Raw genomic sequence first — 113,821 nt, forward strand, 5'->3', positions numbered from 1 at the left:
CCACCGACACGGCGTGGACCCATAACCACGGCCCCGGCTTCGGCAGGCTGCCATACGCCCCGAGCCGCTCGCCGACATGCTGCAGATAGCCTGGCTCCTTGCGCGCGCGCCAGGCCAGGCGCAGCAGCGCCAGCGGCAACACCACCACCCATAACAAGCTGTACAGGAGGCGCAACATCAGGCCGCCACTCCGCGCACGCGGCAAGCCGCCTCGTAGACTTCATCGACCGACGGCACCACGCCGTCGTCGCCGACATTGGCAATGCGCTCCGACCAGTAGCCTTCGGTCTTCCAGCGCCAGGTCGCGGTATAGATTTCGACGGTTGGCCGGCACAGCGCCGCGGCGATATGGACCAGGCCGGTATCCACGCCGATCACGACTTCGGCGCGGTTGATCAGGCCAAAACCCTGCATCACCGAGAAGCGCGGCAACACCCGCGCGCCCGGCACGCCGGCAGCGATGGCTTCGGCGGCCTGGCGCTCCTTGTCATTGCCCCACGGCAACAGCATCACCAGGCCCGCGTCATCCAGGCGCCTGCCCAGTTCATGCCAGTTTTGCTCCGCCCATTTCTTGCGCGCCCCCGCGGTCGCATGGAAGCACACGGCATAGCGTGCCGGCAATTCCGCCCATAGCGGATCGTCGACCGCCAGCGTGCGCGCGCCCTCCCCAAAAAACCGTGGCGGCTCCGCCGGCGCGGCACCCGTCAGCGCTGCACCCAGCAAGCGCGAGCGGCGCACCGAATGGGTCTGGCGCGGCACGGCCACCGGGTCGGTATAGAGCAGCCGCGCCGCAGGCTCATAGCCCGATCCCTGCGTGGCATTGCCGAGCCCGATGATCGGCGCGCCTGGCGTCCGCGCGGCCACGCGTGCGACCACCGCGGTCTTCAGCAAGCCCTGGCTTTCGATCACGGCGTCATAGCGCTCCTGGCGCAAGGCGTCACGCACCGCGCCGATCTCGCGCCAGGTGCCGCCCTGCAGCAGCCGCTTGCGCCAGCGCCGCAGCGCAAACGGGATGACCCGGCGCACCTCGGGCAGCAGTCGCACCAGGTCCACGTATCCTTCTTCCACGACCCAGTCGATCTCGGCACCGGGCCAGCGCGCGCGCAAGTCATGCACCAGCGGCATGTTGTGCACCACATCGCCGAGCGACGATACCTTGACCAGCAGAATGCGCGGCCGCTCCGGCAGTGCAAAAGGCACCGCGGCCGGCATGGGCTGTGCCACACCGGCCGCGTCAGACGATGCCGCAGGCACCGTCGCGCCCTCAGAACGGGAGCTGAGCATCCGGCTTCTCGGCGAGGATCACGCGCTTGAACTCTGCCTGGATGCGCGCCAGCGCGGCGTCGTTGTCCGCCTCGAAACGCATCACCACCACCGGCGTGGTATTGGACGGACGCGCCAGGCCAAAGCCGTCGGCGTATTCCACCCGCACGCCGTCGATGGTGATCACTTCGCGCGCGCCGTCGAAGCGGGCGTTGGCGCGGATCTTGTCGAGCAGCGTGAAGGGTTCGCCCTCGGCGCACTTCAGTTGCAGTTCAGGGGTGTTGTTGGCGTTCGGCAGCGCGTTCAGCACCGCGCTGGGATCCGCGTGGCGCGACAGGATTTCCAGCAAGCGCGCGCCGGTGTACAGCCCATCGTCAAAGCCGTACCAGCGGTCCTTGAAGAAAACATGGCCGCTCATTTCGCCGGCGATCGGCGCGCCAGTTTCCTTCAGCTTGGCCTTCACCAGCGAATGGCCCGTCTTCCACATCAGCGGCTCGCCGCCGTGCTGGCGGATCCATGGCGCCAGCTTGCCGGTGCATTTGACGTCGTAGATCACCTGCGCGCCGGGGTTGCGCGACAGGATTTCCTCGGCGAACAGCATCAGCTGGCGATCCGGGAAGATCACCTCCCCGTCCTTGGTCACCACGCCCAGGCGGTCGCCGTCGCCGTCGAAGGCCAGGCCCAGCTCGCAGTCGGTCTCGCGCAGGGTCTTCATCAGGTCCTGCAGGTTTTCGATATGCGCGGGATCGGGATGGTGGTTGGGGAAGTTGCCGTCGACCTCGCAGAACAGTTCGACCACCTCACAGCCCAGGCCGCGGAACAGGTCGCCGACGAAGGCCCCGGCCACGCCGTTGCCGGCATCGAGCGCGATCTTCATCGGCCGCGACAGCTTGACGTCGCCCAGGATGCGATCGAGGTACTTCTGGCGCACATCGACTTCCTTGTACGCACCGGCGCCATGCGTGAACGCGCCGGCGTCAATGCGCTTGCGCAGTTCCTGGATCTGCTCGCCGTAGATCGCCCGGCCCGCCAGCACCATCTTGAAGCCGTTGTAGTCGGGCGGGTTATGGCTGCCGGTGACCATGATGCCGGAAGTGGGCCGTACGCCGTCGATCTCGATATTGGTGGCGAAATAGACCATTGGGGTCGCGACCATGCCAAGGTCGAGCACATCGAGCCCGGTGGCGCGCAGGCCCTCGACCAGGCCACCGATCAGGTCCGGGCCCGACAACCGCCCGTCGCGGCCGACGGCGATCGAAGTCTCGCCAAGCTCGACGGCGGCGGAGCCGAACGACAAGCCGATCTGGCGCGCGACGTCGCGGGTGAGCGTTTTGCCCACGATGCCGCGAATGTCATAGGCTTTAAAGATGGAAGGATCGATTTGCATGTAGGGTCCTGAGTTGCTTGTCGTCCGCGCCACACCTAGCCAGCTGGCCAGTGCGACGCCCCAAAGGCAGCTATTTTGCCGGATTGCGGCGGGCCCGGGCGGTATAATCGCCGCATTATCACGGATGGACACAATTTTCGGAGTCTGTCCTACATCCGGCGGTGCCCTGCCCCGCGCTCAGGGTATTTTGTGCTGCCGAGCGGCCCGCGGCGGGCCCGATCCGTCACGAAACGTACAGAGCCTTGAATCCATCCGCGCAACCGTCGCCCCGGCCTCGCATTGCCTACCTGATCACCAATGCGGAGATCGGCGGCGCGCAGTCGCATGTCGCCGACCTGCTGCGCTCGACGGCCGGCAAGGCAGACACCGTCCTGCTGGCGGGCGGCGCAGGCCCGCTCTTCGAGATCGCGCAACACACCGGGGCGCGGGCCATCCAGTTGACGCGGCTGGACAATGCCTTGTCGCCCTGGCGCGCCATCCTTGCCTTGCGTGAACTGGTCGGCGCGCTGAAACAGGCTGCCCCGGACCTGATCCACGCGCACAGTGCCAAGGCGGGCGCCCTGGGCCGCATCGCCGGGCTGGCACTCGGCATACCCGTGGTCTATACCGTTCACGGTTTTGGCTTCAAGCCCGAAGCCCCACCGCGCCAGCGCATCGCCGCACGGGTGGCGGAATGGTTGCTGGCACCGCTGGCGGCGCGCGTGATCTGCGTCGCGGACGCCGAACGACGACTGGCCCGATCGCTGCCCCTTCCCGCCGAACGCGTGTCGGTCATTCCAAACGGCATCCCCGACACGCTCCATCGCGCCGAGCCGCTGAGTCCCTTGCGAAGAATCGTGATGGTCGCGCGCTTTGCCGCGCCCAAGCGCCAGGACGCGGCGATTCGCGCGTTCGCGCGCGCCGGGCTGGAGTCATGTGTGCTGACCCTGGTCGGAGACGGCCCGCAACGGCACGCCATGCAGCAGCTGGCGCAACAACTGGCGCCCGGGCGCGTGGAATTTCCCGGCAACGTCACGGAAGTGCCGGCGCTGCTGGCTTCGGCCCAGGCCTTTGTGCTGGCGTCCGACCACGAAGGCTTCCCGCTATCGGTGCTCGAGGCGATGCGGGCCGGATTGCCGGTCGTCGCCTCGGACCTGCCCGGCATTCGCGAGCAACTCGATGGCAACCGGTGCGGGCTGCTGGTCAATCACGACGATGAGCCCGCGTTCGCCGAAGCGCTGCGCCGCCTTGCCGGCGACAGCGCCCTGCGCGCGTCGCTCGGCCACGGCGCGCGCCAGCGGTGGGAGCAGTGCTACGGCCTCGAACGCATGACCGACGCCACCTGGTCCGTCTACCGCGACGCCCTCGCCCAGACGCCCCGCGCCGCGCGGGTGCCGACGTCATGACCGCCAAGACCGACAGCATGCGGCACCGCGCGCTGCGCATGCGCACCGGCGGCTCCGAGACCGTGCGCCGCGTCAGCCGGATGGTGGCCTGGGCGGTGCTCGGGCTGGCGCTGTTCGCGCTCAGCGCGGTCGGCGCCGAAATGGCGCACCGCGCCGGCATCGTGACCTACGTGTTCACGCGCACGCTGCTATGGTCGGTGATGCCGTACCTGGTCGCGTTCATGCTGCTGCATCGCTCGCTGCACCTGCCGGCGATGGAAGACAACAGCCTGGCCGGGCTTGCCGCGACGCTGCCGTTCTGCGGCCTGCTTTTTGTGTTTGCCGCCTTCCATATCGAATATTCTCGCGGCGCCCTGCTGCTGTCCTACCTGATCACGCTGGCGTGGCTGTGGACCGGCTATCGACGCTTCGTGCAGAACTACGTGCCGCTGTTCGGCTATACCGATCCGGGCACGCTGGCGCAGCTGGAAGCCATCCTCGCCATGCCCGGCGCCGCGGCGCCGGCCCGCATCCGCTTCGAACCGGTGGGATCGCTGGAGGACGCCAGGCACTTCGACGGCCTGATGGTCGAGCGCAGCGCCACCGGCGACCCCGAACGCACGCGGCTGCTGGCGCATTACAAGATGAGCCATGTCCGCATGTATTCGGTGGAGCGCGTTGGCGAGATGCTGACCGGCCGCGTCGGCCTGGCCCACATCGACGAAAACTTCCTGGACGACTACGCTGCGCACTACCTCTACGGCTACCTGAAGCGCGCCATCGATATCGTGGCCGTGGCCTGCCTGGCACCGCTGGCCGTGCCGCTTGGACTGGCCGTGGCACTGGCTATCCGGCTGGAAACCCCCGGTGGCGCGATCTTCCGGCAGGAGCGCGTGGGCCTGTTCGGCAAGCCCTTTGTCATGCTCAAGTTCCGCAGCATGGGCGTCGACGCCGGCGCGCCGGCCCTGTTCGCGGCACGCCGCGATCCGCGCGTAACCCGGGTCGGACGCATTATCCGCAAGTACCGCCTGGACGAAATCCCGCAGCTGTGGAACGTGCTGCTCGGGCATATGAGCCTGATCGGCCCGCGCCCGGAGCAGGCGCCCATGGTCGATCGCTTTTCGGAAACCATCCCCTATTACCCGTACCGCCACCTGGTGCGGCCCGGCCTGTCCGGCTGGGCCCAGGTACAGCAGGGTTACGCCGGCAGTCATGAGGAGACCGTGACCAAGCTCAGCTATGACCTGTATTACGTCAAGCACTGTTCGCTGGCACTGGATCTGCTGATCGGGGTGAAGACGCTGAGGACTTTGGCGACCGGTTACGGAGCCCGCTGATGGGTCGCGTCGATGAGACTGCCGCGCGAGCGCCGTTGCGCATCCTTGTCATCACCACCGGTCTCAAGCTGGGCGGCGCGGAGCAGCAGATTGCGGCGCTGGCGCGCGCGTTCCTGGCACTGGGCAACGAAGTCGCCATCCTCAGCCTGACGCAGGGACAGGAGATCGACTTGCCGGCCGAAGTCCACGTGACCGAACTCGCCATGCGCAAGACCCCGCTGTCGATGCTGGCCGCGCTGCGCCAGGCGCGCGAACTGGTGCAGCAGTGGCGTCCGGATGTCATCCATGCCCATATGGTCCACGCCAACCTCTTCGCTCGGGTGCTGGCCGGGACGGGACGCATGCCGCCGGTCATCTGCTCGGCGCACAGCGCGCGCGAGGGCGGTCGCCTGCGCGCCCTCGCCTACCGCATCACAGACCGCTGGTGCGCCATGACGACCCACGTCAGCGACGCCGGCCGCCTGGCGATGGTGGCCAGCGGCGCCGTGCCGGAGGGACGCGTGATCGTGATGCCCAACGGCATCGATACCAGTCGCTTTCGCCCGGACCAGGCTTCGCGCGAACAGGCCCGGCGCGACCTTGGCCTTGGGCCCGACGACCGGCTTGTCCTCAACGTCGGCCGGCTAGTACCCGAGAAAGACCAGGCCATGCTGATCGAGGCATTCGGCGAGATCAGCCGCGACCTGCCAAAGGCACGGCTCATGATCGCCGGAGATGGCCCGTTGCGCGATGCCCTGGCGCATCAGATCGCCCGGCACGGGCTGAATCATGCCGTGCTGCTGGCAGGCGCCAGGCAAGACATCCCGGACCTGCTGCGCGCCGCCGATGTCTTCGTGCTGTCTTCGCGCATCGAAGGCATGCCTCTGGCAGTGGGCGAGGCGCTGGCGAGCGGGCTGCCGGTCGTGGCGACCACCGCGGCCGGCGTGGCCGAACTGGCAGGAGACACCGCCACGCTGACCCCCACGGAAAATCCGCAGGCGCTGGCGAGCGCCTTGCGCAACGCCATCGCAAGCCTGCCCGGCACCGACTCTGAACGCGACCGTCGCCGCCAGCGGATTGTCGGCCGATTCGACGTGAACGGTGTGGCGCGGCAATGGCTGGCGCAATATCGCAGCCTGAGGAAACAACCCTGATGCGCCGCAAAGTCGCGAGCAACCTGCTGTGGATGCTGGCCGACCGTGGCCTGCAGGTGGTCGTGGGGATCGGCGTGGTCGCCATGCTGGCACGGGCGCTGGGTACGGAAGGGTTCGGGCATTTTCAGTATGCGCAGTCGCTGGTGTTTATTGCGGCTTCGATACCGTTGATTTGTTCGGCGGAGGTGGTGGTGCCGCGGTTGGTGGGAATGGCGACACCAGAAGCGAGGCATACGCTGGTCGCGCACGTCTTCGCCATTCGGCTGAGCGCGGGCATCGCCGGCTATGTGCTGATGTGCATTTGGCTGGCCGCCACGCAACAGCCCGCCGACACATGGATTCCCGCAGCAATCCTAGGGACGGCGGTCATGATGCGAGAGCCGTTCGGCGTCGCCATCGCATGGATGCAGGCACGCACCCACAATCGTCCCAATGTTGTGTTCAACCTGGTTGCCCTTGCCGCCAAGGCCGGCCTGATCGGGGCGCTGTATTTTGCCGGCATCGAACTTGTGTCGGCTTACGCCGGCGCATTTGCGATCGAACCGCTGATCGCCTCGGTGCTGCTTACCTGGTATTACCTGTCTCGCGCTCCGAAAAGGGTCCCGACGTATGATCCCGCCCTGACGCGCGAACTGGTGTACGACGGTGCGTTATTCTGGGTCAGCTTCATGCTGATGGTCGCCGCCCGCCGCGCCGATCAGTTGATCCTGAAACCTGCCGTGCCGCTGGCCGAACTTGGTACTTACGCGGCCACCATGCAAATACTGGACAACTTCACGACCCTGGCGACCATTCTGGCTGCGGGCGTAGCTCCGCTCTACGTATTTGCACAGCGATCCGACATGGCGGCCCGCCGCAACGTCCTTCGCGTTGCCGCGGGCATGACCGTCCTGGGTGCGGTGGGTGCCATCGTTCTGGCACTGTGCGCGGAGCCCGTCGTCCACCTGCTTTATGGCAAGGCTTTCGGTGAAACAGTGGATCTGTTGCGGCTGGCTGCGCTGGCGTCAATCCTGGTGTTTGCGGACGTGGGACTGAGCCTGTTGCCCATCTATTTGCGCAGGCCTCGCTGGGTAGCGATCAAGTGGGGACTGGTCCTTGCCACCACAGTGGCGGTCGACCTGGCTGCGATCCCCAATCTGGGCGCCCGCGGCGCCGTGGCCGGGTATGCGGCGGCCAATGCCGTCGCCGTTGTGTTTGGCCTGATCCTGGTCTTTCGCATCCGCGCCACCGCTGCCAAGGCGGCAATTTCAGCCTGACCGGAACAGAAGACCTGGGCTGGCCTTACTCTCCGTTATCGCCCGAATTGAGACTGCGCTTACCGCGCAACACGATCCGGCGGCCAACGCGCAGGCAACGCCATGCATTTCGCATCAGTAACAGATGAAGCCCGGTGACGCCAAGGAACGAAAGAAATAGCACCTGCTCCGACACCCCTTGCTTCCAGCCGTAAACGCCGGCAAAGCCCAGCAAGGCATTGCTGACGAGGATGACCCAGACAATGGCATCCGGGCTCAGACCAAGGCGAAGCAGCACGTGGTGCAAATGGGTACGGTCAGCGGACAGCGGATTGCGGCGCTTCAATGCACGGCGAATCACCACCACCAGCAGGTCGATCAGCACAAAGCCCAGCACCCACAGCATCACGACCGGTGGCACATGACGGCCGTTGTTGTATGTCGATTGTGACAACTCCACCGCAAACCAGACGATGCCATATCCGAGCATCAGACTCCCGGCGTCGCCGAGAAATACGCGCAACTTTCCCCGGAAAGGATTGCGCATATTGAAGATCAAGAAGCCGAGGATCGCCCCGCAGAAAATTACGCTCACCCGCTGCGCAGCGAGATTGCCCAGCTCGCCGGCCAGATAGGCGTACCAGCCGAACACGATCAGCGAAAGCCCCCCCGCCAGGCCGTCGAGGCCATCGCTCATGTTCATGGCATTAATGACGGCGACCACAGCGAATAGCGTGAGCGGGATGGCCCAGTTCGCCAATTCGATCTCGCGCCGACCGAAGATGTCGCCCAGGGAGGTCAGATAGACGCCGCCCCATGACGTCATCAGGATGGCTGCAAAGAGCTGCGCACCCAGTTTGGCCACCGGAGACATGCCTTGCATGTCGTCAATCAGGCCGACAAAGGCCAGCAATGTCAGCCCCCCTAACAGGGCGACGTAGTAGCCCTGGTTGCGCATGAATAGCAGGCAACCCGCCCAGATCGCCAGCGTTACCGCAATGCCTCCGACCAGGGGCACGGCTCCGTGGTGCCGTTTGCGATTGTCGGGCCGATCCAGCAGGCCGCCGACCATAGCGACTGGCCGCAGCAGCAACACGCTCAGCGCAGAGACCAGGAAGGCAAAAGCTGGAACCCAGAAGAAATCGAACATGGAATCGTTCTAATAATGTTCAATTGCCGGCGGCGACCTGGCGCAAGCGGAACCGCCAGTAGGCGGACGACGTAAACAGCCGCATCATGCTTGCCAGATGCCAGCGGAGGTAGCGGAGACGGCGGTGGCTGTCGCGGCGGGCATCGTGCATCACTATGACATCATTGGCCAGATGGACACTCCCTCCATTCAGCCATGTACGCAGGCAAACGTCCACGTCCTCGCAATAGAGATGGTACCGGTCGTCGAAGCCACCCAGTCGCTGGAATACGCTGGCATCAAAAAGCAGAAACATGCCGGCCGCCCAGTCAACCGGAACCGTGCCTTCGCCGGCGTAGTCCGGGGGCAGACGCTTGTTGGCCAATCGGGTCAGGGCACGTCGCAACAAGACCAATGGCCTCGGCACCTTCCGCGCACTGTCCTCGACCGCGCCGTCGTTGGCGACCACACGCGGCGCTACGACCCCCGGCCGGGCCCGGGCTTGGGCCAACAGCGCAGGAAAGGGATTCTCGATCAACCGGACATCGGGATTGACCACGCAAAAATACGGCGTATCGCAAAGAGCAAAGGCTGCGTTGTGGTTTGCCCCGAACCCTTTGGGCGCGGCATTCCGGATATACCTGATGTCGAGATCGCCGACGGCATCATCCGTGTCGCGGCGTTCAGGCAGGTTCTCGGTTACGACAACCTTCAGGGGAAGTTCATGGGCGATCGCAGACAATTGCCTGATCAGGGGACGCATTAATTCCCCCTGGCCGTGGCTGACCAGGGAAATCGTCAGCAGCTTAGCGGTTGCTTCCACGGCCCGGCCTCGCATCCACCAACGCACCACCACGGCCCTTTACGCCGTCGATAATGCCTCGGGTCATCAATCGGATCCGCTTCAGCCGCGGCGACATGCCGAGGCCGAAGAACACCGCAAACTGCGACAAGCGGAACACATGCGTAATCCGCCATGCCAGGCTCATCGGCGTCGTCAGCAGCATGCGCACGGTATTGCGGAACATGTAGTAATCGCGCGCCGGGGAATGCACGGGCACTTCGCGCCAGCGGCCCAGCCAGACCCGCACGACATGGTCGCCCAGCGCGTGCTCAAGCCGCGCGCGCGGAATTGCAAAGAGTCGCATGCCCCGCGCCTTTACGCGCAGGCACCATTCGGTGTCGACATGATCGATAAAGTAGCCCTCGTTCATCATGCCGTGGCGCTCCAGCACCGAGATGGCAATCATGGTACCGGAGGCGATCAGAAAATCGGCCTCGATATAAGGCTCCGAGGTCTGGCTGGCGAGTCGCTGCACCCGGCCCCGCACCATGCGCACCACCTTGGAGGTCGTCCCGGTGCGGCGGTCGTGCGCCACCGCGCCCACCGCGCCCACCTCGACGCCGGCGTCGCGCAATTGCCGGTCGGCTTGCCGGAGCGCTGCGACCATGTTGTCAGCCGGTACGCTGTCGTGGTCCAGCAAGAGCACGTACTCGGCACCGGCGGCCTTTGCTGCTTCAATACCGCGGTTTTGGGCGGCGGCGATGCCGAGGTTGGTGCCTAGTGGTACGTAACGAATACGCCCAACCCCCGCATCTACCGAACCGCACATGGCGGAGACATCGACTCGAGCCGATCCGTTGTCGACAACCACAACAGTCCCGACCTGCTGCAAGGTAGCCTGCAACAGCCGCCGGAAAACAGGCTCGTCGGGATTGAAAGTAACGACGACGGCAGCGATGCTACAAGCTTCAACGGATGCGGCGCCTGGTGGCGGGGCAAATTGTGCTTCGCTCATGCGGCCCCCTTGATCCGACTTTGAACCGTGCGGACTACCCGGGCAAGCAGGGACCTGGCCCGAACGTAGCGCAGGTGTACCCTGAGTTTCTGCCGCGCCAGCCATCCGGCCCCGCGAATCCAGCACGTATCGGCGCTAATTGCCGCACGACTCAAACGCGGCATCCGTACCGAGCGCTGGAAGTCCTCTAGCAACCGCCGCCACTGCATGGCTACCACATCCTGGGCATAGTGCTTGCGGACATCCTCGTACGCGGCCGCCCCCATCGCTGCACGCTGCTGAGGGTTATCCACTAACTCGAGAATTGCCTGGTACCAGGCTGCGGGATCCTGGCGTACGACTCGCCCACTGACACCGTCCTTCACTGAGTCCCGGTAAGGCGGACTATCAGCATATACACCGGCAATGCCCAGTGCGCCGTATTCACGGTATTTGTTGTTGGTCTTGTATCGGTTCGACTCCGTATCCGCCATGGGGGCCAGCCCGATATCCAGGGCGCTAGCGTGCTTGAACTTGATGAAGTCTTCGTAACTGCCCATGTGAGGGTGATAGGCGACGCGGTCGCTGCCGTGCAGCGACGGAGGACAATAACCAAAGAAATGCATCGTCACCTGCGGCCTTTCAGCAAGCACTCGTTCCAGGGCAGGGAGAATAGCGATGAAGTCCTTTTCTCGCGTAGCGCTACCAGCAAATCCGATGCGGACCTCATGCTCGTGCGCAGGTGGCGGCGCCAGCCCTGACAGCAGGCTGAAGTCGAAGGGCGCAGGCAACACCATAACCGACGCCGCAAAACGATCATGCAAATACTTCCCGAGGTGGGGCGAGTTGACGATAACCGTATTGGCGTTGCGAACCACGAGTTCGAGGGTCTCCCGCACTTCCTTGGCCCGATAATAGGCAATCAGCGGCCCTTCGCCCTGCAGCTCCCAGAAGTTGTCATCGATGTAGTACAGATATGGGATCTTGCGCCGCAGCATCCATTTCACCATTGGCGCGGCAGAGGGATCGCCAACGCGGATAAGCAATGGAATTGCGTTACTCTGCATCCGGCCAGGCAGGAAGTCGGCCACGAGCAACTTGCAAACCCCCTCCGCATTACCGGCCGCTTCGCTAATCAGTCGGCCGATGATATGAGTGGTCGGAATCTCGCCCTCGATAACAAGACGGGCCTGTAGCCTCGGCGCGGCTTCGGCAGCACCATGGCCAGCTGCAAGGCTACCGTTATCGCTCATACAGATCTTGCCCAATATTGGCATAAGGCGGCGCGCCGGGACACGCCGATTCAGCATTCATCAGACAACTCAAGGCCGATAGCCGGCACTATACGGCGGCGGATGCCGCTAATACGCGCTGCTCCAGCGAGCGAAATACGGCTAGTCGCACCACGCGTAAAGATGCGTATTTCGACCTTGTCGGTGCCCTCGACCTCGATGCGCTTTCCAAAGCTGAGTCGTAGGAACGATCTATTTTTTACGTGATTAAGCGGAATAACGGACTGGGCCGCAATCTCATTATTAACAACGATTTCCGCACCGATCACGCCATCGCCATCCGTGAAATCCATCATCGGGATGGTAGACACACCTGCCACCATACCTGCCAAGCCACTGAACGCAGCAGCCACAAAATCTTTCCCGTCCAAATCCAGGCTCGAGCGGAGGTTGAGCGGCGTTGGAACACTCCACACCGTCTTCTGGCTCATGGAGCGGATATCAGCGCGCGCGCGCCGGTCATCGACGAGCTGGTAGATCAATCCCTTCTTGTTGATGCAGTGGTCCTCGAAGGAGAAACTGCGCGCAATGTCGTCATAGGCAGTTGACACTATGCGCTTCGCCAGATCTTCGTTGTAGAGGATCGTCCGGATGGCGCGATACCAGCCTTCCTCATCGTTGGGAGCCAGGCAACCAGTCACCTCCTGCTTGACATAGTTGCGATAGGTTTCAACATCCGAGTAAACGCCCGGAAATCCCGCGGCGGCGTATTCCCGATATTTATTATTTGTTTTACTACGATTGAACTCGGTATCGGCTAGCGGCGCCAGCGCCACGGCCCACTGCCTGGAGCGGAAAAACGAGATGAACTGATCGTAGTCCGGATTAAAGGGATGCGACACCACACGCTCATTTCGCTCGAATTCCGCCGGCACGAAGCCGAAGAACTCGAGCGAGACATTGGGATCTTCTGCCAGGATCCTCTCCAGTGCCGGGATCACAAACTCGAAATCCACGTCCTTCTTCAGGCTACCCATGAAGCCGATTACCGAAGTTGCCTTGTACTTTGGCTTTTCCGCCGGCAGCAGTTGATAGGGCCGGAACACCTCGACCCGATCGCTGTGCTCCACGGCGGCATCGCGCATCGCCGCCGAGTACACTGCCGTCCGGTCAGCCAGAGAAATCAGGTCTGCGAGGTCCTGGTTCTCAAACTGGCCATGACTTGGTTCGCCGTTGTGAAACTGAAGCGCGAAATAATTGTCATCGGTCTCAAAAGCCACGGGTATCCCGAGAGCTTTGGCACCGCGAACAATCTCGATGACGGGGGCGGTGTAGATGCGCAACACGTACACCAACTCAACCTCTTCGAGCTTGATCTTATGAAGCTCGGAAAGGTCATATACCGTATATTCGAACCCTTTGTCCTCGCGCCTCAACTGGTCAAACGGCTTTTCCACCAGCAATGCAAATGATGTCTGCGAACGGTCAGGGACAATTACCGCAACCCTCACCCGCTCGCGACGGGACGGAACACGGAAGAAGACCTCCCTCATCCATCGATCGTCCGGTTGCTGGCTTTGCGTGGCGGCCCGCTCCAAAACCTTCTCGAACTCATCCACATATACTCGGCTGGAAAACCGTGCTTCAATGTTGGCCCTAGCGCGCCTGCCCATATCAGCCACCTTGGGGGCGTCTGATATCAACTCGCAGAGCTTCGCCGCCATTTCGCTGGCACTCGCTACGAGATATCCATCTTCCCCATCGCGGATGATCTCGCGCGCCCCGATGGTCGGCGTTGCCACCACCGGGAGCCCACAAGCCTGCGCCTCAAGCAACGAGACCGGAAACGTCTCCGTCGTCGAGGTGTTCACATAGATGTTTGACGAGCCAAGACACTCCAGCGGATCATCCACCTGCTTGCGCAAATCAAAATACTTGGCGAGATCATTCCGCATGATCTTCTCATGCAGAGCATCGTAATACTGAGGTTCGCTAGGCCCGACTAAAGCGAACTGGAAGCCTGCACAACCCCGACGCAGCATGTCCATGGCCACATCTGGCAGCATCATTTGGTTCTTGTTGTCGTTGAAATGTCCCAATTGCAGGATACGGAACATTCCGTCCGCATCGCGACGCGCAACCGACGGCGAAAACCGCTTGATATCAACGCCATTATGGACCACTGAAATACTGTCCCCCATACCGAGCTCACTCAGTGATTCACGCAATGACTGCGCCGGAACGACGATGTGACCACCACCACTCGCCAGCAAGCGATAGATCGACTCCTTGAATTCGCCGGACATCGCGGTATAGATGTTGTCGACGAACAAGGCATGAATATGAGCAACGTGGGGATGACCAGTAATTCGCGCTGCAAAGTAACCGTCCAGAAACACGCTGGTGTTACTCACAATCACATCAGGGCTGGTACGCCTGATCAATCGCACCAGAAAATCGATACTCTCGCGCGAGCGATCCAGACAGTAACTAATGTTTTCGTCGGAAAAGCCGGGATTAAACCACCACTTCAAATAACTGGAGCGAGTAACCTGTACACCACCAAAATTAAGCTGCGGGGCAATCTTTGCCTCGGGCGGCAGCACCGCGACCACGTGATGCCCCTTTTCCGCGAGACCAAGGCAGAGCGCCCGAAACGTCTGATCGATACCCGCCAAGCCGGCAGTCGGACTAATTGCCAAAACACGCATCTTAATTTCCGCTTATATCAATTCTCAGTTGAAAACTACTACTGCCCACCACGCCGTGTATATTCGGCAAGCACTTCAGCGGTCGGTCCATCCATCGCTACCTCTCCCTTGCGCAGCCAGATCACGCGCTCACAAAAATCCTCAACCAGAGGCAGGCTATGGCTCGAAAAAACCAGAATCTTGCCTTGTTCCATGAACTCGTACATCCGGCGCTTTGCCTTGTCGGCGAACACCAGATCACCCGCCCCCATAACTTCATCCAGCAACAGGATTTCCGGATTAATGGCAGTTGAAACAGAAAACGCAAGCCGAATGAACATGCCCGCCGAGTATGTCTTTACCGGATAATCCAGAAAATGACCCAGCTCAGAAAATTCTGCGATGCTCTGAATGCGTGCCTCGACTTCGTCCGGAGCCAACCCCAACAGCATCGCCCGAATCCGGATATTATCCCAACCGGTTTGGGTCATCTCAAAACCCGTGGCCAATTCGAACATCGGCGAAACATGCCCGACTATTTCTGTCTCGCCCGAAGTCGGCGGATAAATGCCAGCCATCACCTTGAGGATGGTACTCTTGCCGGCACCATTGAGGCCAACCAGCCCGACTCGCTCCCCGTGAGCGATCTCAAGGTTAATCCCCTTTAATGCGTCCACGTATTCAACACGTTCCTTGGCCTTGCGACGGAAAGCATTGAGCAATGCACCCTTCAGGCTGTCCTGCCGCATGGATACATCAAAGCGAACGCGTACATCGCGCAAACTGATCTTCAACTCGGGGATCATAGAACGTAGACGATGCGATGAGACATGCGCTTCATAACTGCAAACGCGACAACGCCGATCAGAATGGCATAACCAACGGCAACCATCCATACCTCCTCGGGCGGCGAAGCGTTATTGAGCAGCGGATACCTGACAATTTCGATCAGATAATAAAGCGGATTGTATTGATAGATAAAACCGAGACCGCGATCCTTCAGCATGGTGACGGTGTACATCACCGGCGTCACGTAGAATCCGATCTGGATCAATCCACTCAACAGATGCGGTAAATCGCGGTATCTGGCACCAAGGTGCGAAACGATAACCAAGTGAAAGAAATTGATGACAATAAACAGCAGGAAGCCGGGAAAAAACCACAGCGCACCGACTTCGAACTTCCGGCCATAGGCAAGGGCTACTGCCAGGAACACCAGCATGCCGACACCGAACACCACGATATAGGGCACCATGGCCCTATACAGGTAGGTAACCTTGGGGAAGGAAAATTGCTTGATATATCCCTCGGCATTGACAAAAGCGGAGCCGCCCTCTGTCAACGCCGATGTCATGAAACCCCAAATAGCGAGCCCTAACGTCAGAAAGGGCAGGAACTGATCCATCGGCTGATGAAACAGCTTGCCGAAGATAATCCCGACCGCCGCCATAGTAGCCGAAAGATTAATAAGAATCCAAAGCGGCCCCAAAATTGAATTGCGAAACCGCCCCTTGACGTCCTGCACTCCCATATGGAGCCACACACGCCACAGTTTGGCCGCAGCAGCATACTCCGTCAGCGGATGCTTGCGGCTGCTGTTATAGACTGTCATCTAATACACGCTCCATTGCGACCCGCCCTTCCCGGCGGCCTGTTTCCACGAAGCCCAGCTTCTCGTAAATGCGAGCAGCATGGAGGTTCGTCTCCAGCACTTCAAGGTAAGCCTTAGATAATCCAAGCCTGTCGCGCGCGAACACCAGCAACGCCTCGATCGCACGGCGCATCTTCCCTTGCCCTGTGGCCTCCGGCGACACGACAAAGCGACCGATCTCGGCGCTGCCGGTCGACTTGTTTACGTCGTAGATCGCAACCTGTCCAACCAGCACGCCAGTCTCCGGGTCCTGAACTACGAACACGAAGTCGTCGGACTTCTCGGAATACTTTCTAAACCAGCCTTGGTGGCTTTCCAGCGTCAGGACGTCGGAGAAAATAAACTGCTGCCTCACGCCCTCGCGATTGCGCCAGGCCAGCGTCAACGGAAGGTCTTCCGTCGCAAGGGGGCGCAGACGCACCCCCTTGGCTTCGAAGGGCTCGAAGATTGGCTTCATGCAGCGTACTTGCGAACCAGTTCGCAGACGAATTCGACGTCGTTGCGGGTGATACCCATATGCATGGGCAGCGACAGCACTTCGTTGCTGGCGGCATGGGCGCGCGGGCATTTGCCCTTCCCGCTGGCGTACATCCGGTATTCGGTGTTGTCGCGGTAGTGAACGCCCGGATACACCTCATGCTCGTGCAGCGCCAACATGAGTTCGTCGCGATTCTTCACGCGAATCTGGAACAGGTGGCGCGACGAGTCACAGCCTTCGGTGATCGTCGTCAGGCGGATATTGTCGTGACCCGACAGTAGTTCCTCATACCAGTTCGCCAGTTGGCGACGGTACGCATTGTCGTTGTCAAGGTACTTCAGTTGGACGAGGCCGATCGCTGCCATGATGGAGTTGCCGTGGTACTTGTAGCCAACCTCTTCCACGTCGTACATCCACTTGTAGGCACCCTGGGTCGTGGTACGAGCAAACGTGTCCTTGTTGATGCCCAGCCACGTCATCTTGCGAACGCGCTCGTCATCTTCCGCTTCCTGGAAACAGATCATGCCCGAGTCGGCGGTCGGCAAGTTCTTCACGGCCTGGAAGCTGAACACGGTGACATCGGCATCGTGGCCGACGTGGCGCCCGTGATAGCGGGTACCGGACATGTGGGCCGCGTCCAGCACCAGCTTGATACCCTTCTCTTTGCACAGCGCGACCACTTTGTCGTACTGGCCGACATTCCCACCCAATCCGACAAAGATGACGGCACGGGTGCGATCCGTGATGCGCTCGGCAATGCTGTCCGGGTCCAGGCACAGCGATTCGTCGACATCGGCGAAGACCGGCGTTAGGCCGGAATACAAGATGGCGTGGTTGGTGGAAACAAAGGTCAGTGGCGTGGTGATGACCTCATCGCCGTCCGCCCAGCCATACTTCGTCTTGAACAGTTCGAAGGCAAGGTGCAGGCCAACGGTATTGGAGCCGAGGAAATGTGCATACGGCAGACCCGTGTAGGACTTCCAGGCTTCCTCCATTGCATTGGTCTTGAAGCCGAGCCCGGTCCAGCCTTTTTCCAGGCATTCCTGGATTTCTTTCAGGCATTCTTGGACACGGAAATTGGGTACGAACAATTGGATTGCCATCTTTTTCTCCCAGGAATTCAGATATCTATTTAATCATTCAAACAATTCAGCAACTGCGAAAGCCGGCGCGTCTTCATCCTTCTTCGAAAGCACTGGTATTCCGTCGATTGGCCACTCAATGGCCAGTGCCGGGTCGTCCCAGCGCAGCGACCGCTCGAACTGCGGGGCATAATAGTCGGTAGTCTTGTAGAGGAACTCCGCGCTCTCCGACAGCACTACAAAACCATGCGCGAAGCCTTCAGGCACCCACAGCTGACGCTTGTTCTCGGCCGAGAGTTCGACGCCCACCCACTTGCCGAAATTCGGCGAACTGCGGCGGATATCCACCGCCACATCGAACACCGTACCCGCTACCACGCGCACCAGCTTTCCTTGGGGCTGCTGGATCTGGTAGTGCAAGCCACGCAGGACATTCTTCGCGGAGCGAGAATGATTGTCCTGAACGAAATCCCGCTTCAGTCCCGTGGCATCCTCGAACTGGCGCGCATTGAAGCTTTCGAAGAAAAAGCCCCTGTCGTCGCCAAAAACCTTGGGCTCGAGAATCAGAACCTCGGGCAAAGCGGTCGTGACAATATTCATGCTCATGCAATCGACTCCTTCAATACCTGCTGGAGGTACTGGCCATAACCGTTCTTTGCGAGTTCCGATGCAATCTTCTGCATCGTATCTGCCGAAATCCATTGATTGCGGAACGCAATCTCTTCCGGACACGCCACCATCAGCCCCTGCCGCTTCTGCAGTGTCGCGATGAACGTGGCGGCCTCCTGTAGCGAGTCGTGAGTACCGGTGTCCAGCCAGGCATAGCCACGCCCCATGATCTCGACTTCCAGCTGGGCGGCTTCCAGATAGCGCTTGTTCACATCCGTGATTTCGAGCTCGCCACGGGCTGAAGGCTTGATATCCGCCGCGATGTCGCAGACCTGGTTGTCGTAGAAATACAGGCCCGTCACGGCATAGTTGGAGCGAGGCTGCGCCGGTTTCTCTTCCAGCGACAAGGCGCGGAAACTTGCATCGAATTCAACAACGCCATAACGCTCCGGGTCGTGCACATGATAGGCAAATACCGTGGCCCCCGCCTCACGCGACGCCGCGCGCTGCAATTGCTTGGCCAGGTCGTGACCGTGAAAAATGTTGTCGCCAAGAATCAGCGCAGACGGATCGGAGCCAACGAAGGACTTGCCGATAACAAAAGCCTGGGCCAGTCCATCCGGGGATGGTTGCACCGCATACTCGATGTTCAGGCCCCACTGGCTGCCATCCCCCAGCATTTCGGTAAAGCGGGGTGTGTCCTGCGGCGTGGAAATCACCAGGATGTCACGAATACCTGCGAGCATCAGCGTGCTCAGCGGGTAATAGATCATCGGCTTGTCGTAAACGGGAAGCAGTTGCTTGGACACCGATCGCGTGATGGGATATAGACGGGTGCCAGAGCCACCCGCCAGAATTATGCCTTTGCGTTTCATGTCTACTCTTTCGATGTCTTGCATGCATCTGTTACCAGTGCGAACTCCGCGATATCGATGAATTCGCGCAACGTACGCTCCACGTCACGGTGCCACTCGGGTAGCGCAATGCCGAAACCATTCAGCAACTTTGACGTATCGAGACGAGAGTTCGCGGGCCTTGGTGCGGGGCTGCCGTATTCCTCTGCGGTGATCGCGCGGATATTGTCCGCGCCAAGTGACAGAGGCACGCCATTGTCCGTGAGATACCGGACAATCAGTTTTGCATAGTCGCACCAATTGGTCTCGCCCAGTGCAGCCAGGTGATAAACCCCCGGAACGAAGTCTTGCTTCGCGCGGTTCAGGTACCTGCCCACGGCTACAGCCGTGATGTCCGCGACCAGCGAAGCCGGGGTTGGGGCACCCCACTGATCCGACACTACGCTCAGCGATTCACGAGTCGTGGCAGCACGGACGATGCTTTTCAGGAAATTGCCGCCGTGCAAGCCGTAGACCCAGCTCGTGCGGAAAATCAGGTGGTTCGCCGCCGCCGCCTGGACCATGCGCTCGCCGCCCAGCTTCGACTTGCCATAAGCAGACAACGGATTGGGCACGTCAGTTTCCACGTATGCACCGGCCTTGGTGCCGTCGAATACGTAGTCAGTCGAATAGTGGACGACCAGCGCGCCCAAGTTTGCGCCTTCCTCTGCCAGAATTCCCGGCGCGACTAGATTGACCGCATTGGCCAGGTCGACCTCCTGCTCCGCGAGGTCGACCGCGGTGTAGGCGGCGGCATTGACGATGATGTCCGGGTGAGCTGTTCTGACGGCACCTCGCACACTGTCGGCATCGGTCAGATCGCATTGACGGCGGTCCACCGCCACCACGGTTCCATGCAGCGCGAGGCTGCGTGTCAGTTCGAAACCCAGTTGACCATTGGCGCCGATGAGCAGGATCCTGGGGAACATGCCGTACTCAAGCGGCATATTGCTTCGCCACCCAATTCCGATACTCCCCCGACATCACGTCCTGCACCCACGCCTGGTTATCCAGATACCACTGCACCGTCTTGCGCAGGCCGCTTTCAAAGGTCTCGGCCGGCTTCCAGCCCAGTTCGCGTTCCAGCTTGCGTGCATCGATCGCATAGCGGCGATCATGGCCCGGGCGATCCTTGACGAAGGTGATCTGGTCGCGGTACGAGCCGGTGGCCTTGGGCGACAGTTCGTCAAGCAGGTCACACAGGGTGTGCACGACGTCCAGGTTGGTCTTCTCGTTCCAGCCGCCGACGTTATAGGTTTCACCGAGGCGGCCGCGCGCCAGGACCTCGCGGATGGCCGAGCAGTGGTCGCGCACGTACAGCCAGTCACGCACGTTCTTCCCGTCGCCATAGATGGGCAGCGGCTTGCCGGCTAGGGCGTTGGCGATCACCAGCGGAATCAACTTTTCCGGGAAATGATACGGCCCATAGTTGTTCGAGCAGTTCGTTGTCAGAACCGGCAAACCGTAGGTATGGTGATACGCGCGCACCAGGTGATCCGAGGCGGCCTTGGACGCCGAGTACGGGCTGTTGGGTGCGTAGGGGGTCGTTTCCGAGAACTGGGGATCGGTTTCGCTCAACGAGCCGAACACTTCGTCGGTCGATACATGGAGGAAGCGGAATTCGGATTTTGCCGGCTCTTGCAGGCCGCTCCAGTGGGCGCGCGCGGCTTCGAGCAGCGTAAACGTGCCAACGATATTGGTCTCGATAAATTCACCGGGCCCATGAATGGACCGGTCAACATGGCTCTCGGCGGCGAAGTGCACGACCGCGCGGGGCTTGTATGTGGCGAAGAGCTGGTCCAGTGCCGCCCGGTCACAAATATCCGTTTGCGAGAACACGTGCCGCGGATCATCTTCCACCGACGCCAGCGTCTTCCGATTGCCCGCATAAGTGAGCTTGTCGACGTTGACGACCCCATCCGCCGATTTGTCGCCCAGCCATGCCAGAACGAAATTGGCGCCAATGAACCCGGCGCCCCCAGTGACCAAAATATGGGACAAAACTTGCTCCTTGCGTCGATATGTTTCGATGACCCGGCAAAAAGCCGAGCGCCCACCTTGTCCTCTTTTCGGACGGCGGGACCGTAAGTGCCTGCAGAAGTGGCGGTATTCTATCCGACGGAATGCCCCAGCCTGCGTGGCGGCGGCGCCTTTTTGTAGCCTCATGTAACCGTGCCACGTTATATCGGTCACAAAACTACAAATAGAAGCGAATTTGTTCTCCCTGGACCAGATGCCCGAAAAAAACGTTACCCATACATCACTTTATGCCATCGGTGACTTGCAAGGTTGCGCGCCTTCGCTTGACGCCTTGCTGGCTCGCCTGCCCGCACAGCCTGACGTGCGCCTCGTCGGCGACCTCGTCAACCGTGGTCCCGGCTCCCTGCAAACCCTACGCACGATACGCGCCATGGGCGACCGTGCCGAAACCGTCCTTGGCAACCACGACATCCACCTTCTGGCTGTCGCGTCCGGTGTCCGCAAGAAAGGCCGCCACGACACCCTGGACGACATCCTCGCCGCCCCCGACCGCGAGGAGCTCCTCACCTGGCTGCGCCACCGCCCCGTGGCCCTGCTGGAAGACAACTTCCTGCTGGTCCACGCCGGCGTCCTGCCCCAATGGACAGCAGCCCAGGTGATCGACCTTGCCCATGAAGTCGAAGAACAACTGCAGGGCCCTAACTGGCAAGGCTTCCTCGCCGACATCTTCGGCAACAATCCCGATCGCTGGCACGACGGCCTGCGCGGCATGGAGCGGCTCCGCGTGGTGGTGAATGCCCTCACCCGCCTGCGCTACTGCACCACCGACGGGGTGATGGACTTCAAGACCAAGGATAGTCCGGGCAAGGCGCCGGAGGGGTTCATGCCATGGTTCGACGTGCCGGGGCGGCGCACCGGGGACGTGACGGTGGTCTGCGGGCATTGGTCGACGCTGGGCCTGGTCATGCGGCCGGACCTGATGGCGCTGGATACGGGTTGCGTCTGGGGTGGCAAGCTGACGGCGGCGCGCCTGGCGCAGGATCCCGCCGAGCGGACCGTCATCCAGGTGGATTGCCCGCAATATTGCGATCCGCTGGCTTGACTCGCTATCCCGCGTTGGCGGGGACGGCAGGACGGCTAGCCAATGGCAGCGGGCGCGGGCTGGGGCGCGCTGCCGGGTTCGGGCGGTCGATTCAGGCGTTGGGCTGCCGTGGCGGCGTGCTCCGCGGCGCCCTGGCTGAGATGGGCGACGACTTCCCTGGCGGAAGCCGCGAGATCGCGGCGGTCGCCCGAAGCCGGCACCAGCGCCGGCCCGATTACCAGCCGCGCCTTGATCCGCGGCGCGCGCAGGACCGCTTCCAGCGATTGCAGCAGCGTGGTGTCGCCGATATAGGCGGCGGCCAGCGTCGGCTGGCCGGTGGCCGCATCGAGGTAGTTCAATCCCAGCGGCTGCACCGGCAGCCCGCCCGAAATCGGCGCCTGCATCAGGTTGGCATGGAACGGCAGCACGCTGGTCCCATCCGTCGTCGTCCCCTCCGGAAACACCCCGACCAGATCGCCCTGCAGCATCACATCGGTAATGTCATGCAGCACGCGATGCGCATCCCGCTTGCGCGCCCGTTCGATGAAGATGGTGCCGGTCTTGTCGCACAGCCAGCCGATCAGCGGCCAGCTGCGGATCTCGGACTTGGCGACGAAGCGCACCGGCTGCCAGCTGTGGATGACGTAGATGTCCAGCCACGAGATGTGGTTGGACACCACCATCGCCCCCTGCCGCGCCGCGCCGGTGTGCGCGGCGCCAGTGGCGTCTACCACCTCCACTTCCACCCCGCAGATCCGCAGCAGGCGCCGCGACCAGCGCCGTATATGCCATGCGCGCGAGCGCACGCCCAGCCATGGGAACAGCAAGGCGCACGTCAGCAACCCGCGCAGCAGGTGCAGGACCAGTGCGGTCTTGCGCAGCCAGATCATGCCTGGGCGTGGTTGCCGTAGACGACTTGCCCGCCGAACAGGGTCATGCGGACCTTGCCTTCCATTTCGTAGCCGAGCCACGGCGAGTTCTTGCCCTGGCTCTTGAGGGAGCGGCGCTCGACCTTCCACACTTGCCTGGGATCGAACACGCACACGTCGGCGGCGCGGCCGACGGCGAGGGTGCCGGCCTTGAGGCCGATCACGCGCGCGGGCTCGGCGGTGATGCGGGCCAGCGCCTGGGCCAGCGGGACCTTGTGCTCGCTGGCCCAGCGCAGGGTCAGCGGCAGCAGCAGCTCCAGGCCGGTTGCGCCGGGCGAGGCTTCGGCGAAGGGCAGCAGTTTCTCGTCGTCATCGACCGGCGTGTGGTCGGAGCACAGGGCATCGATGGTGCCGTCGGCCAGCGCGGCGACGATGGCGTCGCGGTCGCGCGGGCTGCGCAGCGGCGGCGAGAAGCGCATCTGCGAGTTGAAGTAGCCGATATCCATGTCGGTCAGCGAGACGTGGTGGATATTGACGTCGCAGGTCACTTTCAGGCCTTCGCGCTTGGCCTGGCGCACCAGTTCCAGCCCGGCGGCGGACGACAGGCGGCACAGGTGCACGCGCGCGCCGGTGCTGCGCATCAGTTCGAAGATGGTATGCAGCCGCACGGTCTCGGCAATCACCGACACGCCCGACAGGCCCAGGCGCGAGGCCACCGCGCCGCTGGCGGCGACGCCGCCGCCAAGGAAGGGGTCTTCCGGGCGCAGCCAGACGGTGAAGCCGAAGGTCTGCGCGTATTGCAGCGCGCGCAGCAGCACCTGGGTGTTGCGCACCGGAGCCTCGGCCTGGCTGAAGCCGACGCAGCCGGCCTCGGTCAGCTGCCCCATCTCGGTCAGGGTCTCGCCCTTCAGGCCCAGCGTCAGCGCGCCCAGCGGGTAGACATGGGTCTGGTTCAGGGTGCGGGCGCGGAACTTCAGCATCTCGACCAGGCCGGGTTCGTCGAGCACGGGGTCGGTGTCGGGCGGGCACACCAGGCTGGTGACGCCGCCGGCGGTGGCGGCCGCGACCTCGGACTCGAGCGTGGCCTTGTATTCGTAGCCGGGCTCGCGCAGGCGCGCGGAGAGGTCGACCAGGCCGGGGCATACGATCAGCCCTTTGGCATCGATGATCTTGTTGGCGGTGAAGTCCGCCGGGGCGCTGCCGACGCCGACGATCTTGCCGGCGGCGATGTACAGGTCCTGCGCGGCGTCGGTGTTGCTGGCCGGATCGATCAGGCGGCCGCCCTGGATGTGAATCTTCATAGCTTGGCTTGTCGTGTCGCTGGGCTGGTTCGGTGTGTTGTGGCTGGCGTACGGGGTCGAGCTGTCCGGCATTAGTCGTTGTTCCCGGCGACGATGCCCATCACCGCCATGCGCACGGCGATGCCGAAGGTGACCTGGTTCAGGATCACGGATTGCGGGCCGTCGGCCACGGCGGAGTCGATCTCGACGCCGCGGTTCATGGGCCCCGGGTGCATCACGATGGCGTCGGGCCGGGCCAGCGCCAGGCGCTCCGGCGTGAGGCCGTAGGCCTTGAAGTACTCCTGCGCGGAGGGCAGCAGCGCGCCGCTCATGCGTTCGTTCTGCAGCCGCAGCATGATGACCACGTCGACGCCCTTGAGGCCCTCTTCCATGCTGTGGAACACGCGCACGCCCATCTGTTCCAGCCCGGACGGCAGCAGCGTGCGCGGGCCGATGGCGCGCACTTCGGGCACGCCCAGCGTGGTCAGCGCGTGGATGTCGGAGCGCGCCACGCGCGAGTGCAGGATGTCGCCGACGATGGCCACCGTCAGGTTGGTGAAGTCCTGCTTGAAATGCCGGATGGTGTACATGTCCAGCAGGCCCTGGGTCGGATGCGCATGGCGGCCGTCGCCGGCGTTGATCACGTGCACGTGCGGGGCGACGTGCTCGGCGATCAGGTAGGGCGCGCCCGAGCTGGCATGGCGCACCACGAACATGTCGGCGGACATTGCCGACAGGTTGTTGATGGTGTCCAGCAGCGACTCGCCCTTGCTGGTCGACGAGGCATTGATGTTCAGGTTCAGCACATCCGCAGACAGCCGCTTGGCGGCGATCTCGAAGGTGGTGCGGGTGCGGGTGGAGTTCTCGAAGAACAGGTTGAACACGCTCTTGCCGCGCAGCAGCGGCACCTTCTTGACATCGCGGTCGGAGTCGGACAGCGAGACGAACTGGCTGGCGGTGTCGAGGATGTGCGTGATCATGTCACGCGACAACCCCTCGATCGACAGCAGGTGCTTCAGTTCGCCGTTCTTGGTGAGCTGCGGGTTGCGGAACGTCTTGGTCATGGCTGGTCGGGCGCGGGCAAAAAACGGGAGGTGGTCTGGTCTCGGGGCAGGCTTGCGGGCTGTCGGGCCGGGCTTCCGGGCGCGCCGGGCGCCCTTCGGTGCCGGTTCAGCCGGTGGCGGAATCGGTGGGTTCGGTGGCGAAGGCGAATTGCGCGGCCGCACCCTCGCCCTGGCGCGACAGCACCAGGGTCGTGCCGGGCGGCAGCGCCATCTCGGCGGCGCACAGGTCGGCGGCGATCGGCAGCTGGCGTCCGCCGCGGTCGACCAGCACGCCCAGCGCCACGCGCGCGGGGCGGCCGTAGTCGAACAACTCGTTGACGGCGGCGCGGATGGTGCGGCCGGTGGCCAGCACGTCGTCGATCAGCAGGATGTTGCGATCATCCACGGCAAACGGCAGCGTGGTCGGCTGGGCCTGGCTGTGCAGGCCCTTCTTGGCATAGTCGTCGCGATGGAAGGCGACGTTGATCACGCCGTGGTCGGGCAGTTGCAGGTCCGCGGCCAGCCGCGCGGCGATCCATGCGCCGCCGGAATGGATGCCGGCCACCGACCAGCGCGCGCGCTCGGCCTCGGGGATCAGCGCCTGCGCCTGGTCCAGCAGCTTGCGGTACAGCGACTCGGCGTCGGGAACGGAAATCTGCGTCATAGCGGGAATTGGTCGAAGTACTGTTGCAGGATGATGCGCGCGGCCTCGGCATCGAGTTGGCCGCGGCGCGCGCCGGCCATCGACGCGGCGCGCGAGGTATAGCGCTCATCGACCCACTCCACCGGCAGGCCGAAGCGGCCGTTGAGCTGGTTGCCGAAGCGCCGCGCCAGCTTCATCGACGGTTGCTCCCCGCCTTCGGGGTTGACCGGCATGCCGACGATCAGCTGCACCGGATTCCACTCCTGGATCAGCGCCGCCACGGCCTCGAAGCGGCCTTCGACGGTGATATTGGGAAGGATGGTCAGGGCACGCGCCTCGCGCGTGATGAAGTTGCCCAGCGCGACGCCGATCTTTTTTTCGCCGTAGTCGAATGCCAGGACCGTGCCGTCGCGGGGCAGTTCACGCCCCACGGCATCAGGCATGCCCGGCCTCGCCGGACAGCATGGTGAAGTCGATGCCGAGCAGCCGGATGGCGGCGGCAAAGCGCTCGTCGGGCGGCACGCTGAAGATGATCTCGGGATCGGCCTGGACCGTGAGCCAGCCGTTGCGGCTAAGCTCTTCCTCGAGCTGGCCGGCGCCCCAGCCGGAATATCCCAGCGTCAGCAGGAAGCGGTGCGGGCCGCTGCCGTTGGCCACGGCCTCGAGCACATCCTTGGAGGTGGTCATCTCCAGCCCGCCGGGAACGGCCAGCGACGAGACATAGACCCCGACCGGGTCGTGCAGCACGAAACCGCGCTCGGTCTGCACCGGGCCGCCGAAATAGACCGGCTGGTGCGCCACGGGCTGGATCTCGAGCTTGAGGTCGATCTTGTCGAACAGCGTGGCCATGTCGATGTCGATGGGCCGGTTGATCACCAGCCCGAGCGCGCCACGCTCATTGTGTTCGCAGATGTAGACGACGGAACCCGAAAAGGTCGGATCGGCCATGCCGGGCATGGCAATCAGGAACTGATTGGTTAGATTGATGGGTGCTTCGGGCTTCGCCATGCCTTGCATTTTATCAAATCGCCGGGGGTCTTCCGGAAAAGATTGGCGGGCGCTCCAGTGCAGCAATGGGCGCTCCGCCGCCCGCCACAACCGCGGTCAGGCTCAGGCCTTGCGCGTCAGCGCAGCCAGTTCGTCCGCCGTCAGCCAGCGCCATTGGCCCTCTGCCAGGGCCGGATCGAGCTGCAGGCTGCCGATCGCGCTGCGATGCAGCGCGTCGACGTGATTGCCCGCGGCCGCGACCATGCGCTTGACCTGATGGTACTTGCCTTGCACCAGGGTCAGCCGCAGGCTGCGTTCGCCGGTGATCTCGCAGGCTTCCGCCGCGATCGGTGCCGGTTCGTCCAGCAGCTGCACGCCGCTGCGCAGCGCCTCGGCCTGCTCCGGCGCGACCGGCTCGGCGGTGGTCACATCATAGATCTTGGGCACCTTGCGCTTGGGCGAGGTCTGGGCGTGGATGAACTGGCCATCGTCGGTCAGCAGCAGCAGGCCGGTGGTGTCATGGTCCAGCCGGCCCACCGCCTGCACCTCGCGCTGGCGCAGCGGCACCGGCAGCAGGTTGTAGACGCTGGGATGGTGGCGCGGGCGTTGCGAGCATTCATAGCCGGCGGGCTTGTTCAGCATCAGGTAGGCCTTGGTGCAGGCCAGCCATTGCTCGCCGTCGATGGTCAGGCGCAGGCCATCCACCTCGAACTGCGCGCGCGGGTCTTCGCACAGCTCGCCGTTGACCTCGACCAGACCGGCGGCGATCAGGTCGCCGCAGTAGCGGCGCGTGCCAAAGCCCTGGGATTGAAGGATGCGGTCGAGAGTCATGAGCTTCTGTAGAAATTGCGGTTGCGGCCCGGCGCGCGGCGGCGTGCCGGCTCCGTACCGCTATGTTAGGGTATCGGCGCGATCGATCCGGCGCCCACAAGTCTCAGCGCCGGCCAACCCGTCAGACAGGCAAGCGAAGATGCAGGCAGCAGCCCACCCGGCTACGTCCCGGCAACCGTACCGGATCGGCAAGACCTTTGCGCGCGGACTGGTCTGGTTCCGGCGCGACCTGCGCGCCACCGACCACGCGGCGCTGCATTATGCCCTGCGGCACTGCGCGCAGGTGTGGTGCGTGTTCGCGTTCGACCGCGACATCCTCGACCCGCTGCTGGCGCGCGGGCCGCGGGCCGACCGGCGGGTCGAGTTCATCCGGCAATCGCTGGTGGAACTCGCCGAGACACTGGCCGCCGCCGGCGGCGGCCTGATCGTGCTGCACGACCGCGCGCAGGGCGCCATTCCGGCACTGGCGCGCGCACTGGAAGCCGAGGCGGTCTTTGCCAACCACGATTACGAGCCCGCCGCCAACGCGCGCGACGAAGCGGTGCGCCAGGCGCTGTCGGCACACGCCTGCGCGCTGCTCACCTTCAAGGACCAGGCGATCTTCGAGCGCAACGAGATCCTCAACGGCCAGGGCAAGCCGTTCTCGGTGTTCACCCCGTACAAGAACGCCTGGCTCAGGACCGTGGAGCCGTTCGACCTGCGCCCTTATCCGGTCGACCCGTACCTGCCGGCGCTGGCCCCGGTGCCCGCCGCGTACCGCCAGACGGTGCCGACGCTCGCGCAACTCGGCTTTGGCGCCAGCAATCTCGCCGAGATCGCGATGCCCACCGGTGCCTCTGGTGCACAGGCCCTGTTCGAGGAATTCACCGGGCGCATCGGCAACTACGGCCGCCGGCGCGACTACCCTGCCCTGCGCGGCCCCAGCTACCTGTCGGTGCACCTGCGCTTCGGCACCATCTCGATCCGCACGCTGGCGCGCGCCGCGCACGCAGCCATGCTGCGCGGCGGCGCCGACAGCGCGGGCGCCGCGGTGTGGCTGTCGGAGCTGATCTGGCGCGACTTCTATTTCATGATCCTGCACCACCATCCGCGCGTGGCCGCCGGCGCCGCGTTCCACCCGGCCTATGACGCGATCCGCTGGCAGGACGGCGACACCGGCGAGCGCTATTTCCGCGCCTGGTGCGACGCCGCCACCGGCTATCCGCTGATCGACGCGGCGATGCTGCAGATCCGGCAAAGCGGCTACATGCACAACCGCCTGCGGATGGTCACGGCCAGCTTCCTGGTGAAGGACCTCGGCGTCGACTGGCGCCGCGGCGAACAGTACTTTGCCGACCAGCTCAATGACTTCGACCTCGCCGCCAACAACGGCGGCTGGCAATGGGCGGCATCCACCGGCTGCGACGCGCAGCCGTGGTTCCGCATCTTCAACCCGGTGACGCAATCGCAGAAGTTCGACCCGCAGGGGCGCTTTATCCGCAAATACCTGCCGCAGCTGGCGGCCTTGCCGGACAAGTACCTGCATGCGCCATGGACCGCGCCGGAAGCCGTGCTGGCGGATGCGGGCGTGCGCCTGGGCGACAACTACCCGCGTCCGCTGGTGCAGCATGACGTGGCGCGCCGGCAAACGCTGCGGCGCTATGAAGCGGTGAAGCAGGTGGCGAAGCAGGAGGTGAAGGACGCCGGCGCGGAGGACTGAACGCCCCGGCCGGGGCGGCGCTCAGGCGGCCAGCATCGCGCTTTCGCGATAGTGGCGCTGCGCGTCCTCGAAGCGCTCGGTTTCCTCGAACAGCCGCGCCAGCGCCAGGTGCGTGCGCACGCGCAGGCGGCGCTGCTGGTCCGGATCGGCATACTTGAGCGCGCGCTCGAAGCTGGACTGGGCCTTGCCCCACAGCTTCTCGCCCAGGCACAGCACCCCCAGCGCGTAGTAGAGGTCGGCGTCGGCGGGATGCGCGGCCAGCCATTTCTCGGCCTGCTGGATCTGCGGCAGCGCATGGCCGGGCACGGCGCAATCGGCATAGCGCAGCACCAGGCGGCTGTCCCAGTTGACCTTGAGCGCGTCTTCGATGATGCGGCGTGCCTCGTTCTGCCGGCCAAGTGCGGCGAAGTAGCGCGCCGCCGGTTCGGCGATGCGGGTGGCGCGGCGCTCGTCGGCGGACAAAGAGCGCCAGAACTCGGACAGCGCCTCGGCATCGTGGCGGCGCTCGTCCAGCATGGCTTCGACCGCCATCTGCTTGAGCCGCAGCGCCAGCACCGGATGCAGCGCGTTGCGCTTCTCCAGCGAGCGCGCCAGGCGCAGCACCTCCGACCAGTTCTTCAGGTGCTGGTGCGCGCGCAGCGCGATGCGCTGCACGTGGATCTGGCGCGCGCCCTGCGACTGCAGCTGGGCGATGGTTTCGAGCGCGCCGTCGGCGTCGCGGGCATCGACCAGCAGCTCGGCCATCGACACCAGCCGCGCCTGCTCGCGCTCGGGGTCGGTCACCTGCGCCATCCAGGCGTCGCGGCGCTCGGTTTCCTGCATGCGGTGGGCGGCGCGCGCGCCGATCAGCGCGGCGGTCTGGGCCTGGTCGTCCCACGACTGGGCCTCGCGCGCGGCGCGCTCGGCGCGGGCAAAACGCCCGGCGAACAGGTTCTCGATCGACTCCCTCAGTGCCGCCTGGGCCTTGCTCATGCGGCTGCGCTCGCGGTAGGCGGCGGCGCGGCGCGGCATCTCGGCCAGATGGCGGATGGTGGTCATCACCGTCCACACCACGAAGAAGATCAGCAGCAGCAACGCCAGCGCCAGGTTCAGCGACAGCTCGACGCGGTACGGCGGATAGAACAGCACCACATTGCTGTGGTTGAACTGCGTGAACAGGGCCAGCCCGACGGCGCCGCCAAACAGGACCGCAACCCAGAACAGAAGGCGCATGGGCTTACTCCTTCTTCAGGGCTTGCAGCGCGCCCAGGCTCTCGGCCATGGTCGGCAGCTGCACCGTGACCGCGCCGGCCTGCGCCTGCCGCAGCAGTGTCAGCACGCCCTGCACTCGGCGCGACTTGGTATCGAAATAGCGGCCGATCATCGCCTGCGCGGCGGCCAGGTCGTTGCGGAACACGGGCTCGTTGCGCGACAGCAGCGCCAGGCGCGCATTGAGCAGGCGCAGCTTGACGTTCTCGCGCAGGAACCAGCCCTGGTCGCCCGACAGCAGCAGCGCCTCGGCATCGTCGACCTTGCGGATGCGGATCACCTGCGCCAGCTCTTCGCGCAGGTAGTCCCAGAAGCGGGTGAACCAGCCCGGGCCGGTGCCGTTGGCGGCGGCCGGCGCGCTGGCGCCATTGCCACCGTTGGCGGCGGCACCCTTGCGCGCATCGGCCTCGCTGCGCTCGAGCATGCGCTCGCTGGACAGCAGCGGCAGCGCGTCGACCTGGTTGATGGCTTCGTCCAGTTTGATCGCGGCGCCGGTCAGGTCGGTGTCGGGCACCGCCTTCATGCGCGCCACGTCGCGCGCGATGGCCCGGCGCAGCAGGTTGTATTGCGGCTTGTCGGTGCGCGCCAGGCGAGCATCGGCGCTTTGCAGCGCGGCCAGCGCGACCTGCACGTTGCCGGTCAGCTGCAGTTGCTGGCCGGCGCTGGTCAGCAACTGCTGGATCTCGGCGATTTCCCAGTCGTCGCGGTTGCGCATCAGGTCCTGGTAGACCTGCTCCAGCGCCACCTGCTTGTCGCGGGTCTCGCCGACCTGGTTCTCCAGCGCGCCGACCTTGGCCTGCAGCTCCTTGACGGTGTCCTGCGCGTTGCGCGTCAGCACGCGCGACTCCTGCACCAGGGCGTCATTGCTTTGCTGGCGGCGCGCCAGCTCGCCGGTGAGGTGGTCGACGCGCTGCTGCAGCCACCAGAAGCCGCCGGCGGTGGCCACCACCAGCACGGCAACCAGCGCCCACAGCGCGGCGGAGCGGCGCGCGGCGGGACGGGCAGCGCCGGCGTGGCCGGCGCCTTGCGGCGGCACCGCCTGCGCGGACTGCGCCGGGTGGACAGAGGCCGCAGCGGGCGGCGGCGTAGCGGAGGAGGACGTGGTTTCTTGCGTCACGCGTTCGACCTTCGTTGACATTGCAGGGACTGCGGCAGGCGCGCTGGCGGCCGGGTGGGCGGCTGACTGGGCGACACCTTCGACCGGCCGCGAGACCGCCGCTGCGGGCGGCGCCGGCAGGCTCGAGGGCGCGGGGCCAGCATAGGCATCGGCCCACTGCAGGCACGCCGCCAGCAGGCCGGCATCGCCGGGCGCGGCGCGCTGGATATGGGCGAAGCCCAGTGCCAGCGCCTGTTCGGCGATTCTCGCATGGGGCGCGATGCACTGCACCTGCCGCAGGGAAGCGTCTTCCTGGGGCGACAGATGCTGCCGCGCCATCACGTCGAGGTTGCGCACCGCCTCGGAACTGGTTAGCAGCCAGGCATGCGGTGCGGCGCCGGGACGCAGGTTGTCGCGCACGGCCTGCCATTGCATCGCACCGGGTTCCGGCAGCGTGCGCTGGTAGGCCTCGACCGCTTCGACCTGGGCGCCGGCCTCGCGCAGGCGGTCGCCGAGCCAGTCGCGCCCGCCGTTGCCGCGGATGATAAGCACCGGCTTGCCGGCCAGCGCGGCGGGGTCGAGCTGCGCCCACAGCGCCTCGGAATCGAAACGCAGCGCCTCGGCATCGGGCACCGTATCGTCATGGCCCGGCCCGTTGGCGTTGGCACCCGCGGGCGCGATCACGCGATACGCCGGCGCGGCGATGCCGCGCTCGGCCAGCGCGGCGACGCTGGCGGGGCCGACCACCGCCACCGCGACCTGCGCCGGCCAGCGGGCGACGGCCGCGCCCTGCACGCCCGCGAGCGTGTCCAGGGCAAAGGCAATGGCATTGGGACTGACGAACACCACCAGCGCAAACGTGTCCAGCCGCGCCAGCGCCGCGCGCAGCGGCGCGTCGTCAGCGGCGGGGCCGATCGCCAGCAGCGGGAAGCTGAGTACATCCAGACCGGCGCCCTGCAGGGCCTCGGTCAGTTGCCGGGACTGCCCGGCGGGTCGTGTCACAACGACGGTCGGGCGGGGCATCGGGCAGCCTCAGGCGGGAGATGGGGAAGCGCCGGTATCGTCCGGACGGCCTGAATCGGCCAGCGCGGCGAGGATCGACTCGGCGCCCTGCGCCAGCAGGTCGCTGGCGCAAGCCTGGCCCAGCGCTTCGGCGGCAGCCAGGTCGGCAGCCGGCCCGGCCGCCGCGGCGCGGATGGCGCGGCTGCCGTCGGGCAAGGCGACGAAGGCCTCCAGCCGCAGCTGGTCGCCGTCCCAGCGCGCGTGCGCGGCCAGCGGGACCTGGCAGGAGCCTCCCAGCCGGCGCGACACGGCACGCTCGGCGGTCACCGCCAGCGCGGTCGGCTGGTGGTTCAGCGGCGCCAGCCATGCGGCCAGTTCGGGGCGGGTGGAAAGGGTCTCGATGCCCAGCGCGCCCTGTCCCGCGGCCGGCAGCGACGCCTCCGCCGGGATCAGCGCGCGGATGCGTTGGCCCAGCCCAAGCCGCTTCAGGCCGGCGGCAGCCAGGATGATGGCGCCATAGTCGCCGCGATCGAGCTTGCCCAGGCGCGTGTCCAGGTTGCCGCGCAAGGGCTTGACCACCAGGTGCGGGTAGCGGCTGCGCAAGGCGGCTTCGCGGCGCAGGCTGGAGGTGCCGACCACGGTGCCGGCCGGCATCTGGTCCAGCGACGCATACGCCGACGACACCAGCGCGTCGCGCGGGTCTTCGCGCTCCATCACCGCGGCCAGGGTGAAGCCCGGGGGCAGCTCCATCGGCACATCCTTGAGCGAATGCACCGCGAGGTCGGCCCGGCCTTCGTCCATCGCGAACTCCAGTTCTTTGACAAACAGACCCTTGCCGCCGACTTTGGACAGCGTACGGTCTAGAATCTGGTCTCCGCGCGTGGTCATGCCAAGAATGGACACGTCGCACGCGGGATAGTATTGTTGCAATGCAGCACGCACATGTTCGGCCTGCCACAGCGCCAGACGGCTCTCTCGGGAGGCAATGACGAGCTTTTGCGGAAGGTTGCGAGACACGACAGCGGTAGCGGAAGACGGGGTGGCGGACGACATGCGTCAATGGTAGCACGCGCCCCAATCGCCCCTCCGCACCATTAGATAAGCTTAGAGAAGCAAGAGGAGATTGCATGACGCAGCATGCTGCGCGGCCCAACGGTCGGAAGACCGCTCCGGCCGCCAAGGATTCGGCCGCCGCAAAAGGTGACGCAAGCGGCGCAGCCAGCGCCAAACCGCCCCGCGCAGCCAAGCGCTCCGCCAAGCCCAGGCTTTCGATCGTGTCGAGCAACGGAACCACCCTACCCGCCCCCGCCCGCCGCACCGCCGACAAGGACGTGCCGCTGCGCGAGGACATCCGCTTCCTGGGCCGCCTGCTGGGCGACTGCCTGCGCGAGCAGGAAGGCGACGCCGCCTTCGAGGTGGTCGAGACCATCCGCCAGACCGCGGTGCGCTTCCGCCGCGAGAACGACCGCGCCGCCGGCGCCGAGCTGGACCGGCTGCTCAAGCGCCTGTCGCGCGACCAGACCAACCAGGTGGTGCGCGCCTTCAGCTATTTCTCGCACCTGGCCAATATCGCCGAGGACCAGCACCACAACCGCCGCCGCCGCGTGCATGCGCTGGCCGGCTCGCCGCCGCAGGACGGCAGCCTGCAGCATGCGCTGGAAAAGATCGATGCGGCCGGCGTCACCGGCAAGCAGCTGCGCAAGTTCCTCGACGAGGCGCTGATCGTGCCGGTGCTGACCGCGCACCCCACCGAAGTCCAGCGCAAGAGCATCCTCGACGCCGAGCGTGAGATCGCCCGCCTGCTGGCGGAGCGCGACCTGCCGATGACCGCGCGCGAGCGCGAGCACAACACCGCCCAGCTGCGCGCCAAGGTCACCACGTTGTGGCAGACGCGCATGCTGCGCGACGCGCGCCTGACGGTCGCCGACGAGATCGAGAACGCGCTGTCGTACTACCGCACCACCTTCCTGCGCGGCATCCCGCAGCTGATGAGCGAGCTGGAAGAAGACATCGCCGCGGTGTTTCCGGCCTCGCGCAAGCGCAAGGGCGCCCCCGGCGCCCCCGGCGCGCAGGCGGCGCCGCTGGCGCCGTTCCTGCAGATGGGCTCCTGGATCGGCGGCGACCGCGACGGCAACCCCAATGTGACCGCCGAAACCCTGGAGCACGCCGCCGGCCAGCAGGCGCAGCTGATCCTGGACTGGTACCTGGATGAAGTCCACGCGCTCGGCGCCGAGCTGTCGATGTCGATGCTGATGGTCGACGCCAGCCCCGAACTGCTGGCGCTGGCCGAGCGCTCGCCCGACCATTCCGAGCACCGCGCCGACGAGCCCTACCGGCGCGCGCTGATCGGCATCTACGCCCGCCTGGCCGCCACCTGCAAGGCGCTGAGCGGACATGCCGTGACCCGCCGCCCGGTGGCGCCGGCCGAGCCCTATGACAGCGCCGAGGCCTTCGGCGCCGACATCCAGGTCGTGATCGACTCCTTGCGCGCGCACCACGGCCAGGCGCTGGCCAGCCACCGCATCGACGCGCTGGCGCGCGCCATCGCCGTGTTCGGCTTCCACCTGGCCTCGGTCGACATGCGCCAGGTCTCGGACGTGCACGAGGCCGTCATCGCCGAACTGTTCGCCGCCGCCGGCATCGCCCCGGACTACGCCGCGCTGCCCGAGGCGCGCAAGCTGGAACTGCTGCTGGCCGAACTGCGCCAGCCGCGCCTGCTGACGCTGCCGTGGCACCAGTATTCGGAGCAGACCCGCAAGGAGCTGGCGATCTTCGCCGCCGCGCGCGAGCTGCGCGCGCGCTACGGCAAGCGCGTCGCGCGCAACTACATCATCTCGCACACCGAGACGCTGTCGGACCTGGTCGAGGTGATGCTGCTGCAGAAGGAATCCGGCATGCTGCAGGGCACGCTGGGCAGCAAGACCGACCCGGCGCGCATGGAGCTGATGGTGATCCCGCTGTTCGAGACCATCGAAGACTTGCGCAACGCCGCCGGCATCATGCAGTCGCTGCTGGACCTGCCAGGTTTCGACGCGGTGCTCGCGCACCATGGGGTCGAGCAGGAGGTGATGCTCGGCTACTCCGATTCGAACAAGGACGGCGGCTTCCTGACCTCGACCTGGGAGCTGTACAAGGCCGAGCTGGAGCTGGTGCAGCTGTTCGAGCAGCGCAACGTCAAGCTGCGCCTGTTCCATGGCCGCGGCGGCACCGTCGGCCGCGGCGGCGGCCCGACCTACCAGGCCATCCTGTCGCAGCCGCCGGGCACGGTCAACGGCCAGATCCGCCTGACCGAACAGGGCGAGATCATCAACAGCAAGTTCGCCAATGCCGAGATCGGCCGCCGCAACCTGGAAACGGTGGTCGCCGCCACGCTGGAGGCCTCGCTGCTGCCGCAGCAGAACGCGCCGAAGGACCTGGATACCTTCGAGGCCGTGATGCAGCAACTGTCGGACCGCGCCTTCACCGCCTATCGCGACCTGGTCTACGAGACCCCCGGCTTCAAGGACTACTTCTTCGCCACCACGCCGATCACCGAGATTGCCGACCTGAACCTGGGTTCGCGGCCGGCCTCGCGCAAGCTGATGGACAAGAAGAACCGCCGCATCGAAGACCTGCGCGCGATCCCGTGGGGCTTCTCGTGGGGCCAGTGCCGCCTGCTGCTGCCGGGCTGGTACGGCTTCGGCAGCGCGGTGCGCTCGCTGCTCGACAGCGCGCCGGACGACAAGGCGCGCAAGCAGGCCGTCACTACGCTGCGGCGCATGGTCAAGACCTGGCCGTTCTTCTCGACGCTGCTGTCCAACATGGACATGGTGCTGGCCAAGACCGACCTGGCGGTGGCCTCGCGCTACGCCCAGCTGTGCGACGACGCCGCGCTGCGCCGCAACGTGTTCAACCGCATCAGCAAGGAATGGCACCTGACCTGCGACATGCTGGCGCTGATCACCGGCCACCAGGAGCGGCTGGCGGACAACCCGCTGCTGGCGCGCTCGATCAAGAACCGCTTTGCGTATCTCGATCCGCTGAACCACTTGCAGGTGGAGCTGCTCAAGCGCTACCGCTCGGGCAAGGATGGCGATGACATCCGCGTACGGCGCGGCATCCACCTGACCATCAATGGGGTGGCGGCGGGGCTGCGCAATACGGGTTGAGCGCGCTTCTGCGCTTGAGAGGGCTGCCGGTTGGCTCCCCTCTCCCATTTTGTGGGAGAGGGGAGCAACCACTCGGCAAGCTTTCGCTTCACCCGACAAACGCCCCCGGCACCGGATCCTCCCCTAACGCGTGCAGCAGCACCGCCCAGTGCATCGCCTCGTCGCCGAGGATGCTGCCGGCGGCCCTGGTCAGCTCGCGATTGTGGAAGTTGGGCAGCACCCCCAGGTAGCCGGCGGTCGCGCCCTTCTCCAGCCCGGCGGCAAAGCGCAGCACATCGGCCTGGGTCTTCAGGCTTTCGACCGGGAACTTGTATTCCGCGGTTTTCTTCGCCACCACCGGCGTCCCGCCCAGCTTTGCCACCGTCCCGGCCAGCACCTGCGCATGGGCCTTGTGGTGGTCCTGGAACTTGACCGCGGTGGCCAGCACCGGTTTCTGCAGCAGCCCGCTCTCGGCGCCGACCTGGTAGGCGGCGATCGCCTGGTATTCCAGCCCGAGCGCGGTGTTGAGGATGTTGATGTCGTCCTTGGTGCTGCCCGATTGCGTCTGCGCCCACGCCGGCATCGACTCGCCGAGCGTGATGACCGCCAGCGAGCCGAGCGCGAACAGGCCGGGCGCCTTGAGCAGCCCGCGCCGGCGCGCGTCCGGCGGCGTGACGAGGGTGCCGGGCTCGCGCGCCGGCGTCTGTGAGATGCGGTCCATGGTGTGCTCCTGTGAGGGATGACAACTTGGCGCCCCCGGGCTGGGGTACCTGGCTTGCGCCTGTCAGCATCTACGCAGCTGCCGCGCGTTTGGATGCGGCGCTACCTATAATCCGGCAAAGCTTGCTTGCAAGGAGCCGTCCCGGTGCCGCCCTCCACGCAGCCGTCCTATGCCGCGCCCGCCAGCCCCGACCGGCTGGAGGGACTGCTGCAGGCCGTGGCCGTGGGCGAGCGCCAGGCGCTGCGCGCGCTCTACGACCTCACCGCGACGAAACTGTTTGGCCTCGCGCTGCGTATTACCGGCAGGCGCGATTGGGCGGAGGATGTCGTGCAGGAAAGCTTTGTCAGCATCTGGCACCACGCCGGCGACTACCGGCCTCAGGTAGCTGCGCCAATGACGTGGATGACCGCGATCGTGCGCAACCGCGCGCTCGATTGCCTGCGCCGCGCGGCGGCGGCGCGCGTGCCGCAGACCGCCGAGCCGGAGCAGGACCTGGCCGAGTGGCTGGCCGACGAAGCCGCCGGCCCCGCCGAACTGGCCGAGGCCAGCCAGCAGGCGCGTGCGCTCAACCGCTGCCTGCAGCGGCTGGAGCAGCCGCAGCGCCAGGCCATCATGCTGGCCTACCTGCAGGACCTGAGCCACGCCGAGCTGGCCGAGCGCCTGCGCGCGCCGCTGGGCACGGTCAAGTCGTGGATCCGGCGCGGGCTGGAGCGGCTGCGCAGCTGCATGGAGGGCGCGGCATGAAGCTGGCCAGCCACCCCGACCTGCTCGACCGGCTCGCCGCCCAGTACGCGCTGGGGGTGCTGCGCGGCGGCGCGCGCCGGCGGCTGGAGCGGCTGGCGCATGAAGAGCCGGCGGTGCGCGCGGCGATCCACCGCTGGCAGGCGCGGCTCGCCGGCGTGGCCGAGTTGCAGGCGGCGGCCGAGCCGGTCGACAAGGTCTGGTGCGGGATCGAGGAGCGGCTCGGCTGGAAGGCGGCCGGGGATCGCAGTCCGCCCGCCGCCGCCGGCGCCGCTGGCCGCGGCGCCGGCAGCTGGTGGCAGCGCCTGTGGTCGGCGCCGGCATTCTGGCGCGGCGCCGCGGCCGCGATGGCGACGGTGGCGGTGCTGGCCATCGGCATCGGCGTGCAGCTGGCGGGCCAGCGCGCCGCGGCCACCGTCGAAGTCTTCGCGGTACTCAACGACGACCGCGCGCAGCCGGCCATGCTGCTGTCATGGGACGCGGGCAGCGGCGACCTTGTGGTGCGCCGGCTGGATCACCTGAAGCTGAACGATCGGCAGGTATTGCAGCTGTGGGCGCTGCCGGAAGGCGGCAAGCCGCAGTCCCTGGGTCTGATAGGCCGTGTGCCGCAAGCGCGGCTGGCGCTGGCGCAGCCGCCGGTGGCAGTGCCCGCGCTGGCCGTCAGCATCGAACCGGCCGGCGGCTCGACCCGTGCCGACGGGCCCAGCGGCCCGGTGGTGTTCAAGGGGCCCGTGATCCACAGCCGGCCCTGAGCACGGCCCCGCCGGCGCGGCCCGTACCGCCAGCGTGCCGCCGGGCGATATAATCGCCGTTTCCCAATTTTTCGCGCCCGCCGCCGTCCGCACGCCGGCCGCCTGCCGCGCGAGCCACTGCAGCCGACGTCCATGTCCACCTCCCAACTTGCCAAGAAAGGCGAAGCCTGGTCCGCCCGCTTCTCCGAACCGATGTCCGACCTGGTGAAGCGCTACACCGCCTCGGTGTTCTTCGACAAGCGCCTGGCCCTGTTCGACATCCAGGGCTCGCTGGCCCACGCGGCCATGCTGGCAAAGCAGGGCATCATCGCCGAGGCCGACCGCGCCGAGATCGAGCGCGGCATGGCGCAGATCCGGGGCGAGATCGAGGCCGGCAGCTTTGAATGGAAGCTGGACCTGGAGGACGTCCACCTGAACATCGAGGCGCGCCTGACCGCGCTGGTGGGCGATGCCGGCAAGCGCCTGCACACCGGCCGCTCGCGCAACGACCAGGTCGCCACCGACATCCGCCTGTGGCTGCGCAGCGAGATCGACAACATCATCGTGCTGCTGGGCGCGCTGCGCACCTCGCTGCTGGACCTGGCCGAGCAGAACGCCGACACCATCCTGCCGGGCTTCACCCACCTGCAGGTGGCGCAGCCGGTCACCTTCGGCCACCACCTGCTGGCGTACAACGAGATGTTCACGCGCGATGCCGAGCGCATGGCCGACTGCCGCAAGCGCGTCAACCGCCTGCCGCTGGGCGCCGCCGCGCTGGCCGGCACCAGCTACCCGATCGACCGCGAGTTCGTCGCGCAGCAGCTGGGCTTCGACGGCGTCTGCCGCAATTCGCTCGATGCGGTCTCGGACCGCGACTTCGCCATCGAATTCTGCGCCGCCGCCGCGCTGGTGATGACCCATGTGTCGCGCTTCTCGGAAGAGCTGGTGCTGTGGATGAGCCCGCGCGTGGGCTTTATCGACATCGCCGACCGCTTCTGCACCGGCAGCTCGATCATGCCGCAGAAGAAGAACCCCGACGTGCCCGAGCTGGCGCGCGGCAAGACCGGCCGCGTCAACGGCCACCTGATCGGCCTGCTGACGCTGATGAAGGGCCAGCCGCTGGCGTACAACAAGGACAACCAGGAAGACAAGGAGCCGCTGTTCGACACGGTCGATACCGTGGTGGACACGCTGCGCATCTTCGCCGACATGGTGCCGGGCATCAGCGTCAAGCCCGAAGCGATGCGCGCCGCCGCGCTGCAGGGCTATGCCACCGCCACCGACCTGGCCGACTACCTGGTGAAGAAGGGCCTGCCCTTCCGCGACGCGCATGAGGCCGTGGCCCACGCCGTGCGCGCCTGCGACGGCCGCCAGTGCGACCTGGCCGACCTCAGCGTGGCAGAGCTGCGCGAGGTCTCGGGCCTGGGCGACCAGGCCGCGCTGATCGGCGACGACGTGCATGCGGTGCTGACGCTGGAAGGCTCTGTCGCGGCGCGCAACCATATCGGCGGCACCGCGCCGGACCAGGTGCGCGCGGCCATTGCCGCGGCCCGCAAGGCGCTGAACGGCTGAGGTCCGACCCCGGGTAACCCGGCAAGCCGCAACGGGAGCGCAAGCTCCCGTTTTTCTTTCTGCCCGCAGCTGCCGACGACTGTTGCGTATTGCATGAAGCGGACCCGGCCGCGCGTCGATTCCCCATCCGGGGATATCGAATCCGCGTGGCACGGCCGGCGAATCCGCACATAACCGGTGCAAATTCGCCGGAAAATGTGATGCACTGGGGATTCACCCTAAAGATGCGGGGCCGCCGACGCCGTAGACTAACGCGCCACCCCTGTATCCCCCAATCCCTAGGACGATCACATGTCTTCCCTCATGAGGATCTCGCGGCTTATCGACGCCGTGAATGCTTTCATCGGGCAGTGGGCGAAATGGCTGGTCCTGCTGGCCGTGCTGGTCTGCGCAGGCAATGCCATCATTCGCTACACCTTCAGCGTCAGTTCCAACGCCTGGCTCGAACTGCAGTGGTATATGTTCGCCGGTGTGTTCCTGCTCGGCGCCCCGTACACACTGCGCCGCGACGAGCATGTGCGCATCGACGTGATCGCCGGCCGCTTCTCCGAGCGCACCCAGGTCTGGATCGATGTGTTCGGCATCCTGTTCTTCCTGCTGCCGATCTCCCTCATCATCCTGTGGCTGTCAATTCCCTACTTCTGGCTGTCCTACGCCGGCCATGAAATGTCCGGCAATGCCGGCGGCCTGATCCGCTGGCCGGCCAAGTTCCTGATCGTGGCGGGCTTTGCCCTGATGATCCTGCAGGGCCTGTCGGAGCTGATCAAGCGCTTCGCCTACCTGAAGGGGGAACTGCCGTTCTCGGCCTTCCGCAAGCATGCGGTCGACCCGGCGCTGGAGATCGCCGCGATCGCGCAGGCCAACCAGACCGCCGCGTCTGAAAAACGATAAGAGGCGCGCACGATGACGCAATTCCTGATTGCGAACATGGCACCGATCATGTTCGCCTCGCTGGTGGTATTCCTGCTGTCGGGCTTCCCGATCGCCTTTGCGCTGGCCGCCAACGGGCTGCTGTTCGCCTTCATCGGCATCGAGCTCGGCATGCTGCCGCCCGAGCTGCTGCAGGCGCTGCCGAGCCGGCTGTTCGGCATCATCGAGAACGATACGCTGCTGGCGATCCCGTTCTTCACCTTCATGGGCCTGATCCTGGAACGCTCCGGCATGGCCGAGGACCTGCTCGACACCATCGGGCAGCTGTTCGGCCCGATCCGCGGCGGCCTGGCCTACGCGGTGATCTTCGTCGGCGCGCTGCTGGCGGCGACCACCGGCGTGGTGGCGGCGTCGGTGATCTCGATGGGGCTGATCTCGCTGCCGCTGATGCTCAAGTACAAGTACGACAAGCGGCTGGCCTCGGGCGTGATCGCGGCGTCGGGCACGCTGGCGCAGATCATCCCGCCGTCGCTGGTGCTGATCGTGCTGGCCGACCAGCTCGGCCGCTCGGTGGGCGACATGTACAAGGGCGCGTTCGTGCCAGGGCTGGTGCTGACCGGCCTGTACATGCTCTATGTGCTGATGGTCACGATCATCAAGCCGGCCGCGGCGCCGGCGCTGCCGCTCGAGGCGCGCACCTTCCGCGAACCCAGCGGCAAGAGTGGGGCCGCCTCGGTGCTGGTGCTGACCGCGCTGGCGGTGGCGGTGGGCGTGCTGGTGGACATGTTCTACAAGCCCGAGGCCCCGCTGGATGAGCGCCTGGTGATCTCGGTGGGCGCGGCGATCCTGTTCGCCTTCGTGCTGGCGGTGATCAACAAGACGCTGAAGCTCGGCCTGCTGTCGCAGATGGCGGAGAAGGTCACCTTCGTGCTGATCCCGCCGCTGGCGCTGATCTTCCTGGTGCTCGGCACCATCTTCATCGGCGTGGCCACGCCGACCGAAGGCGGCGGCATGGGCGCGCTCGGCGCCCTGGTCCTGGCCCTGTTGAAGCGCCGCCTCGACCTGGGCCTGACCAAGCAGGCCATGGAAGCCACGCTCAAGCTGTCGGCCTTCGTGATCTTCATCCTGATCGGCGCGCGCGTGTTCTCGCTGACGTTCTACGGCGTCGACGGCCATATCTGGGTCGAGCACCTGCTGACCGCGCTGCCCGGCGGCCAGACCGGCTTCCTGGTGGCGGTGAACGTGCTGTTCTTCCTGCTGGCGTTCTTCCTCGATTTCTTCGAGCTGGCCTTTATTTTGGTGCCGCTGGTCGGTCCGGTAGCCGACAAGCTCGGCATCGACCTGATCTGGTTCGGCGTGCTGCTGGCGGTGAACATGCAGACCTCGTTCATGCATCCGCCGTTCGGCTTCTCGCTGTTCTACCTGCGCTCGGTGGCACCGCGCGAAGTCAAGACCTCCGAGATCTACTGGGGCGCGGTGCCGTTCGTGGTGATCCAGCTGGTGATGGTGGCGCTGATCATCGTCTTCCCCGGCCTGGTCAGCAGCGGCACGCAGAAGGCGCAGGACCGCAGCATCACGCGCGACCTGAACATTGACCTGGAGGGCAGCAGCCCCAAACCCGGCGCGCCGAGCCTGTCGATTCCGGGCCCCGCCTCAGTCCCGGCCGAGTCCGGCTCGCTCGAATTGCCGACCCAGCCCCCGGCGGAAAGCGAGTCGGCCGCGCCGCAGTTCGAGTTCGAAAAGAAGAAATAAGCCGGCCCCGGCGGCAGGCTCAGGGCAGGCCCGCCAGGCCCCGCAGCGATGCGGGGCTTTTTCATTGCGGCACGACCTGGCCCGCGCCGCCGGGCGCCAGGCATTGCACCAGGAAGTCGACGGTCGCCCGCACGCCCGGCAACTGCCCGCGCCGTGCCGGCAACAGCAGCGTGGTGGTCACGCTGCCGGCGGTCCACTGCGGCAGCACGCGCGCGAGCCGGCCGGCCGCCAGCGCCGCGCGGCACAGCGCGTGCGGCAGCGGCACGATGCCCAGTCCCGCGATCGCCGCGCCGAGCAGCACGGTCGATTCGTTCACGGTCATGCGCGGCGCCGGGCTGGCTTCTGCGCGCGCGCCCCCGGGGCCCCACAGGCGCCACGTACCCGCGGCGGCCCCGGTCAGCAGCCCGTCGTGGCCGGACAGCTGCGCCGGCGCTTCCGGCGTGCCGCGCTCCGCCAGGTAGCCGGGCGACGCCACCAGCACGATGTCCTCGACGGCAAGCTGGCGTTGCACCAGGCCAGAGTCCGGCAGCGGCGCGAAATGGCTGCGCACCGCGATATCGAAGCCTTCCTGCACCAGGTCGACCATGCGGTCGGAGACCTCCAGCTGCACGTGCAGGCGCGGATAGGCGCGGGCCAGCGCCGGCAGGTGCGGCGCCAGGTAGTGCTGCGCGGTCGGCACCGCGGCCGTGATCCGCACCGTGCCGCTGGGCTCGGCCACGCGCCGCTGCACCGCCTCTTGCGCGGCCTCGGCTTCGATCAGCGCGGCGCGGGCGTGGTCGTAGAAGTCCCGGCCGGCATCGGTCAGCGTGAAGCTGCGCGAGCTGCGGTAGAGCAGCCGCGCCTGCAGGGCCTGCTCGAGCTCGGCCACGCGCTTGCTGACCGTGGACTTGGGCACGCCCAGCGCCCGCCCCGCGGCAGCGAATCCGCCATGAGCCACGGCGACGACGAAGAAGCGCAGGTCGTTGAGGTTGAGCATGGCGGGCGAAGTCTATGTGTGTGGACGATAGGTCGGATTTTTGCCGACTACTCACGCAAAGTCCATGCATCTACAGTTTCCCTGCGCCGATCGGCCGGTCTCAACCAAATCCAGGAGAACTACCCATGACTACCCCCATCCTCTTCTACGGCGTTCCCTCCGGCTGCTCGTTCGGCTCGATCGTGGCGCTGGAATGGCTTGGCCAGCCCTATCGCCTGAGCCGCATCGACATGCCGGAAGTCGTGACCGGCGCTGCCTACCGCCGCATCAACCCGGTCGGCGAAACGCCGACACTGATGGACGCGCAAGGCTACTTCCTTAGCGAAAGCATGGCGATCCTCAACCACATCGGCACGCTCGGCATCGAGCGCAAGCTTGGCTTTGCCCAGGGGACACGCGATTTCGACCGGCTCAACCAGCAGCTGGCCTACCTCAACACCAGCTACTTCGGCGCCTTTGCCCCGCTCTGGCACGCATTGGAAGGCGTGGACGAGACCGACCGGCCGGCGCTGGTCCGCTACGGCACGGAGCAAGTCCGCCATGTGCATCACGAACTCGAAGCCATGCTGGGCGAGCGGGCCTGGCTGCTGGGTGAGCACCGCACCGTGGCCGACGCCTACTTCAGCGGCATCGCGCGCTGGTCGAATTACCACAGGGTGCTGAAGCTCGAGGACTTCCCGAACCTGCAGCGCCTCTGCAACCAGCTGGAAGCGGACCCGTCGGTGCGCTTTGCCCATGCCATCGAGCGGCAGGCGCCGGCGCAAGGCCTGGGCGGCTTCCAGGGCCACGTGACGCTGGACGAAGTACTGGCGCAGCGCTGACGCGCGCGCCATCGGCGTCGCGGCGAGGCCACCCGCGCAATTGCGAATCGGCTCATCGACCAGCGGGCCGGCACGGCCCAGACTGGTTCCTGCGTTCAGCCCATGACCCAGGAGAACACCATGCCGAGCACCAAATGCGCGGGGCATTCCACCGCGACCCCGATCTACTGCCTGCCATCGATACGTGACCGCCGTAATGATAACAATGCTATCATCACTCCATCCAACGGTGAGGAGTTCAAGATGGCAACCCTACTGGTTCGTGGCGTCGACGAAGCCCTGGTCCAGCGCCTGCGCGAGCAGGCCGTCGCCAATGGCCGCAGCGCCGAGGCCGAACACCGCGCCATCCTGGCGCAGGCGCTGGGCGGCACGGCCCGGCTCAGCTTTGCCGAGGTGCTGTCCGGCATGCCGGAGGTCGGGCAGGACGCCGACTTCGAGCGCATCCAGGATACGGGCGAGGCGCCGCGTGTATTTGATTGATACCAACGTCATCAGCGAGACCCGCAAGCGGGAGCGCGCCAACCCGGGCGTCCGCGCCTTCTTCCGGCAGGCGGCGCGCGATGGGGCCGCACTCTACCTGTCGGCGCTGACCGTGGGCGAACTCCAGCGCGGCGTGGCACTGATTCGCCATCGCGGCGACGCGGTGCAGGCGGCGCTGCTGGAGCGCTGGCTGGCCCATGTGCTGGAGGACTTCGGCCGCCAGGTGTTGCCGGTCGATGCCGAGGTCGCGCAGGTCTGGGGCCAGTTGCGCGCGGCGGGGCCCGAGCACGCGCTGGACAAGTTCATCGCCGCCACCGCGCTGATCCACCGCCTCACCATCGTCACGCGCAATGTCGCGGACTTCCGCGGCACCGGCACGCTGGTGATGAATCCGTTCAGCTAGGACAAAAACCAAGGGCCCCGCCTTGGCGGGGCCCTTGCTGCATCGGCGGAGGCCGGCTGGCGCTCAGGCGCCCTGCTTCACGCAGTCGACGAAGTATGCCTTCTTGCCGTCGACCTCGTCCTCCACCAGCCCGTGGATGTCGGTCTCGAAGCCCGGGAACAGCTTGTTGAACTCGCGCGCGAACTTCAGGTACTGCACGATAGTGCGGTTGAAGCGCTCGCCCGGGATCAGCAGCGGAATGCCGGGCGGATACGGCGTCAGCAGGATGGCGGTGACACGGCCTTCGAGGTCGTCGACCGCCACGCGCTCGATCTCGCGGTGGGCCATCATCGCCCACGCATCCGACGGCTTCATCGCCGGCTCCATGTCCGACAGGTACATCTCGGTGGTCACGCGCGCGACATCGTTGGCCTTGTACACGCTGTGGATCGCATCGCACAGGTCACGCAGGCCCATGCGCTCGTATTGCGGATACTTGCCGACGAATTCCGGCAGCACGCGCCACAGTGGCTGGTTCTGGTCGTAGTCGTCCTTGAACTGCTGCAGTTCGGTCACCAGCGAGTTCCAGCGGCCCTTGGTGATGCCGATGGTGAACATGATGAAGAACGAGTACAGCCCGGTCTTCTCGATGATGATGCCGTGCTCGGCCAGGTACTTGGTGACGATCGCCGCCGGGATGCCGCGCTCGCTGAACTCGCCGTCGACGTCCAGGCCCGGGGTGATGATGGTGGCCTTGATCGGGTCGAGCAGGTTGAAGCCGTCAGCGAGGTCGCCGAAGCCGTGCCAGCGCTCGTTGGCCTTCAGCATCCATTCCTCGCGGTCGCCAATGCCGTCTTCGATCAGCGCATCGGGACCCCACACCTTGAACCACCAGTCGCCGTTGTTGCCGGCATCGTAGTCGCCCTCGACCTTGCGCATGGCGCGGCGGAAGTCCATCGCTTCCTGGATGCTCTCCTCGACCAGCGCGGTGCCGCCCGGCGCCTCCATCATCGCCGCGGCGACATCGCACGAGGCGATGATCGAGTACTGCGGGCTGGTCGAGGTGTGCATCAGGTACGCTTCATTGAAGCGATAGCGGTCCAGCTTGCGCGTCTCGGAATCCTGCACCAGGATCTGCGAGGCCTGCGACAGGCCCGCCAGCAGCTTGTGCGTGGACTGCGTGGCGAACACCAGCGCGTCCTTGCTGCGGGGGCGATCCTTGCCGATCGCGTGCATGTTGCGATAGAAGTCGTGGAACGCCGCGTGCGGCAGCCAGGCTTCATCGAAGTGCAGCGTGTCGATCTCGGCCGCCAGCATTTCCTTGATCTGCTCGGCGTTGTACAGCACGCCGTCGTAGGTGCCCTGGGTGATGGTCAGGATGCGCGGCTTCTGGTTCCTGGCCTTGCTGGCGAAGGGGTGGTTGGCGATCTTCCTTTTGATCGTCTGCGGATCGAACTCGCTCTTCGGGATCGGCCCGATGATGCCGTAGTGGTTGCGCGTCGGCATCAGGAATACCGGGATCGCCCCCGTCATCATGATCGCGTGCAGGATCGACTTGTGGCAGTTGCGGTCCACCACCACGATGTCGCCCGGCGCCACGTTGGCATGCCACACCATCTTGTTCGAGGTGGAGGTGCCGTTGGTGACGAAATACATGTGGTCGGAGTTGAAGATGCGCGCGGCGTTGCGCTCCGACGCGGCCACCGGGCCGGTATGGTCCAGCAGCTGGCCCAGTTCGTCGACGGCGTTGCAGACGTCGGCGCGCAGCATGTTCTCGCCGAAGAACTGGTGGAACACCTGGCCCACCGGGCTCTTCAGGAAAGCCACGCCGCCCGAGTGTCCCGGGCAGTGCCACGAATACGAGCTGTCCTGCGCGTAGTCGATCAGCGCCTTGAAGAACGGCGGCGCCAGCGTGTCCAGGTAGACCTTGGCTTCGCGGATGATGTGGCGCGCCACGAACTCGGGCGTGTCCTCGAACATGTGGATGAAGCCGTGCAGCTCGCGCAGGATATCGTTGGGGATATGGCGCGAGGTGCGGGTCTCGCCGTACAGGAAGATCGGCAAGTCGGAGTTGCGGCGGCGCACCTCGGCGACGAAGGCGCGCAGCTTCTCGATCGCGGCGGCCTCGAGCTCCTCGCTGTCTCTGGCGAACTCGTCGTCGTCGATCGAGACGATGAAGGTCGATGCCCGGCTGGCCTGCTGGGCAAACGAGGTCAGGTCGCCGTAGCTGGTCAGCCCCATGACTTCCATGCCCTCTTTCTCGATCGCCTCGGCCAGCGCGCGGATGCCGGAGCCGGAGATGTTCTCGGAGCGGAAGTCTTCGTCAATGATGATGACGGGGAAGCGGAATTTCATCGGGCATCCTTGATGGAAAGCAGGACATAAAGGACTTGAGCCACATGGCCCGCAGGGGTTCCCTGCGACGGCGGCATGTGGCTCTCACGTCAGGTTTGGCGGCCCTGGCGGGCCCGCCGTGCCGGCAGACGCCGGATTGTAATTCGCTCAGGTCTTCGGCAGTGTGACACCGTGCTGGCCCTGGTACTTGCCGCCCCGGTCGGCGTACGAGGTCTCGCAGACCTCGTCGCTTTCGAAGAACAATACCTGGGCGCAACCCTCGCCGGCGTAGATCTTGGCCGGCAGCGGCGTGGTGTTCGAAAACTCCAGCGTCACGTAGCCTTCCCATTCCGGCTCGAACGGGGTCACGTTGACGATGATGCCGCAACGGGCGTAGGTGCTCTTGCCCAGGCAGATGGTCAGGACGCTGCGCGGGATGCGGAAGTATTCCATCGTGCGCGCCAGCGCGAACGAATTGGGCGGGATGATGCAGACCTCGCCCTTGAAGTCCACGAACGACTTCTCGTCGAAGTTCTTCGGATCGACGATGGTGCTGTTGATATTGGTGAAGATCTTGAATTCGTCGGCGCAGCGGATGTCGTAGCCGTAGCTCGAGGTGCCGTACGACACGATCTTGCGCCCGTCGGCCTCCCGGACCTGGCCTGGCTCGAACGGCTCGATCATGCCGTGCTGCTCCGCCATGCGGCGGATCCATTTGTCGGATTTGATGCTCATAAGGTTGGGAGGATAGACGGCTCGGAGTGCGCCGCATTGTACAACCATTCGGCGCGCGTCCTTCAAGCCTGCAGGCGGGCCAGCAAGTGACCGCTACGCCACGACATCCTCTGGCTGGCGGTGGCGGAAGCGCTCGCGCCCGGTATAGAGCAGGAAGTGCTTGCCGGTGCAGCGCGCGAACAGCGTCAGGTTGACGCGCCGGGCCATCTGGTAGCCCATCTGCGTCACGCCCGAGCGCGACAGCAGGAACGGGATGCCCATCTGCGCGCCCTTGATCACCATTTCGGAAGTCAGGCGCCCGGTGGTGTAGAAAATCTTGTCGCCGCCGGTCATGCCCTCGAGCCACATGCGTCCGGCAATCGCGTCGACGGCATTGTGGCGGCCCACGTCCTCGACGAACATCAGCAGTTCGGTGCCCCGGAACAGCGCGCAACCATGCACCGAGCCGGCCTGCTTGTACACCGACTGCTGCAGCCGGATGGTGTCGATGATGCCGTACAGGGTGTCCTGGTCCAGCGTGGCGCCAACCGGCAGGCGGATGCTGTCGACCTCGTCCAGCAGCGAGCCGAACACGGTGCCCTGGCCGCAGCCAGTGGTCACCACGCGGCGCGCGGTGCGCTCCTCGATGCGGTCGACGCCGGTGCGTGTGGTCACCGCGGCCGATTCGGTCTCCCAGTCGACCTGCACCGCGGCAATGTCCTCGATCGATTCCACCAGGCGCTGGTTGCGCAGGTAGCCCAGCACCAGGTGCTCGGGTGCGCCGCCGAGCGTCATCAGCGTGACCAGCTCGCGCTTGTCGAGATATACCGTCAGCGGCCGCTCGCCCGGCAGGTAGGCCGCGCGCACGCGCCCCTGCTCGTCGACGACTTCAACCTCTTCGATCAGTGGAACGGCTGCCTGGGTAAGCTCGGGACGCAAGGTCATGACGAGGGACTCGGGGCTGCGGGTGAAGGCCCCGAGCGGCATGCAGGGGGCAGAAGTTACGGCGCCTTTGCGGGGGATTGTACCGCGCCCGCCGCGGGCGCACCGGCGGTGCTGGCGATGGCAGGAAGCGGCGCCACGAACGGTCCCGGATCGGCGCAGGCGGCAATCTGCACCGGCTCGCGCGCCTGCTGTCCGTGCGCCTTGCGGTCGGCCAGGTAATGCGCGGCGATCCTGTCCTGGGCCCGGCACAGCTGGTAGGCCGCGACCTTGTCGGACCAGGCGGCGCGCGCCCTGGTCTCGGCGGCCTTGGCCTGCTGGGCCTCGGTCGGCGCGGGCAGCTTGGCCAGCGCGCCCGGGGCGAAGGCCGCGCTGGCAGCTCCGGCGGCTACGGCAATCAGCGTCAGGATGCGTGTCATGGTTCAGGATTCCTGCGGTGTCGTTGGGCCCGCGTCAGGCTTCGCCGGGACTCTGCCGCGCCGGGCGGGCCGCGGCGGCATCGGGGCTGGCCGAACGCTGGGCCGGGATCTTGCCGGACTTGATGTCGTCGTACCAGAGCTCGTGGTGCTCCCGGGCCCAGGCCTCGTCGACCCAGCCATCGCGCATGGCGCGGTACGCGCCTTCCATGCCGATGGTGCCCATGTAGATATGGCCGCACGCCATCGCAATCATCAGCACCGCCGCAATCCCGTGGATCACGTTGGCGATCTGCATGGTGGCGCGGTAGTAGTCCATGCCCGGCACGATCATGTCGAGCACCCAGCCCGAGGCCGACAGCACCAGCCCGAACACGAACACGCCCACCCAGAACCACATCTTCTCGCCGGCGTTGAAACGCCCGCTCGGCACGTGCTTGCCCGAGGCCAGCCCGCCGAGGCTGGTGACCCAGCGGATGTCGTCGCGACTGGGCAGGTTGTCGCGCAGGAACACCGCGAAGGCGACGATCACCGACAGCGTGAAGATCGGCCCCACCACGTTGTGCAGGTTCTTCAGGATGTAGCTGAGCCAGCCAAACAGCATATGGCCCATCAGCGGCAGCAGGAAATGCTTGCCCAGCAGCATCACGATGCCCGACACCGCCAGCACCACGAAGGAAATCGCCATGGTCCAGTGCACGATGCGCTCGAGCGGGGTAAAGCGCTCGATCATGCGGCCGGTCCTGGGCGTGCGCAGCGGGATGGTGCCGCGCCACAGGAAGAAGCCGAGGATCGCCACCGGCACGACCAGCAGCAGCCAGCCGCCCCACACCGTGATGACGCCGTTGCGGAACAGCCGCCACGACTGCCCGGTGCGCTGGATCAGCACCCCGGCTTCCTTGTCGGGCAGGCTGCTGTAGTGGCGCTGGTCGGAATTGACCTCGCGCCACATCGGCGCGTTGTTGCCGGGCTGCGTGACGCTGCGCTGCTGCTGCGACCTGGCCTCGGCGGCAACGTCGCGCGGCGGGATGTTGAAGATGTTCTCGGACGCAATGCCGGCCAGCGGCTGGGCCGGATGCGTGGCCGGATTGTTGGCGTCGGCGCCGGCCGATGCGGTCGCCGGTCCGGTCGACGGCCCCGGCGCGGGTGCCGGGGCCTGCGCCACGGCATTGCCGGCGGCCGCCAGCGCCAGCGCGCCGGCCGCCAGCCAGCCACGCCACCCTCGGGCACGGCATCGATTGTGCGACGGCGTCATAGCCCCTCCTTCAGTTCCCGGCTGGCGGGAAGTCCACACAGCGGCGCGGTCATTGCACCCGGTTGTACTCGTTCTGCAACTGGTTGCGCTGGCGGATCTGGTTGTTCCAGCTGTTGCGGTCGCCCGCGGTCCAGCCCTTGGCCACGAACGGATCGTCCGGGGCTCCCTGGAAGGACTGGGCGTCGGCCTTGCGGTGCGACGGGCCGATGGTCTGCGGCTTCTCGCCGCACGCGGCCAGCAGCACGCCGCACAGCGACACCAGTGCAACGACGCGGATGCGATTCATGACGCTTTCCCTCCTGCAGGTGCCGTGGCTGCCGGCGCGGCGGGCGCGGCTGGTGCCGGCACGGCGGGCTGCGCCGGTGGCACTGGCTTCGCGCCGGCCTGGGCATTGCCATAGGCCGTGCCCCAGCCGAACACGTCGCCGCCGGTGCCGCGCTTGATCACGCGGTTGCGCAGGATGTCGGCAATCACGTCGCCGTCGCCGCCCAGCAGCGCCTTGGTCGAGCACATCTCGGCGCACAGCGGCAGCTTGCCTTCGGCGAGCCGGTTGCGGCCGTACTTCTCGAACTCGGCTTCCGAGCCGTTTTTCTCCGGGCCGCCCGCGCAGAAGGTGCACTTGTCCATCTTGCCGCGCACGCCGAAGGTGCCGGTCGACGGAAACTGCGGCGCGCCGAACGGACAGGCGTAAGAACAGTAGCCGCAGCCGATGCAGACGTCCTTGTCGTGCAGCACCACGCCGTCCTCGGTGCGGTAGAAGCAGTCGACCGGGCAGACCGCCATGCAGGGCGCGTCCGAGCAGTGCATGCAGGCCACCGAGATCGATTTCTCGGCGCCGACCATGCCGTCGTTGACCGTGACCACGCGGCGCCGGTTCACCCCCCAGGGCACCTCGTGCTCGTTCTTGCAGGCAGTGACGCAGCTGTTGCACTCGATGCAGCGCTCGGCGTCACAGATAAATTTCATGCGTGCCATGGTGTTCCCCTGCGCTTAGGCAAACCGCTCGATCTGGCAAATGGTGGTCTTGGTTTCCTGCATCATCGTCACCGAGTCATAGCCATACGTGGTGGCGGTATTGACCGCTTCGCCACGCACCACCGGCATCGCCCCCTCGGGGTAGTAGTCCTTCAGGTCCTTGCCCTGCCACCAGCCCGAGAAGTGGAACGGGATGAAGGCGGTATCGGGCCCGACCCGCTCGGTCACCAGCGCGCGCACCTTCAGCGTGGCGCCGGTGGGGGTCTTGACCCAGCAGTAGTCGCCGTTGCGGATGCCGCGGTCGGACGCCGCGCGCGGGTTGATCTCGACGAAGTTCTCCTGCTGCAGCTCGGCCAGCCACGGGTTGGAGCGGGTTTCCTCGCCCCCGCCCTCGAACTCGACCAGGCGCCCGGAAGTCAGGATGATCGGGAACTTCTCGGCCACCTTGTTCTCGAGATTGCGCTGCTGCACCGACTTGTACAGCGTCGGCAGCCGCCAGAACGCCATCTTGTCGTCATGGGTCGGATACTTCGCGACCATGTCGGGACGCGTGGAGTACAGCGGTTCGCGGTGCTGCGGGATCGGGTCCGGGAAGTTCCACACCACCGCGCGCGCCTTGGCGTTGCCGAAGGGGTGGCAGCCATGGTTCTTCAGCACCACGCGCTGGATGCCGCCGGACAGGTCGGTCTTCCAGTTCTTGCCCTCGGCCTTGGCCTTCTCGGCATCGGTCAGGTCGTCCCACCAGCCCAGCTTCTTCAGCAGCACGTGGTCGAACTCGGGATAGCCGGTGGTGATCTCCGCGCCTAGCGAGTGCGAGCCATCCTCGGCCAGCAGGTTGACGCCATCGCGCTCCACGCCGAAGTTGGCGCGGAAGTTGCCGCCGCCGTCCATCACGTGCTTGGTGGTGTCATACAGGTTGGGCGAGCCCGGATGCTTCAGCTCCGGTGTGCCATAGCACGGCCACGGCAGCCCGAAGTAGTCGCCGGTCAGGTCGTAGCCGGTGAGCGGGTCCTTGCCCGCCTTGCAGCGCAGCGTCTTGACGTCGAACATCTGCATATTGCGCATGTGCGACTTCAGCCGTTCGGGCGACTGGCCGGTGTAGCCGATGGTCCAGTTGCTGGCGTTGATCTCGCGCAGGATCGATTCCGGCTCGGGTTCCATCCAGGTCCGGCCGGCGCGCTTGACCTCGATCATCTTGTAGTTCTTCGACAGCTCCTTGCCGAAGCCGAGCTTGTCGGCGAAGGCCTGCATGATGGTCTGGTCGGGCATCGACTCGAACAGGGGCTCGATCACCTTCTCGCGCCATTGCAGCGAGCGGTTCGAAGCCGTGCACGAGCCCGAGGTCTCGAACTGCGTCGCCGCGGGCAGCAGGTACACCGCGCGGTTGGGGTTGACCTTGTCGCCCTCGGCCGGCGGCATGTTGGCCATGGCCGCGGTCGCCGACGGGTACGGGTCCACCACCACCAGCAGGTCGAGCTTGTCGAGCGCCTTCTTCATTTCCAGGCCGCGCGTCTGCGAGTTCGGGGCATGGCCCCAGAAGAACACGCCGCGCACGTTGTTGTCCTGGTCGATCAGTTCGTTCTTCTCGGTGACGATATCGATCCAGCGCGACACCGTGGTGCCGGACTTCTCCATCATCGCCTGCGACACGAACTGCTTCTTGATCCATTCGTAGTCCACGCCCCACACCGCCGCGTAGTGCTTCCACGCGCCGGTGGCCAGGCCGTAATAGCCCGGCAGCGAATCGGGGTTCGGGCCGACGTCGGTGGCACCCTGCACGTTGTCGTGGCCGCGGAAGATGTTCGCGCCGCCGCCGGCCACGCCGATATTGCCCAGCGCCAGCTGCACGATGCACGAGGCGCGCACGATCGCGTTGCCGATGGTGTGCTGGGTCTGGCCCATGCACCACACCAGCGTGCTGGGGCGGTTCTTGGCCATGGTCTCGGCCACCAGGTAGACCTGCGCCTCGGGCACGCCGGTGACCTCCTCGACCTTGTCGGGGGTCCACTTGGCCAGCACCTCTTCCTTGACCTTGTCCATGCCGTAGACACGGTCGTTCAGGTACTTCTGGTCTTCCCAGCCGTTCTTGAAGACGTGGTACAGCACGCCGAACAGGAATGCGATATCGGTGCCCGAGCGGATCCGCACGTAATGGTGCGCCTTGGCCGCGGTGCGCGTGAAGCGCGGATCGACCACCATCACCTTGCAGCCGTTCTCCTTGGCATGCAGCAGGTGCAGCATCGACACCGGGTGCGCCTCGGCCGCGTTGGAGCCGATATACAGCGCCGCCTTGGCGTTCTGCATGTCGTTGTACGAGTTGGTCATCGCACCGTAGCCCCAGGTATTGGCCACGCCCGCCACGGTGGTGGAGTGGCAGATGCGCGCCTGGTGGTCGGTGTTGTTGGTGCCGAAGAACGACACCCACTTGCGCATCAGGTAGGACTGCTCGTTGCTGTGCTTGGAAGACCCGACGAAGAACATCGAGTCCGGGCCGCTCTGCTGGCGGATCTCCTTCATCTTCGCGGTGATCTCGTCGAGCGCCTGGTCCCAGCCGATGCGCTGGTACTTGCCGTTGACCAGCTTCATCGGGTACTTGAGCCGGTATTCGCCGTGGCCGTGCTCGCGCAGCGCCGCGCCCTTGGCACAGTGCGCGCCCATGTTCAGGGGCGAATCGAACACCGGCTCCTGGCGGATCCACACGCCGTTCTGCACCACCGCATCGACCGCGCAGCCGACCGAGCAGTGGCCGCACACGGTGCGCCTGACCACGATGCCGGTCTTGCCGTCGCCGGCGGCCTTCTTGTCGTCGGCGGCGTCGGCCTTGCGCAGCAGCGTCAGTTGCGAGGCCGCGAGGCCCGCGCCGACGCCGATGCCGGAACGCTTGAGGAAGCTGCGGCGGTCCATGGTCGGCATGGCGCCGGCCAGGCTGGTCGCGAGCCGTTGGGAAAGCCGGCCGGAGCTTGCGCCGGCGGACTCGGGCCGATTGGCAAGGCTATCAGCGAGGCGGGCGGATACGCCCTGCGCCGCGCGTTTGCGGGTCAAGATCATGTCTCACCTCAGAAACGGACGATTGGGTAGCGTCCGGTTGCAGGCGGCGCGCCAGACCACGCCGCCGTGGCAGTTACACCAGCGTGGTCCGGTAGTACTTGCGGATGTGGTCGGAGACCCGGTAACCCTTGCTGTCCGATGGAGCATCGGCAGGTTCCGGCAGGGCTGCAGCCTGGCCCGGCATGGCGGGTGCGCGCGCGCTCAGCGCTGCCGCACCGGTGGCGGCGGCCACAACTCCGGCGCCCGCGAGAAACGTGCGGCGCCCGACCCTGTTTGGCTTCTCTCTCATGTGGGGGCTCCTCGGCTGTCAAAGCCCGATGGTTGTGCCGTTATGCGTTGTTATGCATATTCTAGAATCAACTGGAAGGAAAGACCATGACAAGCACGGGTTTTTCCTTACCTTCTGCTCTAACTTGAGCTAAGAAGCCTGCGCCTTGCGCCGCATCGGTCCCGCGCTCAGTTCATCTCGAGCGCCATCGCCTCGACTCCGGCAAAGGTGCCCAGCAGTCCGGCCACGCCGCGATAGAAGCGCGCCTGCGGGTGCGCCGCTACCGCGTCGCACAAGGGCTCGATCCACGGCTGCAAATGCTTCGCATAGAAGCGCTGCTGCTCGCCCAGGTTGGATACGGACAGGTCATCGCCCGCCACCAGGAAGCGCATCACCTCGCACAGCGTGGCGATGTGGTCCTCGGTCTCGCTCACGCCTTCGTGGCGCTCCAGGCCATAGCGGGCCAGGTCTTCGCGCAGCGCCACCAGCGGGCGCTCGTTGAGGAAGCCCGTCATATAGAAAGAGCCGTAGAGGAACACGTCCTGGCGGCCCACGCCGACGAACAGTTGCCGGTACTCCTCCTGGACCTCGGCCGCGGTGGTCTCGGATGCTGCGTCGCACAACGCGTTCCACGCCCTGCCAAGCACGGTTTGCGCGTCCTCACCCACGGCGCGGTTGGCCGCGATGTGATGCAGCAAGGCCGCGTCCGGGGCGCGGTAAAACAGCGTCGCGAGCAGGCCGTACAGGTCGGCGCGGGCGGTGTCTTCGCTGTCCGCGGCGTCGGTGGGCGGCGCGGCGGTGAGCTGGATCGGCTGGAAATCTGTCATGTCGTGATGAATTGTGCCCGGTGGCCCGGGGTCTCAGCGCAGGGTGGCGCCGGTGACGGCGCCGGGGTCGCGTTCCATCATGTCCACCACGCGGCAGTCGGGGCACATCCTCAGGCGTTCCGCGGCGGCACCGGCAAAGGCCGGATGGCCGGCCAGGCGCACCAGCATCGACTCCACCATCTGCGCCGTGCCGAACGGCTTGGCGCAGCGCACGCAATGGAACGGCTGGGCCTCGTTGAGCGTGACCGGACGCCGGGCCGCGTCGCCGGCCTGCAGGCGCGGCACCAGGCTGATGGCGTCTTCGGGGCAGGTCTTTGCGCACAGCCCGCACTGCACGCAGTTGCGCTCGATAAAGCTGAGCACCGGACGCTCGGGGTTGTCGCGCAGCGCCTGCGACGGGCACGCGCCGACGCAGGCCAGGCACAGGGTGCACTTGCCGGTGTCCACGGCAATGGCGCCGATGGGCGCGCCGGCCGGCAGCGGCACGCTCTGCGCCGGCGACGGCGCATGGCGCACCAGGTGGTCGAGCGCAAAGTCGAGCAGCTCGCGCTTGGCCGCAACCGGCCCGAAGGCCGCCGGCGGCAAGGCGTTGCGCGCCGGGCGCAGCGCCGCCAGGCCGGCATCGAGCGCGTCCGTGTCGGCGGCCTCGAGCAGCGACAGTGCCTCGCCGTCATAGCCCAGTCCCGACAGCAGCGCGCGCCCGAGCGCGATCTGCTCCAGCAGCGCGGTGCGGTACTGCGGCGCCTCGTCGCCGGTCAGCAGCACGGCGACGCGGCTCGCGCCCCAGCACAGCGCGGCCAGCCACAGCTCCAGCCCCACCGAAGCCGGATGGAACAGCGACAGCGGCATCACCGGCGCGGGCACGCCGCGCGCCTTGCCGCCGCGGGCGGCGCGGCCCAGCGCCAGCAGCGCGGGCGTGCCAAATTCCTCGCCGTGCAGCAGCACCACCGGATCGCGCGCGCCGGCCTGGCGGTAGGCGGACAAAAGCGTGCGCAGCCGCGCGCCGGTGGTCTCGGCACCGGGATAGCCATAGCTGACGGCGCCGCTGGGGCAGACCGTGGTGCAGGCGCCGCAGCCCATGCACAGGTTGGGCGCGACCTCGATACGGCCCTTGCCGTCATGCCAGCGCGAGGTGATGGCCTGGGTCGAGCAGATATCGATGCAGGCGGTGCAGCCGGTGGTCTGGTTGCGGCCGTGCGCGCACAGGCTTTCCTTGTAGCGGAAGAACCTGGGCTTCTCGAACTCGCCCACCAGTCCCGCCAGCAGCAGCGCCTGGGCCTGCTGGCGGGCCGGGTCGGCGCCGGCATGCAGGTAGCCCTGCGGCGGCTGGTGCATGGTGAAGGCGGGCGTGTCGCACAGGTCGAAGACCAGGTCGAAGCGGCCCTGCGCGGTGCCCTGCGGGCGCTCGAAGTCGATCGCCGCCGCCGCGCCACAGGCGCGCACGCAATCGCGGTGCGCGCGGCAGCGCGACAGGTCGATCTGGTAGGTGAAGTCGATCGCGCCTTCCGGACAGGCCTCGATGCAGGCATTGCAGCGGGTGCACAGGTCCAGGTCGATCGGGTTGCTGCGGCCGGCACCGGTTTCCCAGCTGGCCTCGAAGGCGCCGAGCCAGCCGCTCAGCGCGGCCAGCCGGCCGCTGTGGACCGGATAGGCGCGCGCCGCGGGCTGCGCTGCGGTGCCGTCGCGCGAGTCGTCGCCGCTCAGCAGCACCGTGACTTCCAGCTGCATCGCCGCCAGCCGCTCGGCCCAGGGCAGCGCGCGCGCAGCCGGGCCCAGCACCAGCACCGCGCCGTCGCTGCGGTAGTCCACCACCGGCACCGGCTCGGGTTCTGGCAGCGCCGCCACCGCCAGCAGCGCGGCGATTTTGGCGTTGGCGGTGCCGGGATCGCGCCTGGCACCCTGCGACCAGCCCCCGGTTTCGCGGATATTGACGAAGCGCACCGGCGCGGTCACCACCGCCTGGCCGTCGCGGCCCCGCGCGGCTTGCGCGGCCACCTCGGTGAACAGCTGGCGCTCCTGCGTGCAGGCGACGATCACGTCCTCGGTGCCGTCCAGCGCGGCGGTGAAGTCACCGATTTCGCGCCGGCACAGCAGTCGATGGACCTTGAGCGGCCCCTGGCTGGCGTCGCGGGTTGCGTCTGACAATGCCGCCCCGTCCAGCGGCATGGTGTCGTTGCAATTGCAGATCAGCGTCGGCATGGCGAATGCGGCTGACCGGTCCGGACGTCCCTTCTTGGCGGGGGTCTGCGGGCCGGCGGATTGTGGGGATGCCTATTGTAGGCCTGCGCTGCCGCTCGGGGCTACGCGCGTTTATGCGGGTCTTGCGGCGGGTCTTGCTGGCCCTGTTGTTCGCTTTGACTGCCTGCTGCCGGCGGCGTTTCGCCGCTTGCCGGCGCGTCGGCCTGCGCCGGCGGCACGAAGGCTTCCTCGGCCTCTTGCCGCGCTTCATGCGTAGCAGGCGGTACCTGTTCCGGCCCCGACAGCCGCGCCGCCGCTTCGGCCGCGGCGCGCTCCTCGTCGGTCGGCTCGAACAGGCCCAGGGTCTCGGCCTGGCGCAGCTGGCGCAGGATCTCGGGCGGAATCGGGTCCGGCTTGCTGTAGTCGTCGATATAGATATCGAGCCCGTCCATCACATTGAAGTGCGGATCGGCAAACAGTGTCTTCAGCGCGGCGCGCTTGACCGATTCGTCCACGCCGCGCGCAACGAAGCGGGCGATCTCGTCACCGGGCCGCAGCGCCGCGACATCGGCCAGCGTCGGCGGCGGATCTTGCTGCGCCTCGGGAGCGGCCTCGACGCTGGCGGGGACAGGCCTGCTCTCGGCCTGCGGCGGCAGCGGTTCCGCGGGAACGGCCACGCCCTCGCGCACCGCGGCCTTGCGGCGCGACCAGCGCGACAGGAAGGACGATTCGCTCATGGGCAGGGCCGCTTGTCGCTGGTGTCAGGGTTCAGTAGCGGGCGCGCTGGTCCGGCGCCTTGAAGGATTCTGGCCGGCGCCGCTGCTTGGGCTCGGGCCGGTAATGTTCATTGACGTAGGCCTGTAGCCAGTCGCGCTGCTCCGGCGCCAGCGGCACGTTCTCGACGGTTTCGCCGGCATCCAGCCAGCGGCCGGCCTCGTTGTACGACAGCGACACGGTGACCGGCACCGGATGCGCCTCGCCTGCGTCGCCCTCGTCCTCCGGCATGCGCCACAGCACGAACCAGCATGGCGTGGCCGAGGTCAGGTTCAGGTAGTAGCCCTCGCCCTGGTCGCGGAACAGCTCCACCTCGTAGCCCGGGTACAGCCAGCGCGCGCCATGGGCATCGTGCTCGAGGCACACCGGCTGCGTGCCGAACTCGCCCAAGTCGGGCAGCACCGCGTCCAGCTGCCACTTCCAGGGCTGCCAGCGGTTGGCCAGCGCCACCTTGCGCATCACCACGGCCATGGTGACGGCGGGACGTGCGCCGGGCGGCGGCAGGGTTGCGGAGGGCTGGCTGTCCATGGCGGCAGGCGGGCGCTCAGGTGTTCTGCACCACGATGCTGGGGAACTTGCTGGTCATGTCGCGCGCCTTGTCGGCGACCTTGATCGCCACCTTGCGCGCGATGGCACGGTACATCTCGGCCACCGGGCTGTCGGGCTCGGCCACCACGGTGGGGCGGCCGGAATCGGCCTGCTCGCGGATGCTCAGGTTCAGCGGCAGGCTGCCGAGCAGGTCGACGCCGTAGTCGGCGCACATTTTCTCGCCGCCGCCGTGGCCGAAGATATGTTCGACATGGCCGCAGTTCGGGCAGCAATAGACCGCCATGTTCTCGACGATGCCCAGGATCGGGATGCCCACCTTCTCGAACATCTTCAGGCCCTTCTTCGCGTCGAGCAGCGCGATGTCCTGCGGCGTGGTCACGATCACCGCGCCGGTAACCGGCACCTTCTGCGACAGCGTCAGCTGCACGTCGCCGGTGCCCGGCGGCATGTCGACGATCAGGTAATCGAGGTCGTGCCAGTTGGTCTGGCGCAGCAGCTGCTCCAGCGCCGAGGTCACCATCGGGCCGCGCCATACCATGGGGTTGTCCTGCTCGATCAGGAAGCCGATCGAGTTGGCCTGCAGGCCGTGGCCCTCCAGCGGTTCCATGGTCTGGCCGTCGGCGGACTCGGGGCGCCCGTCGATGCCCAGCATCATCGGCAGGCTGGGGCCGTAGATGTCGGCGTCGAGCATGCCCACGCGCGCGCCTTCGGCGGCCAGCGCCAGCGCCAGGTTCACGGCCGTGGTCGACTTGCCCACGCCGCCCTTGCCCGACGCCACCGCGATCACGTTCTTCACGCCCGCCAGCAGCTTGACGCCGCGCTGCACCGCGTGGGCGACGATCTTCATGTTCACGGCCACGCTGACGTTGGTCACGCCCGGCAGCTGCCGCACCGCGGCCACCACCAGCTTGCGGATCGGATCGAACTGGCTCTTGGCGGGGTAGCCGAGTTCGACCTCCAGCGATACCTCGCCGCCATCGACGCGGATGTTGCGGGCCGAGCGGGTGGAGACCAGGTCCTTGCCCGTATTGGGGTCGATGACGGTGCGCAGGGCTTCGGTAACCTGCTCAGTGCTGAGGCTCAAGACAAACTCCGCTTGGATAGTGGTGAACGGGCGCATGATGGCCTGCGCCTAATGTATCAAAGTATGCAGCACCGGCCATGAACGCCGGAAATCCGCGCGCAATCCCCTCTGTGGGGTGGGGGATTACAGACAATTACAAATCTCACAAGCTTGCACTTGTGCGCGCGCCGCCATATCCATATTGTAGTGGCGGTTGGACTGCCCGGCAGGTCGACACCGCAAGCGGTGCCGCGCCTGCCGGGCCGACGCGCACAATGGGTTACCTGCCGCTTGCGCCTCGGCGTTACCATCACGAGGCGGTACCAGTAAAATTTGGCGGTACCAAGAACATTTACGGGAACATCAGAAGGAGAACGCATGAAGATCAAGCTCGTTACCGTTTCGCTCGCAGCCGCCACGCTGCTGGCCGCTGGCTGCGCCACCGAACAGCAAACCCATACGGCGGTTGGTACCGGCGTCGGCGCCGCGGTCGGCGCTGGGCTTGGCAACCTGATCGGCGGCAACACCACCGGCACGCTGGTGGGCGCGGCCGTCGGCGGCGCCATCGGCGGCGCGACCGGCTACAACTGGAACGCGATCCGCGGCAAGCTGAACAAGGACACCGCCGGCACGGGCACGCAGATCACCGAGCAGCCGGACGGCTCGCTCAAGGTCAACATCCCCAGCCAGGTGACCTTCGACACCGACAGCGCCACCATCAAGCCGTCGTTCCGCTCGGTGCTCGACCAGGTCGCGCAGACCCTGGGCCAGCACCAGGACGTCAGCGCCAACGTGGTGGGCCATACCGACAGCACCGGCAATCCCAGCTACAACATGCAGCTGTCGCAGCGCCGCGCCCAGAGCGTGGCGGGTTATTTGGGTGATCACGGCGTCGCACGCAACCGCCTGAGCGCCGAAGGCCGCGGCCAGAGCCAGCCGGTCGCAGACAACGGTTCCGAGGCCGGACGGGCACAAAATCGCCGCGTCGAAATTTTTTTGAAACCAATTCAAGGCTGACCCTGTCATAGAAACAGGTGCCGCTTGCCACCGTTGCTGGCTCGCGATGGGTGGCTGACCTCCCGGGCGGTACCTGATTTCTCCTCCTTTTCCGTTGTGGAAAGCTGCGCCGGCACTGACCGGCGCTTTTTTTTGCCCCCGCGCGGCGGGAAGCCCGTGCATTCCGCGATGCGGAACCGCCGCGCGGCGGCCGGCCAGTTGTTAAAATAGCCCCTTCCCGGCACGCGCCTGCCCGTCCTGGCTGGCGCCGTTCCCACGATTTCCCCGCTCCTGACCGGCTCCTGTTTATGACCGCACGTCGCATCCTCGTCACATCCGCCCTGCCCTACGCCAACGGCCAGATCCATATCGGCCACCTGGTGGAGTACATCCAGACCGATATCTGGGTGCGGTTCCAGCGCATGATGGGCAACGAGGTCTACTACGTCGGCGCCGACGACACCCACGGCACCCCGGTCATGCTGCGCGCCGAGAAGGAAGGCATCACGCCCAAGGCGCTGATCGACCGCGTCTGGACCGAGCACAAGCGCGATTTCGACAGCTTCCTGGTGTCGTTCGACAACTACTACAGCACCGACGCCGAGGAAAACCGCGAACTGTGCGAAAAGATCTACCTGGCGCTGAAGGCCGAGGACCTGATCGCCGAGCGCGAGGTCGAGCAGTTCTACGACCCGGTCAAGAACATGTTCCTGCCCGACCGCTTCATCAAGGGCGAGTGCCCCAAGTGCGGCGCCAAGGACCAGTACGGCGATTCCTGCGAGGTGTGCGGCACCACCTACGTGCCGACCGACCTGAAGAACCCCTATTCGGTGGTGTCGGGCGCGACGCCGGTGCGCAAGTCGTCGGCCCACTACTTCTTCAAGCTGTCCGATTCGCGCTGCGAGACTTTCCTGCGCGAGTGGGTGGCCGACCTGGCGCAGCCCGAAGCCGCCAACAAGATGCAGGAATGGCTCGGCGCCGAGGGCGAGGCCTCGACCCTGTCCGACTGGGACATCTCGCGCGATGCGCCCTACTTCGGCTTCGAGATCCCCGGCGCGCCGGGCAAGTACTTCTACGTGTGGCTGGACGCGCCGATCGGCTACTACGCCAGCTTCAAGAACCTGGCGCAGCAGCGCGGCATCGATTTCGACGCCTGGGTCGGGCCGCACTCGACCGCCGAGCAGTACCACTTCATCGGCAAGGACATCCTGTATTTCCACACGCTGTTCTGGCCGGCGATGCTGCGCTTCTCGGGCTACCGCACCCCGACCAATGTGTTCGCCCACGGCTTCCTGACCGTGGACGGCGCCAAGATGAGCAAGTCGCGCGGCACCTTCATCACCGCGCAGAGCTATATCGACACCGGCATGAACCCGGAGTGGCTGCGCTATTACTTCGCCGCCAAGCTCAACGCCAGCATGGAAGACCTCGACCTGAACCTCGACGACTTCATCGCGCGCGTCAACAGCGACCTGATCGGCAAGTACGTCAACATCGCCAGCCGCGCCGCGGGCTTCCTGGTCAAGCGCTTCGAAGGCAAGGTCGACGAAGCCGCGCTGGCCCATCCGCTGCTGGAGCAGCTGCGCCAGGCCGCGCCGCAGGTGGCGCACCTGTATGAAAGCCGCGAGTACAGCAAGGCGCTGCGCCTGGTGATGGAACTGACCGATGCCGTCAACGCCTTCGTCGATACCGAGAAGCCGTGGGAGCTGGCCAAGGACGACGGCAAGCGCGCCGCGCTGCATGCGGCATGCTCGGTCTCGCTGGAGGCGTTCCGCCTGCTGACGATCTACCTGAAGCCGGTGGTGCCCAACGTGGCCGCCGGCGTGGAGCGTTTCCTCAACGTCGCGCCGCTGGACTGGCGCGCGATCGACCAGCAACTGTCGGCAGCCAGCCCGGTGCAGCCCTACCAGCACCTGATGACGCGGGTCGATGCCAAGCAGGTCGACGCGCTGCTGGCCGCCAACCGCGAATCGCTGCAGGCGGCCGCGGCACCGGCCGCCACCGCAGCCGCGATCGAGCCGATCGCCGACACCATCACCATCGACGACTTTGCCAGGATCGACCTGCGCGTGGCGAAAATCGTCGAATGCCAGAAGGTGGAAGGCTCGAACAAGCTGCTGCAGCTGACGCTGGACCTGGGCGAAGGCCGCACCCGCAACGTGTTCTCCGGAATCCAGTCGGCCTACACGCCCGAGCAACTGGTCGGCAAGCTGACCGTGGTGGTGGCCAACCTGGCGCCGCGCAAGATGAAGTTCGGCGTCTCCGAGGGCATGGTGCTGGCGGCCTCGGCCGCGGATGAAAAGGCCGCGCCGGGCCTGTATATCCTGGAGCCGCACAGCGGCGCGGTGCCGGGCATGCGCATCGGCTGATCGATTTATATCGCTGTCCCCTCTCCCGCAGCGCGGGAGAGGGTTGCATCCCGCGGCACGCCCGTGACGCGGTTTTTCCCCGGCGGCGCATCGCCTGCCTCACCACTCGGGGCGCGACATCTCGCCCGCCACAGCCGCCTGAATTCTGCAATGCAGAACAAGACAGCGGCAAATTCCCTCCCTCGCCCCGGCTTTATGCACACGCGGCATGTCATACATGGTTCCGGCGCATCGCGCTTGTGACCCCCTGCCCAGCCGCGTAGATTCCACCTCGCAGAATCACAAACCACAAAAACAAGAAGCCGGCGGTGCAAACCGCTTGCGCGCTTGCATGCTCGCGCGCTTGCGTACTTCCTGTGCCGCCGCTTCGCATGGAAGGGGACATTTGTGAAGAAGCTCCTGATCGCCAATCGCGGCGAGATCGCGTTGCGCGTGCAGCGCGCCGCCCGCGATCTCGGCATCGCCACCGTGGCCGTCTACGCCAGCGACGACGCCGGCAGCCGGCACCGCCTGCTCGCCGACGAAGCCGTCGCGCTGCAGGGCGAAGGGGCGGCGGCCTATCTCGACATCGACGCCATCCTCGCCGCGGCGCGGGCCTCGGGCTGCGATGCCATCCACCCCGGTTACGGATTCCTCAGCGAGCGCGCCGACTTCGCCAGCGCCTGCGCGGCGGCGCAGGTCGTCTTCGTCGGCCCCGAGCCCGCGCAGCTGGCCCTGTTCGGCGACAAGGGCCGCGCGCTGGCGCTGGCAGCCCGCTGCGGCGTGCCGGTGATGCCGGCCACGCCGGGCGGCGCAACGCTCGATGCGGTGACGGCGTTCTTCGACGAGCAGGACGGCGCCGGCGTGGTGCTCAAGGCGGTGGGCGGCGGCGGCGGGCGCGGCATGCGCGTGGTGCGCGAGCGCGACGCCCTGCCCGAAGCCTATGCGCGCTGCCGCTCCGAAGCGCGCTCGGCATTCGGCATCGACGCCCTCTACGCCGAGCGACTGGTGGCGCGCGCCCGGCATATCGAAGTGCAGATCGCCGGCGACGGCGACGGCGTGATCGCGCTGGGCGAGCGCGACTGCACGTTGCAGCGCCGCTTCCAGAAGGTGGTGGAAATCGCGCCCAGCCCGGCACTCGATGCCGCGCTGCGCCAGCGCATCGTCGACGCCGCCTGCACGCTGGCGCGCGAGGCGCGCTACCGCAGCCTGGGCACGTTCGAGTTCCTGGTCGAAGAGCCCGAGCATGGCGCCGGCCGCGATGGCGCGGCCCTGCCCTTCGTCTTTATCGAGGCCAACCCGCGCCTGCAGGTCGAGCACACTGTCACCGAGCAGGTCACCGGGATCGACCTGGTCGCCGTCCAGCTGGGACTGGCGCAAGGGCGGCGCCTTTCCGAGCTGGGGCTGGACCCGCGGCACCCGCCGCGCGTGCGCGGCTATGCGATCCAGGTGCGCGTCAACGCCGAAGCCACCGACGCGCAAGGGCTGGCGCGGCCGGCGCAGGGCCGGCTGGAGCGCTTCGATCCGCCCACCGGGCCGGACGTGCGCGTCGACACCCATGGCTATACGGGCTATGCCCCGTCCGCGCATTACGACACGCTGCTGGCCAAGCTGATCGTCACCTCGGCCAGCGACCACTTCGCCGACGCGGTGCGGCGCCTGCAGCGCGCACTGGCCGAGTTCAATATCGCCGGCATCGCCACCAACCTGGACCTGCTGCGCGCGCTGGCCGAGCGCGATGACTTTGCCAGCCAGCAGGTGCATACCCGCTATATGGAGACGGCGCTGCCCGCGCTGCTGGAACGGGCCGCGCAGATCGGCGCGCAGCACGCGGCAAGACACGCCCTGGCGGGCGCCGCGGTGGCGCCGGTAGCGGCCACGTCGAGCAGCGCCAGCTTCGAAGAGCAACTGGGCGAAGGCCTGTGCGCGGTGCGCGCGCCGATGAACGGGCGCGTGATCGAGCTGGCGCGCGAGAACGACGTAGTCACGGCCGGCCAGACCGTGGCTGTGCTCGATGCCATGAAGATGGAACATGCCATCGTGGCTGAACAGGCGGGGCGCGTGATCGACCTGCGCAGCGCGTGCGGCGAACAGGTGGCCGAGGGCCAGGTCATGCTGGTGCTGGAGCCCGCCGACGCCGCTGCGCATGCCGCCGGCGACACCGAATGCACCGACCCCGCCGCGATCCGCCCGGACCTGCAGCGCGTGCTGGACCGCCATGCCTTCCTGTACGACGCGGCCCGCCCCGAGGCGGTGGCGCGGCGCCGTGCGCGCGGCCAGCGCACCGCGCGCGAGAACGTCGACGACCTGTGCGATGCCGGCAGCTTCCGCGAATACGGCGGGCTGGCGCTGGCGGCGCAGGCCAGCCGGCGCAGCGAGGCCGACCTGATCGCCAACACCCCCGCTGACGGCCTGATCACGGGCACCGGCACCGTCAACGGCAGCCTGTTCGCGCCGGAACGCGCGCGTTGCGCGGTGCTGGCCTACGACGCCACCGTGCTGGCCGGCACCCAGGGCAAGCGCAACCACACCAAGACTGACCGTATCCTCGAAGTGGCGCTGCGCAACCGGCTGCCCACGGTGATCTTTGCCGAAGGTGGAGGCGGCCGTCCGGGCGATGTCGACTTCCCCACCGTGGCCGGCCTGTACCAGCCGTCGTTCGGGGCCTTCGCCGAGCTCAGCGGCGAAGTGCCGGTGGTGGGCATCGCGTCGGGGCGCTGCTTCGCCGGCAATGCCGCGCTACTGGGCTGCTGCGACCTGATCGTCGCCACCCGCAACGCCAACATCGGCATGGCCGGCCCCGCCATGATCGAAGGCGGCGGCCTGGGCGTGTTCCGGCCCGAGGACATCGGCCCGGCCGCGGTGCAGTACCACAACGGCGTGGCCGACCTGCTGGTCGACGACGAAGCCGCGGCCGTGGCCGCCGCGAAGCATTACCTGTCGATGTTCCAGGGCCGCCTGCCAGCGTGGCAGGCACCCGACCCGCTGGCGTTGCGCCAGGTGGTGCCGGAGAACCGCCTGCGCGTGTACGACACCCGTGCCGCCATCGACGGGCTGGCCGACATCGGCAGCGTGCTGGAGCTGCGCGCCGGCTTCGGCACCGGCATCCACACCGCGCTGGCGCGCATCGAAGGCCGGCCGGTTGGCATCCTCGCCAACAATCCGCGCCACCTCGGCGGCGCCATCGACGCCGACGCCGCCGACAAGGCCGCGCGCTTCATGCAGGTGTGCAACGCGCACGGGCTGCCGATCGTGTCGCTGATCGACACGCCGGGCTTCATGGTAGGCCCGGAGGTCGAGGCCCGCGCCCAGGTGCGCCACGTGTCGCGCATGTTTGTCATCGGCGCCAAGCTGCGCGTGCCGTTCCTGGCGGTGGTGCTGCGCAAGGGCTATGGCCTGGGCGCGATGGCGATGGCCGCGGGCGGCTTCCGCGCGCCCAGCTTCACGGTGTCGTGGCCGACCGGCGAGTTCGGCGGCATGGGGCTGGAGGGCGCGGTGCGACTCGGCTTCCGCAAGGAACTGGAAGCGCTGCCGGCGGGGCCGCAGCGCGATGCGCTGTACCAGCAGCTGGTGGCGCAGATGTACGAACGCGGCCATGCCATCAACGCCGCCGCAGCGCTGGAACTCGATGCGGTGATCGATCCCGCCGCGACGCGGCAGTGGCTGGTCAGCGGGCTCGACGCCGGCGCCGCCGACCCGCAGCGTTCCCAGCGGCCGATACGCGCCTTCGTCGACGCCTGGTAGGCGCGGCGGCGGACCCCACCAGAGCGACAGCAAGAGGAGACAGCAGATGAACGAACAGGCGTTCTTCGCGGACCTGGAAGCCCGGCATCGCAAGATCTGGCCCGCCGGCCTGCCCGACGCACCGGTCTACCCCTACGGCGAGGCCCCGCTGGGCGACTACCTGCGCGCATGGGCGCGCCAGCGCCCGGACCATGCCGCGCTGGTCTGGTACGGCACCACCGTCACCTATGCCGAGCTCGACGACCTGTCCGAGCGCTGCGCCGCGCTGCTCAAGGGCCGCGGCGTCGGCGCGGGTGACCGGGTGGCGGTGATGATGGGCAATTGCCCGCAGTTCCACGTGGTGTTCTACGCCATCCTGAAGCTGGGCGCGGTGTACGTGCCGGTCAACCCGCTCTTCAAGGAGCACGAGCTGGTGTATGAGCTGAACGATGCGGGTGCCACCACCATCATCGTGCAGGACCAGCTGGCGCCATTGCTGATGTCGGTGCGCGCGCAGACCGCGCTGCGGGCGATCTACACCACCAGCGCCGGCGCGCTGCTGCCGGCGCAGCCCGAGCTGCCGCTGCCGGCCGGACTGGATGCGCCCGCGCTGGCCATCGAGGGCGCCATCGATTTGCTGCAGGCGCTGCGCGACACCGCGCCGGTGGCGCTGCCGCCGGTCGACCTGGACGCGCTGGCCGCGCTCAACTACACCGGCGGCACCACCGGCCTGCCCAAGGGCTGCATGCACACGCAGCGCGACATGCTGTACACCGCGGCGGCCTCGTACGCGCTCACCGGCGGCGTCGACACGGCCAGCCTGGCCGAGGGCTCCGACGACGTGATGCTGAACTTCCTGCCGATGTTCTGGATCGCCGGCGAGAACCTGGGCCTGATCTACCCGATCTTCAGCGGCGCGACCGTGGTGCTGCTGGCGCGCTGGGACCCGGTCGCGGTGATGGCCGCGATCGAGCGCTACCGCGTCAACCGCACCTTCGTCGTGGTCGACAACGCGGTCGAGCTGATGAACCACCCCGAGTGCGGCCGCTACGACCTGCGCTCGCTGCAGCATACGCGCGCAGCCTCGTTCATCCGCAAGATCACGCCCGACATCCGCCAGCGCTGGCACGCGCTGACCGGCAGCATCATTGCCGAAGGCGCGTGGGGCATGACCGAGACCCATACCAGCGACACCTTCACCACCGGCATGCAGGCCGACGACCTGGACCTGCGCGGCCGGCCGGTCTTCGTCGGGCTGCCGGTGCCGGGCACGCGCATCAAGATCTGCGACTTCGACACCGGCGCGGTGCTGCCGATCGGCGCGGAAGGCGAGATCGTGGTCAGCACGCCGTCGCTGTTCAAGGGCTACTGGGGCCGTCCCGACGTCGACGCCGAGGTGTTCCGCGACGGCTGGTTCCGCACCGGCGATATCGGCGCGTATGACGAGGCCGGCTACCTCCATTTCCTGGGGCGGCGCAAGGAAATGCTGAAGGTGCGCGGCATGAGCGTGTTCCCGTCCGAACTGGAAGTGCTGCTGTCGCGCCACCCGGCGGTGCTGGGCTCGGCCGTGGTCGGCCGCGCGGACGCGGACAAAGGCCAGGTGCCGGTGGCCTTCATCCGCCTGCGCCCCGAGCACGCCGACGGCACCAGCGCTGACGCCTTGCACGCCTGGTGCCGCGAGCAGATGGCGGTCTACAAGGTGCCCGAGATCCGCATCCTGCCCGAGTTTCCGCTGACCGCGACCGGCAAGGTGCGCAAGGTGGAGTTGCAGGCGCTGCTCGACACCGAGGCGGGCGGCTGAGCGCAAGCGCTGCCCACCTGTCCCGCGACAGCGGCGAGGATGCCACGCGTTTCGGCGCCACCACGGCGCCACCACGGCGCCACCACGGCGCCACCACGGAGCCATCGGCCATGCACGATCGATCCCCCGGCACCATCAAGGAAGACCGCCACTTCGTTACCGCGCTGGCGCGCGGGCTGGAGGTGCTGGCGTGCTTCCGCACCAGCGACCGCGCGCTGGGCAACCAGGAAATCGCGCGGCGCTGCCAGCTGCCCAAGTCCACGGTATCGCGCCTGACCTCGACCCTGACCCGGCTGGGCTACCTCGCGCGCGCCGAGGGCAGCCAGCAGTACAGCCTGGGCACCGCCTGCCTGCGCCTGGGCAGCGCCATGCTGTCGCGGCTGGATATCCGCAAGGTGGCGCGCCCGCTGATGCAGGAGCTGGCGGATTTCTCCGGCGGCACGGTGTCGCTGGGCACGCGCGACCGCTTTTCGATGATCTATGTCGAGCACTGCCGCAGCAGCGCCGCGATCGCGCTGACGCTCGATACCGGTTCGCGCATTCCGGTGGCGACCTCGGCGATCGGCCGCGCCTGGCTGGCGGTGGTGGCCGAGGCGGAGCGGCAAGCCTTCATCGAGCAGGTGCGCGATGTCGACGACGTGGCCTGGCCGCGGCTGCGCCGCGGCATCGAGCAGGCGCTGGCCGATCACCGCGAGCTCGGCGTGACCTGCTCGATGGGCGAGTGGCAGGCCGATGTCAACGGCATCGCGCGCGGCTTCGAGCCCGGCCAGGCCATGCCGCCCATGGCGCTCAACGTGGGCGGGCCGTCGTTCCGGCTGTCGCCGTCGTTCCTGCTCGAGGAAGTGCGGCCGCGCCTGCTGGAGGTGGTGCGCCAGCTCGAGAGCAGCTTCCCGCGCTGAGCGCGTCCGTTGTTCACACCCACAGCGCCGCCACGAGACGGCGCAACAGGAGGAGCACCATGCAAGTGAAGACACTGTCCGACGCCACCCGCCATCGGCTGCTGGCGGGCCTGGTCGCCGCGGCCATCGTGCCGGTCGCCCACGCCGCCACGCCCGCGCCCGCCACCGGCAGCCTCACGGTCGCCTTCGGCGCGGAGTCGACCACGCTCGACCCGGTCAAGATCTCGGCCGGCGTCGACCATTATTTCGTCGGCCAGATCTTCGAAATGCTGGTGCGCCGCAACGCCGCGCTCAAGGACGAGAACTGGCTGGCGGAAAGCTGGAAGCTCGAGACCGGCAAGGACGGCAAGCCGGTGCTGGACGTGCAGCTGCGCAAAGGCGTGCGCTTCCACAACGGCGACCCGCTGACGTCGGAAGACCTCGAGTTCTCGTGGCAGCGCCAGCGCGATCCCAAGAGCAGCTTCTTCTCGCACTATGTCTCGTCGGTCGAGCGCTTCGAGATCGTCGATGCGCACCGCTTCAGGCTGCATTTCAAGCAGCCCGACGCGCAGTTCATCGTCGGCAACATGCAGCTGTGGGCGATGCCCAAGAAGTACATCCAGAAGGTCGGCGAGGAAGAGTTCGCCAGGAAACCGGTGGGCACCGGCCCATGGAAGTTCGTCTCGCGCACGGTCAAGGACGAGCTGAAGCTGGAAGCCTTCGACGGCTACTGGAACAAGGACAAGCGCCCCGGCATCAAGGAGCTGACCATCAAGGTGATTCCGGAGGACCTGACCCGGGTGGCGGCGTTCAAGACCGGCAAGGTGGATTTCATCGACAACGTGCCGCCGTCGATGGTGGAGGAATTCAGGAAGATGCCGGGCGTGAAGACCGTCACGCTGGTCAGCGGCAACAACCTGTTCCTGAACTTCAACACGCAGATGCCGAAGTCGCCGTTCAATGACGTGCGCGTGCGCCAGGCCGCCGCGCATGCCATCGATGTCGACGCCATCATCAAGCGCGTGCTGTTCGGCCAGGGCGAGCGCTATGCGCAGGTGGGCAAGGGCTCTATCGGCTACGATCCCGCGCTCAAGCCCTATGCGTTCGACCAGAAGCGCGCGCGCGAACTGCTGAAGCAGGCGGGCTACCCCAATGGCTTCGACACGCCCTGCTACAACCTCACCACGCCGCGCGAGCCGGGGGTGAAGGAGGTGGGCGAAGCCATGTACGCCTACCTGAGCGCCGTCGGCATCCGCTGCCAGGTGCGCAACCTGGAGTACGGCGCGTGGATCAGCCTGGGCAAGCGCGGCCGCTCGGGCCCGCCCGAGATGGACGGCGTGCTGAGCTGGATGTGGTCGCAGGGGCTGCCCGGCGATCCCGGCCTGGCGTGGTCGGGGCACCTGCACAGCTACCAGGCCGGTGGCGGCTGGGGCACCTACTCGTACACCACCGACCCCGAGGTCGACGCGCTGCTGGAAAAACAGCGCCAGACCATGGACCCCGCGGCGCGCACCGCGCTGCTGCAGCAGATCGCCCGCCTGAAGCAGGAGCGCGTGCTGGGCGGCCTGCCCACCTACCGCCCGCTGGTGACCTTTGCCTGGCGCGACAACAAGATCGACTACGTGCCCTGGCCGATCCGCGACTACTGGCGCTCGTTCCAGGAAGTCAGCTGGAAGCCGCGCTGAGCCACCGCCGCGCCCGGCCGCATCCATCCCTGCGCGCCGGCGCGGCATCACCGCCGACGATATTCCGACGGAGCCCGCCATGCCCATTGCCGAACGCCTGCTGCACGGCCTCATCAGCATCCTTGGCGCGAGCGTGATCATCTTCCTGATCTCGCGCCTGTCCGGCGACCCGCTCGCCTTGCTGCTGCCGGCCGACGCGCCGCCCCAGGTCATCGAACAGACCCGCCAGCACCTCGGCCTGGACCAGCCGCTGGTGGCGCAGTACCTGGTATTCCTGCGCAACGCCGTCACCGGCGACTTCGGCAACTCGTACCGCTGGCAGGAGCCGGCGCTCGGCCTGATCCTGGAGCGGCTGCCGGCCACGGTCGAACTGGCGCTGGCCGCGCTCGCGTTCTCGATCGCGATGGCGGTGCCGTTCGGGGTGCTGTCGGCGGTTTATCGCGGCTCGTGGTTCGACCGCTTTGCCAAGGTCTTCGCCATGGCGGGCCAGGCCATGCCCAACTTCTGGGTCGGCCTGCTGCTGATCCTGTTGTTCGCGGTGCAGCTGAACTGGCTGCCGGCCTTCGGGCGCGAATCGTGGCACAGCCTGGTGCTGCCCGCGATCGCGCTGGGCTGGTATCCGGTGGCGGCGCAGACCCGCGTGGTGCGCTCGGCCATGCTCGATGTGCTCGACAGCGACTACATCCGCATGGGCCGCGCCATGGGCCTGCCCGAGCGCGTGCTGGTCTGGAAGTACGCGCTGCGCAACGCGGCGATTCCGCTGGTGACGATCCTCGGCGTGTACTTCGCGGCGATGCTGGGCGGCGCCTTCGTGGTCGAGGTCATCTTCGCCTGGCCCGGCGTTGGCCGCACCGTGGTCGAAGCCGTGTTCGCGCGCGATTTTCCCGTGGTGCAGGCGGGCGTGATGCTCACCTCGGTGCTGTTCGTGCTGTCCAACCTGCTGGTCGACCTGAGCTACGGCCTGATCGATCCGAGGATCCGCCATGCCTGAGATCGCCATCCCTCCCGCCGGCGCCACCGCGGCGCCGGTACGCAAGCGCCCGCGCCGCAACCTGCGCGGCCTGCCCTGGTTCGCGCTGGCGGTGCTGCCGCTGTTGCTGGCCTGCGCCATCGGCGGCGAGGCGCTGCTGCCGCACGACCCCAACGGCCTCGACCTGGGGCTCGCATTCCAGCCGCCGGCGTGGCTGGCCGGCGGCAGCTGGGCCTATCCGCTCGGCACCGACAACATGGGCCGCGACCTGCTCACGCGCATCATGGCCGGCACCCGCATCTCGCTGGTGGTGGCGCTGTACGCGATCCTGATCTCGGGCGGCATCGGCACCGCCGCGGGCATGCTGGCCGGCTACTTCGGCGGGCGCCTGGACGCGCTCATCATGCGGCTGGTCGACATCCAGATGTCGATCCCGGCGCTGGCGCTGGCGCTGGTGCTGGCGGCGGTGCTGGGGCCGGGCTTCGACACCGTGGTGCTGGTGATCGTGGTCACCTACTGGACCTGGTACGCGCGCATCGTGCGCGGCGAAGTGATGTCGCTCAAGCAGCGCGACTACGTGGCGCTGGCGCGCGTGGCGGGTTGCGGCACGCTCACCATCTTCCGCCGCCACCTGCTGCCCAACCTGCTCAACACCCTGCTGGTGCTGGCCACGCTGCAGGTGGGCCAGGTGATCATCTTCGAGGCCTCGCTGAGCTTTCTCGGCCTGGGCATCCAGCAGCCCGACGTGTCGTGGGGACTGATGCTGGCCGATGCGCGCAACTACATCACCAACGCGTGGTGGGCGATCACCATGCCCGGACTGGCGATCATGGCCACGTGCCTGGCGTCCAACTTGCTGGGCGACTGGCTGCGCGACCACTTCGATCCGAAACGGAGGCAGCTATGACCGGCCCGGACCCGCACGTGACCCAACGCCCGTTGCCAGCGGCCGCGCCGGCTGTGCCTTCGCACGGCACGCCGATGCTGTCGGTACAGGGCCTGACCACGCACCTCGAATTGCGCCGCGGCGTGGTACGCGCGGTGGACGGCGTCGACCTGCACGTGAACGAGGGCGAGACCCTGGGAGTGGTGGGCGAGTCAGGGTCGGGCAAGTCCATGACCATCCTGTCGATCCTGCGCCTGCTGCCGCGCCAGGGCGGCGTGCGCCTGGGCGGCAAGGTGCTGCTCGATGGCGTGGACCTGCTGCAGTTGCCGGAGAAGACCCTGAGCACGCAGTACCGCGGCCGCAAGATCGCCATGATCTCGCAGGACCCGCTGACCTCGCTCAACCCGGTGTTCACGGTCGGCGACCAGGTCGGCGCGCCGCTGCACTACCACGGCCGCGCCGACAGCCGCGCCGAGCGGCGGCGCCAGGTGGTGCAGGTGCTGGACAGCGTGCGCATCCCCTCCCCCGAGGCCCGGCTGGACGACTATCCGCACCAGTTCAGCGGCGGCATGCGCCAGCGCGTGGTGACCGGCATGGCCATCGCCAGCGCGCCGCGGCTGCTGGTGGCCGACGAACCCACCTCGGCGCTGGACGTGACCATCCAGGTGCAGATCATGGCGCTGTTCCGCCGCATCCAGGCGCAGACCGGCGTCGGCATCATCCTGATCACGCATGATCTGGGCGTGGCGGCCAGCATCTGCCATCGCGTGGCGGTGATGTACGCTGGGCGCATCGTCGAGAGCGGCGACGTGCGCACGCTTTACCAGCGCCCCGCCCACCCGTACACACAGGCCTTGCTGCAGGCCATCCCCCGCTTCGGCGACCGGCGCGAGCGGCTGTACGCGATCCCGGGCAGCCCGCCGAGCCTGGTCGATCCGCCGCACGGCTGCCGCTTCGCGGCGCGCTGTCCGCACCGCAAGCCGCTGTGCGACGACGCCTATCCCCCCGAGATCGAACTCGAATCCGGCCACAAGGTCAGCTGCTGGCTGGCCTCGGCCGGCTGAGACCGCGGAAAGCAGGAGGCGCCATGCTGCTTGAAGTAGAAGACCTGAAGAAGCATTTCCCCGCGCGCGGCGGCGGCACGGTGCGTGCCGTCGACGGCGTCAGCTTTGCCGTCGATGCCGGCCAGACCTTTGCGCTGGTGGGCGAGTCCGGCTGCGGCAAGACCACCATCGCGCGCCAGCTGCTGCTGCTCGAGCGCCCCAGCGCCGGCGCCATCCGCTTCGATGGCCAGGACGTGCTGGCGCTGGACCGCAAGGGCGTGCTGGCCTACCGGCGCCAGGTGCAGGCGGTGTTCCAGGACCCGTCGTCGTCGCTCAATCCGCGCCTGAAGGTCAGCATGCTGCTGGCCGAGCCGCTGCTGGCGCACGGCCAGGGCGGCAACCGCGCCGCGCTGCGGGCCCGGCTGCTGGAGTTGCTGGAGATCGTCGGCCTGCCGTCCGGCGCGCTCGAGCTCTACCCGCACGAGTTCAGCGGCGGCCAGCGCCAGCGCATCGCGGTGGCGCGCGCGCTGGCGCTGCGGCCGCGGCTGCTGGTGCTGGACGAGCCGACCTCGGCGCTGGATGTGTCGATCCGCGCGCAGATCATCAACCTGCTGGCGCAGATCCAGCGCAGCTTCGGACTGGCCTACGTGGTGATTGCCCACGACCTGGCGCTGGTGGAGCACTTCAGCTCGGCGGTGGGCGTGATGTACCTGGGCAATATGGCGGAAAGCGGGCCCAGCGCCGCGGTCTTCGGCGCGCCGCGCCATCCCTATACGCAGGCGCTGCTGGGCTCGGCGCCGCGGCCCGACCCGGACCACCAGCCCGCCGAAGGCCTGATCCTGGGCGATATCGGCTCGGCGCTGCACCCGCCGCCGGGGTGCAAGTTCCATCCGCGCTGCCCGCGCGCGCTGCCGGCGTGCGCGGCCGAGGCCCCGCCCATGCGGCGGCTGGACCCGGCCGCCGACGCGGCCATGCCGGCGCACCAGGCCGCCTGCCACCTGCTGCAGTGAAAGCGCGCCGAGGGCAAGCGTGGGCCGCGCTGCCTCAGCCGCCCTGCATCCGCGACGGATCGTCGCTGCGCGAGGTGGTGGTGACGGTGCCGTCGCGGTTGAAATGCACGTTGAAGAAGGCCTTGTCGGTCGAGGTCTCCATCCAGCGGTAGCCCCACACCTCCTCCTGCTTCAGCGCGAACGCCTCCACTTTGGTGGGCTTGCCCAGCAGGCGGCGGACGTCGTCCTTGCTCATGCCGGCGCGCACGCGCGCGAAATTTTCGGCCGAGAGCACCTGCTCGATCTTCGCGACCTTGCCGTCGGCGCCGATGGTGACCATCCACGTGGTGGTGCCCTCGGGGCCGCGCGGGTATTCCAGCCGGCGCCCGCCGTCGGCCTCTTCCCAGACGATCTCGGGCTTGCCGGCCTGCCGGCGCAGGTCTTCCTCGGTCGACTGGCCCGGCACGATGCCCTTGAACAGCTCGCTGTCGGGCTTGATCGCGTTCCAGGTGTTGCGCGCGGTCTCGCCCGCCTTCTTCATGGCTTGGTCGACCTTCTGCTGGTCGCAGCCGAACAGCGCAAGCATCGAGGCAATCAGTCCCATGGCGGCTAGGCGTCGCGGCGACGCGGCAAAGGTCGAAAGGGGGAAGGTCGAAGACACCTCAGCGGCGCACCGGCTCGGCGATGACGGCCGAAGCCGCCTGCGCGGCGCTTTCGGGGTCGAGTGGCTGACTGTCATCCTGCTGGCTCCTTCTGGTGCCGCGGTTCGGGGCCCCGCTGAACAGGTTGGCCCAGGTGTCGAAGCGGCGGTTGAACAAGACCGACAAACCGTTGATGGAGCCGCCCTTGGCAATCAGCGACCAGCGCCGCGAGAACTGCCAGGTCAGCTTCACCACGTTCGAGGCCGAAGTCAGGCTCTGCTCATAGCCGACCGACATGCGGTCGGAGATGGCCTTGCCCATGCTGACCACCTGCTGGTCGTTCAGGCCCGCGGTGCTGGGCCCGATCGAGAACTCGTCGATGCCGAAATGCGAGACGATGCCCTTGCCGGCCTTGCCGCCGATCAGTCCCAGCGCGGCGCCACCCAGAGCCGAGCCGCTCAGCTGGCGCTGCTGGCCGGCGCCGGCGCTTTCCGCGCCGTAGCCGAACATCAGCCACGACAGCTTGTCCTCGTCGGGCACGTTGGGCTCCGACACCAGCCGCACGCGCGGCAGCCGCACCGTGCCGGTGACCTCGACGCCGGCCTCGACCTCCTGGTTGCGGCGCATGGCGCGGATGTTCATGTTTGGATTGTCGATCGGGCCGTTGAAATTGATGATGCCGCGCTCGATGTCGAGCTTGCGCCCGAAGGCCTCGTAGGTGCCGTCGGTGACGCGCACCGTGCCGGTGGCCTTGATCGGCGTCAGCGGTTCGCTCTTCACGCCCATCTGCCCGGCCAGCAGCAGGTCCGCGCCCGCACCGCGGAAGCGGAAGTTGTTGCCCAGGTCGACGCTCAGATCGATCACCGGGCTGAAGCGGCTGGCGGGCTTGGTTTCGGGCACCGGCGTGGCCGCGGTCTTGACCGCGCGCTGGTCCTTGCGCCGGATCACCACGACATCGTCGCCCAGCACCGGCGCGCCCGCCTTGGGCAGGTCGAACAGCCCGCGGTCGACGCGGAACTTGCCGCGGATCACCACCTGCTTGTTCTCGTTGGCGATGCTGGCATCGCCCGACACCACCAGCGTGCGTTCCGGGCTGGCAAACAGCTGCAGCTTGTCGGCGACGATCCTGCCGGTCAGGTTGGGATCGGCCTCGCCCAACTTGATGTTGCCGGTGGCGGTGAGCTTGCCGTCGCCGCCATGGAATTCCACCTGCCTGAGCTCCACCGTGTTCTGGTCCAGCACCACGCGCACGGTGCCGTCGGTCAGGCGCAGCCCCTGGTCGTACAGCGTCACCGCCAGGTTGTCGCCGTTGATGGTGCCGGTCAGCAGTGGCGCGGCCACCGTGCCCGCCAGCCGCATCGCCGCGGCCAGGCGGCCGTCGAAGGCGTACTGCGGGCCGGTCAGCGCTTCCAGCGACTTGAGCCGCGGCACGTCGACACTGACGGTGCCGCCCAGCGTCGACGCCGGGCCCACGGTCTGCAGCCCCTGCTCCTGCACCAGGCCGGCCGAGGCATCGATCACCACCTTGCCGATGCGGCCCGACACCATGCCGCCGCGCAGCGCGATGCGGTTGCCGCCGGCGTCGGCGCGCAGGCTGGTCTCGCCCAGGCCGAGCGTGGTGAAGCCCCGGCCCGCGTTGACCGAAACATCGCCGCTGCGCCGGCGCACTTCCGCGAAGCCGGTGGCGGTCTCGGCCAGCGCCACGTTCCAGCGGCCGTCGATGACCAGGTCGGAGCGCAGCGGCGGGCGCTCGCCAGTGATGGTCTGCATCAGCTCCAGCACGCGCGCCACCTGCAGGCCATCGAGGCTCCCGGCGCTGCGGATGCGGCCGTGGTCCCAGTCCAGGCTGTCGATCGCCAGCGTGGCGCGGTCCAGCAGCAGGCGCGTGGCGCCCAGGCGCACGTGCTGGTCGGCCACCAGCAGCTGCGCGGGCGCGGCCAGGCGCAGGTTGAAGGTGCTGCGCTCTTCCAGCGTGCGGATGGTGCCGTTCCAGCCCTGCTGGCCGCGCCACGCGCCCTGCCCCGCCAGCGCCAGCTGCAGCGGCCGCTGGTTCAGGCTGCCGGCGGCCTTGATGTCGAAGGCGTGGCTGGCCTGGGTGCCGTTGAGGGTGGCGTCGAGCGTGGCGAGGCTGGCGTGCGGGCCGCGGTAGCCGCGCGCCGCCAGCTGCACCGACAGCGGGCCATCCAGCCCGCCGCGGATTTCGGCGCGGCCACTGGCGCTGGCCACCTTGTGCGGTCCCACCTCCAGCGTTTGCGCGTTGTAATCGGCCACCACCTCGGGCTTCTTCAGCGTGCCGGTGATGGTGGCGTCCAGCTTGAGCTTGCCGGCCACGCCGAACTTCAGGCGGTCCAGTTGCGGCGCGTCGACCGCCAGCCTGAGCGCATCGCCGCGCGCGCCGAAGCTGCCGCGCAGGCTGGCCTGGTTGCCGGCCATGCTGAGCGCGGCCTCGCTCGGCAACAGCCGCTCGCCCGCCAGGCGCAGCTTGCCGCCGCCGGTCATCGGCAGGCCCGCGTATTCGCTTTCATGCACGGCGAAGTCCACCGCCACGCCCAGCTGCGGCGCGAGCTCGCCAGTCGCGCTGAAGTCCGCATTGATGCGGCCCGCGGCCACCTTGGCCAGGCGCGACGGGTCGAACGCAGACAGCTTGCCCTTGAAGCTGTATGGCTGCTTGTCTTTCAGCCCCAGCTTGCCTTCGGCGGTCAGCAGGCCGGTGCCGACCACGGCGCGCAGCGCCGCCAGGGTCACGGTCTCGGCATCCACGCTGGCGTCGGCAAACAGCTTGAGCTGTCCGCCCGCCAGGTCCAGCGCCACGCTCTGCCGTCCCGGCTCCAGGCGGATCACCACCGGGCCCGACAGGCTGGCGCTGGCGAGCGAGCCGTGCAGCGCCGACGGGTCCAGCCTGCTCACGTCCAGGTCGAAGCCGCCGCGGCCGCCGCGCAGCGAGCCGCTGCCGGCGATCTCGGCCTTGCCCGCCAGCGCCACGCGCAGGTCCGACACCGCCTGCGCCGACTCGCTCAGCTCCACGCGGGCGCGCACCGATTGCACCGGCAGCCGCTCGCGGTCGAGCGGGCCGGCCTCCAGGTTGCGGATCTCGATCTCGCCGGCGACCGCCAGCGGCGCCGGAGCCGGCGCGGCTGCGGGGGCGGAGGCCGCCGATGCTGCCGCTGGCGCTGAGGCGGCCGGCGCAGCCGCCGCGGGCGCCGAAGCCCCCGCCGCATTGCCGCCCGTCGTCACGCCGTCCACCGGCCGCAGCTCGGCTCGCACGGTCAGGTTGGCCTGCGGCGCCGACGGGCTGAACAGGCGCGGGTTGATGCGGTCGCCGTCGACCAGCAGGCGCGTGAACGGGACCTTCCCGAACGGCGTCAGGTCGGCGCCGGCACGCAGGTGGATGCGGTCGCCGCTGGCCTGCAGTTCGGCGCGCAAGGCGTCGAGGTTGCCGTTGGCGGTAGCGTTGACGGCAAAGGCCTCGTCCTGCCAGCTGCTTTCCAGCAAGGCTTCGGCGCTGAGCGCGAACGGCGCGGCGGCGCCCAGTTGCGCGTTGGCGGCGAGCTTGCCGTAAGGCGTTTCCAGCTTGTCGACGCTGACGCGGTGGCGCAGGCCATCGCTGTGCAGCGCCCCGGCCAGGTTGCTGAACACCATCGGCTCGGCCGTGGGCGCCGGGCCCTGCACCAGCGCCAGGCGCTCGAGCGTCAGCGCATCGACATCGATGGCCAGCGGCAGTTCGAGCGAATCGGGTTTCTGCATCGGCTCCGTAGCGGGCTCGGCCGGCCCCAGCCGCACCTCGGCCTTGCCGATGCGCAGCCACTGCACGTGCAGCCGCCGCGGCTGCCAGCTCAGGTTCCAGCTGCCGTCGACGCGGTCGACCGTGACGCGGGTCTGGCCGCTGGCGAAGACCACGTCGCGCAGGCGCAGGCCGTGCGCCACGGTGCCGCCTTCCAGGCGTCCGCCGAGCATGCCGGCCGACAGCCGCGTCGCCAGCGTCCACAGGTGCCGCGTGCCGGTTTCGGTGCGCAGCGCCGCCACGCCGGTGGCCGCCAGCACCACCACCAGCAACAGCAGGATCCCGGCCAGCCAGCCGAGCGCGCGCCACAGCCGCCGGCGCTTGCGCGGTGGCGGACCCGAGGGCGGCGGCGCCGCGTCGCCGCCGCCGGGCACGGCGGGCAGGTCGTGCACGTTCATCAGAACGCCACCCCCAGCGAGATATGCGGCCGGAACTGCTGCTCCTGGATGCCGTAGCCCACGTCAAGCTGCAGCGGGCCCACCGGCGTGCGCCAGCGCACGCCCACGCCCACGCCGTTGTAGATGGTCACGCCGCGCAGGTCGTTGGCGGCGGTGCCGGCGTCCCAGAACACGGCCACGCCCCAGTCCGGCTTGAACCAGTACTGGTACTCGAGGCTGCCGGTGGCCAGGTACTTGGCCGGCAGTATGCTGGCGCCGCTGGGCGTGCCGAGCGACTGGTAGCTGTAGCCGCGGACCGAATCGGTGCCGCCGGCGCGAAAGCGCAGCGTCGCCGGGATCTGGCTGGCGCTGTCGCCGGTGACGTTAGCGCCCAGCTCCAGCCGCGCCACCACCAGGTCGCGCTTGCCGACCGGGACGTACTGGCGGATCCGGCCGTACAGCCGCAGGAAGGTGGCATCGCTGAGCAGGTTCTTCGCGGCTACCCCGATCTGGGTGTTGATCACGTTGCCGCGGCGCGGGAACACCGGGTTGTCGACATCGCGCCGGGTCCAGGCAAAGGCCGGCACCAGCGCCTTGCTGATCTGGCTGGCCTGGCCCACCGGCAGCAGCTTGTCGTAGTAGAAATCGAGCGACGTCGCGACGTCGTACTTCTCGCGCGAGCGCGCGCGCTTCAGGCCCGCGCGCAGGCTGGTGGTGTCGGTGTTCTCGATGTCGATGGTGCGCTCGTAGCTGCTGTAGACGCTGTTGCGGTAGGCACCGCGCGACGGCGGCATCGCCGCCTCGGCGAACAGGTAGGAACGCTTCTGCTCGATGCGCGCCTGCGAATCGAAGGTCCAGGCCCGGTTGAACAGGTTGTAGTAGGAATAGCGCCCTTCGACCTGCGCCCCGGTATCGGTGGTGAAGCCGGCACCGCTGTTGAGCCGGTGCACCGGATATTCGCGCACGCGCACCGACACCGGCGCGGTGACCACGCCGTCGGGTGCCTGCCCGGCATCCGGCGGCGGCTCCAGGTCGACCTGCACGTTGGAGAAATACGGCTGGTTCTGGATCGCGCGCTGCAGCTCCAGCAGCCGCTCGACCCGGTAGGGCTCGCCCTCGTTGAGCGGGTTGACGTTGACGATGATCTGTTCCGGGTAGCGGCGCGTGCCCGTGACCTTGAGCGGCCCCAGGCGGTAGGCCGGGCCGCTGGCATAGTGCGCCGACAGGTCGGCGCGCAGTTCGTCGGGCTCGACCCGCGCCTGCGACGCGGCCAGGCGCGCGCCGTAATAGGTGTGGCTCTGCAGCGTCACCAGCGCGTCTTCCTTGGCCTTGTCCCAGGCGTCCTGGCGGAACGGCTCGCCCGCGGGCAGGCCCCATTTGGCCTTCATCTCCGCTACCTGTCCGGGCGACTGGGTCGCGGCCGGGCCGGTCACCTGCAGGTCGACGTTGCGGATCAGCGTGCGCGCGCCGGGGTCGACCATCACATGGACCACGCGCTTGTCGCCCTCGCCCTCGACGCGGGTGGTGGTGGTGGGATCGAAATAGCCTTCGGTGGAGGTGAAGGCCCGCACCTGCTCGCCGACGGTCTCGACCATGTAGTCGAACTGGTCCTGCGACAGGTCGGTGCGGTCCTTGTAGCGGGCCAGGTCGAGGTGCTCCTCCAGCATCTCGCGGATCGGCTTGGGCGCGTCGACCTCGACCTTGTAGGCGGCCTGGGCGGCACCTCCGGCAAGTGCCAGCACCAGCGCCCCGAGCACGCCCGGTGCGCGCGAGGCCGGGCGCCGGGCGGCGCGGCCAGCCAGGTCAGCGGTGTTAGCGGTGTCTTGCGGCATCGCCCCATTGTCCACACATACAAAGTCGGTATTTGACCACACCCGGCCTGGCGCCCGGAATTTTCCTGCGCATTGCGGCGCCTTTGCGGCCGCCGCCCCCCGGCTGGTGTGCATCCCGGGGTGCCGATACTGTAAAATCATGGCCCACTGTACCTATCTGGCGCCCGCACGGGTGCATCCCGGTTGACCATGGCCCTCTACGAATCCGATATCACCCAGTTCCTGAAGCAGCTCAAGCAAGAGCGCCCGACGCTGGAGGCCGAGCAGCGCGACGGCCGCGCCCTGCTGTGGGACAAGGCACCGATCGACCTCGAAGAGCGCGCCCGCGCCCAGGCTTCGCGCGTGGCGCAGAAGCCCTACGTCTACTCGCTGGACAACTGATCCGCGCCGCCCCCGCGTCCGAGCCGAACGCACCATGAGCGCAGGCGACCAGGACAAGCTGCCGCTGCCCGTGGAGCTGCCCGCCGTGGCGCCCGCCGCCGCCGGCCCGGCCGGCCCCGCCGACATGGTCGACGGGATGGCGTTCGCGCGCCTGTACGGCGAGCCGCTGTTCAAGCTGCCGCAGGACCTGTACATCCCGCCGGATGCGCTCGAGATCTTCCTCGAAGCCTTCGAAGGCCCGCTGGACCTGCTGCTGTACCTGATCCGCAAGCAGAACTTCAACGTCCTCGACATCCCGATGTCGCAGGTGACGCGGCAGTACCTGTCGTATATCGAGCAGATCCGCAAGACCAACCTGGAACTGGCGGCGGAATACCTGCTGATGGCGGCGATGCTGATCGAGATCAAGTCGCGCATGCTGCTGCCGGTCAAGAAGGCTGACAGCGACGAGGAAGCCGAGGACCCGCGCGCCGAACTGGTGCGCCGCCTGCTGGAGTATGAGCAGATGAAGCTGGCCGCGCAGCGCCTCGATACGGTGCCGCAGCTGGGCCGCGACTTCCTGCGCTCGCAGGTGTATATCGAGCAGAGCCTGGCGCCGCGCTTTCCCGAGGTGGAAACCGTCGACCTGCAGGCGGCCTGGGCCGACGTGCTCAAGCGTGCCAAGCTCAACCAGCACCACAAGATCTCGCGCGAGGAGCTGTCGGTGCGCGAGCACATGAGCCAGATCCTGCGCCGGCTGCAGCACGCGCGCTTCATGGAATTCTCGGAGCTGTTCGAGGACGCGGTGCGCTCCGGCAAGGGCGTGCCGGTGGTGGTGGTGAACTTCATCGCCATGCTCGAGCTGTCGCGGGAATCGCTGGTGGAGATCACCCAGGCCGAGCCGTTCGCGCCAATTTATGTGCGATTGGCGTACAGCCCCAGCTGACCCGTCCGAACCGCCGAGGCCAGCCCCGCCCCACTTGATCTACAATCCGCCGACAGCCGGCCCAGACCGGCACGGCAGCCGCCGCCCGCCGCGAACCGGCGTCCGGGTCACCCCTACACGACCAGCACACCAAGGCAGATGAAAGTCATTTCCTCCATCCAAGAGCTGCGGGACCAGTTGCGCGGCCAGAACCGCGCGGCCTTCGTCCCCACCATGGGCAACCTGCACGAAGGCCACCTGTCGCTGATGCGCCTGGCGCGCCAGCATGGCGACCCGGTGGTGGCATCCATCTTCGTCAACCGCCTGCAGTTCGGCCCGAACGAGGATTTCGACAAATACCCGCGCACGCTGCAGGACGACATCGAAAAACTGCAGAGCGAAGGCGTCTACGTGCTGTTTGCGCCCTCCGAGCGCGACATGTACCCGGTGCCGCAGGAATACCGCGTCGAGCCGCCCCACGACCTGGGCGACATTCTCGAGGGCGAATTCCGCCCCGGCTTCTTCAAGGGCGTGTGCACCGTGGTGATGAAGCTGTTCTCGTGCGCGCAGCCGCGCGTGGCGGTGTTCGGCAAGAAAGACTACCAGCAGCTGATGATCGTGCGCCAGATGGTGCAGCAGTTCGCGCTGCCGATCGACATCATTCCCGCCGAGACCGTGCGCGCCGAAGACGGCCTGGCGCTGTCGTCGCGCAACCGCTACCTGAGCCCGGACGAGCGCGCCGAGGCGCCGGTGCTGTACCGCACGCTGCACGACGTGCGCGACACCGTGCTGGGCGGCGACCGCGCCTCGGCCGACCTGCTGGCGGTCGAGGCGGGGGCCCGCGCGTCGCTGCAGCAGCGTGGCTGGAAGCCGGACTACGTGTCGATCCGCAAGCGCGTCAACCTGCAGGCGCCGACGCGCGAGGAATTCCTCGCCGGCGAGCCGCTGGTGATCCTGACCGCGGCCCGGCTGGGCGCGACCCGGCTGATCGACAACCTCGAAATCTGAACGGCGCGTCCGCGACCGCCAGAAAAGTAAGGCAGGCCCGGCGGCCTGCCTTTTTTCATGCCCCGCGCATGCCGGCGCGCTGCGCGCTCTTGACCACATGGCGCTGGTGGCCGCGCCGCCGCTTCCACCAGATCAGCGTGCCGGTCACGGCAAACGCCAGCGGCGCCAGCCCGAAAAGCGTGATAAAGATCCGCCCAGGCAGGCCGAAGGCTTCGCCGGTATGCAGCGGAAACTGCCAGTTCAGCAGCGTGTCGCCGGCGGGCGCCTGGTGCGGGTCGCGCACGCCCAGCGGCGAGCCGGTCCAGGCATCGAGCCAGAGCCGCGTGGCGCCGGTGTGCTGGCGCACCTCGCCGGGCTGGCACAGCCGGATCTCGAAGGCATCGCCGGGCTTGCGCGGGAAGCCGATGCGGGTGACCTGCGCCTGCGGGAACTGCGCCTGCGCCGCGGCCATGATCTGGCCCGCTTCCAGCGGCCGCGCCCCGGCCGGCGCCGGTGCCGAGACGTGCTTGGCGGGCGGCGTCACCGTCATCACGCCAGCGACGATCGGCGTCACCCACTTGGGCAGGTTCAGGTACCAGCCGGAAAACGCGACGATGGCCAGCACCGGCGCGGCCAGGATGCCGCCGGCGCGGTGCAGCGAATAGTTGAAGCGCGACCACGAGCCGCCATGCGTGATGCGGAACGCCTGCTCTACCGAGCGCAGCTTCATCTTGGGCCACCATGCCGCCACCCCGACCAGCGTGGTCAGCAACAGCAGCATGCCGGCCACGCCGGTGATGGTCTTGCCCGTATCGCCGGACAGCAGGTAGCGGTGCAGGTGGAACAGCGTGGGCAGCAGCAACCGGCGCGACAGCCCGGGTTCGCCCCAGACGCGCTCGCCCTTCACCGCCAGCGTGACCGGGTCGACCATCACCTGGCGCGAGCGCCCCGGCACCACGCCGTCGGGCCCCTTGGCCGGATACCAGGCGATAAAGACGCCGCCGGCATGGGTCGGCAGCATCAGCAGGTTGGGCTTGCCGTAGGGCGGCGCCGCGAGGCGCTCGGTCACGGCCTGGACCGCGTCCGGGGTCAGCGGCGCGGTCATCGGCGCGGACGCCACCAGAAGGTCGGGATTGAGCCAGGCGTCGAGTTCATCGCGCCAGGCGATGGTCATGCCGGTCAGCCCCATCAGGACGAACAGCAGGCCGAGACTGAGGCCGATATAGCGATGCAGCTTGACGAGGACGACGCGCAGGCGGCCGGTGACCATGACGGGGTGAAGTACGTTGAGCGGACGCTGCAAGCCGCGGAATATGGCGCACAAGCCATGCCATGCCGCGTTGCGAATGCGAAAGATTCGCGATTCTAGCAGGGCCTCGGCGCCCTGCCGTGGCGGCGCCGTGGCAACGCCGCGGCAACGTCAGCGCCGCAACGGCGCCAGCAGTGCCGCCAGGTCCAGGTGCGCGGCCATGGTGTCGGCCAGGCGCTCGATCGACGCTTCGCGCAGCGCGTCGAGATCGACCGCCTGCGCCCGGTCCAGCCCGGCCCAGCGCAGCAGCGCCTGGCAGGCGGCGGGATCGTCGAACAGGCCGTGGACATAGGTCGCCAGCACCTGCCCGTCGCCCGAGCGCGCGCCGTCCGGCCGCATGCTGCCGTCGCCGCGCTCCAGCCACAGCGCCGGCTGCTCCAGGCCCTTGCCGGTGGTGACGCCGAGGTGGATCTCGTAGCCGCGCACCGGCGCGCCGGCCGGGTCCGACAGCCGTCCGCGCACCTGGCGCAACTGCTTGTCGGCGGCCAGCGTGGTTTCGTAATCGAGCCAGCCCAGGCCGGCGCTGCTGCCGGCGGGGCCTTCGCGGCCGTCGGGATCGTGCACCTGCCGCCCCAGCATCTGCATGCCGCCGCAGATGCCGATCAGCTTGCCGCCGTAGCGCAGGTGCCGCGCCAGCGCGGCGTCCCAGCCCTGCGCGCGCAGGAAGTCGAGGTCGCCGCGCACGTTCTTGCTGCCGGGCAGCACCACCAGGTCGGCGGGCGGGATCGGCCGGCCGGGGCCGACAAACTGCAGGTCGACCTGCGGGTGCGCGCGCAGCGCGTCGAAGTCGGTATGGTTGGCGATGCGCGGCAGCACCGGCACGATTACGCGCAGGCGCTGCGCGCCCTGGCCCCCCTCGGCCTGCACGCCGATGATGGCGTCCTCGGCATCGAGGTGCAGGCCGTGCAGGTACGGCAGCACGCCGAACACCGGCTTGCCGGTACGCGCCACCAGCCAGTCCAGGCCCGGCTCCAGCAGCCCGATATCGCCGCGGAAGCGGTTGATGATGAAGCCGGTCACGCGCGCGCGCTCGCTCCCGGACAGGCAGTCGAGCGTACCCACCAGGTGCGCGAACACGCCGCCGCGGTCGATGTCCGCGACCAGCACCACCGGGCAGTCGACCTGCTCGGCAAAGCCCATGTTGGCGATGTCGCGCTCGCGCAGGTTGACCTCGGCCGGGCTGCCGGCGCCCTCCACCAGCACCACCTCATGCGCCCGCGCCAGGCGCGCGTGCGAGGCCAGCACCGCCTGCATCGCCTGCGGCTTGTAGGCGTGGTAGGCGCGCGCGTCCAGGTCCAGCCGGGCGCGGCCATGGATGATGACCTGGGCGCCGGTGTCGCTGCTGGGCTTGAGCAGCACCGGGTTCATGTCGGTATGGGGCGCCAGCCGCGCGGCCTGCGCCTGCAGCGCCTGGGCGCGGCCGATTTCGCCGCCGTCGGCGGTGACGGCGCTGTTCAGCGCCATGTTCTGGGGCTTGAATGGCACCACGCGCGTGCCGGCGCGGGCCAGCACCCGGCACAGACCGGCGACGATGGTGCTCTTGCCGGCATCGGAGGTGGTGCCCTGGACCATCAGGGTGCCGCGCAGGCCACCCGGCGGCGGGGATTGCGGAGAGTCGGGTTGCATCGGCGGATTATCGCACCGCCGCGCACGCGGGCCGTGCCATGCCCGGATGCGGCGGCTACAATACGCGGATGGAAACCCCGGCCATCGCACCCGCCCCCGCGTCGGGCACCGCACCTGCCGCCCAGCCGCGCGCTGCCGCCGGCGGCAGCGGCGGCCGCCAGCTTACCCTGGTGCTGGGCGGCGCCCGTTCCGGCAAGAGCCACTTTGCCGAACAGCTCGCCACCGACCACGCCACCATTACCGGCGGACCGGTCACCTACATCGCCACGGCACATCAGGACCCGGCCCATGCCGACCAGGAACTGGAGGTCCGCATCGCGCTGCACCGCGCGCGCCGCCCCGCCGACTGGCGCCTGGTCGAAGAGCCGGTGCACCTGGCCGATGCGCTCTATGCCAACGCGCGCCACGACGGCTGCATCCTGGTGGATTGCATGACGCTGTGGATCAACAACCTGCTCTTCCCCAACGGCCGCAGCTATCCCGAGCATGGCGTGATCACGCCGCCGGCAGCGTTCACCGAGGAAATCGAGGCGCTGCTCAATGCGCTGCCGACGCTGCCCGGCCATGTGATCCTGGTCTCGAACGAGATCGGCTTCGGCGTGATCCCGATGGGTGCCATCACCCGCTTCTATGTCGATGAACTGGGCCGCCTGAACCAGAAGCTGGCCGCCGCCGCCGACTGCGTGCGGCTGCTGGTGGCGGGTATCCCGGTCGCGGTAAAGGGCCCCGATCCCGCATGCTGATGCTGGCCTGGCCGGCATGCGTGGCAGCGGCATGGATCGGGGCACTGCTGGACCGCTGGCTCGGCGAGCCGCGCCGCTGGCATCCGCTGGTGGGCTTCGGCCGCATCGCGGCCGCCCTGGAGCGCCGCCTCAACCCTCCCTCGCAAGGTGATGCGCGATCGCGCCAGCGCCTTGCCGGGCTTGCCGGCTGGTGCGTGCTGGTGCTGGCCCCGGCCGCGCTGGCATGGTGGCTGGTGGCCGCCGCGGCCCGCTGGCATCCGCTCGCCGCGCTGGCGCTGCATGCGCTGGCGCTGTACGCGGCGCTGGGCGCGCGCAGCCTGCACCAGCATATCGCCCCGATCGCCGGCGCCTTGAACGCGGCCGACCTGCCTGCCGCGCGCGCGCTGACCGCGCGCATCGTCTCGCGCGACACCGCCGATGCCGACGCCGAGGCGCTGGCGCGTGCCGCCTGCGAATCGGCACTGGAAAACGGCAACGACGCCGTGTTCGGCGCGCTGTTCTGGTTCCTGGTCGGCGGCGCGCCCGCCGTGATCGTGTTCCGCCTGGCCAATACGCTCGATGCGATGTGGGGCTACCGCACGCCGCGGCTGCTGCATTTCGGCTGGGCCGCGGCGCGTCTCGACGATGCCCTCAACCTGGTGCCGGCACGGCTGACCGCGCTGTCGTATGCGCTGCTCGGCGCCACCGCGCCGGCCTTGCGCTGCTGGCGCACGCAGGCGCCGGCGTGGTCGAGCCCCAATGCCGGCCCGGTGATGGCCGCGGGAGCCGGCGCCATCGGCGTGCGTCTCGGCGGCCCGGCGCGCTATCACGGTGAAATCGAGCCACGCCCGCCGCTGGGCGCCGGCACCGCGCCGCAGGCGGCGCATGTGATGGCCTGCCTGCGGCTGGTGGAACGCACGCTATGGCTGTGGCTGGCACTGGCAGGCGCGAGCGCGCTGGCCGCGCTGATCATCTCCGCACCGGCATGAGCACCGCCCTGCCCCCGATCCGCCATGGCGGCGACCTGCTCGCCGCGGTGCGCCGCTACGGCCGCCCGGCCGACGAGTGGCTCGACCTGTCCACCGGCATCAATCCCGGCGGCTATGCGGTGCCGATGCTGCCGCCGCAGGTATGGCAGCGGCTGCCGCAGGACGACGACGGCCTGGCCGAACTGGCCGCGGCGGCATGCGGCGCGCCCCATGCGCTGCCGGTGGCCGGCTCGCAGGCCGCGATCCGCACGCTGCCGGCGCTGCTGCGCCCGGGGCGCGTCGGCATCGCCGCGCTGGGGTACAGCGAATACGCGCCGGCGTTCGCCACCGCGGGGCACACCGTGGTGCTGCTGGACGAAGCGGACTTCAAGCGGCCTGATCTGGCCGACGCGCTCGATCATCTGGTCGTCGTCAACCCGAATAACCCGACCGCGCGCATGCTGCCCGCCGCCACGCTGCTGCGCTGGCATGGCGCGCTGGCTGCGCGCGGCGGCACGCTGCTGGTCGACGAAGCCTTTATCGATTGCCTGCCCGGCGCTTCCGTCGCCGCGCATAGCGCCCGGCCCGGGTTGGTGGTGCTGCGCTCGATCGGCAAGTTCTACGGGCTGGCCGGCATCCGCTGCGGCTTCGTGCTGGCACAGCCGGCGCTGCTCGACGCGCTGCGCGCGCGCCTGGGCCACTGGACCGTCGCCGGCCCCGCGCGCGAGGTGGCGCGCCGCGCGCTGGCCGACCAGCCGTGGCAGCACGCCACCCGTGACCGGCTGCAGGCGTGCGGGGCACGGCTGGCCGCCATGCTGGACCGCCACGGCCTGGCGCCGGCGATGCACCCGTTGTTCTGCTGGGTCCCGCATCGCGACGCCGCGCGGCTGCACCACGGCCTGGCGCAGCACGGCGTCTGGACCCGTTATTTCGATGCCGCCGGCGGCTGCGCGCCGAGCCTGCGCCTTGGACTGCCGCCGGACCAGCCGCTGGCCTGGCAGCGGCTGGACGCGGCGCTGGCGGCCGCTGCCTGACCTTCCGACGCCTGCCATGCCGAACCGCCTCACCCCTGTCATCGCCTACGCCCTGCTGACCGCGGCGCTACCCGCCACCGCCACGGTCTCCGCCATCGACGACGCCGGCCAGACCGTGACCCTGGCGCAGCCCGCGCGCCGCGTGGTCTCGCTGGCGCCGCACGTCACCGAGATGCTGTTCGCCGCGGGCGCGGGCGACCGCATCGTCGGCACCGTCAACTACAGCGACTACCCGCCGCAGGCGCGCGCGATCGCGCGCGTCGGCGACAACAAGGCGCTGGACCTGGAGCGCATCGCCGCGCTCAAGCCCGACCTGATCGTGGTGTGGCGCCACGGCAATGCACAGAAGCAGGCCGACCGCTTGCGTGCGCTCGGCATCCCGCTGTTCTACAGCGAGCCGCGCCGGCTGGCGGCGATCCCGGACAACATCGAGAAGCTTGGCACGCTGCTGGGCACCGAGGCCACCGCGCGGCGCGCCGCCGACGGCTTCCGCCAGCAGGTGGAAACGCTGCGCAAGACTTATGCGGCGCGCCCGCCGGTGACGGTGTTCTACCAGGTCTGGCAGCAGCCGCTGATGACGCTCAACGGCCAGCACCTGGTCAGCGACATGCTGGCGCTGTGCGGCGGCCGCAACCTGTTCGCGGCCGAGGCGCCGCTGGTGCCGACCGTGTCGGTCGAAGCGGTGATCGCTGGCAATCCGGAAGCGATGGTGACGGCGGGCATGGGCGCCACGCGCTCGGACCAGCCGTTGCCGGATTTCGAGATGTGGCGGCGCTGGACCCAGGTCACGGCGGTGGCGCGCAACAACCTGTTCGTGATCGATGGCGACCTGCTCAACCGTGCCGGCCCGCGCGTGGTGCAGGGCGCGGCGCAGCTCTGCAAGGACCTCGACACCGCGCGCAGCCGCCGGCCGGCACGCTGATCAGCCGCCGCGGTTCCACCAGCCCAGCCGCGCCCCGCCCTGCCCCAGCCGGAATCCGCAGCTGGCGCCGAAGCCGAGTTCCCAGCTGACCGTGGTCGACAGCGGCACGCCCAGCCAGTGCGCCGCCAGCATGCGCATCGGCCCGGCATGGCCGACCACCCAGAGGCATTGCGCGCGCGCGCCGACCAGGGTCGCGGCCCAGCCAACCACCCGCGCCATCGCCTGCGCCGGCGATTCGCCGCCATGCGGACGCGCATGCAGCAGGTCGGCCGCCCATTGGTCCAGCGCAGTGCGGTCGATCGCATCCCAGGCCACGCCCTCCCAGCTGCCGAAGTCGATTTCGCGCAGGGCCGCTTCGGTGTCGATGTCCGGCACGCCGCCGGGCCATGCCTGGGCCAGCGCCTGCGCCGTGCCGAGCGCGCGCGCCAGCGGGCTGGCGACGATGCGATCCGGTGCCGGCAGGCCGGCAACGATGCGCGCGGCGGGCGGCGTCAGCGGCGCCAGCAGCGGCAGGTCGAGGCAGCCATAGCAGGTGCCTGCCGGCACCTGCGGCTGCGCATGGCGGATCAGGACCAGGTCCATGCCGCGGCCACCAGGTAGAGCAGGATTTCGGCGCATTGCTGGGCCATGCCCAGGCAGTCGCCGGTATAGCCGCCGATGCGGCGCACGAAGTACCGGCCGAGCAGCAGGCGCAGCACCAGCAACGCTGCGAAGGCCGCCGCGCCGAACCCCGGCGACACCAGCCACAGCGGCACCAGCCCGCACAGCAGCGCGAACACCAGGCCCGCGCCGGCCAGCTTCTGCGCCACCGGCTTGGCCTTGCCCTCGGCGCGCACGTAGGCCAGCGTGGCGAGATAGCTGACCGCCATCGCGCGGCTGGCGGCATGCGCGGCGACCAGTACGGCGATCAGCACCGCGATGCCGCCGCGCCCGGCGATGGCGACCAGCAGCTGCCACTTCAGCAGCAGCGCCACCACCAGCGCGATCGCGCCGAACGCGCCGATGCGCGAATCGTGCATGATGCGCAGCACGTCGTCGCGCCGCCACGCACCGCCGAAGGCATCGATGCAATCGGCTAGCCCGTCTTCATGGAAGGCGCCGGTCAGCAGCAGCGTCGCGGCCATGCCCAGCAGCACGGCCACGCCGGGCGGCCACCACAGCGCCGCCCCCCAGGTGAGCAGCGCGCCCGCGCCGCCCACCAGCAGCCCGACCAGCGGAAAGTAGCGTGCGGCGGCATGCAGGTAATGCGGTTCGAAGCCGACCCAGCGCGCCAGCCAGCCCGGCAGCGGCACGCGCGTGAAGTAGCCCAGTGCGGTCAGGAAATAGCGCAGTTCGCCGGCCACGCCCGCGCGGCCGCGGGGTACGGGTCCGGGTCCGGCTTCGGGTCCGGGTTCGGGTTCGGGCATGGGCACCGGGTCGGGCGGCACGCTCATGGCGATGCGGTGCTGACGCCGGCGCCGCTGAAGGTGGCCATCTCGTTCAGGAACGCCGCCGCCGCGGCCAGCAGCGGCCACGCCAGCGCGCAGCCGGTGCCTTCGCCCAGGCGCAGGTCCAGCGCCAGCAGCGGCGCGGCGTCGAACTGCGCCAGCAGCGCGCGGTGGCCGCGCTCGTGCGAACAGTGCGTGAACACGCAGTATTGCAGCACGTTGGGGTCCAGCCGCTGCGCCACCAATAGCGCGGCGGTGGCGATAAAGCCGTCGACCAGGATCACCATGCGGCTGGCCGCGGCGGTCAGGAACGCGCCGGCCATCATCGCGATCTCGAAGCCGCCGAAGGTGGCCAGCACCTCGAGCGGCGCCTGCGCATCGGCATGCCGCGCCAGCGCGCCGGCCAGGACCTCGCGCTTGCGCGCCAGGCCGGCGTCGTCCAGGCCGGTGCCGCGCCCGATGCAGTCCTCGAGCGGCAGGCCGGTCAGCCGCTGCATCAGGCACGCCGCGGCCGAGGTGTTGGCGATGCCCATCTCGCCGAAACCGATCACGTTGCAGCCCTGCTGCGCATGGCGCAGCACGCGCGCCATGCCGGCGGTCATCGCCGCGGCGGCTTGCTCAGGCGTCATCGCCGGCTCGCTGGCGAAGTTGCGGGTGCCGTCGGCGATGCGGCAGTTAACCAGGCCGGGCGCCGCCGGCAGCGGCACGCGCACGCCCGCGTCGACGATCTCCAGCGCAATGCCGTGCTGGCGCGAGAACACATTGATCGCCGCGCCGCCGGCGAGGAAGTTCTGCACCATCTGCGCCGTGACCTCGGCCGGATAGGCGCTCACACCGGCGTCGGCCACGCCATGGTCGGCGGCGAACACGATCACCGTGGGACGCCGTAGCACCGGCCGTGCGCTGCCCTGGATCAGGCCCAGCTGCAACGCCAGTGCTTCGAGCCGGCCGAGCGCGCCGAGCGGCTTGGTCTTGTCGTCGATGGCGGCCTGCAGCACCGGGCGCAGGGCATCGTCGAGCGGAGGAATTTCGGGAAACTGCATGATGCCTGGATCGGGTACTCAGAAAAAATGGGGCTACATTTCCACGCCGCGCTGGGCCTTGATGCCCTGCTGGAACGCGTGCTTGACCGGGGTCATGTCGGTGACGGTGTCGGCCGCCTCCACCAGCGCCGGCGGCGCGCCGCGGCCGGTGATGACCACGTGTTGCAGCGGCGGACGCGCGCGCAGGTCGGCAATGACCTGCTCCACATCAAGATAGTGCAGCTTGAGCGCGATGTTGAGCTCGTCGAACAGCACCAGGCCGATGCCGGGGTCGCGCAGCATGCCGCGCGCCACTTCCCACGCGGCCTCGGCCTTGGCCACGTCGCGGGCACGGTCCTGGGTTTCCCAGGTATAGCCCTCGCCCATCACGTGGAAGGCGCATTCGTCGGGAAAGCGGCGCAGGAACATCTCTTCGCCGGTGGGCTGCGCGCCCTTGATAAACTGGACCACGCCGGTGCGCATGCCATGGCCGAGCGCGCGCACCACCATGCCGAAGCCGGAGCTGGACTTGCCCTTGCCGTTGCCGGTGGTGATGACGATCACGCCGCGCTCGTCCTGCGCGGCGGCGATCCTGGCGTCGACCACTTCCTTCTTGCGCACCATGCGCGCCTTGTGGCGGGCATCGCGGTCCGGGTCCTGCGCGGTGGGGTTCTGGTTTTCAGTCATGTCGTGAGTCTGGTGTGGTGAGGCGCGCGCCGTCGGGAATCAGCGCGGTATGGGCGCCGTCGCTGACGCTGACGATCGCGGTGCGCAGCGCGCGCGAGCAGTGTTCGGGGGTCAGCACCTGCGCGGCGGGGCCGTGCAGCGCGGTGCCGTCTGCGGCCATCAGCAGGGCGTGGGTGGCGTAGCGCAGCGCCAGCGTCAGGTCGTGCAGGATCACCACGATGGCGTGGCGCCCCGCCCTGGCCAGCGCGGACAGCTGCTCCAGCACCAGGATCTGGTGGCGCAGGTCCAGGTGCGAGACCGGCTCGTCGAGCAGCAGCAGTGGCGCCTGCTGCGCCAGCGCCGCGGCCAGCGAGACGCGCTGGCGCTCGCCGCCGGACAGCGTCAGCACATCGCGCGCGGCCAGCGCCTCGATATCCATGGCGCGGATCACGTCGTGCACGATGCGATCGTCCTCGCGCCCGGTCCAGCCCCAGCCCGACAGGTGCGGATGGCGGCCCACGCGCACCGCGTCTAGCACCGGCATCGGGAAAGTGTCGTGCACGGCTTGCGGCAGGTAGGCGCGCTGGCGCGCCAGCACCGCGGCATCGACCAGGGCCAGCGCGGTGCCGTCGATCTCGACGCTGCCGCCGTCGGCGTGGCGCAGTCCGGCCAGCACCGTCATCAGCGTGGACTTGCCGGCGCCGTTGGGGCCGGCGATGCACCACAGCTCGCCGGGGCCGATCGCCAGGCTCAGGCGCTCCACCAGCACGCGCTGGCTGGTGCGCAGCCGCAGCTCGCGCAGCGTCAGGCGCGGACAGGCAGCGAGCGGAACCGACCAGTGCGCGCCGGCGCTCATCGCGGCCTCCGCAACAGCAGGTACAGGAAGGTTGGCACGCCCAGCAGCCCGGTGATCACCCCCACCGGCAGCTGCGCCGGCGCCACCACGGTGCGCGCGATCAGGTCGGCCGCCATCAGCAGCGCGCCGCCCAATAGCGTCGCGGCCGGCAACAGCATGCGCTGGTCGTTGCCCCAGGCGAGCCGCACCAGGTGCGGCACCACCAGCCCGACAAAGCCGATCGAGCCGGCAGTGGTGATGGCCGCGGCAATGCACAGCGATGCCAGCATGAAGGTCGCCAGCCGCACGCGGCCGACGCGCACGCCCAGCGCCTGCGCCACGGTCTCGCCCAGCAGCATCACGTTGAGCGCGCGCGCCATCGGCATGGCCAGCAGCAGTGCCGCCGCCAGCATGGCCAGCGCGCCGCCGTAGCTGGCGGTGCCGCCCAGGTCGCCGGTGAGCCAGAACAGCATGCCGCGCAGGCGCGACTCCGGCGCGACCGACAGGATCAGCGTGATCACCGCGCCCCAGCCGGCGGCCAGGATCACGCCGGTCAGCAGCAGCCGCGCGCCGGCTTCGCGATGGCCGCCCTGCACCTGCGGATGCAGCAGGTCGCGTCGCGCCAGCGAGGCCACCAGCACCATCGCCAGCAAGGCGCCGAGCGCCGCGGCCGCCTGCACGCCCCACCATGGCGCCAGCACCAGCATCGCCAGCAGCGCGGCGGTGGAGGCGCCGCCGGATACGCCCAGCACATAGGGCTCGGCCAGCGGGTTGCGCAGCAGCACCTGCATCAGCGCACCGGACAGGGCCAGCAGCCCGCCGCAGGCAAAGGCCGCGGCCGCGCGCGGCAGGCGCAGCTCATGCACGATGGCGCCGGCAGTGCCGGTGTCGGCTCCGCTCAGCGCCAGCCACAGCGCGCGCGCATCGAGCGCAACGCTGCCGAGCGCCAGCGACAGCGCGAACGCCAGCAGCGCCGCCAGCGCCAGCACCAGCCAGATCGCCAGGGCCCGCCGGAACTCAGACATGGAACTCACACATGGAACTCACACAGGGCGCGCCCGCGCGCTCATCGCTGGCGCCAGCCCAGCGTGATGAAACCCGCGCGCCCCTGCGTGTTGTACGGGTAGGCGAGTTGATAGTCCTTGTCGAACAGGTTTTCGACGCGGGCGGCGATGAACCATTGCTTGTCGATGTTGTAGCGGGCGTTGAGGTTGACGATACCGTATCCGCCCAGCCGGCGCGAGCCCGCATCCATGCGCGACGACGACAGCAGCCATTCGCCGCCGAAGCGCCAGTTGCCGACATTGCGGCCCACGTCGAGCGCGGCGTGGCGGCGCGCGCGGCGCAGCAGCTGCGTGTCGGACTGCTCGTCGACCGGGTTCTGGAAGGTCACGCTGGCGCCGATGTCGGTGCCGTAGACACTGGCGCGCCACGACGCCTCGATGCCCTGCACCTTGGCCTGGTTGACGTTCTGCGCCAGGAACATGCCATTGGGCTGCAGTGCCGACACGATCAGGTCGTGGTAGCGCGTCTCGAACGCGGTCACGCGCAGCAGGCCGGCGCTGGCGGTGGTGTACTGCACGCCGGCCTCGACCGACTTGGCGCGCTCGGGTTGCAGGTTGGGCTGGCCGAAGTTGGGGTAGTACAGCTCGTTGAAGGTCGGCGCGCGGAAGGCATTGCTGACGTTGGCGATCAGCTTGAACGCATCGGTCAGGTCGTAGCCGTAGCCGGCGAAGAAGCTGCCCTGGTTGCCGAAGTCGGAATAGTGGTCATTGCGCGCGTTGAGCTGCAGCTGGTGCTTGCCGAAGCGCCCGTCATAGCCGCCGAACACCGAGAACACATTGCGCGTGGGCGCGCCGTAGGCGCTCGAGTCCAGCTCCTGCTGCAGGTAGTCGGTACCGAACAGCAGCATGTGGCCGACGGCCAGCGCGTACTCGTTCTGCCAGTTGAACTGGCGGTTGCGGGTATTGAAGGTGCCGTTGGGCCTGTCGTTCAGGAAGGTATCGCTGCGGTCCTCGCTCTGCGACAGCTTGAAATGCGTGGTCCAGTCCGCGCCCAGCTTGCCGTTGGCGAACGCCGACAGCGTGTACAGCTCGCTGTTGGTGCGGTTCTCGTCGGTGGGGCGGCCGAAGGCGCTGTCGAACGACAGCTTGCTCTTCGAGTAGTAGCCGCTGATGCCCGCATCCCAGTTCGGCGTGAAGCGGTGCTTCACCTGCCCCGACACGCTCTGGTTCTCGTACGGGTTGTCGTTGGGATTGGCGCGCGGCGCCTGCCTGGTGTCGATCGACGAGAAGCCGTCGGTCTTGAACGCCGAGCCGGTCAGGTTGAACGAGGTGTCGCCGACCTGGCCGCCGTAGCCGACCGTGCCCTGGCGCGTATTGTTGCTGCCGTACTCAACCGCCGCGTTGGCCGCCGGCGCCTGGCCGGCGCCGTTCTTGGTAAAGATCTGCACCACGCCGCCGATCGCGTCCGAGCCGTACAGCGCCGAGACGTTGCCGCGCACCACCTCGATGCGGTCGATCTGGTCGGGCAGGATATTGGCCAGCTGCGCGGTGCCGCTGCTGGCCGACGAGACCCGCACGCCATCGATCAGGATCAGGGTCTGGTTGGAATTGGCGCCACGCATGAACAGCGAGGTGTTGCCGCCCATGCCGCCGTTGGTGGCAAACTCCACCCCGGCCTGGCTGCGCAGCAGCGTGCGCAGGTCGGGCGCCTGCGAGTTGATGATGTCCTGCTGCGTGACCACCGTGGTATGCGGCAGCGCCTCGGTGATCGACTGCGCGGTGCGGGTGGAAGTGACCACCACCGGCGCGAGCTGCGCGGTGCGGCTGTCGGCCGCCTGCGCGCAGGCGCTACCGGGGACGAGGGTGAACGAGGCCATGGCCGCCAGGATGGCGGGCACGGACGGACGCACCGCCGGGCTTGCCGGGCGGGTTGACCTGTGAAGCGATGAACGCATGATGCAGGACTGGATAGGAACGGCCGGGCCCGTTCCCCCGCGGGCCATATGGCGATGAGGCGTGCCGCGCACGGGCGGCAGCCCGCGTTCAGGCCGGTATCCGGGCTGGCGACACGAAACCGGCGCCTTCCCGAACCTGCGGTTCAGTGGCGTGTGGCCGGTCCTGCGGGCAGTGGCCGTGCATCCGATGACGGATCGGGCCGTGCCAGCCGGCGTGGCTGGCGTATGCGCACCGCGGTCGCTTACCGTTGCGGGGGCAGCACAGGTTGGCCTGTCCGGCGCGCAGCCGGCCCGGCTCCCTGTTTCCCGTTGAACTGCCCCTTCGCCAGGGACGAAAAAGGGCGAGCACCTGGAACGTGCGCGAGTCTATGGCGTTTCGCCCCCCGCGTCAACGCGACAACCCCACTGCGCCCATGGCCGCGTGGTAGCGTTTTGTCACACTCTCGCGGCGTCTTGGGTGCAGAAGCCTGCAACTTCCATGCGGGCGGCCGGTCACAAACCTTTCCTCCGCATTGTGCATGCCGGCGCATCGGCTAGAATCGCGATACCTGACACTACTCCCATCATGACAGGCCCTATGCTCACCGAACTCGAACAACTGGCCGCCAAGATCGGGCGCGTGCTGCATCATGCGGACACCCTGGCGGCGGAGAACCAGCGGCTGCGCGACGAGATCGCGCGGCTGGAGGGCGAAGCCGCGCAGTTGCGCGCCGAGCGCGAGGCCATGGCCGCCGACCGCGAACTGCTCAATATCAAGATCGAGGAAGCGCAGCTGCGCATCCAGTCCATCCTTGACAAGCTGCCGACCGCCAGCGACACGCGCCAGCTCGACCTGCTCGGCGAAGAGGCCGAGGCGCACAAGGCCCCCGGAGAACACGCATGAGCAACAAGCAAGTAGAAGTCAACATCGCCGGCCAGGCCTACCGCTTCGCCATCGCGCCCGAGAACGAGGCCGCGCTGCTCGAGGCTGTGGCCCTGGTCGACACGCAGATGAACAAGCTGCGCAATGGCAGCGCGGCCAAGGGCGTCGAGCGCGTGGCGGTGATGGCCGCGATCAGCATCGCCTCGGACCTGCTGTCGCTGCAGCGCAAGCAGCAGGCCGAGGGCGCGATCCCGGTCGACGCCATCCGCGCGCGCATCCGCGAACTGAACGACCGCGCCGACGAAGCGCTGCGGCAATATGCCCACGTGGGCACCGGTACCCGTGGCTGAGCGGCAATGGTGTCATGTGCTGCGGATGCCGCGCTGTCGCGCAAAATGTAACGACACGCGCGAGCGCACTTGGTATGCCCTGCAACGCGGTGTATAGTGTAGCCAGACTGCACGAGGCACCACAGAAGTGCAGCTGACAGGTCAGGTTATCGCGCCTGGCCGCCGTTTTCATCCCATCCTTGTTAGAAACGGCAAACGTCTGACATCCCGCACGTGGACAGTCAGACGTTTGACAGTTTCCCTGCCTGGTTCGTGAGGGTCATAAACTCCTTGAACCGATATGCATTGCATGGTGCGGGATTATGTCGCGTGGGCGAGCGCGTCGTCGCATTCATAGTCCGGGCCTGGCCTGGACTCCCTGAGTGGATGATGTACCCGAAATGCGACTTCCGCAGCCACTCTGAACCTCACTTGGGTTCAGGATGCCGACCCAGCGGCCGAGGCGGGGACCCCCTAAAAAGGCGGTGGTTTTCTGAACCATCGCCTTTTTCTTTGCCTGCATGCCTGCCCGCAGGCTTGCCTGTGTCTTTCGCGCGGGCCTTCCTTTCCTGAGCAGCGCCGTGAGCCCTAACCAGAACCAACGCGCCCGCCAGTACTGGCTGATGAAATCGGAACCGGACGAAGCCAGCATCGACGACCTGGCCCGGCAACAGACGCTGCCGTGGACCGGCGTGCGCAACTACCAGGCGCGCAACTTCATGCGCGACGCCATGCAGATCGGCGACGGCGTGCTGTTCTACCACTCGTCGTGCCCCGAGCCCGGCATTGCCGGACTGGCCGAGGTCTGTTCCGCGCCCTACCCCGACCCCACGCAGTTCGACCGCAACAGCCCGTATTTCGACGCTGCCTCCAAGGCCGAGGCGCCGCGCTGGCTGCTGGTCGACGTGCGCTACGAACGCAAGAGCCGGCTGATCCCGCTGGCCGAGCTGCGCGAGCATGAAGCGCTGGCCGACATGGTGGTGCTCCGGCGCGGCAACCGGCTCTCGATCACGCCGGTGACACCGGCGGAATGGCGCTATATCACCGGCAAGCTGATGGGCTGACGGGCTACGCCGGGCCGCGCCGATCCAGGCCTTGCGCGGCAACGCTGACGACAATAACAACGACCTTGCTGACACGATGCCGTTCGACAACCTGCCGGTGCTGATCCCCGCCCTGCTTGCGCTGGGCGCATTCACCGGCTTCTGCGCCGGCCTGCTCGGCGTGGGCGGCGGCATGATGATGGTGCCGTTCCTGACGCTGCTGTTCACCGGCCTGGGCTTTGCCGGCGAAGCCATCGTCCATATGGCGATCGCTACCTCGATGGGCACCATCCTGTTCACCTCGCTGTCGTCCGTGCGCGCGCACCACCAGCGCGGCGCGGTGCGCTGGCCGATCGTGCTGGCACTCGCGCCCGGCATCGTGATCGGCGGCATGGTCGGCGGCGGCAAGGTCTTCGCGGCGCTGAAGACCAGCTGGCTGTCGCTAGCGTTCGCGGGCTTCGTCGGCTTCTCGGCGCTGCAGATGCTGCGCAACCGCCGGCCCAAGCCGGGGCGCCAGCTGCCGGGCTTTGCCGGCATGGCCGGCGCCGGCGGCGTGATCGGCTTCCTGTCGAGCCTGGTGGGCGCGGGCGGCGCCTTTGTCTCGGTGCCGTTCATGACCTGGTGCAATGTGCCGATCCACAACGCGGTGGCAACCTCGGCCGCGCTCGGCTTCCCGATCGCCGCGGCCAGCGTGGCGGGCTATATCTGGAGTGGCTGGCACGCGCCCGGACTGCCGGCGGCCTCGCTTGGTTATCTCTACCTGCCCGCGCTGCTGGTGATCGCCGTGGCCAGCGTGCTGACCGCGCCGCTGGGCGCGCGCACCGCGCACCGCATGGATGTGGGCCAGCTGCGCAAGATCTTCGCCGTGCTGCTGCTGTGCCTGGCCACATATATGTTGTGGAAGGCCTGGCAGGCGTTCTGACAACCCGCGTCACCCGCACGGACGAAGAGTGACCACCCGCGCGGCGCCATCGCAACAATCGTTTGCAATGTCGCGGAACGATCGCCGCCTCGGCGACGTCTGATACCGATCACGTTTGATTGGGAGAACCACATGAAACAATGGCTCGCCGCCACCCTGCTCGGCACCACCGCCGTCGTCGCCTCGGCCCACGGCGGTCCCACGGAAACGCCGTCGGGCGTGCTGTCGCTGACCGCGCAGGCCGTCACCGAGGTGCCCACCGATATCGTGCACCTGACGCTGGCCGCGGAACAGGAAGGCGCCGAACCGGCGGCGATCTCTTCGGGCCTGTCGACCCGGACCCAGGCCGTCATCACGCAGGCGCGCCGCGTGCAGGGCGTGACCGCCGAATCCGGCGGCTTCACCATTCACCCCAGCACCGACCGCAACGGCCGCATCAGCACCTGGCGCGGGCGCTCCGAGGTCATCCTGAAATCGCGCGATTTCTCGGCGGTGTCAAAGCTTGCGGGTGAACTGGCCAGCCAGATGCAGGTGCAGAACATCGCCTTCTCGCTGTCGCGCGAAGCGCGCGAGGCTGCCGAAGCCAAGCTGGCCGAGCAGGCCATCGCCTCGTTCCGCAGCAAGGCGCAGGCCACCACCAGGCTGTTCGGCTACAACAGCTTCACCATCCGCGAAGTCAGCGTGAACGAGACCGGCATGGTGCCGCCGGTGCCGCGCATGTACGGCGCCGCCAAGGCCATGATGGCCGACGCCGCGGTGCCGGTGCCGGTCGAAGGCGGCAAGACCCAGGTCACGGTGTCGGTGAACGGGTCGGTGCAGATGCTGAAGTAAGCGAGAGACCGCCAGTTTTGCGACGGTGCACTCCCTCTCCCGCAAGCGGGAGAGGGGAGCAAACCCCCAGCGCTCGTAGCCCCCAGCGCTCGTAGCCCCTAGCGCTCACAGCCCCGCAAACTGCTCCCGCAGCACGTTCTTCTGCACCTTGCCCATGGTATTGCGCGGCAGCTCGTCGACCACGTGCACGCGCTTGGGCACCTTGAAGTTGGCGATGCGGCCCTTGAGGGTCCCGATCAGTGCGCCTTCGTCGATGTCGGCACCGGGCTTGCGCACCACCACCGCCACCACCGCCTCGCCGAAATCCGCGTGCGGCACGCCGATCACGGCGCTCTCCGCCACGCCCGGCATCTCGTCGATAAAGCTCTCGATTTCCTTCGGGTAGACGTTGTAGCCGCCCGAGATGATCAGGTCCTTGCTGCGTCCGACGATGGTCAGGTAGTGCTCCGGCACCGCGCGCTCGCCGGCCTGGCTGACGATGGCGCCACCGAAGCGGCCGACGTCGCCGGTCTTGAACCAGCCATCGTCGGTGAACTCTTCCCGGGTTTTTTCCGGCATGCGCCAGTAGCCCTTGAACACATTCGGGCCCTGCACCTCGACATTGCCGATCTCGCCCGGCGCGCAGCGCTTGCCATCGCCGTCGACCACGCGCACCGACACGCCCGGCAGCGGCATGCCCACGGTGCCGCCGATGCGCTCGCCCAGCGCCGGGTCATACGGGTTCGACACCAGCATCACGGTCTCGCTCATGCCGTAGCGCTCCAGGATGGTATGGCCGGTGCGCGCCCGGAACGCATCGAAGGTTTCCAGCAGCAGCGGCGCCGACCCCGACACGAACAGCCGCATGCGGCGGCAGGTGTCGTCGTCGAAGCGCGGCTCCTGCAGCATGCGCACATAGTAGGTCGGCACGCCCATCATCACGGTGCAGCGCGGCAGGAATTTCAGCACTTGCGCCATGTCCAGCCTGGGCGCCCAGATCATCTTGGCACCGGCCAGCAGCGCGCCATGCGAGGCGACGAACAGCCCGTGCACATGGAAGATCGGCAGCATGTGCAGCAGCACGTCGTCGCTGCGCCAGCCCCAGAACTCGTGCAGCGTCTGCGCATTGGAGGCCAGGTTGCGATGGCTCAGCATCGCGCCCTTGCTGCGGCCGGTGGTGCCGGAGGTATAGAGGATGGCGGCAAGGTCATCGTCGGCGCGCGCCACCGTCTCGAAGGTGTCGGCCTTGCCCGCCGCGCGCGACAGCAGCGAGCCGCTGCGGTCGTCGTCCAGCGTAAACACATGGTTCACGCCGTGGCGGAACGCTACCTTGGAGACCCAGCCGAAGTTCTTGCTGCTGCAAACCACCACCGACGGCTCGGCATTGCCGACGAAGTAGTCGATCTCGGCCTCCTGGTAGGCCGTGTTCAGCGGCAGGTAGACATAGCCGGCACGCAGCGTGGCGAGGTACAGGAACAGCGCTTCGGGCGATTTTTCCACCTGCACCGCGACGCGCGCGCCTTCGGGCAGGTGCAGCGAGGCCAGCAGGCTGGCCAGCTTGGCGGTGGCGCGGTCAAGGTCGTCCCAGCTGTAGTACAGGCCATCGTGCGTCTCGATGCAGCAGGCGGTACGGTCAGCGGGGAAGCGGGATGCGAACAGGGCGAACAGGTTGGCGTTCATGGGAGGGAGCGAACGAAAGGCTGAGAAAGCGAAGACATCGATGATGGGAAGCAGTGCCGTCGGCGCGCCCTACTCCCCGCGGAACTGTGGGGGCCGGCGCGCCAGGAAGGCGGCGACGCCTTCGGCGTGGTCCGCGCCTTCGGCATAGGCGAAATGCGCGGCCAGCTCGGCCGGCGACAGCGGCGCCGGCGCTGGCGCCAGCCGGTGGATGGTGGCCTTGTTGATGCGCGCGGCGGCGGGCGCGCCGGCGCTGATGCGGCGCACCGTGGCGTCGACCTCGGCGGCCAGCGCGGCGGACTCGACCACGCGAGTCAGCAGGCCCTTTGCACGCGCCTCGGCGGCATCGAAGACGCGGCCCTCGAGCAGGATCTCCAGCGCCGCGGCGCGGCCCGCCAGCGCCAGCAGCCCCTGCAGTTCGCCGGGCGCCATGGGGAAGCCCAGCCGGTTGATCGGCACGCCGAAGCGGCTGTCCGACGCGGCGATGCGCAGGTCGCAGTGGCAGGCGATTTCCAGCCCGCCGCCCACGCATACGCCTTCGATCATCGCCACGGTGGGATGCGTGCATTGCGCCACCGCGGCCAGCGCGGGCGCGATGGTGGCCATGTGATAGTGGCGCACCGCGGCCTCATTGCCGCGTTCGGCGGGAAACTCGGCAATGTCGGCGCCGGCGGCGAAGTTGCCGTCGGCGCCGCGCACCACCACGCAGCGCAGCGAGGTATCGGCCGACAGGCGCGCAAAGCCCGCCGCCAGCTCGCGCCACATCTGCGCGGAAATGGCGTTGAGCTTGCCCGCGTGTGCCAGCGTCACGGTGGCGGTAGTGCCCTGCGTGGCAAAACGCACGGTGCCGCTCATGGGCGCCTCGCCCGGCTTCGGATCGGCATGGGCATGGGCATGGCGTCAGTCGATCTTGGCGCCGGACTGCTGCACCACCTGGGCCCAGCGGCGGATCTCGGCGTGCTGGAACTGGCCGAACTGCTCCGGCGTGAACGCCGGCGTTTCGGAGCCGTTGTTGAGCCAGACCTGCTTCAGTTCGGTCGTGTTCAGCGCCTTCTCGGTCTCGGCGTAGAGGCGGTCGACAATGTCCTTCGGCGTGCCCTTGGGCACCCACATCGCGTACCAGGTCGACACGTCATAATTGGGCACGCCGGCCTCGGCCGCGGTCGGCACGTTGGGGAAGGCGGGCGAGCGCTTGCTCGACGCCACCGCCAGCGCCTTGATGCGGCCCGCGCGGATATGCTGCGCCGACGAGCCCAGCCCATCGAACATCAGGTCGACCTGGCCCGCGATCAGGTCGGACAGTGCCGGGCCGGCGCCCTTGTACGGGATATGGGTGATGAAGGTCTTGGTCTGGATCTTGAACAGCTCGCCCGCCAGGTGGTGCGAAGAGCCGTTGCCGGCCGAGCCGTAGTTCAGCTTGCCGGGGTTGGCCCGGGCGTAGGCGATCAGCTCCTGCAGCGTGTTGGCCTTGACGCGGTTGGGATTGACCACCACCACCTGCGGCGGCTGCGCGATCACCGTGACCGGAATGAAGTCCTTCTCGATGTCGTAGTCCAGCTTCTTGTAGAACGACGGCGCGATGGCGTGGTGGGCGCCGCCGATAAACACGGTGTAGCCGTCCGGCGCGGCCTTGGCCGCGATGCTCGCACCGACCGTGCCGCCGGCGCCGCCGCGGTTGTCGATCACGAACTGCTTGCCGAGCTGCTTGGACAGCTGCGCGGTCAGCGGACGCGCGAAGGCGTCGGTGCCGCCGCCGGCGGGGAACGGCACGATCACGGTGACCGGCTTGGATGGCCAGGTATCGGCGTGCGCCGGGGCGGCGAGCATGGCGCCGGCACCGATGCCGGACACGCCAAGAGCCAGCGCCGCTGCGCGCGCGCAGGCGGCCAGGCTGAACTGACGACGATTCATCTTTGTCTCCTCTCTCTCTTCTGGAAAGTCAATGTGATCGCCGCGCGCGCCCGCATGGGCGCTGCGCGGCTGGCTTTGCTTCTACGACAGGGGTCCCGACAAAACGACGCGGCGCGCCAGGCGCCGCGGGTGCCAGGGCGATTCCCGTGACCGGACCAGGATCACAGCAGCTTCCCGACGCTGCGGCTGATGCGCGGGTTGCCTGCGCCCAGGCGTGCCAGATTGTCATCCAGCGCCTCGGGCACGTAAAGGTAATTGACCATCATGCCGCAGCTCTGGCTGCGGCCCTTGCGCGACAGGTCGGCGCCCCAGTTGAGCCGCTCCACGCAGGCGCCGTTGCCGAGGTGGAAACGCGCCACCGGGTCGGCCGGCATCGACTGGTTGCGTTCGCGCACCAGGAAATGCGCGGCCAGGGTCAGCGCGGTGTCGCGCACCACGGCATCGGCGGCATCCGGCGCCAGCGCCTCCAGCCACGCCGCGCCGTCGGCCGGCGCGTTGCCGTGGCGCTCGCTCCAGCGCGCCAGCCGCTTGTCGCCGAGCACGCGCGCCACGGCGTCGCCGTCCTGCTTGCGCAGCCAGTCGGCAAACCCTGGGATCGGCGACAGCGTGGCGAACTGCTTCACCTTGGGGAATTCGCGCTGCACTTCCTCGATCACGCGCTTGAGCAGGAAGTTGCCGAAGCTGACGCCGCGCAGCCCCGCCTGCGTATTGCTGATCGAATAGAAGATCGCCCACTTGACGCGGCGGAGGTCTTCCAGCGGCGCGGCTTCGTCCAGCAGGGTGTGGACGTCGGCGGCCATCTCGGGGGCAAAGGCGACCTCGACGAAGATCAGCGGCTCGCGCGCGATGCGCGGGTGGAAGAAGGCGTAGCAGCGGCGGTCGGAATCGAGCCGGTTGCGCAGATCGGTCCACGAGGCGATCTCGTGCACGGCCTCGTAGCGGATCAGCTTTTCCAGCAGCGACGCGGGCGAGTCCCAGGTGATCGGCTGCAGCTCGAGCAGGCCGACGTCGAACCAGTTGGAGAACAAGGCCTCGAGGTCGTCGTCGAGCGGGCGCAGTCCGGGCATGCGGCGCTGCCAGCGCAACATGTCGGCGCGCAGCTGGATCAGGAAGTGCAGGCCGCAGGCGCTGTTGCCGCGCTGGCCATGCAGCGCGGCCAGCCGCTTGAAGAAGCGGATGCGGGCGCTGGACTGCGCCTGGCCCGCGCGCGCGCCCTTGTCGCCCTCGGCCGCGGCGTCTTCGCTGCCGCTGCCGGCCACCTCGGCCAGCACCGCCAGCATGCCGCGGCGCGTAGCCTCGCCGGCGGCTTCGTATTCGGCCTGCCAGGCCTGCGCGGCGGCATTGGCGGCGCCGTCGGTCAGGCGCGCGTCGAAGCACAGGCGCAGTTGCTCGCGCTGGCGGCGCACCGCGCGCGCGGGCAGCGGCGCCTCGTCATCGGCCGGCGTGGCGGCCCTGGCGACGCCATTGGCCTTGGCTTCGCCCTCGCCCTTGCGCCCCCACCAGCGGCCCAGCCGCGACAGGATATTGGAGCTCGACGGCTCGCTCTCGCCCAGCGGCGCGCTGATCTTCTGGTCACCCGTATCGAAGGAGTTCATGCGGTACCTGCCTTGGTGCATCGATCTGAACGTGGGGGGAAACTCTGACTGGCGTGACGGGGCGCGCGAGCTAGTCTTCCGCGCCCGCCACGCGCAAGGCCGGCGGGGCGCGCACGGCCTTGGCGTCCGCCGCCATCGCGGCGCCGCCGGCATCGAGGGCCCGCAGCGCGCCGCGCTGGCGCAGCAAGTGGCTCTTCATCATGGCTTCGGCGCCTTCCGGGTCGCGCGCCTTGAGCGCTGCAAACACGCTCAGGTGCTCGGCGCAGGATTCCTGGATCCGCCCCGGCAGCTTCAGGCTCTTGTGGCGCGACAGCCGCAGCACCTTGCGCAGGTCGCTGATCAGGCCGCTCAGCCAGCGGTTGCCCGCCAGCCGCTGGATCGCTTCATGGATCTGTGCGTTGGTCTCGTAGTAGGCGTCGATATCGCCGGCCTGCGCATAGCGCGCCAGGTCGGCGTGCAGGCCGTCGAGCGCGTCGAGGTCGGCACGGGTGGCGTTGCGCGCGGCCTCATAGGCACAGCGCCCCTCGAGCAGCGCCATCAGCGGGAAGATCTCGTCCAGGTCCTGCTCGGACAGCTCGTTGACGAAACAGCCGCGGCGCGGCTCCAGCCGCACTAGGCCTTCGGCGGCAAGCACCTTGAGCGCCTCGCGCAGCGGCGTGCGCGAGATGCCCAGCGTTTCGGCCATCGCGCTTTCGTCGATCCAGGCGCCCGGCACCAGCGTATGCGCGTCGATCATGGCGCGCAGCCGGTCTGCCACTTCTAGGTACAGCGCCTGCTGGACGATGCGCATGCCACCTCCTGTGTCGCACGAGGGACCCATGGCGGCGTGTGCACCGGCTCCCATAATTCATAATTATGGATTAGGGCGTGAACGATACAAGGATTTTCGATGCTGCGCCGCAAGGTCGGGCGCGCTGAAATACCGGTGAAGATGAAGTGAGGTGCGGCGGGCGGTTCCTTGCCTCCCCGCAAGGAACCGCCCGCGCCTGAAAAGAACTGCCTTACTGCGTGATTCATCGCTGGCGGACACGAGTGCATCCGTCGCGTGGGTCCATGATCTGACCTGGCGCTGGCCCCGCGCCACCCCTGTTGCAAACGCGCCAACGCGCGTTGATTTTCCCGTGCCCTTTGATCCGTGCAGCGCGGCTAGCGTAACTCTCGACCCCAAGAGCCGTACTCCCCCCTGGCACTGCCGTGGCGGCTGTGGCTCGCCGCTCATCTTGTAACAATAACGCTAGCGATTTACGTGCCAGTCGGGCTAAGCCCTTGATTTTATGAATGGCATCGAAGCGAAATTTGTTACAAGATGAGATCAGTGTAACAGAATGTTTCCAGAGTGTTACGAGGGTTTTCCATGGTGAGCAGTTTGCCGCATAGGCAGAAGCCACGCGTCCATGCAAATTGTGCCGTTGCCGGTATTTATCGGTGCGAGAATGTGAGGCCCTCGCCCCAATTGCCTGGATTGTCATCGTTGCGTTTTTGAAACAGGCGCCGGTCGACGAGGGTTTTTCCCCGCCGGTTTCCCTGTATCCAGACGCACCTCACTCGGGAGTTCATGCCATGCATGCTGGCAGCGATTTCACCCTGGCCGTCACTGCGGCCGAACCGGCAGCGCCCGCCGGCCAACGCGCTGCCGCGCTGCGGCCGCTGGGGCTGAGCTTCACCGGGTCGGGCTCCGAGTATTTCCGTATCTGGATCGTCAATGCGCTGCTGACCATCGTCACCCTGGGCATCTATTCCGCCTGGGCCAAGGTGCGCACGCTGCAGTATTTCTATCGCAATACGCGGCTGGACGGCGCCAGCTTCGACTACCACGGCAAGCCGTCGGCGATCCTGAAAGGCCGGGCCATGGTGTTCGGGCTGGTGCTCGCATTCCAGTTCGCCTCTTCCTTCTCGCCCTGGCTCGCGCTGGCGATGCTGCTGGTGCTGCTGGCGGTGTTTCCCTTGCTGCTGGTGCGCTCGCTGCGCTTCCGCATGGCCAACTCCAGCTACCGCGGGCTGCGCTTCGGCTTCACCGGCGGCGATGCCGAGGCCTACCGGGTGCTCGTGCTGTGGCCGCTGGCCGCGGTGGCCACGCTGGGCTTGCTGGGGCCGCTGGCGCACCAGCGCTTCAAGCGCTACCAGCACAGCCACACCCGCTTCGGCACCGCACCGTTCGGCTTCCACGCCGGCGCGGGCGATTTCTACCGGGCCTACCTGCGCGCCTTCGGCGTGGTGCTGGCGGGCACGCTGGCGATGGCCGTGGCCGGCTTCGTGAGGGCGCCGGGCACCGGCAATTTCGGCGCGGCGGCACTGCTTGGCTTCGGCATCGCCGGCTTCTACCTGGGCATGCTGTCGGTCAGCCCCTACCTGATGGCGCGGCTGCAGAACGTGGTGTGGGGCCACACCACGCTGGCGCCGCACGCGTTCCGCAGCGAGGTCAGCGCCGCGCGCATGGTCTTTATCTTCGTCACCAACCTGATCGCGATCGCGCTGACGCTTGGCCTGTTCCTGCCATTCGCGCGCGTGCGCGCCACGCGCTACCGGCTGCAGTGCGTGACCATGCTGGCGGCCGGCCCGCTCGACAGCTTCGTCGCCGGCGCGGCGCAGCAGGTGGGCGCGCTCGGAGACGCGGCGGCAGACTGGTACGACATCGACATCGCGCTCTGACGCGCCATGGTTCCGGTCACCTTCTTCGACGGGCGCTCGTCGCGCGCGCATCCGGCCACGCTGGCGGTGGAGGCGCAGCAGGCCGTGCTGCGCGACGCCGACGGCGCCGAATTGCGGCGCGCGCCGCTGTCGCAGCTGCGCGTGTCGGAACGCGTGCGCCGCGCGCCGCGGCTGGTCACCTTTGCCGACGGCGCCTTCTGCGAGGTCGCCGACCATGCCGCCTTCGACCGCTTGCTGGCGGCCACCGGCCACCGCGACAGCCTGGTGGCGCGCGCGCAGAACAGCTGGCGCCTGGCGGGCCTGGCCGTGGCGACGCTGGTCGCGGTGCTGGTGCTGGGCTATTACGTCTTGCTGCCGTGGGGCGCGGGCATGATGGCACGCGCGGTGCCGGCCGAACTGGAGGCCCGCCTCGGCCAGCTGACGCTGGAGAGCCTGGACCACGGCATGCTTGCGCCGACGCAATTGCCGGCCGCCGAGCAGGCCCGCATCCGCGCCGGCTTCGCGGCGCTGCGGCGCCCGCGCGACATCGCGCATGACTACCAGATCCGGTTCCGCCAGGGCGGCGAGATCGGCGCCAATGCGCTGGCCTTGCCGGGCGGCACCATCATCGTCACCGACGAGCTGGTGGCCCTGGCTGGCACCGGCGCCGGCATGATGGGCGTGCTGGCGCACGAGGCCGGACACGTGGCACGCCGCCACGGCTTGCAGCAGGTGATCCAGGGCTCGGCCCTGGCGGCGTTGTCGGCCTATCTGTTCGGCGATATCTCGTCGGTGCTGGCGGGCGTGCCGGCCGCCATGCTGACGCTGCGCTATTCGCGCGACCACGAGCGCGAGGCCGACGCCTATGCCATCGACGTCATGCAGCGCAACGGCCTGCCGCCGGCGGCGCTGGCCGAGGTGCTGGTCGCGCTGGAGCAGCGCGAGGGCAAGCCGGATGGAGCGCAGGCCGGGCGTGGCGAGGACTTCCTGTCGACGCACCCGCACTTGCAGGCGCGCATCGACGCGCTGCGCCGCGCCGGCCGCTAGCGCAGCGCGCGCTCAGGCGGCCGGCTGCGGCGCGCCGGCACCGGGCTGGCGGCGGTAGGCCCAGATCACCATGGCAATGCCCGCCAGGATCATCGGCAGGCTCAGCCACTGGCCCATCGACAGTTTGAGCGCCAGCAGGCCCAGGAAGTTGTCGGGCTCGCGTGCGAACTCCGCGGCGAAGCGGAACGCGCCGTAGCCGATCAGGAAGACTCCCGACACCGCGCCCATCGGCCGCGGCTTGCGCGCGAACAGCCACAGGATGATGAACAGCGCCACGCCCTCGCCGGCAAACTGGTAGAGCTGCGACGGATGGCGCGGGATGTTGTCGCCCGCCTGCGGGAAGATCATGCCCCACGGCAGGTCGGTGGCGCGCCCCCACAGCTCGCCGTTGATGAAGTTGCCGATACGCCCGGCCGCCAGTCCGCAGGGGATCATCGGCGCGATGAAGTCGGTCACTTCCATCCAGTGGCGCCGGCGCAGCCGGCCGAACAGCCACATCGCCACCACCACGCCGAGGAAGCCGCCATGGAAGGCCATGCCGCCCTCCCACACCTTGAAGATCTCCACCGGATGCGACAGGTAGTACGACGGCTTGTAGAACAGCACATAGCCCAGCCGCCCGCCCAGGATCACGCCCATCACGCCGAAGAACAGCATGTCGTCGAGGTCGCGCGTGGTCCAGCCCTTGGCGGCGATATGCGGCTGGCGGATGCGCAGGCGCCCGAACCACAGGAACATGACGAACCCGGCCAGGTACATCAGCCCGTACCAGCGGATCGCGAGCGGGCCCAGGTGGATGGCAACCGGGTCGAACTGGGGATGAATCAGCATGTTGGCGTGAATGGTGATTGTGAGGCAGCGGCGGCGCCGGCCGTGCGGCGCCAGGTATGACGCGCGGGTGCGGCGAAGGTTGCACGGCAATGCCAACACCTGGTCCGCGCACGCATCGTAGCCCGTAATGATGTCACAAATCCCCGCCGCGCCCCGCGAGGCGGACCTCGCGCCCGGCGCCCGCCAGCGCCCGAACAATCCATTTGACACGCCAAAACGCACGCGTCATTCTTGCCCCATCACAGCGCCCGCCGCGCGCCCGCGGCGGCATATAACAAGGATCCCGGAGACCCCCACCATGGCATTCAACAAGCGCTCCCGGCACATCACGCAAGGCGTGGCGCGCTCTCCCAACCGCTCGATGTACTACGCGCTCGGCTACCAGAAGGAGGACTTCGACAAGCCGATGGTAGGCATCGCCAACGGCCATTCGACCATCACGCCGTGCAATGCCGGCCTGCAGCGACTGGCCGACGCGGCCATCGACGCGATCCGGGCCGCCGGCGCCAACCCGCAGGTGTTCGGCACGCCCACCATCTCGGACGGCATGTCGATGGGCACCGAGGGCATGAAGTACTCGCTGATCTCGCGCGAAGTCATCGCCGACTGCATCGAGACCGCGGCCCAGGGCCAGTGGATGGACGGCGTGGTGGTGATCGGCGGCTGCGACAAGAACATGCCCGGCGGCATGATCGCACTGGCGCGCACCAACGTGCCGGGCATCTACGTCTACGGCGGCACCATCAAGCCGGGCCACTGGAAGGGCAAGGACCTGACCATCGTGTCGTCGTTCGAGGCCGTCGGCGAGTTCACCGCGGGGCGCATGAGCGAGGAAGACTTCGAAGGGGTGGAACGCAACGCGTGCCCGTCCACCGGCTCGTGCGGCGGCATGTACACCGCCAACACCATGAGTTCGTC

At 67.8% G+C, this 113,821-nt stretch carries 99 protein-coding genes, 1 other RNA gene, 1 pseudogene and 1 riboswitch (2 of these 102 running past the window's edge); of the genes and pseudogenes, 41 read left to right on the top strand and 60 right to left on the bottom strand.

The window, feature by feature from the left end; all coding sequences use genetic code 11:
- The 3 genes in view from waaA to CBM2586_RS12340 are tightly spaced (each overlapping or abutting the next) and all read right to left on the bottom strand, a layout consistent with a single transcriptional unit that may run on beyond the window.
- Positions 1-178, bottom strand: partial view of a lipid IV(A) 3-deoxy-D-manno-octulosonic acid transferase gene (waaA, locus tag CBM2586_RS12330; RefSeq protein WP_115687775.1) — the 5' end (the start) only. It extends 1,112 nt beyond the left edge of the window; 178 of the gene's 1,290 nt are visible here — the first part of the coding sequence; it begins with the start codon at positions 176-178; its stop codon lies beyond the left edge, outside the window.
- Positions 178-1,284, bottom strand: coding sequence for a lipopolysaccharide heptosyltransferase I (gene waaC / locus CBM2586_RS12335; RefSeq protein WP_115687777.1), 1,107 nt, complete (start codon positions 1,282-1,284; stop codon positions 178-180). The genes waaA and waaC overlap by 1 nt, the downstream gene beginning before the upstream one ends.
- Positions 1,265-2,650: a phosphomannomutase/phosphoglucomutase gene (locus CBM2586_RS12340; RefSeq protein WP_115661422.1), complete on the bottom strand. Its 1,386-nt coding sequence runs from the start codon at positions 2,648-2,650 to the stop codon at positions 1,265-1,267. The genes waaC and CBM2586_RS12340 overlap by 20 nt, the downstream gene beginning before the upstream one ends.
- A gap of 242 nt (positions 2,651-2,892) precedes the next feature.
- Between CBM2586_RS12340 and CBM2586_RS12345 the strand changes: the two genes are divergently transcribed.
- From CBM2586_RS12345 to CBM2586_RS12360, 4 genes are read left to right on the top strand one after another with little or no spacing between them, the layout of a single operon-like run.
- The gene (locus tag CBM2586_RS12345; RefSeq protein WP_115687779.1) at positions 2,893-4,035 is read left to right on the top strand and encodes a glycosyltransferase family 4 protein; all 1,143 of its coding nucleotides are present in this window, start codon (positions 2,893-2,895) and stop codon (positions 4,033-4,035) included.
- A complete protein-coding gene (locus CBM2586_RS12350) occupies positions 4,032-5,351 on the top strand; it encodes a sugar transferase (protein ID WP_115687781.1) in 1,320 nt (439 codons plus the stop codon). The genes CBM2586_RS12345 and CBM2586_RS12350 overlap by 4 nt, the downstream gene beginning before the upstream one ends.
- Complete coding sequence (locus CBM2586_RS12355; RefSeq protein ID WP_115687783.1) at positions 5,351-6,484, top strand: glycosyltransferase; 1,134 nt, start codon at positions 5,351-5,353, stop codon at positions 6,482-6,484. Before CBM2586_RS12350 ends, CBM2586_RS12355 begins: the two co-directional genes overlap by 1 nt.
- Positions 6,484-7,740 carry a lipopolysaccharide biosynthesis protein gene (locus tag CBM2586_RS12360; RefSeq protein ID WP_115687785.1) on the top strand — a complete coding sequence of 419 codons (1,257 nt, stop codon included), beginning with the start codon at positions 6,484-6,486 and terminating at the stop codon, positions 7,738-7,740. Before CBM2586_RS12355 ends, CBM2586_RS12360 begins: the two co-directional genes overlap by 1 nt.
- Positions 7,741-7,765: 25 nt before the next feature.
- On the opposite strand, the gene CBM2586_RS12365 is transcribed toward CBM2586_RS12360, so the two are convergent.
- The 13 genes from CBM2586_RS12365 to rfbB are packed head-to-tail and all read right to left on the bottom strand — an operon-like array spanning position 7,766 to position 21,262.
- Positions 7,766-8,869, bottom strand: a complete 1,104-nt coding sequence (locus CBM2586_RS12365; protein ID WP_115661417.1) for an MraY family glycosyltransferase — start codon at positions 8,867-8,869, stop codon at positions 7,766-7,768.
- A 19-nt stretch (positions 8,870-8,888) separates the two neighbouring features.
- Positions 8,889-9,671: a glycosyltransferase gene (locus CBM2586_RS12370; RefSeq protein ID WP_240987922.1), complete on the bottom strand. Its 783-nt coding sequence runs from the start codon at positions 9,669-9,671 to the stop codon at positions 8,889-8,891.
- Positions 9,655-10,647 (bottom strand): glycosyltransferase family 2 protein, encoded by a 993-nt coding sequence (locus tag CBM2586_RS12375; RefSeq protein WP_172587073.1) that lies wholly within the window; start codon positions 10,645-10,647, stop codon positions 9,655-9,657. The genes CBM2586_RS12370 and CBM2586_RS12375 overlap by 17 nt, the downstream gene beginning before the upstream one ends.
- Positions 10,644-11,879: a glycosyltransferase gene (locus CBM2586_RS12380; protein ID WP_172587074.1), complete on the bottom strand. Its 1,236-nt coding sequence runs from the start codon at positions 11,877-11,879 to the stop codon at positions 10,644-10,646. Before CBM2586_RS12380 ends, CBM2586_RS12375 begins: the two co-directional genes overlap by 4 nt.
- A gap of 50 nt (positions 11,880-11,929) precedes the next feature.
- On the bottom strand, positions 11,930-14,569 hold the full coding sequence (locus CBM2586_RS12385) for a glycosyltransferase family 4 protein (RefSeq protein WP_115687793.1): 2,640 nt from the start codon (positions 14,567-14,569) through the stop codon (positions 11,930-11,932).
- A 38-nt stretch (positions 14,570-14,607) separates the two neighbouring features.
- Positions 14,608-15,342 (bottom strand): ABC transporter ATP-binding protein, encoded by a 735-nt coding sequence (locus CBM2586_RS12390; protein WP_197723041.1) that lies wholly within the window; start codon positions 15,340-15,342, stop codon positions 14,608-14,610.
- A gap of 8 nt (positions 15,343-15,350) precedes the next feature.
- Positions 15,351-16,160, bottom strand: a complete 810-nt coding sequence (locus CBM2586_RS12395; protein WP_115687797.1) for an ABC transporter permease — start codon at positions 16,158-16,160, stop codon at positions 15,351-15,353.
- Complete coding sequence (locus tag CBM2586_RS12400) at positions 16,147-16,656, bottom strand: GNAT family N-acetyltransferase (RefSeq protein ID WP_172587075.1); 510 nt, start codon at positions 16,654-16,656, stop codon at positions 16,147-16,149. The genes CBM2586_RS12395 and CBM2586_RS12400 overlap by 14 nt, the downstream gene beginning before the upstream one ends.
- Complete coding sequence (locus CBM2586_RS12405) at positions 16,653-17,780, bottom strand: DegT/DnrJ/EryC1/StrS family aminotransferase (RefSeq protein ID WP_115687801.1); 1,128 nt, start codon at positions 17,778-17,780, stop codon at positions 16,653-16,655. Before CBM2586_RS12405 ends, CBM2586_RS12400 begins: the two co-directional genes overlap by 4 nt.
- Positions 17,781-17,813: 33 nt before the next feature.
- Positions 17,814-18,365: a dTDP-4-dehydrorhamnose 3,5-epimerase gene (rfbC, locus tag CBM2586_RS12410; RefSeq protein WP_115687803.1), complete on the bottom strand. Its 552-nt coding sequence runs from the start codon at positions 18,363-18,365 to the stop codon at positions 17,814-17,816.
- A complete protein-coding gene (gene rfbA, locus CBM2586_RS12415) occupies positions 18,362-19,267 on the bottom strand; it encodes a glucose-1-phosphate thymidylyltransferase RfbA (protein WP_306418333.1) in 906 nt (301 codons plus the stop codon). The genes rfbC and rfbA overlap by 4 nt, the downstream gene beginning before the upstream one ends.
- Positions 19,246-20,208, bottom strand: a complete 963-nt coding sequence (rfbD, locus tag CBM2586_RS12420; protein WP_115687807.1) for a dTDP-4-dehydrorhamnose reductase — start codon at positions 20,206-20,208, stop codon at positions 19,246-19,248. The genes rfbA and rfbD overlap by 22 nt, the downstream gene beginning before the upstream one ends.
- Positions 20,198-21,262, bottom strand: a complete 1,065-nt coding sequence (rfbB, locus tag CBM2586_RS12425; RefSeq protein ID WP_115687809.1) for a dTDP-glucose 4,6-dehydratase — start codon at positions 21,260-21,262, stop codon at positions 20,198-20,200. The genes rfbD and rfbB overlap by 11 nt, the downstream gene beginning before the upstream one ends.
- Positions 21,263-21,494: 232 nt before the next feature.
- Between rfbB and CBM2586_RS12430 the strand changes: the two genes are divergently transcribed.
- Positions 21,495-22,343 carry a symmetrical bis(5'-nucleosyl)-tetraphosphatase gene (locus CBM2586_RS12430; RefSeq protein WP_115688751.1) on the top strand — a complete coding sequence of 283 codons (849 nt, stop codon included), beginning with the start codon at positions 21,495-21,497 and terminating at the stop codon, positions 22,341-22,343.
- Positions 22,344-22,378: 35 nt separating this feature from the next.
- Here the strand turns inward: CBM2586_RS12430 and CBM2586_RS12435 are convergent, their stop codons facing one another.
- From CBM2586_RS12435 to CBM2586_RS12465, 7 genes are all read right to left on the bottom strand, one after another.
- Positions 22,379-23,212, bottom strand: a complete 834-nt coding sequence (locus tag CBM2586_RS12435) for a lysophospholipid acyltransferase family protein (RefSeq protein WP_115687811.1) — start codon at positions 23,210-23,212, stop codon at positions 22,379-22,381.
- Entirely contained in the window at positions 23,209-24,492 is a 1,284-nt protein-coding gene (locus CBM2586_RS12440) for a dihydroorotase (RefSeq protein ID WP_115687813.1), read from the bottom strand. Before CBM2586_RS12440 ends, CBM2586_RS12435 begins: the two co-directional genes overlap by 4 nt.
- A 71-nt stretch (positions 24,493-24,563) precedes the next feature.
- Positions 24,564-25,535 carry an aspartate carbamoyltransferase catalytic subunit gene (locus tag CBM2586_RS12445; protein ID WP_115661393.1) on the bottom strand — a complete coding sequence of 324 codons (972 nt, stop codon included), beginning with the start codon at positions 25,533-25,535 and terminating at the stop codon, positions 24,564-24,566.
- Between the two features lie 106 nt (positions 25,536-25,641).
- Positions 25,642-26,178 (bottom strand): bifunctional pyr operon transcriptional regulator/uracil phosphoribosyltransferase PyrR, encoded by a 537-nt coding sequence (pyrR, locus tag CBM2586_RS12450; RefSeq protein ID WP_092306782.1) that lies wholly within the window; start codon positions 26,176-26,178, stop codon positions 25,642-25,644.
- Positions 26,175-26,600: a Holliday junction resolvase RuvX gene (gene ruvX / locus CBM2586_RS12455; RefSeq protein WP_115687815.1), complete on the bottom strand. Its 426-nt coding sequence runs from the start codon at positions 26,598-26,600 to the stop codon at positions 26,175-26,177. The genes pyrR and ruvX overlap by 4 nt, the downstream gene beginning before the upstream one ends.
- A complete protein-coding gene (locus tag CBM2586_RS12460) occupies positions 26,593-27,165 on the bottom strand; it encodes a YqgE/AlgH family protein (protein ID WP_025583981.1) in 573 nt (190 codons plus the stop codon). Before CBM2586_RS12460 ends, ruvX begins: the two co-directional genes overlap by 8 nt.
- A gap of 102 nt (positions 27,166-27,267) precedes the next feature.
- The gene (locus CBM2586_RS12465) at positions 27,268-27,975 is read right to left on the bottom strand and encodes a pseudouridine synthase (protein WP_115661390.1); all 708 of its coding nucleotides are present in this window, start codon (positions 27,973-27,975) and stop codon (positions 27,268-27,270) included.
- Positions 27,976-28,114: 139 nt separating this feature from the next.
- Between CBM2586_RS12465 and CBM2586_RS12470 the strand changes: the two genes are divergently transcribed.
- Entirely contained in the window at positions 28,115-29,674 is a 1,560-nt protein-coding gene (locus CBM2586_RS12470) for a cryptochrome/photolyase family protein (RefSeq protein WP_115687817.1), read from the top strand.
- Between the two features lie 21 nt (positions 29,675-29,695).
- Here the strand turns inward: CBM2586_RS12470 and CBM2586_RS12475 are convergent, their stop codons facing one another.
- From CBM2586_RS12475 to hemC, 3 genes are read right to left on the bottom strand one after another with little or no spacing between them, the layout of a single operon-like run.
- Complete coding sequence (locus tag CBM2586_RS12475) at positions 29,696-30,886, bottom strand: heme biosynthesis protein HemY (protein ID WP_115687819.1); 1,191 nt, start codon at positions 30,884-30,886, stop codon at positions 29,696-29,698.
- Positions 30,887-30,890: 4 nt separating this feature from the next.
- Positions 30,891-33,041, bottom strand: coding sequence for a fused uroporphyrinogen-III synthase HemD/membrane protein HemX (gene hemDX / locus CBM2586_RS12480; protein WP_115687821.1), 2,151 nt, complete (start codon positions 33,039-33,041; stop codon positions 30,891-30,893).
- 9 nt (positions 33,042-33,050) lie between these two features.
- Complete coding sequence (gene hemC, locus CBM2586_RS12485) at positions 33,051-34,073, bottom strand: hydroxymethylbilane synthase (protein ID WP_115661386.1); 1,023 nt, start codon at positions 34,071-34,073, stop codon at positions 33,051-33,053.
- A 74-nt stretch (positions 34,074-34,147) separates the two neighbouring features.
- On the opposite strand from hemC, the gene ppc reads away from it, so the two are divergent.
- Positions 34,148-37,168 carry a phosphoenolpyruvate carboxylase gene (ppc, locus tag CBM2586_RS12490; RefSeq protein WP_115687823.1) on the top strand — a complete coding sequence of 1,007 codons (3,021 nt, stop codon included), beginning with the start codon at positions 34,148-34,150 and terminating at the stop codon, positions 37,166-37,168.
- A gap of 88 nt (positions 37,169-37,256) precedes the next feature.
- Here the strand turns inward: ppc and CBM2586_RS12495 are convergent, their stop codons facing one another.
- Entirely contained in the window at positions 37,257-37,868 is a 612-nt protein-coding gene (locus tag CBM2586_RS12495; RefSeq protein WP_115687825.1) for a ferritin-like domain-containing protein, read from the bottom strand.
- A 144-nt stretch (positions 37,869-38,012) separates the two neighbouring features.
- On the opposite strand from CBM2586_RS12495, the gene CBM2586_RS12500 reads away from it, so the two are divergent.
- From CBM2586_RS12500 to CBM2586_RS12520, 5 genes are all read left to right on the top strand, one after another.
- On the top strand, positions 38,013-38,612 hold the full coding sequence (locus CBM2586_RS12500; RefSeq protein WP_115661383.1) for a sigma-70 family RNA polymerase sigma factor: 600 nt from the start codon (positions 38,013-38,015) through the stop codon (positions 38,610-38,612).
- On the top strand, positions 38,609-39,361 hold the full coding sequence (locus CBM2586_RS12505) for an anti-sigma factor (RefSeq protein ID WP_115687827.1): 753 nt from the start codon (positions 38,609-38,611) through the stop codon (positions 39,359-39,361). The genes CBM2586_RS12500 and CBM2586_RS12505 overlap by 4 nt, the downstream gene beginning before the upstream one ends.
- 132 nt (positions 39,362-39,493) lie before the next feature.
- Complete coding sequence (gene argH, locus CBM2586_RS12510; protein ID WP_115661381.1) at positions 39,494-40,912, top strand: argininosuccinate lyase; 1,419 nt, start codon at positions 39,494-39,496, stop codon at positions 40,910-40,912.
- Positions 40,913-41,203: 291 nt separating this feature from the next.
- Positions 41,204-41,803: a TRAP transporter small permease subunit gene (locus tag CBM2586_RS12515; protein WP_115687829.1), complete on the top strand. Its 600-nt coding sequence runs from the start codon at positions 41,204-41,206 to the stop codon at positions 41,801-41,803.
- Positions 41,804-41,815: 12 nt separating this feature from the next.
- Positions 41,816-43,534: a TRAP transporter large permease gene (locus CBM2586_RS12520; protein WP_115661379.1), complete on the top strand. Its 1,719-nt coding sequence runs from the start codon at positions 41,816-41,818 to the stop codon at positions 43,532-43,534.
- Between the two features lie 61 nt (positions 43,535-43,595).
- On the opposite strand, the gene CBM2586_RS12525 is transcribed toward CBM2586_RS12520, so the two are convergent.
- Complete coding sequence (locus tag CBM2586_RS12525; protein WP_115661378.1) at positions 43,596-44,510, bottom strand: LysR substrate-binding domain-containing protein; 915 nt, start codon at positions 44,508-44,510, stop codon at positions 43,596-43,598.
- Positions 44,511-44,635: 125 nt separating this feature from the next.
- Between CBM2586_RS12525 and CBM2586_RS12530 the strand changes: the two genes are divergently transcribed.
- The 3 genes from CBM2586_RS12530 (at position 44,636) to CBM2586_RS12540 (ending at position 46,214) form a co-directional block, all read left to right on the top strand.
- Positions 44,636-45,331 carry a glutathione S-transferase family protein gene (locus CBM2586_RS12530; RefSeq protein WP_115661377.1) on the top strand — a complete coding sequence of 232 codons (696 nt, stop codon included), beginning with the start codon at positions 44,636-44,638 and terminating at the stop codon, positions 45,329-45,331.
- Positions 45,332-45,574: 243 nt separating this feature from the next.
- On the top strand, positions 45,575-45,811 hold the full coding sequence (locus CBM2586_RS12535; protein ID WP_115661376.1) for a FitA-like ribbon-helix-helix domain-containing protein: 237 nt from the start codon (positions 45,575-45,577) through the stop codon (positions 45,809-45,811).
- Entirely contained in the window at positions 45,798-46,214 is a 417-nt protein-coding gene (locus CBM2586_RS12540; RefSeq protein WP_115687831.1) for a type II toxin-antitoxin system VapC family toxin, read from the top strand. Before CBM2586_RS12535 ends, CBM2586_RS12540 begins: the two co-directional genes overlap by 14 nt.
- A gap of 63 nt (positions 46,215-46,277) precedes the next feature.
- Here CBM2586_RS12540 and CBM2586_RS12545 read toward each other — a convergent pair whose 3' ends face one another.
- From CBM2586_RS12545 to apbC, 14 genes are all read right to left on the bottom strand, one after another.
- Positions 46,278-48,548 (bottom strand): arginine/lysine/ornithine decarboxylase, encoded by a 2,271-nt coding sequence (locus CBM2586_RS12545; RefSeq protein ID WP_115661374.1) that lies wholly within the window; start codon positions 48,546-48,548, stop codon positions 46,278-46,280.
- Between the two features lie 147 nt (positions 48,549-48,695).
- Positions 48,696-49,262, bottom strand: a complete 567-nt coding sequence (gene dcd, locus CBM2586_RS12550; protein ID WP_115661373.1) for a dCTP deaminase — start codon at positions 49,260-49,262, stop codon at positions 48,696-48,698.
- A gap of 93 nt (positions 49,263-49,355) precedes the next feature.
- Positions 49,356-50,186: a formate dehydrogenase accessory sulfurtransferase FdhD gene (locus CBM2586_RS12555; RefSeq protein WP_115688753.1), complete on the bottom strand. Its 831-nt coding sequence runs from the start codon at positions 50,184-50,186 to the stop codon at positions 49,356-49,358.
- Positions 50,187-50,242: 56 nt separating this feature from the next.
- Positions 50,243-50,602, bottom strand: a complete 360-nt coding sequence (locus tag CBM2586_RS12560) for a hypothetical protein (protein WP_115687833.1) — start codon at positions 50,600-50,602, stop codon at positions 50,243-50,245.
- A 34-nt stretch (positions 50,603-50,636) separates the two neighbouring features.
- Complete coding sequence (locus tag CBM2586_RS12565) at positions 50,637-51,854, bottom strand: formate dehydrogenase subunit gamma (RefSeq protein WP_115687835.1); 1,218 nt, start codon at positions 51,852-51,854, stop codon at positions 50,637-50,639.
- 49 nt (positions 51,855-51,903) lie between these two features.
- The gene (locus tag CBM2586_RS12570) at positions 51,904-52,140 is read right to left on the bottom strand and encodes a hypothetical protein (protein ID WP_115661370.1); all 237 of its coding nucleotides are present in this window, start codon (positions 52,138-52,140) and stop codon (positions 51,904-51,906) included.
- Positions 52,137-52,829: a formate dehydrogenase FDH3 subunit beta gene (fdh3B, locus tag CBM2586_RS12575; RefSeq protein ID WP_115687837.1), complete on the bottom strand. Its 693-nt coding sequence runs from the start codon at positions 52,827-52,829 to the stop codon at positions 52,137-52,139. Before fdh3B ends, CBM2586_RS12570 begins: the two co-directional genes overlap by 4 nt.
- 15 nt (positions 52,830-52,844) lie before the next feature.
- On the bottom strand, positions 52,845-55,877 hold the full coding sequence (locus tag CBM2586_RS12580; protein WP_115687839.1) for a molybdopterin-dependent oxidoreductase: 3,033 nt from the start codon (positions 55,875-55,877) through the stop codon (positions 52,845-52,847).
- A 73-nt stretch (positions 55,878-55,950) separates the two neighbouring features.
- Positions 55,951-56,166, bottom strand: coding sequence for a formate dehydrogenase (locus CBM2586_RS12585; protein ID WP_115661367.1), 216 nt, complete (start codon positions 56,164-56,166; stop codon positions 55,951-55,953).
- A gap of 167 nt (positions 56,167-56,333) precedes the next feature.
- The gene (locus CBM2586_RS12590; protein WP_115687841.1) at positions 56,334-56,972 is read right to left on the bottom strand and encodes a TorD/DmsD family molecular chaperone; all 639 of its coding nucleotides are present in this window, start codon (positions 56,970-56,972) and stop codon (positions 56,334-56,336) included.
- 33 nt (positions 56,973-57,005) lie between these two features.
- The gene (locus CBM2586_RS12595) at positions 57,006-59,171 is read right to left on the bottom strand and encodes a 4Fe-4S binding protein (RefSeq protein WP_115687843.1); all 2,166 of its coding nucleotides are present in this window, start codon (positions 59,169-59,171) and stop codon (positions 57,006-57,008) included.
- A gap of 101 nt (positions 59,172-59,272) precedes the next feature.
- Positions 59,273-59,887, bottom strand: coding sequence for a DUF3306 domain-containing protein (locus CBM2586_RS12600; RefSeq protein ID WP_115687845.1), 615 nt, complete (start codon positions 59,885-59,887; stop codon positions 59,273-59,275).
- A gap of 31 nt (positions 59,888-59,918) precedes the next feature.
- Positions 59,919-60,452, bottom strand: coding sequence for a DUF3305 domain-containing protein (locus CBM2586_RS12605; RefSeq protein ID WP_115661363.1), 534 nt, complete (start codon positions 60,450-60,452; stop codon positions 59,919-59,921).
- A 16-nt stretch (positions 60,453-60,468) separates the two neighbouring features.
- Positions 60,469-61,557: an iron-sulfur cluster carrier protein ApbC gene (gene apbC, locus CBM2586_RS12610; RefSeq protein WP_115661362.1), complete on the bottom strand. Its 1,089-nt coding sequence runs from the start codon at positions 61,555-61,557 to the stop codon at positions 60,469-60,471.
- A 357-nt stretch (positions 61,558-61,914) separates the two neighbouring features.
- On the opposite strand from apbC, the gene CBM2586_RS12615 reads away from it, so the two are divergent.
- The 10 genes from CBM2586_RS12615 (at position 61,915) to CBM2586_RS12660 (ending at position 76,876) form a co-directional block, all read left to right on the top strand.
- A complete protein-coding gene (locus tag CBM2586_RS12615; RefSeq protein WP_115661361.1) occupies positions 61,915-62,553 on the top strand; it encodes an OmpA family protein in 639 nt (212 codons plus the stop codon).
- A gap of 287 nt (positions 62,554-62,840) precedes the next feature.
- Positions 62,841-64,901: a methionine--tRNA ligase gene (metG, locus tag CBM2586_RS12620; protein WP_115687847.1), complete on the top strand. Its 2,061-nt coding sequence runs from the start codon at positions 62,841-62,843 to the stop codon at positions 64,899-64,901.
- Between the two features lie 387 nt (positions 64,902-65,288).
- Positions 65,289-68,624 (top strand): acetyl-CoA carboxylase family protein, encoded by a 3,336-nt coding sequence (locus CBM2586_RS12625; RefSeq protein ID WP_115687849.1) that lies wholly within the window; start codon positions 65,289-65,291, stop codon positions 68,622-68,624.
- 46 nt (positions 68,625-68,670) lie between these two features.
- Entirely contained in the window at positions 68,671-70,404 is a 1,734-nt protein-coding gene (locus CBM2586_RS12630; RefSeq protein WP_115687851.1) for an AMP-binding protein, read from the top strand.
- A gap of 110 nt (positions 70,405-70,514) precedes the next feature.
- On the top strand, positions 70,515-71,303 hold the full coding sequence (locus tag CBM2586_RS12635) for an IclR family transcriptional regulator (RefSeq protein WP_115661357.1): 789 nt from the start codon (positions 70,515-70,517) through the stop codon (positions 71,301-71,303).
- A gap of 59 nt (positions 71,304-71,362) precedes the next feature.
- Entirely contained in the window at positions 71,363-72,967 is a 1,605-nt protein-coding gene (locus tag CBM2586_RS12640; protein ID WP_115661356.1) for an ABC transporter substrate-binding protein, read from the top strand.
- Between the two features lie 79 nt (positions 72,968-73,046).
- The gene (locus CBM2586_RS12645) at positions 73,047-73,958 is read left to right on the top strand and encodes an ABC transporter permease (RefSeq protein WP_115687853.1); all 912 of its coding nucleotides are present in this window, start codon (positions 73,047-73,049) and stop codon (positions 73,956-73,958) included.
- A complete protein-coding gene (locus tag CBM2586_RS12650) occupies positions 73,951-74,844 on the top strand; it encodes an ABC transporter permease (protein WP_115661354.1) in 894 nt (297 codons plus the stop codon). The genes CBM2586_RS12645 and CBM2586_RS12650 overlap by 8 nt, the downstream gene beginning before the upstream one ends.
- Positions 74,841-75,887 (top strand): ABC transporter ATP-binding protein, encoded by a 1,047-nt coding sequence (locus tag CBM2586_RS12655; protein ID WP_115687855.1) that lies wholly within the window; start codon positions 74,841-74,843, stop codon positions 75,885-75,887. The genes CBM2586_RS12650 and CBM2586_RS12655 overlap by 4 nt, the downstream gene beginning before the upstream one ends.
- A gap of 23 nt (positions 75,888-75,910) precedes the next feature.
- Positions 75,911-76,876 carry an ABC transporter ATP-binding protein gene (locus tag CBM2586_RS12660; RefSeq protein WP_115687857.1) on the top strand — a complete coding sequence of 322 codons (966 nt, stop codon included), beginning with the start codon at positions 75,911-75,913 and terminating at the stop codon, positions 76,874-76,876.
- 34 nt (positions 76,877-76,910) lie between these two features.
- Here CBM2586_RS12660 and bamE read toward each other — a convergent pair whose 3' ends face one another.
- The 3 genes from bamE to CBM2586_RS12675 are packed head-to-tail and all read right to left on the bottom strand — an operon-like array spanning position 76,911 to position 83,486.
- Positions 76,911-77,459: an outer membrane protein assembly factor BamE domain-containing protein gene (bamE, locus tag CBM2586_RS12665; RefSeq protein ID WP_115661351.1), complete on the bottom strand. Its 549-nt coding sequence runs from the start codon at positions 77,457-77,459 to the stop codon at positions 76,911-76,913.
- 58 nt (positions 77,460-77,517) lie between these two features.
- The gene (locus CBM2586_RS12670) at positions 77,518-81,675 is read right to left on the bottom strand and encodes a translocation/assembly module TamB domain-containing protein (RefSeq protein ID WP_115687859.1); all 4,158 of its coding nucleotides are present in this window, start codon (positions 81,673-81,675) and stop codon (positions 77,518-77,520) included.
- On the bottom strand, positions 81,675-83,486 hold the full coding sequence (locus tag CBM2586_RS12675; RefSeq protein WP_115687861.1) for an autotransporter assembly complex protein TamA: 1,812 nt from the start codon (positions 83,484-83,486) through the stop codon (positions 81,675-81,677). The genes CBM2586_RS12670 and CBM2586_RS12675 overlap by 1 nt, the downstream gene beginning before the upstream one ends.
- Positions 83,487-83,675: 189 nt before the next feature.
- Between CBM2586_RS12675 and CBM2586_RS12680 the strand changes: the two genes are divergently transcribed.
- The 3 genes from CBM2586_RS12680 (at position 83,676) to panC (ending at position 85,779) form a co-directional block, all read left to right on the top strand.
- Positions 83,676-83,867 carry a DUF3460 family protein gene (locus CBM2586_RS12680; RefSeq protein WP_115661348.1) on the top strand — a complete coding sequence of 64 codons (192 nt, stop codon included), beginning with the start codon at positions 83,676-83,678 and terminating at the stop codon, positions 83,865-83,867.
- A 34-nt stretch (positions 83,868-83,901) separates the two neighbouring features.
- Positions 83,902-84,792, top strand: coding sequence for a segregation and condensation protein A (locus tag CBM2586_RS12685; RefSeq protein WP_115661347.1), 891 nt, complete (start codon positions 83,902-83,904; stop codon positions 84,790-84,792).
- A gap of 138 nt (positions 84,793-84,930) precedes the next feature.
- Positions 84,931-85,779 carry a pantoate--beta-alanine ligase gene (gene panC, locus CBM2586_RS12690; RefSeq protein WP_115661346.1) on the top strand — a complete coding sequence of 283 codons (849 nt, stop codon included), beginning with the start codon at positions 84,931-84,933 and terminating at the stop codon, positions 85,777-85,779.
- Positions 85,780-85,834: 55 nt separating this feature from the next.
- Here the strand turns inward: panC and CBM2586_RS12695 are convergent, their stop codons facing one another.
- Together CBM2586_RS12695 and CBM2586_RS12700 are read right to left on the bottom strand one after the other, a co-directional pair.
- On the bottom strand, positions 85,835-87,028 hold the full coding sequence (locus CBM2586_RS12695; RefSeq protein ID WP_115687868.1) for a PepSY-associated TM helix domain-containing protein: 1,194 nt from the start codon (positions 87,026-87,028) through the stop codon (positions 85,835-85,837).
- Between the two features lie 150 nt (positions 87,029-87,178).
- Positions 87,179-88,693: a cobyric acid synthase gene (locus tag CBM2586_RS12700; RefSeq protein ID WP_115687870.1), complete on the bottom strand. Its 1,515-nt coding sequence runs from the start codon at positions 88,691-88,693 to the stop codon at positions 87,179-87,181.
- A 38-nt stretch (positions 88,694-88,731) separates the two neighbouring features.
- On the opposite strand from CBM2586_RS12700, the gene cobU reads away from it, so the two are divergent.
- The 4 genes from cobU to CBM2586_RS12720 are packed head-to-tail and all read left to right on the top strand — an operon-like array spanning position 88,732 to position 92,339.
- Positions 88,732-89,436 carry a bifunctional adenosylcobinamide kinase/adenosylcobinamide-phosphate guanylyltransferase gene (gene cobU / locus CBM2586_RS12705; RefSeq protein ID WP_115661343.1) on the top strand — a complete coding sequence of 235 codons (705 nt, stop codon included), beginning with the start codon at positions 88,732-88,734 and terminating at the stop codon, positions 89,434-89,436.
- Entirely contained in the window at positions 89,430-90,404 is a 975-nt protein-coding gene (gene cbiB, locus CBM2586_RS12710; RefSeq protein ID WP_115661342.1) for an adenosylcobinamide-phosphate synthase CbiB, read from the top strand. The genes cobU and cbiB overlap by 7 nt, the downstream gene beginning before the upstream one ends.
- Positions 90,401-91,417 carry a threonine-phosphate decarboxylase CobD gene (cobD, locus tag CBM2586_RS12715; protein WP_115661341.1) on the top strand — a complete coding sequence of 339 codons (1,017 nt, stop codon included), beginning with the start codon at positions 90,401-90,403 and terminating at the stop codon, positions 91,415-91,417. The genes cbiB and cobD overlap by 4 nt, the downstream gene beginning before the upstream one ends.
- 16 nt (positions 91,418-91,433) lie before the next feature.
- Positions 91,434-92,339: a cobalamin-binding protein gene (locus tag CBM2586_RS12720; RefSeq protein ID WP_115688755.1), complete on the top strand. Its 906-nt coding sequence runs from the start codon at positions 91,434-91,436 to the stop codon at positions 92,337-92,339.
- Here the strand turns inward: CBM2586_RS12720 and CBM2586_RS12725 are convergent, their stop codons facing one another.
- The 7 genes and pseudogenes from CBM2586_RS12725 to CBM2586_RS12755 form a co-directional block, all read right to left on the bottom strand.
- The gene (locus CBM2586_RS12725) at positions 92,340-92,921 is read right to left on the bottom strand and encodes a histidine phosphatase family protein (RefSeq protein ID WP_115687872.1); all 582 of its coding nucleotides are present in this window, start codon (positions 92,919-92,921) and stop codon (positions 92,340-92,342) included. It abuts the gene before it with no gap.
- Positions 92,906-93,772 (bottom strand): adenosylcobinamide-GDP ribazoletransferase, encoded by an 867-nt coding sequence (locus tag CBM2586_RS12730; RefSeq protein ID WP_231942399.1) that lies wholly within the window; start codon positions 93,770-93,772, stop codon positions 92,906-92,908. Before CBM2586_RS12730 ends, CBM2586_RS12725 begins: the two co-directional genes overlap by 16 nt.
- Positions 93,769-94,809: a nicotinate-nucleotide--dimethylbenzimidazole phosphoribosyltransferase gene (cobT, locus tag CBM2586_RS12735; RefSeq protein ID WP_115687874.1), complete on the bottom strand. Its 1,041-nt coding sequence runs from the start codon at positions 94,807-94,809 to the stop codon at positions 93,769-93,771. Before cobT ends, CBM2586_RS12730 begins: the two co-directional genes overlap by 4 nt.
- Positions 94,810-94,842: 33 nt before the next feature.
- Positions 94,843-95,475: a cob(I)yrinic acid a,c-diamide adenosyltransferase gene (gene cobO, locus CBM2586_RS12740; protein ID WP_115661338.1), complete on the bottom strand. Its 633-nt coding sequence runs from the start codon at positions 95,473-95,475 to the stop codon at positions 94,843-94,845.
- Positions 95,468-96,205: pseudogene (locus CBM2586_RS12745) on the bottom strand (ABC transporter ATP-binding protein); the annotation flags it as partial. The pseudogene CBM2586_RS12745 and the gene cobO, both read right to left, overlap by 8 nt.
- A 101-nt stretch (positions 96,206-96,306) precedes the next feature.
- Entirely contained in the window at positions 96,307-97,314 is a 1,008-nt protein-coding gene (locus CBM2586_RS12750) for a FecCD family ABC transporter permease (protein ID WP_115687876.1), read from the bottom strand.
- Between the two features lie 41 nt (positions 97,315-97,355).
- Positions 97,356-99,248, bottom strand: a complete 1,893-nt coding sequence (locus tag CBM2586_RS12755; protein ID WP_115687878.1) for a TonB-dependent receptor domain-containing protein — start codon at positions 99,246-99,248, stop codon at positions 97,356-97,358.
- Positions 99,249-99,322: 74 nt separating this feature from the next.
- Positions 99,323-99,616: riboswitch (cobalamin riboswitch) on the bottom strand.
- A 209-nt stretch (positions 99,617-99,825) separates the two neighbouring features.
- Here CBM2586_RS12755 and CBM2586_RS12760 point away from each other — a divergent pair.
- From CBM2586_RS12760 to CBM2586_RS12785, 6 genes are all read left to right on the top strand, one after another.
- A complete protein-coding gene (locus tag CBM2586_RS12760) occupies positions 99,826-100,131 on the top strand; it encodes a hypothetical protein (RefSeq protein WP_115661334.1) in 306 nt (101 codons plus the stop codon).
- Positions 100,128-100,460 carry a cell division protein ZapA gene (locus tag CBM2586_RS12765; protein WP_018008043.1) on the top strand — a complete coding sequence of 111 codons (333 nt, stop codon included), beginning with the start codon at positions 100,128-100,130 and terminating at the stop codon, positions 100,458-100,460. The genes CBM2586_RS12760 and CBM2586_RS12765 overlap by 4 nt, the downstream gene beginning before the upstream one ends.
- A 235-nt stretch (positions 100,461-100,695) precedes the next feature.
- Positions 100,696-100,913, top strand: a non-coding RNA gene (gene ssrS / locus CBM2586_RS12770) — 6S RNA.
- Between the two features lie 107 nt (positions 100,914-101,020).
- A complete protein-coding gene (locus tag CBM2586_RS12775; protein ID WP_172583238.1) occupies positions 101,021-101,503 on the top strand; it encodes an EVE domain-containing protein in 483 nt (160 codons plus the stop codon).
- 76 nt (positions 101,504-101,579) lie between these two features.
- Positions 101,580-102,404: a sulfite exporter TauE/SafE family protein gene (locus tag CBM2586_RS12780; RefSeq protein WP_115663689.1), complete on the top strand. Its 825-nt coding sequence runs from the start codon at positions 101,580-101,582 to the stop codon at positions 102,402-102,404.
- Positions 102,405-102,536: 132 nt separating this feature from the next.
- The gene (locus tag CBM2586_RS12785; protein WP_115661333.1) at positions 102,537-103,235 is read left to right on the top strand and encodes an SIMPL domain-containing protein; all 699 of its coding nucleotides are present in this window, start codon (positions 102,537-102,539) and stop codon (positions 103,233-103,235) included.
- A 105-nt stretch (positions 103,236-103,340) separates the two neighbouring features.
- Here the strand turns inward: CBM2586_RS12785 and CBM2586_RS12790 are convergent, their stop codons facing one another.
- The 5 genes from CBM2586_RS12790 to CBM2586_RS12810 all read right to left on the bottom strand — a co-directional run bounded on the left by CBM2586_RS12790 (position 103,341) and on the right by CBM2586_RS12810 (position 109,187).
- The gene (locus tag CBM2586_RS12790) at positions 103,341-104,894 is read right to left on the bottom strand and encodes a malonate--CoA ligase (RefSeq protein ID WP_115687880.1); all 1,554 of its coding nucleotides are present in this window, start codon (positions 104,892-104,894) and stop codon (positions 103,341-103,343) included.
- 69 nt (positions 104,895-104,963) lie between these two features.
- Positions 104,964-105,746: an enoyl-CoA hydratase/isomerase family protein gene (locus CBM2586_RS12795; protein ID WP_115687882.1), complete on the bottom strand. Its 783-nt coding sequence runs from the start codon at positions 105,744-105,746 to the stop codon at positions 104,964-104,966.
- A gap of 45 nt (positions 105,747-105,791) precedes the next feature.
- Complete coding sequence (locus tag CBM2586_RS12800; RefSeq protein ID WP_115661330.1) at positions 105,792-106,802, bottom strand: Bug family tripartite tricarboxylate transporter substrate binding protein; 1,011 nt, start codon at positions 106,800-106,802, stop codon at positions 105,792-105,794.
- A 161-nt stretch (positions 106,803-106,963) separates the two neighbouring features.
- Positions 106,964-108,397, bottom strand: coding sequence for a malonyl-CoA decarboxylase domain-containing protein (locus CBM2586_RS12805; protein WP_115687884.1), 1,434 nt, complete (start codon positions 108,395-108,397; stop codon positions 106,964-106,966).
- A 70-nt stretch (positions 108,398-108,467) separates the two neighbouring features.
- Positions 108,468-109,187 carry a GntR family transcriptional regulator gene (locus tag CBM2586_RS12810; protein WP_115687886.1) on the bottom strand — a complete coding sequence of 240 codons (720 nt, stop codon included), beginning with the start codon at positions 109,185-109,187 and terminating at the stop codon, positions 108,468-108,470.
- Positions 109,188-109,957: 770 nt separating this feature from the next.
- Here CBM2586_RS12810 and CBM2586_RS12815 point away from each other — a divergent pair.
- The gene (locus CBM2586_RS12815) at positions 109,958-111,046 is read left to right on the top strand and encodes a YjgN family protein (protein ID WP_115687888.1); all 1,089 of its coding nucleotides are present in this window, start codon (positions 109,958-109,960) and stop codon (positions 111,044-111,046) included.
- 6 nt (positions 111,047-111,052) lie between these two features.
- Positions 111,053-112,072 (top strand): M48 family metallopeptidase, encoded by a 1,020-nt coding sequence (locus CBM2586_RS12820; RefSeq protein WP_115687890.1) that lies wholly within the window; start codon positions 111,053-111,055, stop codon positions 112,070-112,072.
- Positions 112,073-112,084: 12 nt separating this feature from the next.
- Here CBM2586_RS12820 and lgt read toward each other — a convergent pair whose 3' ends face one another.
- Positions 112,085-112,903: a prolipoprotein diacylglyceryl transferase gene (gene lgt, locus CBM2586_RS12825; RefSeq protein ID WP_115661325.1), complete on the bottom strand. Its 819-nt coding sequence runs from the start codon at positions 112,901-112,903 to the stop codon at positions 112,085-112,087.
- Between the two features lie 298 nt (positions 112,904-113,201).
- Between lgt and ilvD the strand changes: the two genes are divergently transcribed.
- A protein-coding gene (gene ilvD / locus CBM2586_RS12830; RefSeq protein ID WP_115687892.1) for a dihydroxy-acid dehydratase crosses the window boundary here: on the top strand, positions 113,202-113,821 show its start. It continues 1,054 nt past the right edge of the window; the window shows 620 of its 1,674 coding nt (coding positions 1-620); its start codon is at positions 113,202-113,204; its stop codon lies beyond the right edge, outside the window.

The organism is Cupriavidus taiwanensis, from assembly GCF_900250115.1.
In the GTDB taxonomy this organism is placed as follows: domain Bacteria; phylum Pseudomonadota; class Gammaproteobacteria; order Burkholderiales; family Burkholderiaceae; genus Cupriavidus; species Cupriavidus taiwanensis_B.

Coding starts and splice junctions, on each gene's coding strand:
- bamE (WP_115661351.1), bottom strand. CDS start 77,459: ATGGGACTGATTGCCTCGATGCTTGCGCTGTTCGGCTGCGACCAGCAG.
- CBM2586_RS12545 (WP_115661374.1), bottom strand. CDS start 48,548: ATGAAATTCCGCTTCCCCGTCATCATCATTGACGAAGACTTCCGCTCC.
- CBM2586_RS12475 (WP_115687819.1), bottom strand. CDS start 30,886: ATGCGCCTTCTGTTCTGGGTTGCGGTCCTGTTTGGCGGCGCCGTCGGG.
- rfbC (WP_115687803.1), bottom strand. CDS start 18,365: ATGAGCATGAATATTGTCACGACCGCTTTGCCCGAGGTTCTGATTCTC.
- CBM2586_RS12580 (WP_115687839.1), bottom strand. CDS start 55,877: ATGATCTTGACCCGCAAACGCGCGGCGCAGGGCGTATCCGCCCGCCTC.
- CBM2586_RS12470 (WP_115687817.1), top strand. CDS start 28,115: ATGCAGGCAGCAGCCCACCCGGCTACGTCCCGGCAACCGTACCGGATC.
- CBM2586_RS12535 (WP_115661376.1), top strand. CDS start 45,575: ATGGCAACCCTACTGGTTCGTGGCGTCGACGAAGCCCTGGTCCAGCGC.
- CBM2586_RS12635 (WP_115661357.1), top strand. CDS start 70,515: ATGCACGATCGATCCCCCGGCACCATCAAGGAAGACCGCCACTTCGTT.
- CBM2586_RS12695 (WP_115687868.1), bottom strand. CDS start 87,028: ATGGTCACCGGCCGCCTGCGCGTCGTCCTCGTCAAGCTGCATCGCTAT.
- CBM2586_RS12560 (WP_115687833.1), bottom strand. CDS start 50,602: ATGACACGCATCCTGACGCTGATTGCCGTAGCCGCCGGAGCTGCCAGC.
- CBM2586_RS12505 (WP_115687827.1), top strand. CDS start 38,609: ATGAAGCTGGCCAGCCACCCCGACCTGCTCGACCGGCTCGCCGCCCAG.
- CBM2586_RS12570 (WP_115661370.1), bottom strand. CDS start 52,140: ATGAATCGCATCCGCGTCGTTGCACTGGTGTCGCTGTGCGGCGTGCTG.
- CBM2586_RS12630 (WP_115687851.1), top strand. CDS start 68,671: ATGAACGAACAGGCGTTCTTCGCGGACCTGGAAGCCCGGCATCGCAAG.
- CBM2586_RS12655 (WP_115687855.1), top strand. CDS start 74,841: ATGACCGGCCCGGACCCGCACGTGACCCAACGCCCGTTGCCAGCGGCC.
- waaC (WP_115687777.1), bottom strand. CDS start 1,284: ATGCTCAGCTCCCGTTCTGAGGGCGCGACGGTGCCTGCGGCATCGTCT.
- CBM2586_RS12465 (WP_115661390.1), bottom strand. CDS start 27,975: ATGACTCTCGACCGCATCCTTCAATCCCAGGGCTTTGGCACGCGCCGC.
- panC (WP_115661346.1), top strand. CDS start 84,931: ATGAAAGTCATTTCCTCCATCCAAGAGCTGCGGGACCAGTTGCGCGGC.
- CBM2586_RS12350 (WP_115687781.1), top strand. CDS start 4,032: ATGACCGCCAAGACCGACAGCATGCGGCACCGCGCGCTGCGCATGCGC.
- CBM2586_RS12785 (WP_115661333.1), top strand. CDS start 102,537: ATGAAACAATGGCTCGCCGCCACCCTGCTCGGCACCACCGCCGTCGTC.
- rfbD (WP_115687807.1), bottom strand. CDS start 20,208: ATGCCGCTTGAGTACGGCATGTTCCCCAGGATCCTGCTCATCGGCGCC.
- hemC (WP_115661386.1), bottom strand. CDS start 34,073: ATGTCGTCCGCCACCCCGTCTTCCGCTACCGCTGTCGTGTCTCGCAAC.
- ppc (WP_115687823.1), top strand. CDS start 34,148: ATGACGCAGCATGCTGCGCGGCCCAACGGTCGGAAGACCGCTCCGGCC.
- CBM2586_RS12640 (WP_115661356.1), top strand. CDS start 71,363: ATGCAAGTGAAGACACTGTCCGACGCCACCCGCCATCGGCTGCTGGCG.
- CBM2586_RS12515 (WP_115687829.1), top strand. CDS start 41,204: ATGTCTTCCCTCATGAGGATCTCGCGGCTTATCGACGCCGTGAATGCT.
- CBM2586_RS12675 (WP_115687861.1), bottom strand. CDS start 83,486: ATGCCGCAAGACACCGCTAACACCGCTGACCTGGCTGGCCGCGCCGCC.
- CBM2586_RS12525 (WP_115661378.1), bottom strand. CDS start 44,510: ATGCTCAACCTCAACGACCTGCGCTTCTTCGTCGTCGCCGTGGCTCAT.
- CBM2586_RS12685 (WP_115661347.1), top strand. CDS start 83,902: ATGAGCGCAGGCGACCAGGACAAGCTGCCGCTGCCCGTGGAGCTGCCC.
- argH (WP_115661381.1), top strand. CDS start 39,494: ATGTCCACCTCCCAACTTGCCAAGAAAGGCGAAGCCTGGTCCGCCCGC.
- cbiB (WP_115661342.1), top strand. CDS start 89,430: ATGCTGATGCTGGCCTGGCCGGCATGCGTGGCAGCGGCATGGATCGGG.
- CBM2586_RS12385 (WP_115687793.1), bottom strand. CDS start 14,569: ATGCGTGTTTTGGCAATTAGTCCGACTGCCGGCTTGGCGGGTATCGAT.
- fdh3B (WP_115687837.1), bottom strand. CDS start 52,829: ATGGCACGCATGAAATTTATCTGTGACGCCGAGCGCTGCATCGAGTGC.
- CBM2586_RS12810 (WP_115687886.1), bottom strand. CDS start 109,187: ATGCGCATCGTCCAGCAGGCGCTGTACCTAGAAGTGGCAGACCGGCTG.
- CBM2586_RS12670 (WP_115687859.1), bottom strand. CDS start 81,675: ATGAACGTGCACGACCTGCCCGCCGTGCCCGGCGGCGGCGACGCGGCG.
- CBM2586_RS12790 (WP_115687880.1), bottom strand. CDS start 104,894: ATGAACGCCAACCTGTTCGCCCTGTTCGCATCCCGCTTCCCCGCTGAC.
- CBM2586_RS12760 (WP_115661334.1), top strand. CDS start 99,826: ATGCTCACCGAACTCGAACAACTGGCCGCCAAGATCGGGCGCGTGCTG.
- CBM2586_RS12680 (WP_115661348.1), top strand. CDS start 83,676: ATGGCCCTCTACGAATCCGATATCACCCAGTTCCTGAAGCAGCTCAAG.
- CBM2586_RS12720 (WP_115688755.1), top strand. CDS start 91,434: ATGCCGAACCGCCTCACCCCTGTCATCGCCTACGCCCTGCTGACCGCG.
- lgt (WP_115661325.1), bottom strand. CDS start 112,903: ATGCTGATTCATCCCCAGTTCGACCCGGTTGCCATCCACCTGGGCCCG.
- CBM2586_RS12355 (WP_115687783.1), top strand. CDS start 5,351: ATGGGTCGCGTCGATGAGACTGCCGCGCGAGCGCCGTTGCGCATCCTT.
- CBM2586_RS12815 (WP_115687888.1), top strand. CDS start 109,958: ATGCATGCTGGCAGCGATTTCACCCTGGCCGTCACTGCGGCCGAACCG.
- CBM2586_RS12820 (WP_115687890.1), top strand. CDS start 111,053: ATGGTTCCGGTCACCTTCTTCGACGGGCGCTCGTCGCGCGCGCATCCG.
- rfbA (WP_306418333.1), bottom strand. CDS start 19,267: ATGCAAGACATCGAAAGAGTAGACATGAAACGCAAAGGCATAATTCTG.
- cobD (WP_115661341.1), top strand. CDS start 90,401: ATGAGCACCGCCCTGCCCCCGATCCGCCATGGCGGCGACCTGCTCGCC.
- CBM2586_RS12605 (WP_115661363.1), bottom strand. CDS start 60,452: ATGGACAGCCAGCCCTCCGCAACCCTGCCGCCGCCCGGCGCACGTCCC.
- CBM2586_RS12340 (WP_115661422.1), bottom strand. CDS start 2,650: ATGCAAATCGATCCTTCCATCTTTAAAGCCTATGACATTCGCGGCATC.
- CBM2586_RS12435 (WP_115687811.1), bottom strand. CDS start 23,212: ATGATCTGGCTGCGCAAGACCGCACTGGTCCTGCACCTGCTGCGCGGG.
- CBM2586_RS12765 (WP_018008043.1), top strand. CDS start 100,128: ATGAGCAACAAGCAAGTAGAAGTCAACATCGCCGGCCAGGCCTACCGC.
- CBM2586_RS12600 (WP_115687845.1), bottom strand. CDS start 59,887: ATGAGCGAATCGTCCTTCCTGTCGCGCTGGTCGCGCCGCAAGGCCGCG.
- dcd (WP_115661373.1), bottom strand. CDS start 49,262: ATGAGCATCAAATCCGACAAATGGATCCGCCGCATGGCGGAGCAGCAC.
- CBM2586_RS12595 (WP_115687843.1), bottom strand. CDS start 59,171: ATGCCGACGCTGATCTGCAATTGCAACGACACCATGCCGCTGGACGGG.
- CBM2586_RS12395 (WP_115687797.1), bottom strand. CDS start 16,160: ATGACAGTCTATAACAGCAGCCGCAAGCATCCGCTGACGGAGTATGCT.
- CBM2586_RS12530 (WP_115661377.1), top strand. CDS start 44,636: ATGACTACCCCCATCCTCTTCTACGGCGTTCCCTCCGGCTGCTCGTTC.
- CBM2586_RS12780 (WP_115663689.1), top strand. CDS start 101,580: ATGCCGTTCGACAACCTGCCGGTGCTGATCCCCGCCCTGCTTGCGCTG.
- metG (WP_115687847.1), top strand. CDS start 62,841: ATGACCGCACGTCGCATCCTCGTCACATCCGCCCTGCCCTACGCCAAC.
- ruvX (WP_115687815.1), bottom strand. CDS start 26,600: ATGCCTGATGCCGTGGGGCGTGAACTGCCCCGCGACGGCACGGTCCTG.
- CBM2586_RS12440 (WP_115687813.1), bottom strand. CDS start 24,492: ATGAAGATTCACATCCAGGGCGGCCGCCTGATCGATCCGGCCAGCAAC.
- CBM2586_RS12755 (WP_115687878.1), bottom strand. CDS start 99,248: ATGCGTTCATCGCTTCACAGGTCAACCCGCCCGGCAAGCCCGGCGGTG.
- cobO (WP_115661338.1), bottom strand. CDS start 95,475: ATGACTGAAAACCAGAACCCCACCGCGCAGGACCCGGACCGCGATGCC.
- CBM2586_RS12730 (WP_231942399.1), bottom strand. CDS start 93,772: ATGAGCGTGCCGCCCGACCCGGTGCCCATGCCCGAACCCGAACCCGGA.
- CBM2586_RS12645 (WP_115687853.1), top strand. CDS start 73,047: ATGCCCATTGCCGAACGCCTGCTGCACGGCCTCATCAGCATCCTTGGC.
- CBM2586_RS12365 (WP_115661417.1), bottom strand. CDS start 8,869: ATGTTCGATTTCTTCTGGGTTCCAGCTTTTGCCTTCCTGGTCTCTGCG.
- cobT (WP_115687874.1), bottom strand. CDS start 94,809: ATGCAGTTTCCCGAAATTCCTCCGCTCGACGATGCCCTGCGCCCGGTG.
- CBM2586_RS12585 (WP_115661367.1), bottom strand. CDS start 56,166: ATGAGAGAGAAGCCAAACAGGGTCGGGCGCCGCACGTTTCTCGCGGGC.
- CBM2586_RS12405 (WP_115687801.1), bottom strand. CDS start 17,780: ATGGCAATCCAATTGTTCGTACCCAATTTCCGTGTCCAAGAATGCCTG.
- CBM2586_RS12380 (WP_172587074.1), bottom strand. CDS start 11,879: ATGAGCGATAACGGTAGCCTTGCAGCTGGCCATGGTGCTGCCGAAGCC.
- CBM2586_RS12725 (WP_115687872.1), bottom strand. CDS start 92,921: ATGGACCTGGTCCTGATCCGCCATGCGCAGCCGCAGGTGCCGGCAGGC.
- CBM2586_RS12565 (WP_115687835.1), bottom strand. CDS start 51,854: ATGACGCCGTCGCACAATCGATGCCGTGCCCGAGGGTGGCGTGGCTGG.
- CBM2586_RS12400 (WP_172587075.1), bottom strand. CDS start 16,656: ATGAAGCCAATCTTCGAGCCCTTCGAAGCCAAGGGGGTGCGTCTGCGC.
- CBM2586_RS12660 (WP_115687857.1), top strand. CDS start 75,911: ATGCTGCTTGAAGTAGAAGACCTGAAGAAGCATTTCCCCGCGCGCGGC.
- CBM2586_RS12445 (WP_115661393.1), bottom strand. CDS start 25,535: ATGACCAAGACGTTCCGCAACCCGCAGCTCACCAAGAACGGCGAACTG.
- CBM2586_RS12460 (WP_025583981.1), bottom strand. CDS start 27,165: ATGGCGAAGCCCGAAGCACCCATCAATCTAACCAATCAGTTCCTGATT.
- CBM2586_RS12360 (WP_115687785.1), top strand. CDS start 6,484: ATGCGCCGCAAAGTCGCGAGCAACCTGCTGTGGATGCTGGCCGACCGT.
- hemDX (WP_115687821.1), bottom strand. CDS start 33,041: ATGCCCCGCCCGACCGTCGTTGTGACACGACCCGCCGGGCAGTCCCGG.
- CBM2586_RS12495 (WP_115687825.1), bottom strand. CDS start 37,868: ATGGACCGCATCTCACAGACGCCGGCGCGCGAGCCCGGCACCCTCGTC.
- CBM2586_RS12375 (WP_172587073.1), bottom strand. CDS start 10,647: ATGAGCGAAGCACAATTTGCCCCGCCACCAGGCGCCGCATCCGTTGAA.
- CBM2586_RS12795 (WP_115687882.1), bottom strand. CDS start 105,746: ATGAGCGGCACCGTGCGTTTTGCCACGCAGGGCACTACCGCCACCGTG.
- CBM2586_RS12805 (WP_115687884.1), bottom strand. CDS start 108,397: ATGAACTCCTTCGATACGGGTGACCAGAAGATCAGCGCGCCGCTGGGC.
- CBM2586_RS12430 (WP_115688751.1), top strand. CDS start 21,495: ATGCCCGAAAAAAACGTTACCCATACATCACTTTATGCCATCGGTGAC.
- CBM2586_RS12650 (WP_115661354.1), top strand. CDS start 73,951: ATGCCTGAGATCGCCATCCCTCCCGCCGGCGCCACCGCGGCGCCGGTA.
- CBM2586_RS12590 (WP_115687841.1), bottom strand. CDS start 56,972: ATGACAGATTTCCAGCCGATCCAGCTCACCGCCGCGCCGCCCACCGAC.
- CBM2586_RS12800 (WP_115661330.1), bottom strand. CDS start 106,802: ATGAATCGTCGTCAGTTCAGCCTGGCCGCCTGCGCGCGCGCAGCGGCG.
- pyrR (WP_092306782.1), bottom strand. CDS start 26,178: ATGACGCAGATTTCCGTTCCCGACGCCGAGTCGCTGTACCGCAAGCTG.
- cobU (WP_115661343.1), top strand. CDS start 88,732: ATGCCCGGATGCGGCGGCTACAATACGCGGATGGAAACCCCGGCCATC.
- CBM2586_RS12615 (WP_115661361.1), top strand. CDS start 61,915: ATGAAGATCAAGCTCGTTACCGTTTCGCTCGCAGCCGCCACGCTGCTG.
- CBM2586_RS12520 (WP_115661379.1), top strand. CDS start 41,816: ATGACGCAATTCCTGATTGCGAACATGGCACCGATCATGTTCGCCTCG.
- CBM2586_RS12700 (WP_115687870.1), bottom strand. CDS start 88,693: ATGCAACCCGACTCTCCGCAATCCCCGCCGCCGGGTGGCCTGCGCGGC.
- CBM2586_RS12750 (WP_115687876.1), bottom strand. CDS start 97,314: ATGTCTGAGTTCCGGCGGGCCCTGGCGATCTGGCTGGTGCTGGCGCTG.
- CBM2586_RS12555 (WP_115688753.1), bottom strand. CDS start 50,186: ATGACCTTGCGTCCCGAGCTTACCCAGGCAGCCGTTCCACTGATCGAA.